The 113187-nt window shown below is 74.1% G+C and carries 99 protein-coding genes and 2 tRNA genes (2 of these 101 cut by a window edge); 38 read left to right on the top strand and 63 right to left on the bottom strand.

Annotation, left to right across the window (positions count from 1 at the left end; translation table 11 throughout):
- The 4 genes from ABRQ22_RS05835 to ABRQ22_RS05820 form a co-directional block, all read left to right on the top strand.
- A protein-coding gene (locus ABRQ22_RS05835) for a hemolysin family protein (RefSeq protein WP_353708876.1) crosses the window boundary here: on the top strand, positions 1-1014 show its 3' portion. 417 nt of this gene lie to the left of the window's left edge; 1014 of the gene's 1431 nt are visible here — the last part of the coding sequence; its start codon lies off the left edge, out of view; it ends in the stop codon at positions 1012-1014.
- Positions 1011-2042, top strand: coding sequence for a hemolysin family protein (locus ABRQ22_RS05830; RefSeq protein WP_353708875.1), 1032 nt, complete (start codon positions 1011-1013; stop codon positions 2040-2042). Before ABRQ22_RS05835 ends, ABRQ22_RS05830 begins: the two co-directional genes overlap by 4 nt.
- A gap of 80 nt (positions 2043-2122) precedes the next feature.
- On the top strand, positions 2123-3328 hold the full coding sequence (locus ABRQ22_RS05825; protein ID WP_353708874.1) for an acyl-CoA dehydrogenase family protein: 1206 nt from the start codon (positions 2123-2125) through the stop codon (positions 3326-3328).
- Positions 3329-3417: 89 nt separating this feature from the next.
- On the top strand, positions 3418-4569 hold the full coding sequence (locus ABRQ22_RS05820) for a PLP-dependent transferase (RefSeq protein WP_353708873.1): 1152 nt from the start codon (positions 3418-3420) through the stop codon (positions 4567-4569).
- Positions 4570-4585: 16 nt separating this feature from the next.
- Here ABRQ22_RS05820 and ABRQ22_RS05815 read toward each other — a convergent pair whose 3' ends face one another.
- A complete protein-coding gene (locus ABRQ22_RS05815; RefSeq protein ID WP_353708872.1) occupies positions 4586-4945 on the bottom strand; it encodes a DUF6191 domain-containing protein in 360 nt (119 codons plus the stop codon).
- A 169-nt stretch (positions 4946-5114) separates the two neighbouring features.
- Here ABRQ22_RS05815 and ABRQ22_RS05810 point away from each other — a divergent pair, with 169 nt between their 5' ends.
- Positions 5115-5837, top strand: a complete 723-nt coding sequence (locus ABRQ22_RS05810) for a hypothetical protein (protein WP_353708871.1) — start codon at positions 5115-5117, stop codon at positions 5835-5837.
- 28 nt (positions 5838-5865) lie between these two features.
- Here the strand turns inward: ABRQ22_RS05810 and ABRQ22_RS05805 are convergent, their stop codons facing one another.
- The 6 genes from ABRQ22_RS05805 to ABRQ22_RS05780 all read right to left on the bottom strand — a co-directional run bounded on the left by ABRQ22_RS05805 (position 5866) and on the right by ABRQ22_RS05780 (position 12416).
- Positions 5866-6924 carry an NAD(P)H-dependent glycerol-3-phosphate dehydrogenase gene (locus ABRQ22_RS05805; protein ID WP_353709507.1) on the bottom strand — a complete coding sequence of 353 codons (1059 nt, stop codon included), beginning with the start codon at positions 6922-6924 and terminating at the stop codon, positions 5866-5868.
- Positions 6925-6944: 20 nt separating this feature from the next.
- On the bottom strand, positions 6945-7670 hold the full coding sequence (locus ABRQ22_RS05800; protein ID WP_353708870.1) for a lysophospholipid acyltransferase family protein: 726 nt from the start codon (positions 7668-7670) through the stop codon (positions 6945-6947).
- Between the two features lie 32 nt (positions 7671-7702).
- Positions 7703-8308, bottom strand: a complete 606-nt coding sequence (locus tag ABRQ22_RS05795; RefSeq protein WP_047232570.1) for a response regulator transcription factor — start codon at positions 8306-8308, stop codon at positions 7703-7705.
- Entirely contained in the window at positions 8305-9609 is a 1305-nt protein-coding gene (locus tag ABRQ22_RS05790; protein ID WP_353708869.1) for a sensor histidine kinase, read from the bottom strand. The genes ABRQ22_RS05795 and ABRQ22_RS05790 overlap by 4 nt, the downstream gene beginning before the upstream one ends.
- 75 nt (positions 9610-9684) lie before the next feature.
- On the bottom strand, positions 9685-11001 hold the full coding sequence (murA, locus tag ABRQ22_RS05785) for a UDP-N-acetylglucosamine 1-carboxyvinyltransferase (RefSeq protein WP_064317243.1): 1317 nt from the start codon (positions 10999-11001) through the stop codon (positions 9685-9687).
- A gap of 374 nt (positions 11002-11375) precedes the next feature.
- Entirely contained in the window at positions 11376-12416 is a 1041-nt protein-coding gene (locus ABRQ22_RS05780; protein WP_353708868.1) for an adenosine deaminase, read from the bottom strand.
- A 202-nt stretch (positions 12417-12618) separates the two neighbouring features.
- Here ABRQ22_RS05780 and ABRQ22_RS05775 point away from each other — a divergent pair, with 202 nt between their 5' ends.
- Positions 12619-13980 (top strand): lytic polysaccharide monooxygenase, encoded by a 1362-nt coding sequence (locus ABRQ22_RS05775; RefSeq protein WP_353708867.1) that lies wholly within the window; start codon positions 12619-12621, stop codon positions 13978-13980.
- 50 nt (positions 13981-14030) lie between these two features.
- Here the strand turns inward: ABRQ22_RS05775 and ABRQ22_RS05770 are convergent, their stop codons facing one another.
- The 5 genes from ABRQ22_RS05770 to ABRQ22_RS05750 form a co-directional block, all read right to left on the bottom strand.
- A complete protein-coding gene (locus ABRQ22_RS05770) occupies positions 14031-14735 on the bottom strand; it encodes a response regulator transcription factor (protein WP_353708866.1) in 705 nt (234 codons plus the stop codon).
- On the bottom strand, positions 14732-15988 hold the full coding sequence (locus ABRQ22_RS05765; RefSeq protein ID WP_353708865.1) for a histidine kinase: 1257 nt from the start codon (positions 15986-15988) through the stop codon (positions 14732-14734). The genes ABRQ22_RS05770 and ABRQ22_RS05765 overlap by 4 nt, the downstream gene beginning before the upstream one ends.
- 9 nt (positions 15989-15997) lie before the next feature.
- On the bottom strand, positions 15998-16867 hold the full coding sequence (locus tag ABRQ22_RS05760; RefSeq protein WP_353708864.1) for a CPBP family intramembrane glutamic endopeptidase: 870 nt from the start codon (positions 16865-16867) through the stop codon (positions 15998-16000).
- Positions 16868-17022: 155 nt separating this feature from the next.
- Complete coding sequence (locus tag ABRQ22_RS05755) at positions 17023-17835, bottom strand: GIY-YIG nuclease family protein (protein WP_253050512.1); 813 nt, start codon at positions 17833-17835, stop codon at positions 17023-17025.
- A gap of 145 nt (positions 17836-17980) precedes the next feature.
- Positions 17981-18172, bottom strand: coding sequence for a hypothetical protein (locus ABRQ22_RS05750; protein ID WP_253050514.1), 192 nt, complete (start codon positions 18170-18172; stop codon positions 17981-17983).
- 75 nt (positions 18173-18247) lie between these two features.
- Here ABRQ22_RS05750 and ABRQ22_RS05745 point away from each other — a divergent pair, with 75 nt between their 5' ends.
- The 3 genes from ABRQ22_RS05745 to ABRQ22_RS05735 all read left to right on the top strand — a co-directional run bounded on the left by ABRQ22_RS05745 (position 18248) and on the right by ABRQ22_RS05735 (position 21137).
- Positions 18248-19192: an alpha/beta fold hydrolase gene (locus ABRQ22_RS05745; RefSeq protein WP_253050516.1), complete on the top strand. Its 945-nt coding sequence runs from the start codon at positions 18248-18250 to the stop codon at positions 19190-19192.
- Entirely contained in the window at positions 19189-19632 is a 444-nt protein-coding gene (locus ABRQ22_RS05740; protein WP_353708863.1) for a MarR family winged helix-turn-helix transcriptional regulator, read from the top strand. The genes ABRQ22_RS05745 and ABRQ22_RS05740 overlap by 4 nt, the downstream gene beginning before the upstream one ends.
- A 101-nt stretch (positions 19633-19733) precedes the next feature.
- Entirely contained in the window at positions 19734-21137 is a 1404-nt protein-coding gene (locus ABRQ22_RS05735) for a DUF234 domain-containing protein (RefSeq protein ID WP_253050520.1), read from the top strand.
- A gap of 271 nt (positions 21138-21408) precedes the next feature.
- On the opposite strand, the gene lpdA is transcribed toward ABRQ22_RS05735, so the two are convergent.
- Positions 21409-22815, bottom strand: a complete 1407-nt coding sequence (lpdA, locus tag ABRQ22_RS05730) for a dihydrolipoyl dehydrogenase (protein WP_253050522.1) — start codon at positions 22813-22815, stop codon at positions 21409-21411.
- Positions 22816-23130: 315 nt separating this feature from the next.
- On the opposite strand from lpdA, the gene ABRQ22_RS05725 reads away from it, so the two are divergent.
- The 4 genes from ABRQ22_RS05725 to ABRQ22_RS05710 all read left to right on the top strand — a co-directional run bounded on the left by ABRQ22_RS05725 (position 23131) and on the right by ABRQ22_RS05710 (position 29298).
- Positions 23131-25659, top strand: a complete 2529-nt coding sequence (locus ABRQ22_RS05725) for a leucine--tRNA ligase (protein ID WP_353709506.1) — start codon at positions 23131-23133, stop codon at positions 25657-25659.
- Positions 25660-25838: 179 nt separating this feature from the next.
- The gene (locus ABRQ22_RS05720) at positions 25839-26951 is read left to right on the top strand and encodes a DUF808 domain-containing protein (RefSeq protein ID WP_353708862.1); all 1113 of its coding nucleotides are present in this window, start codon (positions 25839-25841) and stop codon (positions 26949-26951) included.
- Positions 26952-26987: 36 nt separating this feature from the next.
- Positions 26988-28295, top strand: a complete 1308-nt coding sequence (locus ABRQ22_RS05715; RefSeq protein ID WP_353708861.1) for a hemolysin family protein — start codon at positions 26988-26990, stop codon at positions 28293-28295.
- A 94-nt stretch (positions 28296-28389) separates the two neighbouring features.
- Positions 28390-29298, top strand: a complete 909-nt coding sequence (locus ABRQ22_RS05710; RefSeq protein ID WP_353708860.1) for an LLM class flavin-dependent oxidoreductase — start codon at positions 28390-28392, stop codon at positions 29296-29298.
- 201 nt (positions 29299-29499) lie between these two features.
- On the opposite strand, the gene leuD is transcribed toward ABRQ22_RS05710, so the two are convergent.
- Together leuD and leuC are read right to left on the bottom strand one after the other, a co-directional pair.
- Positions 29500-30135 carry a 3-isopropylmalate dehydratase small subunit gene (gene leuD, locus ABRQ22_RS05705; protein ID WP_087469387.1) on the bottom strand — a complete coding sequence of 212 codons (636 nt, stop codon included), beginning with the start codon at positions 30133-30135 and terminating at the stop codon, positions 29500-29502.
- A 57-nt stretch (positions 30136-30192) separates the two neighbouring features.
- Positions 30193-31674 carry a 3-isopropylmalate dehydratase large subunit gene (gene leuC, locus ABRQ22_RS05700; RefSeq protein WP_353709505.1) on the bottom strand — a complete coding sequence of 494 codons (1482 nt, stop codon included), beginning with the start codon at positions 31672-31674 and terminating at the stop codon, positions 30193-30195.
- Positions 31675-31834: 160 nt separating this feature from the next.
- Here leuC and ABRQ22_RS05695 point away from each other — a divergent pair, with 160 nt between their 5' ends.
- The 3 genes from ABRQ22_RS05695 (at position 31835) to ABRQ22_RS05685 (ending at position 33913) form a co-directional block, all read left to right on the top strand.
- A complete protein-coding gene (locus ABRQ22_RS05695) occupies positions 31835-32554 on the top strand; it encodes an IclR family transcriptional regulator (RefSeq protein ID WP_024840729.1) in 720 nt (239 codons plus the stop codon).
- Between the two features lie 208 nt (positions 32555-32762).
- Positions 32763-32930: a hypothetical protein gene (locus ABRQ22_RS05690; protein WP_167550992.1), complete on the top strand. Its 168-nt coding sequence runs from the start codon at positions 32763-32765 to the stop codon at positions 32928-32930.
- A 2-nt stretch (positions 32931-32932) separates the two neighbouring features.
- The gene (locus ABRQ22_RS05685) at positions 32933-33913 is read left to right on the top strand and encodes a PH domain-containing protein (protein ID WP_353708859.1); all 981 of its coding nucleotides are present in this window, start codon (positions 32933-32935) and stop codon (positions 33911-33913) included.
- 198 nt (positions 33914-34111) lie between these two features.
- On the opposite strand, the gene ABRQ22_RS05680 is transcribed toward ABRQ22_RS05685, so the two are convergent.
- A tRNA-Glu gene (locus tag ABRQ22_RS05680) sits at positions 34112-34184 on the bottom strand.
- A 99-nt stretch (positions 34185-34283) separates the two neighbouring features.
- Positions 34284-34355: transfer RNA gene (locus ABRQ22_RS05675), tRNA-Gln, on the bottom strand.
- A gap of 200 nt (positions 34356-34555) precedes the next feature.
- On the opposite strand from ABRQ22_RS05675, the gene ABRQ22_RS05670 reads away from it, so the two are divergent.
- Together ABRQ22_RS05670 and ABRQ22_RS05665 are read left to right on the top strand one after the other, a co-directional pair.
- On the top strand, positions 34556-35332 hold the full coding sequence (locus ABRQ22_RS05670) for a class I SAM-dependent methyltransferase (RefSeq protein ID WP_253050532.1): 777 nt from the start codon (positions 34556-34558) through the stop codon (positions 35330-35332).
- A complete protein-coding gene (locus tag ABRQ22_RS05665) occupies positions 35329-35979 on the top strand; it encodes a hypothetical protein (protein WP_353708858.1) in 651 nt (216 codons plus the stop codon). The genes ABRQ22_RS05670 and ABRQ22_RS05665 overlap by 4 nt, the downstream gene beginning before the upstream one ends.
- A gap of 29 nt (positions 35980-36008) precedes the next feature.
- On the opposite strand, the gene ABRQ22_RS05660 is transcribed toward ABRQ22_RS05665, so the two are convergent.
- Positions 36009-36935 carry a LysR family transcriptional regulator gene (locus ABRQ22_RS05660; RefSeq protein ID WP_353708857.1) on the bottom strand — a complete coding sequence of 309 codons (927 nt, stop codon included), beginning with the start codon at positions 36933-36935 and terminating at the stop codon, positions 36009-36011.
- A gap of 70 nt (positions 36936-37005) precedes the next feature.
- Between ABRQ22_RS05660 and ABRQ22_RS05655 the strand changes: the two genes are divergently transcribed.
- Positions 37006-38184: a putative sulfate exporter family transporter gene (locus ABRQ22_RS05655; protein ID WP_353708856.1), complete on the top strand. Its 1179-nt coding sequence runs from the start codon at positions 37006-37008 to the stop codon at positions 38182-38184.
- Positions 38185-38311: 127 nt separating this feature from the next.
- On the opposite strand, the gene ABRQ22_RS05650 is transcribed toward ABRQ22_RS05655, so the two are convergent.
- The 4 genes from ABRQ22_RS05650 to ABRQ22_RS05635 all read right to left on the bottom strand — a co-directional run bounded on the left by ABRQ22_RS05650 (position 38312) and on the right by ABRQ22_RS05635 (position 42489).
- Positions 38312-39112, bottom strand: coding sequence for an HAD family hydrolase (locus ABRQ22_RS05650; RefSeq protein ID WP_353708855.1), 801 nt, complete (start codon positions 39110-39112; stop codon positions 38312-38314).
- The gene (gltX, locus tag ABRQ22_RS05645) at positions 39109-40611 is read right to left on the bottom strand and encodes a glutamate--tRNA ligase (RefSeq protein WP_353708854.1); all 1503 of its coding nucleotides are present in this window, start codon (positions 40609-40611) and stop codon (positions 39109-39111) included. Before gltX ends, ABRQ22_RS05650 begins: the two co-directional genes overlap by 4 nt.
- 145 nt (positions 40612-40756) lie before the next feature.
- The gene (locus tag ABRQ22_RS05640; protein ID WP_353708853.1) at positions 40757-41539 is read right to left on the bottom strand and encodes a fumarylacetoacetate hydrolase family protein; all 783 of its coding nucleotides are present in this window, start codon (positions 41537-41539) and stop codon (positions 40757-40759) included.
- A gap of 59 nt (positions 41540-41598) precedes the next feature.
- Positions 41599-42489, bottom strand: coding sequence for a methyltransferase domain-containing protein (locus tag ABRQ22_RS05635; RefSeq protein ID WP_253050546.1), 891 nt, complete (start codon positions 42487-42489; stop codon positions 41599-41601).
- Positions 42490-42628: 139 nt separating this feature from the next.
- On the opposite strand from ABRQ22_RS05635, the gene ABRQ22_RS05630 reads away from it, so the two are divergent.
- The 3 genes from ABRQ22_RS05630 (at position 42629) to ABRQ22_RS05620 (ending at position 45314) form a co-directional block, all read left to right on the top strand.
- Positions 42629-43849, top strand: a complete 1221-nt coding sequence (locus ABRQ22_RS05630) for a heparan-alpha-glucosaminide N-acetyltransferase domain-containing protein (protein WP_353708852.1) — start codon at positions 42629-42631, stop codon at positions 43847-43849.
- Positions 43850-43858: 9 nt separating this feature from the next.
- Positions 43859-44866: an aldo/keto reductase gene (locus tag ABRQ22_RS05625; RefSeq protein ID WP_253050550.1), complete on the top strand. Its 1008-nt coding sequence runs from the start codon at positions 43859-43861 to the stop codon at positions 44864-44866.
- A 67-nt stretch (positions 44867-44933) separates the two neighbouring features.
- The gene (locus ABRQ22_RS05620) at positions 44934-45314 is read left to right on the top strand and encodes an MmcQ/YjbR family DNA-binding protein (RefSeq protein WP_253050552.1); all 381 of its coding nucleotides are present in this window, start codon (positions 44934-44936) and stop codon (positions 45312-45314) included.
- A 27-nt stretch (positions 45315-45341) separates the two neighbouring features.
- On the opposite strand, the gene ABRQ22_RS05615 is transcribed toward ABRQ22_RS05620, so the two are convergent.
- From ABRQ22_RS05615 to ABRQ22_RS05605, 3 genes are all read right to left on the bottom strand, one after another.
- Positions 45342-46271: a hypothetical protein gene (locus tag ABRQ22_RS05615; RefSeq protein WP_253050554.1), complete on the bottom strand. Its 930-nt coding sequence runs from the start codon at positions 46269-46271 to the stop codon at positions 45342-45344.
- A gap of 52 nt (positions 46272-46323) precedes the next feature.
- Positions 46324-47316, bottom strand: coding sequence for a DUF4190 domain-containing protein (locus ABRQ22_RS05610; protein ID WP_253050556.1), 993 nt, complete (start codon positions 47314-47316; stop codon positions 46324-46326).
- A gap of 64 nt (positions 47317-47380) precedes the next feature.
- The gene (locus ABRQ22_RS05605) at positions 47381-48433 is read right to left on the bottom strand and encodes a DUF4190 domain-containing protein (protein ID WP_253050558.1); all 1053 of its coding nucleotides are present in this window, start codon (positions 48431-48433) and stop codon (positions 47381-47383) included.
- Positions 48434-48693: 260 nt separating this feature from the next.
- On the opposite strand from ABRQ22_RS05605, the gene ABRQ22_RS05600 reads away from it, so the two are divergent.
- Complete coding sequence (locus ABRQ22_RS05600; protein ID WP_353709504.1) at positions 48694-49665, top strand: 3-methyladenine DNA glycosylase; 972 nt, start codon at positions 48694-48696, stop codon at positions 49663-49665.
- Here the strand turns inward: ABRQ22_RS05600 and ABRQ22_RS05595 are convergent.
- Positions 49643-50113, bottom strand: a complete 471-nt coding sequence (locus ABRQ22_RS05595; RefSeq protein WP_353708851.1) for a peptidoglycan-binding protein — start codon at positions 50111-50113, stop codon at positions 49643-49645. The genes ABRQ22_RS05600 and ABRQ22_RS05595 overlap by 23 nt on opposite strands.
- Positions 50114-50241: 128 nt before the next feature.
- Between ABRQ22_RS05595 and ABRQ22_RS05590 the strand changes: the two genes are divergently transcribed.
- Entirely contained in the window at positions 50242-51051 is an 810-nt protein-coding gene (locus tag ABRQ22_RS05590; protein ID WP_353708850.1) for an aminoglycoside 3'-phosphotransferase, read from the top strand.
- Positions 51052-51093: 42 nt separating this feature from the next.
- Entirely contained in the window at positions 51094-51270 is a 177-nt protein-coding gene (locus ABRQ22_RS05585) for a hypothetical protein (RefSeq protein WP_353708849.1), read from the top strand.
- Positions 51271-51276: 6 nt separating this feature from the next.
- Here the strand turns inward: ABRQ22_RS05585 and ABRQ22_RS05580 are convergent, their stop codons facing one another.
- The 3 genes from ABRQ22_RS05580 to ABRQ22_RS05570 all read right to left on the bottom strand — a co-directional run bounded on the left by ABRQ22_RS05580 (position 51277) and on the right by ABRQ22_RS05570 (position 57932).
- The gene (locus ABRQ22_RS05580) at positions 51277-51870 is read right to left on the bottom strand and encodes a YdeI/OmpD-associated family protein (RefSeq protein WP_353708848.1); all 594 of its coding nucleotides are present in this window, start codon (positions 51868-51870) and stop codon (positions 51277-51279) included.
- A 154-nt stretch (positions 51871-52024) separates the two neighbouring features.
- Positions 52025-54160: a phosphatase PAP2 family protein gene (locus tag ABRQ22_RS05575; RefSeq protein ID WP_353708847.1), complete on the bottom strand. Its 2136-nt coding sequence runs from the start codon at positions 54158-54160 to the stop codon at positions 52025-52027.
- Between the two features lie 91 nt (positions 54161-54251).
- Positions 54252-57932: a GH92 family glycosyl hydrolase gene (locus ABRQ22_RS05570; protein ID WP_353708846.1), complete on the bottom strand. Its 3681-nt coding sequence runs from the start codon at positions 57930-57932 to the stop codon at positions 54252-54254.
- Positions 57933-58222: 290 nt separating this feature from the next.
- Here ABRQ22_RS05570 and ABRQ22_RS05565 point away from each other — a divergent pair, with 290 nt between their 5' ends.
- Positions 58223-60967 carry a DUF3516 domain-containing protein gene (locus ABRQ22_RS05565; protein WP_353708845.1) on the top strand — a complete coding sequence of 915 codons (2745 nt, stop codon included), beginning with the start codon at positions 58223-58225 and terminating at the stop codon, positions 60965-60967.
- Between the two features lie 123 nt (positions 60968-61090).
- On the opposite strand, the gene ABRQ22_RS05560 is transcribed toward ABRQ22_RS05565, so the two are convergent.
- From ABRQ22_RS05560 to ABRQ22_RS05550, 3 genes are all read right to left on the bottom strand, one after another.
- A complete protein-coding gene (locus tag ABRQ22_RS05560; RefSeq protein ID WP_253050572.1) occupies positions 61091-61516 on the bottom strand; it encodes a carboxymuconolactone decarboxylase family protein in 426 nt (141 codons plus the stop codon).
- Between the two features lie 65 nt (positions 61517-61581).
- Entirely contained in the window at positions 61582-62484 is a 903-nt protein-coding gene (locus tag ABRQ22_RS05555) for a GNAT family N-acetyltransferase (protein ID WP_353708844.1), read from the bottom strand.
- A 61-nt stretch (positions 62485-62545) separates the two neighbouring features.
- Positions 62546-63202, bottom strand: coding sequence for a GNAT family N-acetyltransferase (locus ABRQ22_RS05550; RefSeq protein ID WP_353708843.1), 657 nt, complete (start codon positions 63200-63202; stop codon positions 62546-62548).
- Positions 63203-63275: 73 nt separating this feature from the next.
- Here ABRQ22_RS05550 and ABRQ22_RS05545 point away from each other — a divergent pair, with 73 nt between their 5' ends.
- Entirely contained in the window at positions 63276-64001 is a 726-nt protein-coding gene (locus ABRQ22_RS05545; RefSeq protein WP_353708842.1) for a VIT family protein, read from the top strand.
- A 25-nt stretch (positions 64002-64026) separates the two neighbouring features.
- Positions 64027-64530: a Cys-tRNA(Pro) deacylase gene (ybaK, locus tag ABRQ22_RS05540; protein ID WP_353708841.1), complete on the top strand. Its 504-nt coding sequence runs from the start codon at positions 64027-64029 to the stop codon at positions 64528-64530.
- A gap of 122 nt (positions 64531-64652) precedes the next feature.
- On the opposite strand, the gene ABRQ22_RS05535 is transcribed toward ybaK, so the two are convergent.
- Positions 64653-65051, bottom strand: coding sequence for a YccF domain-containing protein (locus ABRQ22_RS05535; protein WP_047232538.1), 399 nt, complete (start codon positions 65049-65051; stop codon positions 64653-64655).
- Between the two features lie 110 nt (positions 65052-65161).
- Between ABRQ22_RS05535 and ABRQ22_RS05530 the strand changes: the two genes are divergently transcribed.
- Positions 65162-65908: a YggS family pyridoxal phosphate-dependent enzyme gene (locus ABRQ22_RS05530; RefSeq protein WP_353708840.1), complete on the top strand. Its 747-nt coding sequence runs from the start codon at positions 65162-65164 to the stop codon at positions 65906-65908.
- Positions 65909-65981: 73 nt separating this feature from the next.
- On the opposite strand, the gene ABRQ22_RS05525 is transcribed toward ABRQ22_RS05530, so the two are convergent.
- Both ABRQ22_RS05525 and cimA read right to left on the bottom strand, forming a co-directional pair.
- Positions 65982-67031 (bottom strand): biotin/lipoate A/B protein ligase family protein, encoded by a 1050-nt coding sequence (locus tag ABRQ22_RS05525; RefSeq protein WP_353708839.1) that lies wholly within the window; start codon positions 67029-67031, stop codon positions 65982-65984.
- Between the two features lie 68 nt (positions 67032-67099).
- Positions 67100-68758 (bottom strand): citramalate synthase, encoded by a 1659-nt coding sequence (gene cimA, locus ABRQ22_RS05520; RefSeq protein WP_353708838.1) that lies wholly within the window; start codon positions 68756-68758, stop codon positions 67100-67102.
- 337 nt (positions 68759-69095) lie between these two features.
- Between cimA and ABRQ22_RS05515 the strand changes: the two genes are divergently transcribed.
- Positions 69096-69689 carry a hypothetical protein gene (locus ABRQ22_RS05515; protein WP_253050588.1) on the top strand — a complete coding sequence of 198 codons (594 nt, stop codon included), beginning with the start codon at positions 69096-69098 and terminating at the stop codon, positions 69687-69689.
- A 111-nt stretch (positions 69690-69800) separates the two neighbouring features.
- Here ABRQ22_RS05515 and ABRQ22_RS05510 read toward each other — a convergent pair whose 3' ends face one another.
- Both ABRQ22_RS05510 and ABRQ22_RS05505 read right to left on the bottom strand, forming a co-directional pair.
- Complete coding sequence (locus ABRQ22_RS05510; RefSeq protein WP_253050590.1) at positions 69801-70934, bottom strand: branched-chain amino acid aminotransferase; 1134 nt, start codon at positions 70932-70934, stop codon at positions 69801-69803.
- 207 nt (positions 70935-71141) lie between these two features.
- Positions 71142-72185 carry a 3-isopropylmalate dehydrogenase gene (locus tag ABRQ22_RS05505; RefSeq protein ID WP_353708837.1) on the bottom strand — a complete coding sequence of 348 codons (1044 nt, stop codon included), beginning with the start codon at positions 72183-72185 and terminating at the stop codon, positions 71142-71144.
- 131 nt (positions 72186-72316) lie between these two features.
- Between ABRQ22_RS05505 and ABRQ22_RS05500 the strand changes: the two genes are divergently transcribed.
- Positions 72317-73534 (top strand): ROK family transcriptional regulator, encoded by a 1218-nt coding sequence (locus ABRQ22_RS05500; RefSeq protein ID WP_353708836.1) that lies wholly within the window; start codon positions 72317-72319, stop codon positions 73532-73534.
- A 68-nt stretch (positions 73535-73602) separates the two neighbouring features.
- Here the strand turns inward: ABRQ22_RS05500 and ABRQ22_RS05495 are convergent, their stop codons facing one another.
- The 12 genes from ABRQ22_RS05495 to ABRQ22_RS05440 form a co-directional block, all read right to left on the bottom strand.
- The gene (locus tag ABRQ22_RS05495; RefSeq protein WP_253050596.1) at positions 73603-74142 is read right to left on the bottom strand and encodes an ASCH domain-containing protein; all 540 of its coding nucleotides are present in this window, start codon (positions 74140-74142) and stop codon (positions 73603-73605) included.
- 4 nt (positions 74143-74146) lie between these two features.
- Positions 74147-74890: an isochorismatase family cysteine hydrolase gene (locus ABRQ22_RS05490; RefSeq protein ID WP_353708835.1), complete on the bottom strand. Its 744-nt coding sequence runs from the start codon at positions 74888-74890 to the stop codon at positions 74147-74149.
- A gap of 161 nt (positions 74891-75051) precedes the next feature.
- Positions 75052-76077 carry a ketol-acid reductoisomerase gene (gene ilvC / locus ABRQ22_RS05485; protein ID WP_253050600.1) on the bottom strand — a complete coding sequence of 342 codons (1026 nt, stop codon included), beginning with the start codon at positions 76075-76077 and terminating at the stop codon, positions 75052-75054.
- A 117-nt stretch (positions 76078-76194) separates the two neighbouring features.
- On the bottom strand, positions 76195-76719 hold the full coding sequence (ilvN, locus tag ABRQ22_RS05480) for an acetolactate synthase small subunit (protein WP_047232530.1): 525 nt from the start codon (positions 76717-76719) through the stop codon (positions 76195-76197).
- A gap of 6 nt (positions 76720-76725) precedes the next feature.
- Positions 76726-78639 (bottom strand): acetolactate synthase large subunit, encoded by a 1914-nt coding sequence (locus ABRQ22_RS05475; RefSeq protein WP_253050602.1) that lies wholly within the window; start codon positions 78637-78639, stop codon positions 76726-76728.
- Between the two features lie 377 nt (positions 78640-79016).
- The gene (locus ABRQ22_RS05470; protein WP_353708834.1) at positions 79017-80885 is read right to left on the bottom strand and encodes an alpha-glucosidase; all 1869 of its coding nucleotides are present in this window, start codon (positions 80883-80885) and stop codon (positions 79017-79019) included.
- 19 nt (positions 80886-80904) lie between these two features.
- Positions 80905-81951, bottom strand: coding sequence for a DUF4037 domain-containing protein (locus ABRQ22_RS05465; RefSeq protein ID WP_353708833.1), 1047 nt, complete (start codon positions 81949-81951; stop codon positions 80905-80907).
- Between the two features lie 47 nt (positions 81952-81998).
- On the bottom strand, positions 81999-82979 hold the full coding sequence (locus ABRQ22_RS05460; RefSeq protein WP_353708832.1) for an NAD(P)-dependent oxidoreductase: 981 nt from the start codon (positions 82977-82979) through the stop codon (positions 81999-82001).
- Positions 82976-84790, bottom strand: coding sequence for a class I adenylate-forming enzyme family protein (locus ABRQ22_RS05455; protein ID WP_353708831.1), 1815 nt, complete (start codon positions 84788-84790; stop codon positions 82976-82978). Before ABRQ22_RS05455 ends, ABRQ22_RS05460 begins: the two co-directional genes overlap by 4 nt.
- A complete protein-coding gene (locus tag ABRQ22_RS05450; RefSeq protein WP_253050610.1) occupies positions 84787-86088 on the bottom strand; it encodes a cytochrome P450 in 1302 nt (433 codons plus the stop codon). Before ABRQ22_RS05450 ends, ABRQ22_RS05455 begins: the two co-directional genes overlap by 4 nt.
- On the bottom strand, positions 86085-86876 hold the full coding sequence (locus ABRQ22_RS05445; RefSeq protein ID WP_253050612.1) for a glycosyltransferase family 2 protein: 792 nt from the start codon (positions 86874-86876) through the stop codon (positions 86085-86087). Before ABRQ22_RS05445 ends, ABRQ22_RS05450 begins: the two co-directional genes overlap by 4 nt.
- Positions 86873-87964, bottom strand: a complete 1092-nt coding sequence (locus ABRQ22_RS05440) for a 3-oxoacyl-[acyl-carrier-protein] synthase III C-terminal domain-containing protein (protein WP_353708830.1) — start codon at positions 87962-87964, stop codon at positions 86873-86875. The genes ABRQ22_RS05445 and ABRQ22_RS05440 overlap by 4 nt, the downstream gene beginning before the upstream one ends.
- Positions 87965-88092: 128 nt before the next feature.
- Here ABRQ22_RS05440 and ABRQ22_RS05435 point away from each other — a divergent pair, with 128 nt between their 5' ends.
- Positions 88093-89412 (top strand): cytochrome P450, encoded by a 1320-nt coding sequence (locus tag ABRQ22_RS05435; protein ID WP_353708829.1) that lies wholly within the window; start codon positions 88093-88095, stop codon positions 89410-89412.
- Positions 89413-89448: 36 nt separating this feature from the next.
- Here the strand turns inward: ABRQ22_RS05435 and ABRQ22_RS05430 are convergent, their stop codons facing one another.
- The 3 genes from ABRQ22_RS05430 to ilvD (ABRQ22_RS05420) form a co-directional block, all read right to left on the bottom strand.
- A complete protein-coding gene (locus tag ABRQ22_RS05430; protein ID WP_353708828.1) occupies positions 89449-90264 on the bottom strand; it encodes a hypothetical protein in 816 nt (271 codons plus the stop codon).
- 71 nt (positions 90265-90335) lie between these two features.
- Positions 90336-91010 (bottom strand): VOC family protein, encoded by a 675-nt coding sequence (locus ABRQ22_RS05425; protein WP_353708827.1) that lies wholly within the window; start codon positions 91008-91010, stop codon positions 90336-90338.
- An 81-nt stretch (positions 91011-91091) separates the two neighbouring features.
- Positions 91092-92810, bottom strand: coding sequence for a dihydroxy-acid dehydratase (gene ilvD / locus ABRQ22_RS05420; RefSeq protein WP_253050622.1), 1719 nt, complete (start codon positions 92808-92810; stop codon positions 91092-91094).
- Positions 92811-92901: 91 nt separating this feature from the next.
- Here ilvD (ABRQ22_RS05420) and ABRQ22_RS05415 point away from each other — a divergent pair, with 91 nt between their 5' ends.
- Positions 92902-93468: a hypothetical protein gene (locus tag ABRQ22_RS05415; protein WP_253050624.1), complete on the top strand. Its 567-nt coding sequence runs from the start codon at positions 92902-92904 to the stop codon at positions 93466-93468.
- 76 nt (positions 93469-93544) lie between these two features.
- Here ABRQ22_RS05415 and ilvD (ABRQ22_RS05410) read toward each other — a convergent pair whose 3' ends face one another.
- Positions 93545-95410 (bottom strand): dihydroxy-acid dehydratase, encoded by a 1866-nt coding sequence (gene ilvD, locus ABRQ22_RS05410; protein ID WP_353708826.1) that lies wholly within the window; start codon positions 95408-95410, stop codon positions 93545-93547.
- A gap of 307 nt (positions 95411-95717) precedes the next feature.
- On the opposite strand from ilvD (ABRQ22_RS05410), the gene ABRQ22_RS05405 reads away from it, so the two are divergent.
- A complete protein-coding gene (locus tag ABRQ22_RS05405; RefSeq protein WP_353708825.1) occupies positions 95718-96323 on the top strand; it encodes a DoxX family protein in 606 nt (201 codons plus the stop codon).
- 88 nt (positions 96324-96411) lie between these two features.
- On the opposite strand, the gene ABRQ22_RS05400 is transcribed toward ABRQ22_RS05405, so the two are convergent.
- Positions 96412-98022 (bottom strand): peptide MFS transporter, encoded by a 1611-nt coding sequence (locus ABRQ22_RS05400; protein WP_353708824.1) that lies wholly within the window; start codon positions 98020-98022, stop codon positions 96412-96414.
- Between the two features lie 52 nt (positions 98023-98074).
- On the opposite strand from ABRQ22_RS05400, the gene ABRQ22_RS05395 reads away from it, so the two are divergent.
- From ABRQ22_RS05395 to ABRQ22_RS05385, 3 genes are all read left to right on the top strand, one after another.
- Positions 98075-99454, top strand: coding sequence for a deoxyribodipyrimidine photo-lyase (locus ABRQ22_RS05395; protein WP_353708823.1), 1380 nt, complete (start codon positions 98075-98077; stop codon positions 99452-99454).
- A gap of 111 nt (positions 99455-99565) precedes the next feature.
- A complete protein-coding gene (locus ABRQ22_RS05390) occupies positions 99566-99934 on the top strand; it encodes a metalloregulator ArsR/SmtB family transcription factor (RefSeq protein WP_308202261.1) in 369 nt (122 codons plus the stop codon).
- Positions 99931-100419, top strand: a complete 489-nt coding sequence (locus ABRQ22_RS05385) for an SRPBCC family protein (protein ID WP_253050634.1) — start codon at positions 99931-99933, stop codon at positions 100417-100419. The genes ABRQ22_RS05390 and ABRQ22_RS05385 overlap by 4 nt, the downstream gene beginning before the upstream one ends.
- A gap of 115 nt (positions 100420-100534) precedes the next feature.
- On the opposite strand, the gene allB is transcribed toward ABRQ22_RS05385, so the two are convergent.
- The 8 genes from allB to ABRQ22_RS05345 all read right to left on the bottom strand — a co-directional run bounded on the left by allB (position 100535) and on the right by ABRQ22_RS05345 (position 111251).
- On the bottom strand, positions 100535-101893 hold the full coding sequence (gene allB / locus ABRQ22_RS05380; protein ID WP_253050636.1) for an allantoinase AllB: 1359 nt from the start codon (positions 101891-101893) through the stop codon (positions 100535-100537).
- Between the two features lie 97 nt (positions 101894-101990).
- On the bottom strand, positions 101991-103766 hold the full coding sequence (gcl, locus tag ABRQ22_RS05375) for a glyoxylate carboligase (RefSeq protein WP_353708822.1): 1776 nt from the start codon (positions 103764-103766) through the stop codon (positions 101991-101993).
- Between the two features lie 45 nt (positions 103767-103811).
- A complete protein-coding gene (locus ABRQ22_RS05370) occupies positions 103812-104696 on the bottom strand; it encodes a 2-hydroxy-3-oxopropionate reductase (protein ID WP_043654226.1) in 885 nt (294 codons plus the stop codon).
- A 64-nt stretch (positions 104697-104760) separates the two neighbouring features.
- Complete coding sequence (locus ABRQ22_RS05365) at positions 104761-105567, bottom strand: TIM barrel protein (protein ID WP_353708821.1); 807 nt, start codon at positions 105565-105567, stop codon at positions 104761-104763.
- 201 nt (positions 105568-105768) lie between these two features.
- Positions 105769-106599: a bifunctional allantoicase/(S)-ureidoglycine aminohydrolase gene (locus tag ABRQ22_RS05360; protein WP_053371404.1), complete on the bottom strand. Its 831-nt coding sequence runs from the start codon at positions 106597-106599 to the stop codon at positions 105769-105771.
- Between the two features lie 96 nt (positions 106600-106695).
- A complete protein-coding gene (locus tag ABRQ22_RS05355) occupies positions 106696-108066 on the bottom strand; it encodes an aldolase/citrate lyase family protein (protein ID WP_353708820.1) in 1371 nt (456 codons plus the stop codon).
- The gene (gene aceB, locus ABRQ22_RS05350) at positions 108066-109712 is read right to left on the bottom strand and encodes a malate synthase A (protein WP_353708819.1); all 1647 of its coding nucleotides are present in this window, start codon (positions 109710-109712) and stop codon (positions 108066-108068) included. Before aceB ends, ABRQ22_RS05355 begins: the two co-directional genes overlap by 1 nt.
- Before the next feature lie 42 nt (positions 109713-109754).
- Positions 109755-111251, bottom strand: coding sequence for an NAD-dependent malic enzyme (locus tag ABRQ22_RS05345; protein WP_353708818.1), 1497 nt, complete (start codon positions 111249-111251; stop codon positions 109755-109757).
- 129 nt (positions 111252-111380) lie between these two features.
- Between ABRQ22_RS05345 and ABRQ22_RS05340 the strand changes: the two genes are divergently transcribed.
- A complete protein-coding gene (locus ABRQ22_RS05340; protein ID WP_253050650.1) occupies positions 111381-112193 on the top strand; it encodes an IclR family transcriptional regulator in 813 nt (270 codons plus the stop codon).
- 91 nt (positions 112194-112284) lie between these two features.
- On the opposite strand, the gene pucL is transcribed toward ABRQ22_RS05340, so the two are convergent.
- Positions 112285-113187: the 3' portion of a factor-independent urate hydroxylase gene (pucL, locus tag ABRQ22_RS05335; protein WP_253050653.1), read on the bottom strand. Its footprint extends 39 nt past the window's final position; only the last 903 of its 942 coding nucleotides appear in the window; its start codon lies off the right edge, out of view; the stop codon is at positions 112285-112287.

The following is a 113187-nucleotide window of genomic DNA, read 5'->3' as shown; positions in this document are numbered from 1 at the left end:
GCGAAGGGCCTGGCCCGCTCCACGACCGCCTACCTCACGGTGTTCGGCTGGCTCATCGCGGTGTTCGACAAGGCGTCCAACGCCCTGCTGCGCCTCCTGAAGATCGAGCCCGTGCACGACGTCGACAACACCGCGACCGCGCGCGACCTCGAGCACATCGTGGCCGACTCGCGCGAGAGCGGGGACCTGCCCGACGAGCTCTCCGTGCTGCTCGACCGCATCCTCGACTTCCCCCAGCGGGACGTCGAGCACGCGATGATCCCGCGCTCGCGCGTCGGGACGGTCCGCCCCGACGCGACCGTCGCCGAGGTCCGCGAGCTCATGGCCCGCGCCCACACCCGCTACCCCGTGGTCGACGAGACGGACCAGCCGCTCGGCGTCGTCCAGCTCGCCGACGTCCTGGCGACCGACCTGCCCGACGGCGCGCCCGTCACCGCGCTCATGCGCCCGGCCGTCGTGCTGCCCACGCTCATGACGCTGCCCGACGCGCTCGCGCAGCTCAACGCCACGCGCAACCAGCTCGCGTGCGTCATCGACGAGTACGGCGGGTTCACCGGCGTGCTCACGGTCGAGGACCTCGCCGAGGAGCTCGTGGGCGAGATCACCGACGAGCACGACCCGGAGCAGCCCGTCACGGTCACGGCCGAGGACGACGGCGTGTGGGTCATGGGCGGCGACGTCCACGTCGACGAGGCGGAGCGCGCGATCGGGCAGGACCTGCCGCGCGGCGACCACGAGACGGTCTCCGGGCTCCTCATCGCCCAGCACGGCGCCCTGCCGCGCGCGGGCGACACGATCGAGGTCCCGCTGCCGGACGACCCGGCCGACCTCGTCCACGACGTGCCCGTGCACCGCTCGCTCGTCGTCGACGTCCTGTCGGTCGAGCGGCACGTGCCGCGCCTCGTGCGGGTCCGGCTCGTGGAGCAGCGGGGCGACGCACCCGCCGCCGACGAGACGGGCGAGAGCGCCCGACCGACCACACGCCCGGCGACCGCTGCGGAGGAGTCCCGATGAGCAACCCCTGGGTCGTCGTCGTGGCGACCGTCGCGATCATCGCGCTCAGCGCGTTCTTCGTCGCCGTGGAGTTCGCGCTCCTCGGCGCCAAGCGGCACCGCCTCGAGGACGCCGCTCCGACCAGCCGCGCCGCGCGCGCGGCGCTGCGCAGCTCGAACGAGCTGACCCTGCTCATGGCGGGCGCGCAGCTCGGCATCACGGCGTGCACCCTCGCGCTCGGCGCCATCACCAAGCCCGCGGTGCACCACTGGCTCACCCCGGTCTTCGAGACCTGGGGCGCGCCCCTGTGGGCCGCCGACGTCGCGGGCTTCGTGCTCGCGCTCGTCATCGTGACGTTCCTGCACCTCGTCATCGGGGAGATGGCGCCCAAGTCGTGGGCGATCGCCCACCCGGAGCGCTCGGCCACCCTGCTGGCGCTCCCGATGCGCGGGTTCATGTGGGCGTTCCGCCCGCTCCTGCGCTGGCTCAACGCGCTCGCGAACCGCTGCGTGCGGGCCGTCGGCGTCGAGCCGGTCGAGCACGTCGAGGGCGGCGGTCAGGACCCCGCGACCCTGCGCCACCTCGTCGAGCACTCGGCGAACGTCGGCGCGCTCGAGGCGTCGTACCGCGTCCAGATCTCCGGTGTCATCGAGCTGGAGACCCTCACTGTCGACGCTCTCGTGCCCGCGGAGGGCCGACCCACGTCGGTCCCGGCGACCGCCACGGCCGCGGACGTGCGCGCCGCGTCCGCCCGGTCGGGCCACCTGCGCATCCTCGTCGAGAACGGGAGCGTCGTACCGAAGGTCGTGCACGTGCGCGACACGCTGCTGGAGCCCGACGACCGGCCCGCCGGGGAGCTCGCGCGCCCGGGGTTCGTCCTCGCGTCCGGGACGACCGTGCACGCCGCGCTCGCGCGCATGCGCGAGTCGAGCGAGCAGCTCGCGGTCGTCATGGACGGCGAGCGGTTCGTCGGCGTCGTGACGCTCGCCGACGTGCTGCGCCGGATCCTGCCGACCCCGGAGGATCCGGTGCCCGCGCTCGTCGGCTGACCTGCCCGGCGTACGGTGGAGGGCCTCGGCGACGCGCGTCGCCGGGGCCCCTCGCCGTCCGCCCCGACCGAAGGCAGGCCATGCCCACGCCCGTCACCCCGTCGTCCTCCCCGTCCTTCTTCGCTCCCCCGTTCCCGGAGCCCCGCTCCCTCCTGTCCGACGACCTGCTCGACGCGGTCCGTGGCCGCGCCGCGGGCTACGACCGCGACAACGCGTTCTTCGACGAGGACCTCGCGGCGCTCGTCGACGCGGGATACCTGCGCGCGCTCGTCCCCACGTCGTTCGGCGGCGCCGGGCTCGGCCTGCGCGAGGTCGCGCACGAGCAGGCGCGGCTCGCGGGCGCGGCGCCCGCGACGGCGCTCGCGGTGAACATGCACCACGTGTGGACCGGCGTCGCGCGCTACCTGCACGAGCGCGGCGACTCGTCGCTCGACTGGCTGCTCGAGGAGGCCGGCCGCGGCGAGGTGTTCGGCTTCGGGTACTCCGAGGGCGGCAACGACCTGGTCCTGCTCGGGTCCCGCACCGAGGCACGACCGGACGGCGCGGGCGGCTACACGTTCCACGGCCGCAAGATCTTCACGTCCAACTCGCCCGCGTGGACGCGGCTGGGCGTCCTCGGCCTCGACACTGCGTCCGACGACGCCCCGCGCCTCGTGCACGCGTTCGTCCCCCGGGACTCCGGGGTCGAGGTGCTCGACGACTGGGACACGATGGGCATGCGGGCCTCGCAGTCCCGGTCCACGGTGCTCGACGGCGCTCACGCGCCCGCCGACCGCGTCGTCCGGCGCCTCGCGCCCGGCCCCACGCTCGACCCGCTCGTCGTGGGGATCTTCACGACGTTCGAGACCCTCCTCGCGTCCGTCTACACCGGGATCGCGGAGCGCGCGCTCGAGCTCGGCGTCGCCGCGGCGCGCCGCCGCACGTCGATGAAGAACGACGGCGCGTCGCTCGCGCAGGACCCGGACATCCGGTGGCGACTCGCCGACGCCGCGCTCGCGCTCGACGCGGTCTGGCCGCAGATCGACACCGTCGCGGGCGAGCTCGACGCGCTCGTCGACCGCGGCGCGGGCTGGTTCCGCGCGACCGCGGGGCTCAAGGTGCGCGCCACGGAGACTGCGAAGACGGTGGTCGACCAGATGGTGCGCGTCGCCGGCGGGTCGAGCTACTTCGCCGGCAACGAGCTGGGCCGCCTGTACCGCGACGTGCTCGCCGGGATCTTCCACCCGTCCGACGACGAGTCGGCCCACTCGACGGTCGCCCAGTCCCTCCTGGGCCCGCCCGCCTGACCTTCCCTCCCTCCACCCGCCGAGTCGGGTGGTGGTCAGGGGGTGGTTGGTCGGGGCAGCCGTCGCGCAGGCGGGCGTACGCTGCGGCCATGAGCGACCCGCACGTCCCCGCCGCCCTCTCCCCCGCGACCGTCGCCGTCGCTGCCGGGCGGCCCGAGCGCGGGCAGGGCGCGCCCGTGAACCCGCCGATCGTCTTGTCGTCCACGTACGTCTCGCAGGGTGTACAGCAGCCTGGTGAGCTCCTGTACACGCGGATGGACACCGAGACCTGGCACCCGTTCGAGGAGGCGCTCGCCGCGCTCGAGGGCGCGGCGGAACCGGGCGTGGTCTTCGGCTCGGGGATGGCGGCCGTCGCGGCCGTCTTCTCGTTCGTCCCCGCCGGTGGCAGGGTCGTCCTTCCCCGGCACGCCTACCAGGTGACGCTCGGCTTCGCGGACGACCTCGCCGCGCGCGCGGGCGTGGAGGTCGTCCGCGTCGACGTCGCGGACACCGACCAGGTGCTCGCCGCTCTCGACAGCGCCTCGCTCCTGCTCGTCGAGTCGCCGACCAACCCCATGCTCGAGGTCGCCGACCTGCCGGTGCTCCTCGCGGCGGCGCGCGACCGGGGCGTGCTCACCGCCGTCGACAACACGTTCGCGACACCGCTCGGGCAGCAGCCGCTCGCGCACGGGGCCGACGTCGTCGTGCACTCGGTGACGAAGTACCTCGCCGGGCACTCCGACGTGGTCCTCGGCGCCGCGGTGGCCCGGACGCCCGAGCTCGTCGCGGCCCTGCGCGCGTACCGGACCCTGCACGGCTCGATCCCCGGCCCGTTCGAGGTGTGGCTCGCGCTGCGCGGCCTGCGCACCCTCGCGCTGCGCGTCGAGCGCGCCCAGGCGAACGCCGCCGAGCTGGCCAGGCGGCTCGCCGACCACCCGGACGTCGTCGACGTGCGCCACCCGAGCCTGCCGACGGATCCCGGTCACGAGCGCGCGTCGCGCCTCATGACGGGCTACGGGTCGATCCTCGGGGTCCGCCCGCGCGGCGGAGCGTCGGGGGCTGACGCGGTCGTCGCGGCCGTGCGCCTGTGGGTGCCGGCGACGAGCCTCGGCGGCGTGGAGTCGAGCCTGGAGCGTCGCCGACGGTTCGCGACCGAGTCGCTCACGGTCCCCGAGGACCTGCTGCGGCTCTCCGTGGGCATCGAGGACGTCGAGGACCTCTGGCAGGACCTCGACCGCGCGCTGCGGGCACCCGCCGACTGACCTCCCCCGAGGTGCGCTACCGTGCCTCGACGTCCGGGCGCCCGGGCCGCGACGGGTCGGGCGTGCCCACCGGGCCCGCCGGGACGTAGAAGACGCCGTCGTCGAGGTCGACGTCGAACGGACGCCCCTCCGCGGGGCGCTGCACGATGTCGAGGCGCTGACGCTCCTTCTCCTCGGTGAGGTGCGTGCGGCTCGGCTGGAAGATCTCGACGATCTCGCCGAACATGCCCGACGACGCGCTCTCGCCCCCACCCGCGTCGCGGCGGGCGCGCGCCTCGGCGCCGGAGGTGAACCGCGTGATCCCGACGACGAGCAGCACCGTGAGCGCGACCGTGACGAGCACGCCCACCGCGTCTGCGCCGATCCCCTGCAGCATCTCCCGAGCCTAGCGTCGACCACCCCGACCGGACCACGACGGCAAGGCCCCGCGCACACGACCCCGGGACGACGTCGACATCCTGCCGAGACACCGCCGTGACCCGACCGGAACCGGACCGTGCCCTGTCCGCCGCGCGGGCGTGACCTGCGCTTTCTACGATCGAGCCATGAGGACACGACGAGCGGTGCAGACCGGAGGCCGGCGAGGACGGCCCGCCCTGGCGAGGCCGCGACGACGCCCCGCGGCAGCCGCCGCGGCAGCGGGGCTCGTGCTGGCCCTCGCCGCGTGCACGCCGGGCGGCACGGACGACTCCCCGTCGCCGTCGGGCACCGCGACGAGCGACTCGCCCAGCCCCACGGACGCGCCGTCCGACGGGTCGGGCGAGAACCCGACGGACGACTCGTCGGCACCGGCCGACGACGCGACCGAGGCCCCGCTGCCGTTCCCCGCGAACACCGATCCCGACACCCAGGACCCGTCCGCGGACGCAGCCCTGACCGTGACGGACATCCGGATCGGTCACCACGACGGCTTCGACCGCGTCGTCTTCGAGCTCGGCGGCACGGGGGCGCCCGGGTGGCTCGTCGAGTACGTCGACCAGCCGATCGACGACGGCAGCGGCAACGTCGCGACCGTCGACGGCGACGCCTACCTGCAGGTCATGATCTCCGGCTCGGGATACCCCATGGACACGGGCGTCGACGAGTACGCGGGCCACAACCCGGTGCGCGCCGGCGACGACGGCGAGGTCGAGGAGGTCCTGCTGCGCGGGGTCTTCGAGGGCTACACGCAGGCGTTCGTCGGGGTCGACGACGAGCAGCGACCCTTCCGGGTGTTCTCGCTCGAGGACCCGACGCGCGTGGTGGTCGACGTCCGCGACGACGACTGACGCTCCGCGCCCGGCCCCGCAGCCGTCCTCAGCGCTCCGCCGAGATCCCCTCGGCCTTCTGCGGCCGGGCGAGCAGGCCGCGCGCCATCTCGTCGACGGGCATGCCCTCGTGCAGCACCGCGACGACGCCGGCCGTGATGGGCATCTCGACGCCCACCTTCTGCGCGAGCTCGAGCACCGACCGGCAGGACTTGACGCCCTCGGCCGTGCCGCCGGTGGCGGCGATCGCGTCGTCGAGGCTCAGCCCCTGGCCGACGTGCTTGCCGAGCGTGTGGTTGCGCGAGAGCGGCGACGAGCACGTCGCCACGAGGTCGCCCATGCCCGCGAGGCCGGGGAACGTCTCGGCGTCCGCCCCGAGCGCGAGGCCCAGGCGCGTGATCTCGACGAGCCCGCGGGTGATGACCGTGGCCGTGGTGTTGTAGCCGAACCCCCGCCCCTGGGCGATCCCCACCGCGAGGGCGATGACGTTCTTGACCGCGCCGCACAGCTCGACCCCGACGACGTCGCGGTTCGTGTAGGGACGGAAGTACGACGACGAGCAGGCCCGCGCCACGTACCGCGCCACGTCCTCGTCGACGCACGACACGACGGTCGCCGTCGGCTGGCGGTGCGCGATCTCGCGCGCCAGGTTCGGGCCCGACACCACGGCGACGCGCTCGGGCGGCAGCCCGAGGGACTCGGCGACGACCTCGCTCATGCGGCGGTCGGTGCTCAGCTCGACGCCCTTCATGAGCGAGACCGCGACGGCGTCGGGCTCCAGGTGCGGGCGCAGCTCGGCGAGCGTCGTGCGCGCGACCTGCGAGGGGATCGCGACGACCACCAGGCCCGCCCCGGCGAGCGCGTCGCGCGCGTCGGTCGTCGCCCGGATGCCCGCGGGCAGCTCGATCCCCGGGAGCCGCTTCTCGTTGCGGCGCTCGACGTTCACCTGCGCGGCGACCTCGGGGTCGCGGCCCCACAGGCGGACCTCGCAGCCGGCGTCGGCGAGCACGGCGGCGAACGTCGTGCCCCAGCTCCCCGACCCGAGGACCGCGGCGACGACGCGCTCCGGGGGAGGGGCGTCGTCGGCGCCGAGCGGCGCGGGACTGATCTCGACGGTCTGGTCCCCGCTCACCGACGGCGCTCCGAGCCCGGGTGCTGACGCAGGTCGAAGCGCTCCGCGGGCGCCTTCGCGCCGCGGATCTCCTCGAGCTGGCGCGTGATCGCCGCCATGATGCGCTCGGTCGCCTCGCGCAGCGTCGCGGTGTCCTGCGGGCGGTCGTAGAGGTCGGACAGGTCGACGGGCGGGCCGGCGTGCACCGCCACCCGCTTGGGCGGGATCGGCTTGAACACCTTGCCGTACGGCGCGAGGAGCTGCTCGGCGCCCCACTGCGCGATGGGAACCACAGGGGCGCGGCTCGTCAGGGCCAGCCGCGCGACGCCCGTCTTGCCGACCATGGGCCAGCCGTCGGGGTCGCGCGTCAGCGTCCCCTCGGGGAAGAACACGACGCACTCCCCCTCGTCGAGGCGCGCGGTGGAGTCGACGAGCGACTGCGCGGCGCCCGCGGTACCGCGGTGGACCGGGATCATGCCCGTGCGACGCAGGATGCCCCCCAGGACCGGCACCGTGAACAGCGACGCCTTGGCCGTGATCTTGGGCGCGCGCCCCTGGTCGTAGAGGAAGTGCGCGAGCGTCACGGGGTCGACCTCCGTGACGTGGTTCGCCGCGGCGATGAAGCCGGTCGCGGGAAGGTTCTCCGCGCCGCGCCAGTCACGGCGGGTGATCGCGAAGAGGATCGGGCGCAGGAAGAACGCGAGGGTCTTGTACGCGCGCGGGGTCTCGGGCAGGCTCGGCACGGTCACCGAGCCTACCGGGCGCGGCCCGCCGCTCAGATCCAGCCGTGCCGCCGCGCCACGTGCGCCGCCTCGTGACGGTTCGCCGCCCCGAGCTTCGCGGCGGCCGACGACAGGTAGTTGCGCACCGTTCCTGGGGCGAGGTGGGCGCGCGTCGCGATCTCCTCGACGGGCGCCCCGTCGGCGGCGAGCTCGAGCACGTCCGCCTCGCGCGCGGTGAGCGGGCTCGCGCCCGCGGCGATCGCCTCCGCGGCCAGCTCGGGGTCGACGTAGCGGCCGCCGTCGCGCACCTGCCGCACGACGTCGGCGAGCACGCGCGACGAGACCGTCTTGGGCAGGAACCCGCGCGCGCCCGCCTCCAGCGCGCGCTTGAGATAGCCCGGCCGGCCGTGGCTCGTGACGATCACCACACCGCACGACGGCAGGTCGCGCGCGAGGCGCTGCGCGACCTCGACCCCGTCGAGCCCGGGCATCTGGAGGTCGAGCACCGCGACGTCGGGCTCGAGCTTGAGGGCGGCGGCGACGGCCTCGGGACCCGAGGCCGCCTGCGCCACGACCTCCAGGTCGTCCTCGAGGGCCAGGAGCGACGCGACGGCGTCGCGGATGAGGTTCTCGTCGTCGGCGAGCAGGATGCGGATCACGCGCGCGTGGTCCTCTCGGTGGTGGGGGCGGGAAGGTCGCGAGCGCTGCCCCGCGCCGGTGCCCCCCGGGCCGCGCCGTCGTCGGGCACGCGCGCGACGAGGCGGTACCGGCCGCCGTCGGACCACGTGCGCAGGCTCCCGCCGGCGCCCTCCAGCCGCTCCCGGAGACCGACCAGCCCGGAGCCGCGTCCGTCGCCCGTCCCCGTGGGGGCGCCGTCGTTGACGATCTCGACGACGCTCGACGTCCGGTCCCGGTGCACCGTGATCGTGCACGTGCGGGCGGTCGAGTGCCGCACCACGTTGGTGACGCCCTCGCGCACCGCCCAGGCGAGCGCCTCCTGCGCGTCGGCGCCGACCGGGGTCTCCTCGCCGTGGACGGTCGTCTCGATGCCCGCCGAGCGCAGGACCGAGCGGGCGCCGACGAGCTCGGCCCCGAGGTCGGCGGTGCGGTAGCCGGCGACGACGGCGCGCACCTCGCGCAGCGCGTCCTGCGCGATCCGGCGCACCTCGAGCATCTGCTCCTCCGCGCCGGGGCGGCCCCGGGCGGCCAGCTCCGCGGCGAGCTCGCTCTTCACGGCGACGACGGACAGCGTCCGCCCGAAGACGTCGTGCAGGTCGCGGGAGAACCGCAGCCGCTCCTCCGCGACGGCGAGCCGGGCGTGGAGCACGCGCGTGCGCTCCTGCTCCCACACGATGCCGAGCATCCACACGGACACGCGGTAGGACCCGAACACGGCGACGAGCATGATCGTGCCCGACAGCCCGAGGCCGAACGCCATGCCCGCGGTCGTCGAGGTGATCGGCCCGGTGCCCACCCACACGGAGCACCCCGTGACCGCGCCGAACAGGACGGCGAGGAGGGCGAGGCGCCGGAAGGTGAGGAGCGGCACGACGGCGAGCGTGCCGAACCCGAACCCCAGCAGGAGCGCGTAGTACCGGGCGCTCCCGGCGACGTCGTCCGCCGAACCGACCGGGAAGGTCCAGAACCCGACCACCGCGACCGCGAGGGACACGGCCCCGTGGAGCGCGAGCAGCCACGGGCGCACGACCGGGCCCCCGAGGAAGTGCACCACCCCCGCCCGGAGCATCGCGAGGCACGTGACGGTGTGCGCGAGGACGAGCAGCAGCCACGCGTTGACGGCCCCCGGCCGGAACGTCTGGTCGACGCCGACGAGCGCGAGCGCGAGGAACGGCTCGAACAGCGAGAGCAGGTACAGCGACCAGCGCGTGTAGGCGTCGAACCGCTCGGGCGCGGTCCGACGGCTCCACACGTCGAGGAACGTGCGTGGTCGGGTGATCACGTCGACCAGCGTCGCACGCACGCGCGCCGCAGCGCCGTGACAGGCGTCATGACCTGCGGTGACGACGCCGCGGGGTCAGTCGCGGCGGACGTCGGCACCGAGCGCGACGAGCTTCTCCTGGAAGTTCTCGTAGCCGCGGTCGATGAGGCTGATGCCGCGCACGGTCGACGTGCCCTTCGCCGCGAGCGCGGCGATGAGGTGGGAGAAGCCGCCGCGCAGGTCGGGGACCTCGATGTCGGCCGCGGCCAGCGGCGTCGGGCCGGAGATCACCGCGGAGTGGTGGAAGTTGCGCTGGCCGAACCGGCAGTCGCGCCCGCCCAGGCACTCCTTGTAGACCTGGATGGTGGCGCCCATGCCGCGCAGCGCGTCGGTGAAGCCGAACCGGTTCTCGTAGACCGTCTCGTGCACGATCGACAGGCCCTTGGCCTGGGTGAGCGCGACGACGAGCGGCTGCTGCCAGTCCGTCATGAAGCCGGGGTGCACGTCCGTCTCGAGGACGATCGGCGACAGGTCGCCGCCCGGGTGCCAGAACCGGATGCCGTCGTCCTGGACGTCGAAGCGGCCGCCGACCTTGCGGAACGTGTTGAGGAACGTCATCATCTCGGGCTGCGTCGCGCCCTTGACCGTGATGTCACCGCCTGTGGCGAGCGCGGCCGACGCCCACGACGCCGCCTCGATGCGGTCGCCGAGCGCCGTGTGCGTGTACCCGTCGAGGCGGTCCACGCCCTCGATGCGGATCACGCGGTCGGTGTCGACCGAGATGATCGCGCCCATCTTCTGGAGCACCGCGATGAGGTCCATGATCTCGGGCTCGATCGCGGCGTTCGCCAGCTCCGTGATCCCCTCGGCGCGCACGGCCGTGAGCAGGAGCTGCTCCGTGGCCCCCACCGACGGGTACGGCAGCGCGATCTTGGTGCCCTGCAGGCGGCGCGGGGCGCGGATGTGGATCCCGTTCTCGCGCTTGTCCACGACGGCGCCGAACTGGCGCAGGATGTCCAGGTGGTAGTTGATCGGCCGGTCGCCGATCCGGCACCCGCCCAGGTCGGGGATGAACGCCTCGCCCAGGCGGTGCAGCAGCGGGCCGCAGAACAGGATCGGGATCCGGCTCGAGCCCGCGTGCGCGTCGATGTCCGCGACGTGCGCCGACTCGACGTTGGAGGGGTCCAGGTCGAGGATCCCCGCGTCCGGGTCGGACTTCACCGCCACGCCGTGCAGCTCCAGCAACCCCGTCACGACGCCGACGTCGCGGATCTGCGGCACGTTGCGCAGCACGCTCGGCGACTCCCCCAGCAACGACGCCACCATCGCCTTGGACACGAAGTTCTTCGCGCCCCGTACGGTGATCGTCCCGTCCAGCGGGGTCCCGCCGTTGACGTACAGCACATCCTTCATGAGCTCTGGTCGCCCTCTCGCCAGCCGATGGTCCGTGGTGCCCCTGCGGGCCCGGTCCCGCGTGTCGTGGCCGCGGACGGCTCATCCGCGGGCGCGGGGCCCGAGTGCGCCAACATGCGGCACCCGGAGATTATTCACCCCCGCGGGCATGCTCGCCGCCATCCGGACGGCGGCGGCCGTCCCCGACACGTTACTCCCCGGTACGCCTGCGCGGGACGAGCGCCCAGAACCGCGAGGTAGAGCCCTGGTCCCGCGGGGTAGAGCCCTGGTCATGACCATGCCTCTACCTCGGCGGACCAGGGCTCTACCTGGGCGGACCAGGGCTCTCTCCCTCGGCGGACCGGGGCTCTCCCTCGGTGCAGCCGGAGGCCGGGTCAGACGGCGGTCGGGTCGAACCCCGCGACGTACCGGTCGATCTCGGCGAGGTAGGCGGCCCGCTGGGAGTCGCCCAGCCACGACGCCTCGAACGAGTTCCGCGCGAGCTGCACGACCTCCTGGGTCGTCAGGTCCGCGGCGTCCGCGAGCGCCACGTAGTTGTCGGCCACGTAACCGCCGAAGTACGCGGGGTCGTCCGAGTTCACCGTGACGCGCACGCCCGAGCGCAGCAGGCCCGCGATCTCGGTCGCCTTCATGTCGTCGGTGACGAACGAGTTCGAGACGGGGCAGCACGTGAGCCCCAGGCCGCGCTCGCGGACGACGTCGACGAGCGCCGGGTCCTCGACGACGTTCGTGCCGTGGTCCACGCGGTCGACGCCGATCTCGTCGAGCACGGTGCGGATGTTGTCGATGCTGCCGACCTGGTCGATGTCGCAGTGCATCGTGAGCCGGTAGCCGAGCTCGCGGGCGCGCGCGAAGACGTCGGCGAACTTCTGCGGCGGGTTGTCGCGCTCGTCCGAGTCGAGCCCGACGCCCAGGATCTTGTCCCGGAACGGCACCGACGCCTCGAGCGTCTCTGCCGCGCTCTGTGCGGAGTGGTCGCGCAGGAAGCACAGGATGAGGTGCGCGTCGATGCCGTGCTTGCTCGGCGCCTCGGCCGCGGCGCGGTGGTAGCCCGTCACGACCGCCTCGAACGGCACGCCCCGCGACGTGTGCGCCTGCGGGTCGAAGAACATCTCGGCGTGCTTCACGCCGTCCGCCGCCGCGCGGGCGAGGTAGGCGTCGGCGAGCTCGTAGAAGTCGTCCGCGGTCTGCAGCACCTCCATCGCCGGGTAGTACACGGCGAGGAAGCTCGTCAGGGAGTCGAACGCGTAGGTCGCGCGCACCTCCTCGACCGTCGTCTGGCCGATGTCGATCCCGTTCTTCTGCGCGAGCCGCAGCTTGAGGTCGGGCTCGAGCGTGCCCTCCAGGTGCAGGTGCAGCTCCGCCTTGGGCAGGCCGGTGACGAACTCACGGGTGGGCGTCGTGGGCGCGGGCATGGGTCTCCTTCTCGGGTCGGTGTCCCCCCGCCCCCATCCTCCCCCGTGCACGACGCCGGGGCGCACCCGCCCCCGGGACGGCCGCACCGGCGTCGGGCTCGCGGGGACGGTGGCGGCCCGAATCGATTAGGCGGCTGACGCCGCGGGCGGGTGCGAGGCATGGTCGTCGCGTTCGACATCCGAGAGCGAAGGAGCTGGAGAGATGCGACGCATCGCAGCGTGGGCCGCCGCCGTGGTCCTCGGCGCGGCCGGGCTCGTGGCGGCCTCGCCACCCGCCCCGGCCGCCGCGCACGGGGCGGAGGTGTTCCCGGGGAGCCGCCAGTACCTGTGCTGGGTGGACGGCCAGACGGGCAACGGGCAGGTCGACCCGCAGAACCCGGCGTGCGCGAACGCCTACGCGGTCAGCGGGACCTCGGCGTTCTACAACTGGTTCGGGAACCTGGACTCGAACGGCGCGGGCCGGACGGTCGGCTACGTCCCCGACGGGCAGATCTGCGACGGCGGGGGGCGCGGCCCGTACGACTTCAGCGGGTTCAACGCCGTGCGCGACGACTGGCCGCGGACGCACCTGACCGCCGGGGAGACCTACCAGTTCCAGCACAACAACTGGGCCGAGCACCCGGGACGCTTCGACGTCTACGTCACCCGGGAGGGCTGGGACCCGTCGAGCCCGCTCGCCTGGGACGACCTCGAGCTCGTCGACAGCGTGACGAACCCGCCGGACACGGGCGGACCCGGCGCCCTGAACTACTACTACTGGGACGTCACGCTTCCGGCGGACCGCAGCGGCGACCACATGATCTTCACCCACTGGGTCCGCTCGGACAGCAACGAGAACTTCTACTCGTGCTCCGACGTCGCGTTCGACGGCGGCGCCGGCGAGGTCACGGGGATCGGCGACGACGGCGGCGAGCCGACCGAGCCGGCGTGCCCCGACGAGGCGCCGGGCGCCCCGGGAACGGTGATGGCCATGTCCGTCACCGCGACCAGCGCGCACGTCATGTGGGGTGCCGCCGAGTCCGGGTGCGTCACCGGGTACGACGTGCTCGACCCCGTCACCGGCCAAGTCCTCGCGAGCACCGACGGGTCGCCCATGGTCGACCTCACCGGTCTCGAGCCCGACACGGCGTACACGGTGGAGGTCCGGTCGCGGAACGACCACACCGGGGCGGTCTCCGGGACCAGGAACGTCACGTTCACGACGCTGGACGACGGCGGCACCCCCGAGCCCACCGGCGCGTGCACCGTCGACTACTCCGCGGCCGCCTGGGGCGGCACGAGCACCGGGTTCACCGCGTCGGTCACGGTGACCAACACGTCCGCCGCGACCGTGGACGACTGGGTCGTCACGTTCGACTACCCCGGGGGTCAGCGGGTCGACGCGCCGGGATGGAGCGCGGCCGTCGCCCAGACGGGCACCACGGTCACGGCGACCCACCCGGCGTGGCAGCCGAGCATCGCGCCGGGGCAGTCGGTCACGTTCGGCTACAACGGCGCGACCACGACGGCCGGCACCCACCCCGATCCCACCGGGTTCACGCTCGACGGGGTCGCCTGCGACTGACGCGCGACGACGGTGGGCCGGCGGGGACCGCCCCGTCGGCCCACCCACCTCTAGTCCGTCGCCGAGACCAGACCCACGCGGTAGGCGAGCACGACCGCCTGCACCCGGTCCCGGAGCCCGAGCTTGGCCAGGATCCGGGACACGTACGTCTTGACGGTCTCGGGGGTGATGACGAGCACGCTCGCGATCTCCGCGTTGGACAGCCCCGCGGCGAGCTGCTCGAGCACCTCGAGCTCGCGCGGGGTCAGGGCACGCACGACGTCGTCCCGCGCGGGGCGGGAGGCGTCGGTCGGCCGCACCCGCTCGGCGTAGCGGCCGACGAGGGCGCGGGTGACGCTCGGGGCCAGCAGGGACTCGCCCCGGGCGATCGTCCGGATGCCCTCGACCAGCTCGGCGGGAGGGGCGTCCTTGAGCAGGAACCCGCTCGCCCCGGCGCGCAGCGCCTCGTAGACGTACTCGTCGACGTTGAACGTGGTCACCATGAGCACCTTCGCCGGCGTCTCGACGTCGGGCCCGGCGATCTGCCGTGTCGCCTCGATGCCGTCGAGCACGGGCATCCGGATGTCCATGACCACGACGTCGGGGCGCAGCCGTCGCGCGGCCTCGACGGCCGCCCGGCCGTCCTGCGCCTCGCCGACGACCTCCATGTCGGCCTGCGCGGAGAAGATCGTGACGTAGCCGACCCGCACCAGCTCCTGGTCCTCGCAGACCAGGACGCGGATCGGGGGCCGTGGCCCCGGCGGCGAGACGGTCATGGGCTGCTCCTGGTCGGGGCGGTGGTCGGGGCGGTGGGGATCCGGGCCCGCACGCGGAATCCCCCGTCAGGCGTGGGGCCGGTCTCCAGGTCCCCGTCGAGGACGCGGACGCGCTCGCGCAGACCGGCGAGCCCGCGACCGGCCGGTGGCGCCGGATCCACGGTGCCAGGCCCGTCCGGCGACGGAGTTCCCGGCCTGGCGACCGACGAGTCGGGTCCGCCGGTGCTCACCTCGGCCTCGACGTGGTCGGCGCCGTGCCGCACGCGGACCGTGGTCGGGCGCCCGGGCGCGTGCTTGAGCGCGTTGGTCAGGCCCTCCTGCACCACCCGGTAGGCGGCGAGCCCGACGGCGTCGGGCAGGTCGCGCCGTCGACCCTCCTCCGTCCACTCCACCGGTTGGCCGGACCGGCGGGCCTGGTCGACGAGGTCGCCCACGCGGCCGAGGACCGGCGCCCGCTCCGCCGGGGCCGCCTCGCCCGTGGCCTCGAGCACGCCCAGCAGGTGCCGGAGCTCCGTCAGGGCGCGTCGCCCGGTGCCGCTGATCGCGACGAGCCCTTCGGCGGCGCGGTCGGGTGCCGCGTGCAGGAGGTACTGCGCGGCGTCGGCCTGCACGACCATCGCGGTCACGTGGTGCGTCACGACGTCGTGCAGGTCCCTCGCGATCCGGGCGCGCTCCTGAGCGGTCGCGACGGCGGCCGCGAGACGCCGACGCTCGACCTCCTCGGCCCGCCGGCGACGCACTCCCGCGCCGGCCGACCAGATCACCACCAGGACGAGGTAGAACGCGAGGAACACGGGCAGCCGGTTGGGCGAACCGAGGCCGGACAGCGTGGCCGCGAGGACGACGTAGCCACCGGTCACCACGGCGGCGATGATCCGACGAGACCGCGCCAGGTGGGCCCCGGCGGTGTACAGCGCCACGTAGAGGCCGACGCTCGCGAACGTCGGCGGGCAGGCCAGCACCTGCGCCGCGGCGAAGGCGGCACCGACGACGGCGAGGCAGACCCCGGGTACGCGGCGGCGGAACGCGAGCGGCAGGCACTGCGCGAGGGCGAGCGTCACCGCCAGCGCGTCCGTCGGCCGCTCGGGCAGGTCACCGAGCTCGACGCCGATCGTCGAGAGCGTCGGGACGAACCCGAGCACTGCGAGGGCGACCGCGAGCGACGCGTCCAGCGCGTCCTGCCGTCCCGGTCGCCACCGTCGACGCGGCTCACCGGGGCGTGACGCCCGGTCGAGGACGGGGTTGTCGGGCACGGCCCGAGCCTACGGGCGACGACGGCGGGCCGGGACCCACGTCCCACGCCGGCGCGCGAGCACGAGCATCGGGACGGCGATCAGCACGCCGAGCACCACGGTCACCACCGATCCCTCGATGCCGAACGCTCCGCCCGTCAGCAGGCTCGGCCCCGAGATGTCGGCGACCAGCAGGCCCGCGGAGGCGTGCCCCGAGACGGGGATGCCGAGCAGCGCGATCGTGGCGTTCCAGGCGAGGTGCAGGCCGATGGCGAACCACAGGTTCCGACGCCAGAGGAACGCGGCGCCGAGCAGTCCGCCCGCCTCGATCGCGATCGCCAGCGCGCTCCACGCGGTCGCGGCGGGGTTGAACAGGTGCGTCAGACCGAAGAACAGGGCCGTGATCCCCAGCGCGACCCAGCTCCCGAGCAGACGCTCGAGCGCCTGGAGCGCGAAGCCACGGAACATGAGCTCCTCGGTGACGGCGGCGCCGACGGTCACCGCGACGATCGGTGCCACCACCGCGAGGAGGCCGCCGTCGGCGACGCGGAACGTGTAGCCGCCGAGGGCCGTGACGACGGCCGCGGACACCGCGACGAAGCCGAGCCCGACCGCGGCGCCCCGCAGCGCCTCCGGCACCGCGCGGCGGCCGGCGAGCTCGGGCGTGCGGCGGTGGGCGACGCACCGCATGACCACCCGGTAGACGACGACCGCGAGCGCCGCGCCCAGCACGGGGAGCAGCAGGAACTGTTCGGCCGACGCCGTCAGACCTCCGACGAGGGCGACGCCGACCACGCCGATCAGCATCCACGTCAGGGGGTGCCGCAGGAAGCGGGACATCGGGCCGCCGCCGTCGTCCTCCCGGGTCCGGGGGCGAGGTGTCGTGGTCGTCGTGCTCATGCGGGCCTCCGTCGCTGTGCGTGACCGCCCGGCTGGGCGACCACCGGCAACGCTAGGAATCCGGGCGCTCCGGCGAATCACCCCCGGGTGAGCAGTCCGGATAGCTCTCACGGGGGACCCACGCCGCGGCAGACCCGCCTCGTGACGCCCGGAGCTCAGTTGCGGTTCAGGCCGTGCCTCCGCGAGTCCAGGGCGACCTTGAAGTGGCTCTCTGCCTCGTCGATCACCCGCGTCGGTGTCGACGGGTCGAACACCCGCAGCAGCGAGAAGCGGAAGCCGGTGGGGTCGACGGTGCGCAGCTCGACGTTGCCACCGTGGCCGTTGGTCGCGTACGCGGTCCAGCGCTGCCGGATGCTCTCCGCACCGTCGGCCTTGCCCACGTAGTGCCGACCGTCGCGGGTGTCGGTGATCAGGTAGACACCGACGACGGAGGCCAGCGCCGTGCGCCACGCGGCATAGCGGTGCTCGCGCATCACCGCCTGCAGCTGCGCGTGGTCGAGCACGAGCCGGTCGAAGCCCGGGAACGGCACGGGCCGCGCGTCGGCGATCTCCATGACCGGGTATCCCGCCGCGGTCGGCCCGTTGAGCCGCCACGTGCGCGGCGACCGCCAACCGATCACCAACCGGTCCCTCAGGTCCGCGAGCCGCTCGGACCTGACCAGGTCGAACGTGCGGAGGGCCCCGTCGTTCGAGACCTCACCGCGGTTCTCCAGCACCGACCACAGCCGCGCCCGGTCTCCACCCTCGCGGACGAACACGACCCAGATGCCCGGCGGAGCAGCCGGGAAGATCCGTGGCGACGCCGACTGCCGGCGTGTGTACGCCAGGATCTCGTCATCGGTCGAGTCCGCGTGGATGCCCGGCAGGCCCGTGTCCTCGTGCTCCTTGACGAAGGCGTGCCGGATCACGAGGGCCTCCGCGGGGTCGATGAGCCCGCTGCGCAGGATCGGTTCGAGCGTCAGTGTCATGTGCCGGTCGGTCTCCCGTGTCGTCGTGGCGTCTCGTCCGCCGTCGTCGAGGCCGTCCGGCGCGTTCGTCGGCTGCCGTCGGTCGAGGTCGGCCGGGCAGCCCCCGCGTCGCCGCGAGTACGGCCCCGCGCCGCGTCCAGCGCCGTCACCAGTCGACGACGCGCGCCACGACGCTCCCCGCACCCCGCGCGAGCCAGACGACGCCGCGCCCGACGCTCACGACGACGCTGACGAGGTCGACGAGCTCCAGGACTCTGGCGATGCCGCGCCCGAGGGCTCGGAACGGTCGCCACACCTGGTACCAGAAGCCCCGTCGCGGCCGGCTCGGCGAACTCACGACGGAAGCGTGCCACACACGACCCGTTCTCGGCCGCTCGGCCACGTCCTCGCCACGCCCGCTAGGGTGCTTCGCATGCGAAACGACGACCCTGCGGCGGTGGCCTCCGAGGAGCTGCGGATCCAGATCCCGGCGGGCGGCTGGGTCGTCGGCACGGTGCGCCGGCCCGCCGAGGAGCCGCCCCGCGGCGTCGTGGTGATCCACCCGGCGACGGCGGTCCCCGAGCGCCTGTACACGGGGTTCGCGGAGTTCCTCGCTACCCACGGGTACGTGGCCGTCACCTACGACTACCGCGGCACCGGCCGGTCCGGCAGCCCGCGCTCCCACCGCGGCCTGCGCATGCGCGACTGGATGGCCGACGACGTCCCCGCGGTCGCCGCGTGGGCCCGCCCGCGGTTCGGCGACGTGCCGCAGCTCGCCGTCGGGCACAGCATCGGCGGGCACGCGCTCGCGCTCGGCAGGGGCTCACGGGGCCTGGCCGGGTTCGTCACGGTCGCGTCCCACGTCGCCGCGACGTCCACGGTCCCCGACCGCGCCGAGCGGGCGCGCGTCCGGCTGATCCTGCGGGTGCTCGGCCCTGCGACGGCCCGGGTGCTCGGCTACGTCCCCGGCCGTCGCCTGAGCCTCGGGGAGGACATGCCCGCCGCCGCGATGCTCGAGTGGGGCCGCTGGTCGACCCTGCCGGGCTACTTCTTCGACGACCCGACCATGCGCGCCGCCGCGGACGCGGCACGCGTCACCGGCGACGTCCTCGCCGTCGGGTTCACCGACGACCCGTGGGCCACCCCCGCGCAGATCGATGCGATCACCGACCGCCTCACGGCCGCTCGCGTCGAGCGACGGACGTGGAGCCCCGCCGACGGCGGCGTGCAGGCGATCGGTCACATGGGCTTCTTCCGCCGAGGCCTGCGCGACACGCTCTGGCCCGAGCTCCTCGCCTGGCTCGACGCCCGCGCGGGGGCCGCCCCGGCGCAGGAGGACGGCAACGTCCGCTTTCCTGCCAGGAAGCCGCGACGGTGACGCGTCGCCCGCCGCGGCTGGTGTTCCTCACCACCGCGGCGGAGCGCCAGATGCGGCGCTGGATCGCGCGACGCGGCAGCGCACACGGCACCGGCAACGGCGGCCAGGGATTCGGCGCCCCCGCCGCCGGCGTCCTGCTGCACCTCGCCGACCACCCCGGCGCGACGATCGGCGAGGTGACGGCCGCGCTGCAGGCCTCCCCCGCCGGCACCAGCGGCCTGCTCGCCCGCATGGAGCGCGCCGACCTCGTGCGCCGTCGCACCGACCCCGACGACCGACGCACCGTCCGGCTGGACCTCACGCCCACCGGCACCGCTGCGCTCGACGACGTCCGCGCCGCGCTCGCCGAGCTGAACGACCGCCTCACCGACGGCTTCACCCCCGACGAGCTGGCCACCGTCGCCCGCTGGCTCGAGCACGTGACGCGGACGCTCTCGTAACGGTCGCACCCTCTTCGGCTCCGGATGAGCGCCATCATGGGCCTGTACGTAACATCGAAAGTAGGTAACATTCGATGCGACCTACATCGGAGGAAACCATGGTGACCGGCTTCGTCGGTCGGAAGCGCGAGCTCGCCGACCTCGACTACGTCCTGGAGCAGGTGCGGAACCCGACCTCCGACAGGCCGGGGAAGGCGATCGCCCTGCGTGGACGTCGCAGGGTCGGCAAGTCCCGCCTCGTCACCGAGTTCGTCGAGCGTGCAGGGGTGCCGTCGCTGTACTTCCTGGCAGACGGATCGCGCCCCGAGCTCGAACAGCGCCGACTTCTCGAGACCGTCGCCGCCTCCGGTCTGCCCGGTGCGGACGCCGCCGGATACGCCGTCTCCTCTTCCTGGCAGGACGCCCTGACCGTCCTGGCCCTCGCGCTGCCAACGGACCGGGTGTCGATCATCGTGCTGGACGAGGTCTCCTACCTGACCGGCGACCCAGGGTTCGAGGGCGCGCTCCAAGGCGTGTGGGACACCCGGTTCTCGGCGCTGCCCGTGCTCCTCGTCCTCGTGGGGTCGAATCAGTCAGAGATGGAACGGCTCACCAGCCACGGACGCCCGTTCTACGGCCGCAGCGTCGACAAGGAGATCCTCCCGCTCACCCCGCAGGACGTGGCGACAATGACGGGCCTGGACGCGGCACCAGCGATCGATGCCTATCTGGTGACAGGCGGCCTGCCCCCGCTGGTCACGGCGTGGAGACGTGGGCAGTCGGTCGCGGACTACCTCGCCGACGGCCTGTCCACCTCGATCAGCACGCTGGTCGTGTCGGGCGAACGGGTCCTGTCCTCCGAGTTCCCCTCCGAGACCCAGGCGAAAGACGTGCTGCGCGCGATCGGCGCGGACGCCCGGACGTTCACGGCGATCGGCCAGGCTGCCCAGGTCGACCAACGCGCTTCGCTCTCGCGTTCGCTCGACCAGCTGGTCGAGCGGCGCGTCGTCGCCGTCGACGAGCCCCTCTCGACCAAGCCTGCTCACCACAAGCAGTACCGGATCGACGACCCGTACATGCGCTTCTGGCTCGCGTTCCTGCACGACGCCGCCGACCTCATCGATGCAGGCCGTGGCGACATCGTGACGCGGCGCATCGAGCGCGGGTGGTCGACGTGGCGCGGACGAGCCGTCGAGCCCGTCGTCCGGCGGCTCCTCTGGGAGCGAGCGCTCGACGACGACGTCGTGCCGGCGTCCGCCGTCGTCGGCGGCTGGTGGAACCGCAAGGGCGACGTCGAGGTCGACCTGGTCGGCGCCGATCGGCGTCCCGCGAAGACCGTCACCTTCATCGGCTCGATCAAGTGGCGCGAGACCGCGCCCTTCGATCTCCATGACGCCACCGAGCTGGTCAACCAGCGCAGCGTCGTCCCTGGGGCCGACCAGGACGCCCCGCTGATCGCCGCGTCCCGCTCCGGGGGCAGCATCGACGGCATCACGATCCTCACCCCGGCCGACCTGCTCGGCTGAGCTCACCGCTACGGCAGGTGGGCCCTGTCGAAGGCGTCGAGCATGCTGGGACGTCGGCGGTGTCTATCCCGCGGGCAGCCCCCCACCCCGGTCCGCGCCTCGGCCCAGGCGTTGTTCCGCCTCCTGCGTGCCTCTCCGAGTGGCCCGCAGGGGGCACGCCTGTCTCAGGTGCGCACCGGGCCTCCAGACAGAAAGAGGCCCGGAACCGTGGAACTCCGCGGATCCGGGCCTCTGACCACGCGATCGGACGGCGTCCGACCTGGCCTGCTGCCTAGAAGTTGATCATGTGCCCCGCGAGGCCGTGGATCGACTCCTGGACGGCCTCGGACAGCGTCGGGTGGGTGTGCACGTTGCGCGCGACCTCGTTGACCGTGAGGTCCCACTTCTGCGCGAGCGTGAGCTCGGGCAGCATCTCGGAGACGTCGGGGCCGATGAGGTGGCCGCCGAGCAGCTCGCCGTAGGTCTCGTCGGAGATGAGCTTGACGAAGCCGACCGGGTCGCCGAGGCCGTGCGCCTTGCCGTTCGCCATGAACGGGAAGGTCGCGACCTTGACCTGGTAACCCTCGTCGCGCGCCTGCTGCTCGGTGAGGCCGAAGCTCGCGACCTGCGGCTGGCAGAACGTCGCGCGCGGCATCATGCGGTAGTCGCCGAGCGTGAGGGTCTCGGCGCCGCCGATGGTCTCGGCCGCGACGACGCCCTGCGCCTCGGCGACGTGCGCGAGCATGAGCTTCGCGGTGACGTCGCCGATGGCGTAGATGTGCTCGACGTTGGTGCGCATGACGTCGTCGATCGCGATGGCGCCGCGCTCGGTGAGCTGGACGCCGGTGTTCTCCAGGCCGAAGCCCTCGACGTTGGGCGCGAAGCCGACGGCCATGAGGACCTTGTCGACGACGAGCTCGCCCGGCTTGTCGTCCTTGACGCCCTTGTAGGTGACCGTGACGCCGTTCGCGCCGTTGTCGGTGACCGTCTGGACGGCGGTCGACGTGAGCAGGTTGACGCCGAGCTTCTTGTACTGCTTGGCGATCTCCTTCGACACGTCGGCGTCCTCGTTGGGCAGCGCGCGGTCGAGGAACTCGATGATCGTCACGTCCACGCCGTAGTTCTTGAGGACGTAGGCGAACTCCATGCCGATCGCGCCGGCGCCGACGATGGCGATGGAGCGGGGCAGGTCGCGCGTGAGGATCTGCTTCTCGTACGTGACGACGTTCTCGGACAGCTCGACGCCCGGGAGCAGGCGCACCTTCGAGCCGGTCGCGATGATGACGTTGTCGAACGTCACCTGGTCGGTCGAGCCGTCGGCGAGCTTCACGTCGAGCGTGTGCGCGTCGCGGAACGTGCCGCGGCCGTCGTACTCGGTGATCTTGTTCTTCTTCATGAGGAAGTGCACGCCCTTGACGCGCCCCTCCGCGACGGTGCGCGAGCGGTCGAACGCCGCGCCGAAGTCGAAGCTGACCTCTCCGGAGATGCCGAAGGTCTTGGCGTCGTGCTGGAAGATGTGCGCGAGCTCGGCGTTGCGCAGGAGCGCCTTGGACGGGATGCAGCCCACGTTGAGGCACACCCCACCCCAGTACTTCTCCTCCACGACCGCGACCGACAGGCCCAGCTGGGCTGCACGGATCGCGGCCACGTAACCACCGGGACCTGCACCGAGGACGACGACGTCGTAGTGGGATGCCATGGCGTCCAGCCTAATGGCGCGGGATCGGCCGTGGCGCGCCCGCGCGGGCGACGTCCGCCACACCCGCGGGCCCGGGAGGGTTGACCCTGCGCCGTCGGGCAGGTCACGATGTCCGGGATGCGACACCTGCGGCTCCTCCTTCGCCGGCCGCGCTGAGCCCGCCGGGCGGGCACGCTCAGCGCGGCGATGCCCGCGCGTCCCCACGGACCGGGCGAGTGCCCGACGACGAAGCCCACCTTCTCGAGGAGCCTCCCCGTGGACGCCGCACACCCACCCCAACCCTCCGTACCCCCGTCTCCCCCGTCGACCCGCGAGATCGAGGACCGCTGGCAGCGGCACTGGGCCGAGCACGGGACGTTCCGCGCGCGCGACGACGGCGCGCGACCGCGCCGCTACCTGCTGACGATGTTCCCGTACCCCTCGGGCGACCTGCACATGGGTCACGCCGAGGTGTTCGCCCTGGAGGACGTCGTCGCGCGGTACTGGCGCCTGCGCGGGTACGACGTGCTCAACCCGATCGGCTGGGACTCGTTCGGGCTCCCCGCCGAGAACGCGGCGATCCGCCGAGGCGAGAACCCCGCGGTCTTCACCGAGACCAACATCGCGACGCAGGCCGCGACGGCGCACCGGTACGGCGTGTCGTTCGACTGGTCGCGACGCCTGGAGACCCACCGCCCGGAGTACTACCGCTGGACGCAGTGGCTGTTCCTGCGGCTGCTGGAGCGCGGCCTCACCTACCGCGCGACCGCCCCGGTGAACTGGTGCCCGGCCGACCAGACGGTGCTCGCGAACGAGCAGGTCGTGGGCGGGCGGTGCGAGCGGTGCGGGGCGGCCGTCGTGCAGCGCGAGCTCACGCAGTGGTTCGTGCGCGTCACCGCGTACGCCGACCGGCTGCTCGACGACATGGACGCGCTCGAGGGCGCGTGGCCCGCGCGCGTCCTGACGATGCAGCGGAACTGGATCGGGCGCAGCACGGGCGCGCGCGTGCGCTTCGCGGTCGTGCCCGACGGCGGCCCCCGCGCCGCCGCGAGCGCCTCGCCCGGGCCGGGCGCACGCCCCGAGCACGTCGAGGTGTTCACGACGCGCCCCGACACCCTGCCCGGCGCGACGTTCGTCGCCGTCGCGCCGGACGGACCGCTCGCGGCGGTGCTGTGCGCGCCGGAGCACGCGGAGGCGCTCGCGCGGCACCGGGAGGCCGCGCTGGCCTCCGGTGAGATCGAGCGGACGAACGCGCAGCGCACGAGCGCCGGGACGTTCCTGGGTGCGTGGGTGCGCCACCCGGTGACGGACGAGCGGCTGCCCGTCTGGGCGGCGGACCACGTGCTGCCCGGCTACGGGACGGGCGCGGTCATGGGCGTACCCGCACACGACGACCGCGACGCGCGCTTCGCCGCCGCCCACGGCCTGCCCGCGGGGTCGGGCGAGACGTGGCCCGACGTCGACGACGCGATCACGCGGCTGGAGGCCGACGGCGTGGGCGAGCGCGCGACGTCGTACCGGCTGCGGGACTGGCTGGTCTCGCGCCAGCGCTACTGGGGCGCCCCGGTGCCGGTCGTGCACTGCCCGGCGTGCGGCGTCGTGCCGGTCCCCGACGACGAGCTGCCCGTGCAGCTGCCGGACCTGGCCGGCGACGACCTGCTCCCCCGCGGGCGCTCGCCGCTCGCGTCGCCCGCCGCCGCCGTGTGGCGGCGCGTGCCGTGCCCGCGCTGCGGCGCGGACGCAGAGCGGGACCCGGACACGCTCGACACGTTCGTCGACTCGTCCTGGTACTTCCTGCGGTACTGCTCGCCGGGCGACGACGGCCCGCCCGGCGACGCCCCGTTCCGGCCCGGGGACGCGCGGCGGTGGATGCCCGCGGCGCAGTACGTGGGCGGCGTCGAGCACGCGATCCTGCACCTGCTGTACAGCAGGTTCGTCACGAAGTTCCTGCACGACGAGGGCTGGGTGGACGTCGTCGAGCCGTTCGCGACGCTGCTCAACCAGGGGCAGGTCCTCCACGGTGGTCGGGCGATGAGCAAGTCGCTCGGCAACGGCGTCGACCTGGGCGAGCAGCTCGACCGGCACGGCGCCGACGCGGTCCGCCTCGCGATGGTGTTCGCGGGGCCGCCCGAGGACGACGTGGACTGGGCGGACGTCGACCCCGGCGCCATGCGACGCTTCTGCGCGCGCGTGCTGCGGCTGGCCGACGCCGTCGGCCCGGCCGTGGGGTCGGCCGGAGGCTCGGTCGTCGGGCCGGCCGGAGGCTCGGTCGTCGGGCCGGGCGCACGGTCGGGCGCGGCGACCCACGACGCCTCGCTCGCCGAGGTGGCGCCCGGGTCGCGCGCGCACGACCTGCGCCGTGCGACCCACACGACCGTGCACGAGGCGGAGGACCTGCTCGACCGGAGCCGGTTCAACGTGGTCGTCGCGCGCGTCATGGAGCTCGTCACCGCCGCGCGGCGGGCGTCCGACGCGGGCCCGGCGCCGGGCGAGCCCGACGCGCCGCACCGGGCGGCCGTGCGCGAGGCTGCCGAGGTCGTCGCGGTGCTGCTGAGCCTGTTCGCCCCGCACACCGCCGAGGAGGCCTGGCACCGGCTGGGCCGCGATCCCTCGGTCGCCGACGCGACCTGGCCCGTCGCGGACCCGGCGCTCCTCGTCGCCGACGAGGTCGAGGCGGTCGTCCAGGTCGACGGGAAGGTCCGCGGCCGGGTGCGGGTGCCCGCGGACGTCGACGAGCGCACGCTGCACGACCTCGCGCTCGCGTCGACCGGCGTCGCGCGGGCGACCGCCGGGCGCGAGGTCGTGCGCGTCGTCGTGCGCGCGCCGCACCTCGTGAACGTCGTGACCCGCCCCACGGCACGCTGAGCACGGTCGGCGCCCGCGTCCCGACGGGACCGGGCGCCGACCCCGTGCCGGGCGCCGCCGGGCGACGGTGGGCGAGCGCGACGCCGCGGGGCCCGCACTCGCTACGATGCTGCCGCCGCGTCCACTCGACCAGCGGGCCCGTGCGCGGCGACGCGGGCCGGCGCACGGAGCACCTCCCCATGGCCTTCGGACTCGCTGCCCTCCTGGACGACATCGCGGCGTTCGCCAAGCTCGCCGCCGCGTCGATCGACGACGTCGGCGCCGCCGCCGGGCGCGCGAGCGCCAAGGCGACGGGCGTCGTCATCGACGACACCGCCGTCACGCCGCGCTACGTCGAAGGCCTCGCCGCGAAGCGCGAGCTGCCGGTCGTTAAGCGCATCGCCACGGGGTCGCTGCGCAACAAGCTGCTGTTCATCCTCCCGGCGATCCTGCTGCTGAGCCAGTTCCTGCCCCAGCTGCTCACGCCGCTGCTCATGCTCGGCGGGACGTACCTCGCGTTCGAGGGCGCCGAGAAGGTGTGGGAGCTCGTCTCGGGCAGGCACCACGCCGAGGTCGAGACGAAGGCCGAGAAGAAGGCCGTCGACGAGGACTCCGTGGTGTCGAGCGCGGTGCGCACCGACTTCATCCTCAGCGCGGAGATCATGGTCATCGCGCTCAACGAGGTCGCCTCGGAGGCCTTCTGGTCGCGCCTGATCATCCTCGTGATCGTCGCGGTGCTCATCACGGTCCTCGTGTACGGGGTCGTGGGGCTCATCGTGAAGATGGACGACATCGGCCTGCACCTCGCGCGGCGCGACACACCCTGGGTCCAGTCGTTCGGTCGCGGGCTCGTCGGCGCGATGCCCAAGGTCATGTCCGTCATCTCGTTCGTCGGCATCATCGCGATGCTCTGGGTCGGTGGCCACATCCTGCTCCAGGGCGCCTACGACCTCGGCTGGCACGGCCCGTACGACGTCGTGCACCACCTCGAGCACGCGGTCACCGGCGTCGCGGGCGTGGGCGGGTTCCTCGGCTGGCTCGTCAACACGGCGTGCTCGGCGGTCGTCGGCATCGTCGTGGGTGGCGTCGTCGTCCTCGTGGCGCACGTCGTCCCGCGCCGCAAGCACGCCGAGCCGGCCACCGCCGAGGGCACGACCGACGCGACCGACGACGCGACGGCCGGGACGGCGACCGGGGCCGCCGCACCGGCGGCCGAGCCGCAGGGCTCCGCCCCGGCCGATGCAGACCAGGCCGATCCCGAGCCGACCGACCCCGAGCCCACGGACCCCGGCCGGAGCCCCACCGACCGCTGATCCCATGTCGGGCCGGGCGGCCTGCTTGGATGGAGCATGGACTCCGGTACCTGGGCCAACATCGGCCTCGTGCTGCTCTTCATCCTCGTCGGCGGTGTGTTCGCCGGCACCGAGATCGCGCTCGTCTCGCTGCGCGAGAGCCAGGTCGCACGGCTCGAGAAGCAGTCCGCGCGCGGCGCGCGGGTCGCGGCCGTCGCGCGCGACCCCAACCGGTTCCTCGCCGCCGTGCAGATCGGCGTCACCGTCGCGGGGTTCTTCTCGGCCGCGTACGGCGCCTCGACGCTCGCCCCTGACCTCGCGCCGTCGCTCGAGAGCCTCGGGCTGTCGAGCGGGCTCGCGGACACGGTCGCGCTCGTCGGGCTGACGCTCGTCATCGCGTACCTCTCGCTCGTGCTCGGGGAGCTCGTGCCCAAGCGCATCGCGCTCCAGCGCTCGGCGGGGGTCGCGCTCGTCGTCGCGCCGCCGCTCGACCGGTTCGCGACCCTCATGCGGCCCGTCATCTGGCTGCTGTCGCGCTCGACCGACGGCGTCGTGCGCCTGCTCGGCGGCGACCCGTCGGCGCGCAGCGAGGAGATGAGCGAGGAGGAGCTGCGCGAGATCGTGCTCGCGCACGAGTCGCTGCCGGAGGACGAGCGCCGCATCCTCGACGACGTGTTCCAGGCGGGCGACCGGTCGCTCGCCGAGGCCATGACCCCGCGCGGCGAGGTCGCGTTCCTGCGCGCCGACACGACGCTCGCCGACGCCGCGGAGACCGTCGCGGCGGGCCCGTACTCGCGCTACCCCGTGACCGGGGACGACTTCGACGACGTCGTCGGGTTCCTCCACGTCCGCGACCTCCTCGGGCGCGACTGCCCCGACCACCCGGCCACCGACCCGGTGACGGGGCGCGCCCTCGCGGTGCGCGACGTCGTCCGCCCGATCCTCGCCCTGCCCGCGACGAACACCGTGCTCCCCGCGATGTCGCAGATGCGCCGCGAGGGCGTGCACATCGCCGTCGTCGTGGACGAGTACGGCGGGACCGACGGGATCGTCACGCTCGAGGACCTCGTCGAGGAGCTCGTGGGCGACATCCGCGACGAGTACGACCCCGACGAGCCCTCCCCGGCGCGCGAGCACGGCACCGCGACGAGCGTCGACGCCGGCCAGACGATCGAGGAGTTCGCGCGGCGCACCGGCGTCGAGCTGCCCGACGGTCCCTACGAGACGGTCGCCGGGTACGTCGTCGCGCAGCTCGGCCGGCTGGCGACGGTGGGCGACCACGTCGACGTCGACGACCGCCGTCTCACCGTGACCGACGTCGCCCGCCGCCGCATCGTCCGCCTCGACGTCACCCCGCTCCCCTGAGTGCTGGGGACTCGTCGTCGCTGGCGCCCGGAGACGACGCCTACCCAGCACTCGACGGGCTCGGGTGTGGGTGGCGGGGCGTAGCGTCCTCGGGATGAGCGCAGCGACGGAGACAGGGTCGGAGATCAAGGTCGGGGTGGTCGGGAGCTTCGGCTCCGCGGCCCAGGTGCTGGACATGGCGGTCGGCGCCGAGGAGTCCGGCTGGGACGGGTTCTTCTCGTGGGACGGGCTGAGCCTGCTGTCGATGCCCGTCGACACGTTCGACCCGTGGGCGGTGCTCGCCGCAGCGGCGGTCCGGACCGAGCGCATCGCGCTCGGGGCGATGGTCTTCGCCCTCCCGCGCCGCCGGCCGTGGGAGGTCGTGCGGCAGGCGCTCACCGTGGACCACCTGTCGGGCGGACGCCTGGTCCTGCCCGTCGGCGTGGGCGTACTCGACGACGGCGGCTTCTCCGCCGTCCCGGGCCAGCCCCAGTCCCTGCGTGAGCGCGCGGAGCTGCTCGACGACGCGATCGCGTACCTCGACCGCGCCTGGTCGGGCGAGAAGTTCACCTTCGACGGCACGCACGTGCACGCGGGCGAGATGCTGTTCCTCCCCCGACCCGTGGAGCGCCCGGTCGTCGGGCACCACGTGCCGGTGTGGCCCGTGGGCGTCTGGGACGCCGAGCGCCCGCCGCTGCGCTCGCTCGACCGCACGCTGCGCGCGGACGGGATCGTGCTGCAGCTCCGCGGCGAGCGCGGCTTCGACGTCCCCACGCACGACGACGTCTCCGCCCTGGTCGCCTGGCTCACCACGCGCCGTGCGGAGCTGGGCCTCGACGCGGGCCGCCCGTTCGACGTCGTCGTCCAGGGCGAGCTCCCGTCCGACCGTTCGGCAGCGGCGGACCAGCTCGCCGGCCTCGCCGACGCGGGCGCCACCTGGTGGGTCGAGTCCCGCTGGAACCCCGAGACCGCGACCCCGGAGTCCCTCCTCGACGCCATCCACCAGGGCCCACCCCGCCCCTGAGGAGGCGAGGCGCCGACGGTGCGAGTCGCCGTCGTCCCCGATCAGTCCGCGCGAGTGACGTGTCGGCGACACGACCACGGGCGGGGTCTGGGGAGGTGACGACGGGTCGTGGTGGGCCTGGCGGGAGCGGGGCGAGGAACGAGCCCCGCGGATGGTAGACCCGTCGTCACCACCCCAGAGCCCGCCCCCGAGCCAGGAAGGTCAGACCGGCCGAGCAGCCTCGATCTCGACCTTCGGCAGCGTCTTCGCGGGCAGCGTCTTGGGCCGCCACGACGCCCGCGTCGCCTCGAACGCGGAGATCTCGTCCTCGTGCTGGAGGGTCAGGCCGATGTCGTCCAGACCCTCCATGAGGCGCCAGCGCGTGTAGTCGTCGATCTGGAACGGCACGGTGACGTCCTGCGCGGACGCGGTGCGGTTGACGAGGTCCACGGTCACCTCCGTGCCGGGGTTGGTCTCGAGGATCTTCCAGAGGAGCTCGATGTCCTCCTGCGCGACGATGCCCGCGACGAGGCCCTGCTTGCCGGAGTTGCCGCGGAAGATGTCGGCGAAGCGCGACGCGAGCACGACGCGGAAGCCGTAGTCCTTGAGCGCCCACACGGCGTGCTCGCGCGAGGAGCCGGTACCGAAGTCGGGGCCGGCGACGAGCACGGAGCCCGCGCGGTAGGCGTCCTGGTTGAGGACGAACGTGGGGTCACCGCGCCAGGCGGCGAACAGCGCGTCCTCGAACCCCGTGCGCGTCACGCGCTTGAGGTAGACGGCGGGGATGATCTGGTCGGTGTCGACGTTGCTGCGGCGCAGCGGGACGCCGACGCCGGTGTGGGTCGTGAACTTCTCCATGGCAGGAACCTCTTCGAGTCTTCGGGGCGACGAGTGGGCAGCAGCGCGGCGCGGGGCTCAGACCTGCACGAGGACGCGCGGGTCGAGCGGCGCGAGCGGCGTGCCGTCGAACGACGTGATGTCGGTGCCCTCGGGCAGGTCGAGGTCGCTCAGCGAGGAGAGCGTCCCGCGCAGCGCGGTGGCGGCGGCGACGAGCGGCGACACGAGGTGCGTGCGGCCGCCCTTGCCCTGGCGCCCCTCGAAGTTGCGGTTCGACGTCGAGGCGGCGCGCTCGCCCGGCTGGAGCTGGTCGGGGTTCATGCCGAGGCACATCGAGCAGCCGGCGTTGCGCCACTCCGCGCCGAAGTCGAGGAAGATCTTGTCGAGGCCCTCGGCCTCGGCCTGGAGGCGCACGCGCGCGGAGGCCGGGACGACGAGGACGCGCACGCCGTCGGCCTTCTGCTTGCCCTGGACGACCTTCGCGACCGAGCGCAGGTCCTCGATGCGGCCGTTGGTGCACGACCCGATGAACACGGTGTCGACGGGGATCTCGCGCAGCGGCTGGCCGGGCGTGAGGCCCATGTACTCGATCGCGCGCTCGGCGGCGACGCGCTCGTTCTCGTCCGCGATCTCCTCGGGGACGGGCACGGTCGCGGAGATGGGCAGGCCCTGGCCGGGGTTGGTGCCCCAGGTGACGAAGGGCTCCAGGTCGGACGCGCGGAGCGTGACCTCGGTGTCGAAGATGGCGTCGTCGTCGGAGCGCAGCGTGCGCCAGTACTCGACGGCCGCGTCCCAGTCGGCACCCTCGGGCGCGTGCGGGCGGCCCTTGAGGTACTCGAACGTCGTGTCGTCCGGGGCGATCATGCCGGCACGTGCGCCCGCCTCGATCGACATGTTGCAGATCGTCATCCGCGCCTCCATGGAGAGCTTGCGGATGGCCTCGCCGCGGTACTCCAGGACGTAGCCCTGGCCGCCGCCGGTGCCGATCTTGGCGATGATCGCGAGGATGATGTCCTTGCTCGTCGCGCCGGGCGGCAGCTCGCCGTCGACGTTGATCGCCATCGTCTTGAAGGGCGCGAGCGGGAGCGTCTGCGTGGCGAGCACGTGCTCGACCTCGGACGTGCCGATGCCGAAGGCGAGCGCGCCGAACGCGCCGTGCGTCGAGGTGTGCGAGTCGCCGCACACGACCGTCAGACCCGGCATGGTGAGGCCGAGCTGCGGCCCGACCTGGTGCACGATGCCCTGGTCGGCGTCGCCGAGCGAGTGGATGCGGACGCCGAACTCGCGCGCGTTGTTGCGCAGCGTGTCGATCTGCGTGCGGCTCGTGAGGTCCGCGATCGGCAGGTCGATGTCGAGCGTCGGGGTGTTGTGGTCCTCGGTCGCGATCGTGAGGTCGGGACGGCGGACCGGGCGGCCCGCGAGGCGCAGCCCCTCGAACGCCTGGGGGCTGGTGACCTCGTGCACGAGGTGGAGGTCGATGTAGAGGAGGTCAGGCGACCCGTCGGTGCCTCGTCGCACCAGGTGCGCGTCCCAGACCTTCTCCGCCAGCGTGCCGGCCATGTAGCTCATCTCCTCGTCGTCTGTCACGGTGCTCCTGGGGGTCTGGAGAACCGTCTGGGTCGATCGTCCGTCGTCCGGCAGCCTGCCGGGGAGAACGTCCAGCGGGTGGAACATCTCCGCCGGACTTGCATCTCAGTGCGTGAGACGTCAATATCGACCTATGGACAATACTAGCGGAGTCGGAGTGCTGGACAAGGCGGCCTCCGTCCTGGGCGCCCTGGAGTCCGGACCAGCCACCCTCGCCCAGCTCGTCACGGCCACCGGCCTGGCTCGCCCGACCGCGCACCGCCTCGCGGTCGCGCTCGAGCACCACCGCATGGTGGCGCGCGACATGCAGGGCCGGTTCGTCCTCGGCCCGCGGCTCAACGAGCTCGCGACGGCCGCCGGCGAGGACCGCCTGCTCGCCGCCGCGAACCCCGTGCTCACCGCCCTGCGCGACCACACGGGCGAGAGCGCCCAGCTCTACCGCCGCCAGGGCGACCACCGCATCTGCGTCGCGGCCGCCGAGCGTCCGGTCGGCCTGCGCGACTCGATCCCGGTCGGCGCCACGCTCACGATGAACGCGGGCTCCGCGGCGCAGATCCTGCTCGCGTGGGAGGAGCCGGACCGCCTCCACCGCGGCCTGCGCGAGGCCGTCTTCACGGCCACGATCCTCTCGGGCGTCCGACGCCGCGGCTGGGCCCAGTCCGTCTCCGAGCGCGAGCTCGGCGTCGCCTCGGTCTCCGCTCCCGTGCGCGGGCCGTCCGGCCGCGTCGTCGCGGCGGTCTCCATCTCCGGTCCGGTCGAGCGCCTGAGCCGTCAGCCCGGCCGCCTGCACTCCGGCTCGGTCGTGGCCGCGGCGAACCGCCTCACCGAGGTGCTGCGTCGCGCGGGCGAGTAGCAGGGACGCGCCGAACCCGGGGACGCGGCCGGGTTCGGCGACGGATCCAGCGATAGCCCCAGGTTCGGCGCGCCGCGGGCGGCAAACGGGACGTGCCCTGTCAAAATGTCACCGGCTGCTGCCATGCTGTGCGTGCCCCGGCGCCGGACGGTGCGGTGGCGGCAGGGGGCGCACCTGACCGTCCGAACCCGAGACACGAGGAGTCCCGATGCATCCCAAGGTGAAGATGACCCTGATCTGGGTGCTCGTGATCTTCGCCGTCTACGCGGTCATCAGGAGCCCCGACCGTGCCGCCGACATCGTCGAGGGCATCTGGGACGTCATCCTCGGTGCCTTCAGCTCCATCGGCCAGTTCTTCAACTCGCTCCTGGACTGACCGTGGCCCGCGGCCGTCCCCGGAGCCGGATCCTCGACCGCTACGTGCTCAGCGGCGAGCGGGTCGTGGTGGCCACGCGCCACCACTGGGGGATGCTGCTCGAGCCGGTCGTGACCACCGTCGCGGGCGCGTTCCTCGTCGCGTGGCTGGTCGTGCGCGCGGGGCCTGCCGTCGGCGACGGCGTGCTGTTCCTGTGGTGGCTGTGGCTGATCCTCGCCGGGCGCCTGGTGTGGAAGGTCTTCGAGTGGCGCAACGAGTGGTTCGTCGCCACCGACAAGCGCCTGCTCCTGCTGTACGGCCTCATCACGCACAAGGTCGCGATGATGCCGCTCACCAAGGTCACCGACATGAACTACGGACGCTCGCCCGTCGGGCGCGTCTTCGGCTACGGGCAGTTCCTCCTGGAATCCGCCGGGCAGGACCAGGCGCTGCGCCAGATCGACTGGGTCTCTCACCCTGACGCGACGTACCGCCTCCTGTGCGACACGCTCTTCACGCCCGGGAGCCGCCCCGGCGCGGGACCGAGCGGCCCCGGAACGGCACAGGGCGGCACCCAGGGAGCCGCCCCGGCGTCGATCCCGCCGCCAGGCCCGCGCCCTCCCCAGCCGGCCGAGCCGGCGCCCGTCGAGCCCGCCCCCGCGTGGGACGGCCGCAGCCCGGCCCAGACCCTGCCGCCCGTCCCCGCGCCCCCGCCCGCCGACCAGCACGTGGTCGTCGTCCCCGGGCGCGCGACCGGCGAGTCGAGCGGGCCGACGCAGCCCATCCCGGTCGCGGGGCCGTCGGAGGCGGCTCAGGGCGCCGCGGGACGCAGGGACGGGTGGCTCGGCGGCGAGCACCCCGCGGAGCCTCATGACGACGAGCCCGGCTGGGCGGTCTCCGGGGAGCACCGGGCGACCTACGTGCCGGTCATCCACCCGCGCCCCACGCCGACGCCGATCCCGAAGCCCTACGAGCCCGGCCCGGGTCGCGACGGCGCGCCCTGACGACACCTCGACGAGCTCACGAGCGCGAGCTGACGGTTCCGTCGTGCCCAGCACGGCGATCACGCGTCCCCACCGAGGGCCGCGACCTTCGTCACACGGCGCGTGCGAGCACCACGACACGTCGCGTCGAGCGCTGCTCACGCTTCTCCGAGCATGACAAAGGCCCGGTCACCGTGATGGTGACCGGGCCTTTCTCTGTACCCCCAACGGGATTTGAACCCGTGTTACCGCCGTGAGAGGGCGACGTCCTAGGCCGCTAGACGATGGGGGCCTGTGGATCCTCGTACCGTTTCCGGTCCGTTTCTCCGTCGAGAACTCTACCTCATGTTTCGCGCGGTCTTGACCACGCGATCCGAGCCGGAGCTCTTCGCTGGGGTACCAGGACTCGAACCTAGACTAAGTGAACCAGAATCACTCGTGCTGCCAATTACACCATACCCCAAGGGGGTAACCAGCCACCGTCGAGGAGCCGTTTCGACGAGTCGAGACTCGTCCCCTGGCTCCCTCCCGTGGAGGTCCCACCGGCCGAGAACATTACCGGACATGAGGACGCGGACCAAATGCGACCCGCACCGTGGAGGTCCGGTACGCACGGGCACCTCCGGGTCGACGCGCGGCGCCGCCGTCTGGCACCGTCGGGGCATGAGCACAGGAGACTCCCCCGATCCCGGCTCGCGTGCCGACCGCGCCGCGTCGTTCGAGCAGGGGGCCGCCCAGTACGCGTCCACGCGGCCCTCCTACCCGGACGAGGCGGTCGACTGGCTCCTGCCCGACGGCGCGCGGCGCGTCCTCGACCTCGCCGCGGGCACCGGGAAGCTCACCGAGCGGCTCGTCGCCCGCGGGCTGGACGTCGTCGCCGTCGAGCCCTCGGACGCGATGCGCGCGCGCCTCACGGAGTCCGTGCCGGACGCACGGGCGCTGCCCGGCTCGGCCGAGGCGATCCCGCTCCCCGACGCGAGCGTCGACGCCGTGCTCGTCGCGCAGGCCTGGCACTGGTTCTCCCCCGCCGCCCAGCCCGAGATCGCGCGCGTGCTGCGCCCCGGCGGGCGCCTCGGCATCGTGTGGAACGTGCGGGACAGCGCGGTCGACTGGGTCGGCCGGTTCACGGAGATCATCCACCGTGGCGACACCCTCGAGCGCAGCTACCGCGAGCCCGTCCTCGCCGAGCAGCTCTTCACCCCGCCCGACCACCGCACGGTGCCGTGGGCCGACCGCGTCCCGACGTCGTCGCTCCGCCCGCTCGCCGCGTCGCGCAGCTACCTGCTGACGCTCCCCGACGCGCGCCGCGAGGAGCTGCTCGGCGAGATCGACGAGCTCGTCGCGACCCACCCGGACCTCGCGGGGCGCGACCGGGTGGACCTCCCGTACCTCGCCGAGTGCTGGCGGGCCGACGTGCTCGCCGCCCCGGGCAGCGCGTGAGCACGCGCCCGGGCCGCGCCGGCCACCGCGCCCCGGAGGCCGTCACCGGCGACGACGTCCGGACGGCGGCGCGCTGGCTCGCGGACCACCTCGTCCGGCACCCCGCCTCGGCGTTCGACGCGCAGGCCGGCCCGGTGCGGTGGTCGTGCTGGACGACGGCGGAGCACGTCGTGGACGACCTGCTCGCCTACGCCCTCCAGCTCGCCGCGCTCCCGCGCCTCGCGTACGTCCCGCTCGTCGGCCCGCGCGGGGAGGACGAGATCGCGCACGTCGACCGTGCGGCCGGGACGGCGGGCCTGGCCGAGGCGCTGCTCGGCGGCGGCGAGCTCCTCGCGACGCTCGCCGAGACCCGTCCGGCGGCAGCGCGCGCCTTTCACCCCTACGGGACCTCCGACGCCGCGGGGTTCGCGGCGATGGGGGTCGCCGAGGTCCTCGTGCACGGCCACGACGTCGTGCTCGGGCTCGCGGGCGAACACGTGCCGTTCCCCGCGGGCCTCGCGCCGAGGGTCCTCACACGCCTCTTCCCGGACGTCGACCCGGGAGCGGAGGAGGACCCCGACCTCCTGCTCCTGTGGGCGACCGGGCGCGGCGAGCTCCCCGGCAGGCCGCACCGCACGCGCTGGCGCTGGGACGCGTCGGTGCGCTGACGGACCTCGTCGCGCCCGCGGGACCAGGGTCAGCCCGACGAGACGGCCGCCGCGGCGGCGATGCGGCGCGCGGCGGACGAGAGCGCGGTGCCGTCCTTCCACACCATGCGCAGGCGACGGTCGAGCTCGAGCCCCGGGACGGCGACCCGCACCAGTGCGCCGCGCGCGACGTCGTCGGCGACGGCGAGGCTCGACAGGACCGCGACGGCACCGCCGTGCTGCACGGCGGTCTTCAGCGCCGCCGTCGAGCCGAGGTAGGGCAGGTGGTCGGGCAGGCGCTCGCCGACCGCCGCGAGGCCGCGCTCGAGCGTCTCGCGCGTGCCCGACCCGCGCTCGCGCACGACCAGGCCGCCCGTGAGCAGCTCGTCGACCCGCAGCGCGCTCCGCCGTGCCCACCGGTGCGCCGGCCCGACGACCACGACGAGCCGGTCGTGCGCGACGGTGCGGCTGCGCAACCCGCGGCGCAGCGTCGCGCTCTCGACGAAGCCCAGCTCGACGGCGCCGTCGAGGACGAGGTCGGTCACCTCGCGCGAGTTGCGCACCACGAGCTCGACGTCCGGCGCTCCCCCGCCGGGGCCGGACCCCTCGAGCGCCAGGCGCGCGAGCCAGCGGGGAGCCAGGTACTCGGCGACCGTGAGGCTCGCCGCGACGCGGACCCGGGCGGCCGGGGCGTCGCGCAGCGCCGCGACCGACGTCTCGAAGCGGTCCGACGCCTCGATCACCTCGCGCGCCCACGCGGCGGTCGCGCGGCCCGTCTCCGTGAGCCGCGAGCCGCGCGTCGTGCGCTCGAGGAGCTCGAGCCCGAGGCGGCGCTCCAGCGCGCGCAGGCCTGCCGACGCCGTCGGCTGGGCGACCCCGAGCGCCCGCGCCGCAGCGCTGATCGAGCCGTGCGAGTCGGTCGCGACGAGCAGCTCGAGCGCGGAGAGCGAGGTCCGGTCGCGAGAGGTCTGGGCCATAGGACCACTCTATGGGTTGCGAGGCAGATCGCCCTTCCGCGGCCTCGCCGCACGCAGCAGGCTCGTGAGCATGGCACCTCCCGCACCCCGCACGGCCCGCACCGCACCACCTCCCGTCGCGACGGCGAGCGCGTCCCGCCGCGCCGCGGGCTCCCGTGCGCTGCTGCCCGGGCTCGTGCTGGTGGCCGGGGCGACGGTCCTCGTGCTGCTCGGGGCGCGGCTCGTCCCGACGATCTCCCCGCTCGTCGTCGCGCTCGTGCTCGGCGCGCTCGTCGCACCGGTCCTGGGCCGGGTGGGCAGGACCCGGCGTGGCGGAGCCACCGTCGCGGCGACCCGGCCCGGGGTCGCGTGGACGTCCCGCGTCGTCCTGCGCACCGGCGTCGTGCTGCTCGGCTTCCAGCTCTCGGTCCCCGAGGTCCTCGCGCTGGGCTGGCGCGGCCTCGTGGTCGTCACGACGACCCTCCTCGTCACCTTCACGGGGACGCTCGCCCTCGGTCGCGCGCTGCGGGTTCCGCGCGTCACCTCGCTGCTCGTCGCGACCGGGTTCTCGGTGTGCGGGGCCGCGGCGATCTCGGCGATGCAGGGCGTCGTCGCCGGTCCGGGACGCACCCCCGGGCAGGTCCGCGAGGACGACGACGGCGTCGCCGCGTCCCTCGCGCTCGTCACCGTCTACGGCACGCTCGCGATCGTCGCGCTGCCCTGGCTGGCGTCGGTGGTGGGGCTGAGCGACGACCAGGCCGGGCTCTGGATCGGCGCGAGCGTGCAGGAGGTCGCGCAGGTCGTCACGGCCGCCGGGACCATCTCGGACCCCGCCCTCGCGACCGCCACGGTCGCCAAGCTCGCGCGCGTCGCCCTCCTCGCCCCGCTCGTCACCGTCGCGGGCGTCGTCGTGGCCCGCGGGGCCCGACGCGCGGCCCTCGCCCGGGTCGGCTCCACCGGCGCCCTCCACGGCGACGCCTCGGGGACGACGGCGCACGCGACCCCACCGCGGGTCGCGCCGGTGCCGTGGTTCGTCGTCGGGTTCGTGGCCGCGGTGGCGCTGCGCAGCCTGGGCGTCGTGCCGGCACCCCTGCTCGCCGTGCTCGCGACCGCGACGACGCTCGCGTTCGTCGCCGCGATGTTCGCGCTCGGCCTGGGCGTGGACGTCCCGTACCTGCTGCGCACGGGGCGGCGCGCGCTCGTCCTGGGCGGGCTGTCGGCGCTCCTCGTCACGACGACGGCCCTCGTCGGCGTCCTGCTCCTCACCTGATAGGTCCCCGTCGGCGGAGGACCCTGGTCACGCGAGCGAGAACCGTGGTGGCGCGAGGTAGAGCCCTGGTCACGCGAGGTAGAGCCCTGGTCATTGACCAGGGCTCTACCTCGCGCGGACCAGGGCTCTACCTCGGCGTGGAGGCCTCGGCGCGGGAGTGGACGGCGATGCCGAGGGTCGCGGGCAGGTCGACCAGGGCGTGGACCACGTGCACGCCCGACGCGCGGGCCGACGTCGGGTCCTCCGGGTGCGGGCCGCCGCGGCGCGTGCCGGGTCGGTCGAGCCAGACCCCGACGAGGCCGGCCGCCCGCGCGGCGCGCGCGTCGACGTCGAGCTCGTCGCCCACGTACGCCGTGCGGGCCGGGTCGGTCCCGAGCCGGCGGCACGCCTCGGCGAACACGCGCGGGTCGGGCTTGCCGAACCCGAGCGTGTCCACCCCGACGAGCAGCGGGACGTCGGGCAGGCCCGCGGCGGCGAGCTTGCGGGTCTGCAGCTCGACGCGCGCGTTCGTCAGGGACCCCACGCGGACCCCCGCCGCGACGAGCGCGTCCACGACCGGGCGCGCGTCCTCGAACCCTGCCCACGAGGCCTCGAACGTGCCCCAGAAGAGGTCCTTCCAGTCCACGTACGCGGCGTCGTCGAGCAGCTCGCCGCCGAACGTCGCCTGGAGCTCGTTGGCCCGCGCCATGCGCTGCGCGTCGAAGTCGACCTCGCCGCGCGTGTACGCGCGGTAGTGCCCGTTCGGGTCGGCGCGCCACAGCGCGAGGACCTCGTCGTACCGGCTCTCGGGCAGGTGCGGGAGCCACACGCGCGACGCCGCGGCGATCGCCTCCGCGAACGCGGCGCGCGTGTCGACGAGCGTGTCGTCGACGTCGAACAGGACGCCCTCGAGCGTCGCGGGCGTCGCCGGGGCACCGGGGTCGGTCACAGCGCGTCCCGCAGGCGCACGAGGCGCTCCAAGGTCGAGCCCTTGCCGAGCAGCTCCATGGACTCGAACAGCGGCGGCGAGACGCGGCGGCCCGTGAGCGCGACGCGCAGCGGCGTGAACGCGAAACGCGGCTTGACGCCCATGCCCTCGACGATCGCGTCGCGCAGACGCTCCTCGATGGCCGCCGTGACGAACTCGCCGTCCTGCAGCACGTCGAGCGCGGCGATCGCGGCGGCGAGGATGTCCTTCGCGTCCTCGCGCAGGGCGCCGCGCGCGTCCTCCTCGACCGTGAGCGCGTCGTCGGCCGTGAAGAGGAAGCCGAGCATCCCGACCGACTCCCCGAGCAGCACCATGCGCTCCTGGACCAACGGCGCCGCCGCGGTGAGGATCTCCTGGTTGCGCGGCGACAGGTCGGCGAACGAGTCCGCCGGGACGAGCCCGCCCGCGTGCAGGTACGGGACGAGGCGGTCGCGGAAGTCCTCCGGCGCGAGCAGGCGCACGTGCGTCGCGTTGATCGCCTCGGCCTTCTTGAGGTCGAAGCGCGCCGGGTTGGGCAGCACGTCGTGGACGTCGAACGCCTCGACCAGCTCGGTGACGGTGAAGATGTCGTGGTCCGGCGAGATGGACCAGCCGAGCAGCGCGAGGTAGTTGAGCAGGCCCTCGGGCGTGAAGCCGCGCTCGCGGTGCAGGAACAGGTTGGACTCGGGGTCGCGCTTGGAGAGCTTCTTGTTGCCCTCGCCCATGACGTACGGCAGGTGGCCGAACTCCGGCATCACCTGCGCGACGCCGATCTCCAGCAGCGCCCGGTACAGCGCGATCTGGCGCGGCGTGGAGGACAGCAGGTCCTCGCCGCGCAGCACGTGCGTGATGCCCATGAGCGCGTCGTCGACCGGGTTGACGAGCGTGTAGAGCGGCTGGCCGTTGCCGCGCACGAGCGCGTAGTCCGGGACCGAGCCCGCCTTGAACGTGATCTCGCCGCGGACGAGGTCGGTGAACGTGATGTCCTCGTCCGGCATGCGCAGGCGCAGCACGGGCTCGCGGCCCTCGGCGCGGAACGCGGCCTTCTGCTCGTCCGTGAGGGTGCGGTCGAAGTTGTCGTACCCCTTGGTCTTCACGCCTGCGGCGGCGTTGCGCGCGTCGGACTCCTCGGGGGTCGAGAACGACTCGTACACGTACCCGCCCTCGACGAGCCGCGCGATGACGTCCTGGTAGATGTCCGCGCGCTGCGACTGCCGGTACGGCTCGTGCGGGCCACCCACCTCGACGCCCTCGTCCCAGTCGAGCCCGAGCCAGCGCAGCGCCTCGAGGAGCTGCTGGTAGCTCTCCTCGCTGTCGCGCGCGGCGTCGGTGTCCTCGATGCGGAACACGAACGTGCCGCCCGTGTGCCGCGCGTAGGCCCAGTTGAACAGCGCGGTGCGGATGAGCCCGACGTGCGGCGTCCCGGTCGGGGACGGGCAGAAGCGGACGCGGACGGGCGAGGAACCAGGTGCGGGGATCACGGTGCCCAGCGTAGTTGCCCGACGCCGTGCGTCGCCCGGGCGTCCGGCGTCACCCGCGTCGTCGTCTCAGTCCGGCGCGGCACACGGCACGACGGCGCCCCGGCCCCTCCGCGCACGACCGTACGACCCGGGGCGCGTCCCAGGGTCAGTGGCGTCGGACGACCGGGTTGCTCAGGACGCCGATGCCCTCGACCTCGCACTCGACGCGGTCGCCCACGTCGACCAGGCCGACGCCGGCGGGCGTGCCGGTGAGGATGACGTCGCCGGGCAGGAGGGTCATCGCCTCGGAGATGTACGACACCAGGAAGGGGACGTCGAAGATCATGTCGCTCGTGCGGCCGTCCTGCTTCACCTCGCCGTTGACGCGGCTGCGCACGCCGACGTCCTCGGGGTTCATGTCGGTGTCGATCCACGGGCCGAGCGGGCACGCGGAGTCGAAGCCCTTGGCGCGCGCCCACTGCCCGTCGGTGCGCTGGGCGTCGCGCGCCGTGACGTCGTTCGCGACCGTGTACCCGAGCACGTACCCGGGCGCGGCCTCGGGCGAGACGTCCTTGGCGAGCCGGCCGATGACGACCGCGAGCTCGGCCTCGTAGGACACCTCCTGCGAGAAGTCGGGCAGGACGATCGGGTCGTCCGGACCGACGACCGAGGTGTTCGGCTTGAGGAACAGCAGCGGGCTCGTGGGGACGTCGTTGCCCATCTCCCTCGCGTGGTCGGCGTAGTTGCGGCCCACGGCGACGACCTTGGAGCGCGGGATCACCGGCGCCAGCAGCCGGACGCCGTCGCCCAGCTCGATGCGCTCGCCCGTCGGCGTGACGGGCATGTAGAGCGGGTCGCCCGTGAGGACCGCGAGGTACGTGCGATCCCCCTCCTGCTGGACGAGGGCGTAGCGGGGGTCGTCTCCGGTGGTGAATCTCGCGATGCGCACGGGCCCAGGCTATCCGGCCTGCGCCCGCGCGACCGCGCGGGACCGTGTCGCGACCGCGCTCACGCGCGGGCGAGGACCTCGCCGTTGAGGACCGCGAACCAGCCCGCGGGCTCCTCGGCCCAGCGCAGCCAGTCCTGCGCGAGCTGTTCGAGCGCGACGTCGTCCGCGAGCGCCGACTCCTTCGCCTGCACCGCGAAGTTCGACGCGACGCAGCGCTCGGCCCAGAGCCCGCCCCACCAGGTGCGGTCGGCCGGGGTCGCGTAGCACCACGTGCTCGCGCTGGGCACGATGCCGTCGAGGTCGAACCCGGCGTCCTGGACCCAGGAGAACAGGCGACGGCCGGCGTCGGCCTCGAACCCGTACGCGTGCGTGACCTCGTGGTAGAGCGTGTTCCACTCGGTCAGGCCAGGGGACTCGGGGTACCAGGTCATGGCGGCGTAGTCGGCGTCGCGCACGGCGACGAGCCCGCCGGGCTTGGCGACGCGCTTCATCTCGCGCAGCGCGGCGATCGGGTCGGACAGGTGCTGGAGGAGCTGGTGCGCGTAGACGACGTCGAACGTGCCGTCGGCGAACGGCAGCTCGTACGCGTTCGCGTGCTGGAAGGTGATGTTCGCGGTGCCGCGCTGGGCGGCGAGCTCGCGCGCGCTCTCAAGGACGGCCTCGGACGCGTCGACCCCGACGACGCGTCCCCCGGCCACGCGGTCGGCGAGGTCGACGGTGACCGTCGCCGGGCCGCAGCCGACGTCGAGGACGCTCATGCCCGCGCGCAGGTGCGGCAGGAGGAACCCGGCCGAGTTCTCGGCGGTGCGCCACCGGTGCGAGCGCAGCACGGACTCGTGGTGCCCGTGCGTGTACGACTCGGACTCCTGCGCGGGGTCGCTCCCGGCCCCGGTGGGGGCGTCGGCGTGGTGCTCGGCGGCCGCGTCGGCGCCGTGTGGGGTGTGCGTCATACCCGCACCGTAGGCCGGACGTGCATCGTTCTCGACCCCGTTCTCACACTCTGGGCGCGCGGTCCGCGCGGGGTCGCACCGCCGTCCGCTCCGGCGTGGCGGCCGGGTGGGAGCGCGCCCGCGCGCGGACAATCCCCCCATGACGGCCGCGACCGGCACGACTCCCGCCCCTGGCGAACCCGCTCGCCCCTCCCTCGGGTTCGCGCGGCGGCACGCCGCCCTCCTGCTCGGCGGGCCGGGTCGAGTGGCGGGGGTCGACGTCGCGCGCGGGATCGCGGTCCTCGGGATGTTCACCGCGCACGTCGGGTACACCTCCGACGACTTCGGCGAGGTGGCCGGCTGGCTCTCGCTGTCGCACGGGCGGTCGTCGATCCTCTTCGCGCTCGTCGCCGGGGTGTCGCTCGCGATCGTCTCGGGCGGGCGCACGCCGCTCGACGGGCTGCCCGCGCTGCAGACCCGGACGCGCATCCTCGTGCGCGCCGTGATGCTCCTCGGGCTCGTGGGCCTGCTGGACCTGCTCGGCACGCGCGTGCTGCTCATCCTCGGCTTCTACGCCGCGTACTTCGTGCTCGCGCTGCCGTTCCTGCGCTGGCGCCGCCGCGACCTGCTCGTGCTGGCCGGAGCGGTCGCGGTGGTCGGGCCGGTGCTCGCGTACTGGCTCCCCGAGGTGCTCGCGCGCGCCGGGCTGCACCTGCCCGACGACGGGTCGGGAGCGCTGACCGACTTCTTCGCGTCCGGGCACTACCCCGCGGTCGTGTGGATGGCATACGTGCTGGTCGGGATCGCGATCGGACGCTCCGACCTGTCCTCGACCGCGACGCGCGTCGGGCTCGTGGGCGGCGGGCTGCTCGCCCTGGGCATCGGGTACGGGCTCTCGGCGACGATGACCGGACCCCTCGGCGGGGCACAGGCCGTCGAGGACGCCGCCGCGGCGTGGTCGAGCACGTTCCGGCCCGAACCCCTGGGCTGGTCCGACCCGTGGCCGACGAGCGCGTACCTGTGGCTCGCCGGCCCGCACACCGACACCCTGCCGGAGGTCGTGGGCTCGGGCGGGTTCGCCGTCGCGGTGCTGGGTCTGTGCCTGTTCGCGGGCCGGGTCGGGCGCTGGGTCCTGGCGCCCGTCGCGGCGGTCGGCGCGATGGCGCTCACGGTCTACTCGGCCCAGATCGTCGTGCTGTGGGCGTGGGGCGACGCGGCCTACGAGCAGACGACGAACGGTCCCCTCCTCGCCCTCGTGCTCGCCACGCTCGCGGTCGCGACCCTGTGGCGCTGGGCGCTCGGGCGGGGGCCGCTCGAACGGCTCTTCGCGGCCGTCGCGGCGCGCGCGTCCGCGGTCACGACCGCCCGCGGCGCGTCGTAGGGTCGCCGCATGACGACTGCGAACGACGGAACCGCTCCCCGCCCCGCCCTGCGCCGCCTCGGCCGGTCCGGCCTGGCCGTCTCCGCCGTCGGGCTGGGCTGCAACAACTTCGGCCGCCCGCAGACGGCGACCGAGACGCTCGACGGGACGCGCGCCGTCGTCGACGCCGCGCTCGACGCCGGGGTGACGTTCTTCGACACGGCCGACACGTACGGGGGCCGCCCCGGGCTGAGCGAGGAGCTGCTCGGCCAGGCGCTCGGGTCGCGCCGCGACGACGTCGTGGTCGCGACGAAGTTCGGCATGTCCATGCGCGGCACGGCGGGCGACGACTTCGACGCCCGCGGGTCGCGGCGCTACGTCGTGCGCGCCGTGGAGGACTCGCTGCGCCGCCTGGGCACCGACCGGATCGACCTCTACCAGTTCCACACGCCCGACCCGCGCACCCCGATCGAGGAGACGCTCGCGGCGCTCGACGACCTCGTGCGCGCGGGCAAGGTGCTCTACGTCGGGCACTCCAACCGGGCCGGATGGCAGATCGCGGAGGCGGAGTTCACCGCGCGCAGCGCCGGGACCGTGCGCTTCGTGTCCGCGCAGAACCAGTACAACCTCGTCGACCGCGCGGCCGAGCTCGAGGTGCTGCCCGCCGCGGCCGCGTACGGGCTCGGGGTGCTCCCCTACTTCCCGCTCGCGAACGGCCTGCTCACGGGCAAGTACGCGCACGGCGCGCGGCCCGACGACGGCCGCCTCGTCCGGACCAAGCCGCACCTCCTCGAGTCGGCGCCCTGGGAGGCGCTCGCGCGCCTCGGCGCGTTCTGCCAGGTGCGCGGCATCACCGAGGTCCAGGTCGCGTTCGGGTGGCTCCTGTCGCGCCCGCAGGTGTCGAGCGTCATCGCCGGCGCGACGAAGCCCGAGCAGGTGCGGCAGAACGCCGCGGCCGGGGCCTGGGCGCCCACGGCCGAGGACCTGGCCGAGCTCGACGAGATCTTCCCGCCGCTCGGGAAGGTCGCGCCCTACTGACGCACCCCGGCCCGGCCTGGCCGCCGACCCTCTGGTCCGTCGTCGACCAGCGGCCTACCGTGGAGGCATGGCCTCGTGGGAGGACGTCGCGCGGATCGTGGCGGTGCTGCCGGACACGGACCTCAAGGGTCCGCGGCAGTGGACCGTGCACGGCAAGCTGTTCGTCTGGGAGCGGCCGCTGCGCACGAGGGACCTCGACGAGCTCGGCGACGCCGCACCCGCCGAGCCGCCCGTCGCGTTCCGCGTCGCCGACGAGGGCGAGAAGGCGGCCCTGCTCGGCGACGACCCCGCCGTCTTCCTCACGACGAGCCACTTCGACGGGTACCCGATCGTCCTCGCGCGGCTCGACCAGGTCGCCGTGCCGGAGCTCGAGGAGCTGCTGCAGGACGCCTGGCTCGCGCGCGCCCCGAAGCGCCTCGCGCAGGAGTACCTCGACCGCACGGAGTGACGCACGGCGCACCGCCCCGCGCGCGGGTCACCAGGAGAACACGGCCACCGCGTAGTTCGCCCAGGTCGGTTCGACCCCGACGACGACGTCCTCCGGGTCGTACACGTTGTAGACGAGGTCCCACTCGGCGCTCGTCCCCCGGGCGATCGTGTCCGGCTCGTCGAGCAGGACCTCGGGCGCGTAGTCGTAGACCGTGCGAGCGACGAGGCCGCCCGACACGGGCTGCAGCTCGAGCCCGTCCGGGTCGATCTCCTGCCCGGTGCCGTTGGTGACCCGCACGCGGAGGCGGACCGCGTGCGGGTAGTCGTCCTCCCGCTTGGTGGCGTCCTCGGTCGGGGTGTACGGCTGCGGGGCGGACACCGCGACCACCAGTCCGTCCGCGTAGCGCACCGACTCCCCGTACCAGACCCGGTCCGAGGCAGCGCCGATCTCGGGCCCCTCGTCGTAGCCGCCGCCGAACGGGTACCCGCGCAGCGAGCTGCCAGGACCGTAACCCGGACCGCCGGCCGTCATGACGTCGACCGTCACCCACGCGGTGAGCACCACGGTGCCCGCCAGGAGCGCGACGAGCGCGCGCGTCGCGCCCACCACGCCGCGCGTGCCGCGCCACCACACGACCGCGCCCACCGCGACCACCGCGGCACCCGCGACCGCGTAGAGGCCCCCGACGTGCGCCCAGCCGCGCCGCGCCGTCACCGCCTCGGTGGCGAGCACGGCGACGACGAGGAGGACGCCGAGCGTCGCCGCCACGAGCGCGGCCGTCGTCCACGACCAGCGCCTGCGGTGGCCGGAGCCCGTAGCGGGCTCCCCCGACCCGCCGTCCGTCCCGGCGTGCGGATCGCCACCCGGGGCCGGGCCTGGTGCCGCAGCAGGTGTCGACGCACTCGTCGGGGCGGGTCCGGCCTCGGGCGCGGTCCCCCAGGCCGGCGCGCGGCGCTCGCCAGGGTCGCTGCTCACGGTGAGCCCTTCGGGTGGTTCGGGTCGTCGTGTCGCGGAGCGGGCAGGGTCGTCATCCGAGCGCTGCGAGCACCCCGCCGGAGAAGGCGGAGTCGTGGAGCTCGATGCTGACCGGCGCACCGTCGAGGGGCACGTCGAAGACGACGCGCGGCGAGATCGAGTTGCCCGGGTTCACGGGCTCGATCCACGACTGGACGTCGTCGCCGAGGTAGAGCCCCGCGACGTCGTCCGCCGAGTACTCCTGGCCCGCCGCGTTCACCGTGTACTGGTTGCTCCCGAAGAACGTCTGCGCGGAGTCGCCCACGTTCGTGACGGTCAGGGACACGATGCAGTACTGACCCTGCGGTGTCTCGGAGAAGTAGTCGTCACCCACGCGCATGACCCCGCACTCCATCCCGCCGACGACGAACTCGAAGTCCCCGTCACGGACCGGCGTGCCGACGGCCGGCAGCGCCGGAGTCACCGGCTCCTCGACCGGGAGCGGCTGCGACGCCGCCGGATCGTCGCCCGGCGTCTCCGCGCCGTCAGACGTCACGACGTCGGGCTCCGGAGTCGTCGTCGCGCTCTCGGCGGTGTCGACCCAGGTGACCTCGGCGGGCTGCATCGCGGCGTAGGCGACCGTCGACACGATCGACCCCAGTCCCGCGACGAGACCGAGGCACAGTCCTGCGATCGCCGTGCCGGTCCCTCGGGGCACCCGACCCGCGCGGACGAGCCCGGCGATGCCCAGTCCGATGGCGACGAGGGCGAGGATCCCGGCCACGACGTTGACCACGGGCACGAGGCACAGGAGCAGCGCGACGATCCCGACGACGAGCGCCGCGACCGCGGACCCGTTACCGGCCGGCGGCCGCGGCGGCGGCCCGCTGCTCGGCGCGAACCCCGCCCCGTAGGGAGCAGACGGGTGCGCGGCCTGGGCCGGCCACGTCGGGGCCGGCCCACCGTGCCCCGGCACTCCTGGGCCCGCGCCGGGTGCGGTCGGGGGCGGCGGAGCGAAGGAGCTCGGGTGCTGGGCTCCCTGGTCTCCCCACGTCGGGTAGGTCACGTCGTTTCTCCGCTCTCGTGCCAAGCCGGTCCGGCACCGTGCCGGACCGGGACCGCAGGGTGGATCAGTACGCGCTCGCCTGCGTGACCTCGAACGTGGCCGTCTTCATGGCCTCGAGGTTCTCGGCGTCGATGACGTCGAAGATCTCGACGGTCTCCGAGGCGCCCGGCTCCAGGGTCTCGGAGTAGGCCCAGTCGCTCTCGATCACCGTGCCGTCGGCGGCGACCGCGTCGACGTCGATGTCGAACGTGAGGGGCTCGTCGGACGTGTTGGTGAACGTCACCGGCAGCGCGGACTCGACCCAGCCGTACTCGTCGGCCGTGCCCTCGAAGGTTCCGAACTCGACGCCGAGGTCGTTGGCGAGGACGTCCTCCGTCGCCTCGCCGAACGCCCGGTCAGAGTCCTCCTGGATCTCGGACAGCGTCTGCTCGTACTGCGTCGAGGCCTCGTTCGCCGCGACGACGAAGACCACCCACATGAGGATCGTCGCGAGGACGGACAGCACGCCGAGGACGATCGCCGTGATCGAGAAGCCCTTGCCCGACCTGCCCTGCTTCACCTGGGACAGCCCGACGAACCCGAGCACGACGCCCGTGATGCCGAGCAGCGCGGCGAAGATGTTGACGAACGGGATCCAGCTCCCGAGGAAGCCCAGGATCGCGAGGACGAACCCGACGATCGCGATCGTGCTCGTCGACGGGGCGGGCGCGGTGTACGCCGAGTAGCCGTTCCCGTAGGGGCTGCCGTACGGCTGCTGCGCCGGGTCGCCGTAGGGCTGGCCGTACGCCTGCTGCGCGGGGTCCGGGTACGGCTGCGGGTACGGCTGCTGCGCGGCGTCGCCGTACGGCTGGCCGTACCCGGTCGGCTGGCCGTACGCCTGCTGCTGGTCCGCGCCGTACGCGGGCGCCTGGCCCGCACCGTAGGGAGCCTGCTCGGGCGCCGCGCCGTAGCCCGGGGCGGCGTACGCGTCGTCCGCCGAGCCGTACGGCTGCGTCGGCGCCTCGCCCTGCGGCGCCCAGGCGTCGTGCGACGGCGCCTGCTGCGCGGGGTCCGCGCCGTGCGGGCGGTAGGGGTCGAACTGGTACGGGTCCTGCGGTGCCGTGGGCGGCTGCGACATGGTGCTCCTCCGCGGCCTCGCCGCGCGTATCGGTCGTTCGGGTGGCGGGTCGACGGTGGTCGGCCGCGCGGACGCGCCGGGTCTTCACAGCACGTTCACGAGCATTCTTCCCGGTCCTGCCCACATCGGGAAAATGCCCGCCCGGGTGAAACGCGTCTCGTCGGCGGGCTCGTCGGCGACCCCCGGCGCTCTCGTACCCTGGAACCGTGCCCCCGACCGCCACCGCGACCGCCTCGACGACCCCCGTCGCCGCACCCGTCGTGCTCGCGGCGGAGGACTGGACGGCGCGCGAGCGCGCCCACGCGGAGCGCGCCGACGCGTTCACCGCCGGGTGGCGGGAGCGCAAGCCGCTCGGCGAGAAGCACGCGATCGAGGACTTCCTCTTCACCTACTACCCCACGCGCCCGGCGCAGCTCCGCCGTTGGCACCCGGGCCCCGGCGTCGTGCTCGCCCGGCCGACGGGCCACGTGCGCGCCCCCGGCACCGCACCCCGGCCCGACGACGAGCCCGCCGACCCGTACGCGGCGCGCGCCGCGTGGCGGTGGTACCGCGAGACGCCGGAGGGCCTGACGCTCGACGCCGACGCGTTCGTCGCCGACCGCGGCGACACCGTGCGCTACCTGCGCGCCCTGCTCGCCGCCACCGCGTCGCGGCCCGGCCGGTTCGGGTGCTTCGGGCTGCACGAGTGGGCGATGGTCTACCGCGACCGGGCCACCGGCCGCGACCACCGCCACCCGCTCCCGCTCCGCCTCGGGCACGCCGGCACCGACCGCGTCGTCGAGTCCCACCCGGTGCAGTGCTCGCACTTCGACGCGTTCCGCTTCTTCACGCCCGAGGCCGGCCCGCTCAACCGCCTGCAGCCGACGCGCGAGACCCAGCCCGCCCTGGAGCAGCCCGGGTGCCTCCACGCGACCATGGACCTCTACAAGTGGGCCCTCAAGCTCACCCCCGCCGTCCCCGGCGACCTCGTGCTCGACTGCTTCGAGCTCGCGCGCGACGTCCGCGTCGTCGACATGCAGGCGTCGCCCTACGACGTGTCGTCGTACGGGCTCGACCCCGTCGCGATCGAGACGCCCGAGGGCAAGGCCGAGTACGTGCGCCACCAGCGCGAGTTCGCCGAGCGCGGTGCGGTGCTGCGCGAGCGCCTGCTCGCCGTGTGCGAGGCGCTCCTCGACCGTGCCCAGCCCGAGCCCGCACCGGCGCCCGAGGTCAGTGCGACAACATCCCGCTGACGAGGCAGCGCCAGGTCACGGGCCCGACGACGCCGTCGACGGCGACCTCCGGGAAGCCCGCGTGCAGCGCGTCCTGGAAGCCGCGCACCCACGCCTCGGTGCGGGGGCCGAGCTGCCCGTCGATGGTGAGCACCGGGTCGGGTCCGCCGGACAGGTCGCGCGCGACGGCCTCGCGCTGTACCGCGCGCACGGCCTCGCCGACGCTCCCCCGGCGCACCACCACGACGAGCGCCGCCCACGTCGCCGAGCCCGCGACGCCGTCGACGTCGAGGCCGGCCACGTCCTGGAAGGCGCGGACGGCGCCCTCGGTGCGCGGCCCGAGCAGCCCGTCGACCGCGAGCTCGTGCCCGCGGTGGCGCAGCAGGTGCTGGAGCGTCTGGACCGGGTGCCCGTTCGCGCCGCGGCGCACGCGGGGCCAGGTCGGCAGTGTCGTGAGGACGGTCGTCATCGTCGTTCCCTCCGTCGTCGCAGGACCGGCAGGGTGCTCCCGCCGTCGGGGTCCCGCGCCCCCGTCCGGAGGGAGGGCGGCGGCCCGGCTCCTGATGCGTCGGCCGGCGTCGTGCGAGGATCGCGCGCATGACCCGCCCCCCGCTCGCCGCCGTCCCGACCGGCCACGTCGTCGTGCCCGACGCCGTCCGCGCGCTCGCGGGCGACGACGTCCTCACTCCCGTGTGGCGCAACGAGCTCGGCGGCCTGACCTTCCGGCTCGACGGTGCCGACGGCACCCGGTTCGCCAAGTGGGTCGCCGCCGGGACGCCCGAGATCGACCTCCCGGGCGAGGCGGAGCGTCTCGCCTGGGTCGGCGACCGCGCCCCGGTCCCGCGCGTCCTCGCCCAGGGCTCCGACGACGACGGCGCCTGGCTCGTCACGCGCGCCGTCCCGGGACGGTCGGCGGTCGAGCCGCGCTGGGTCGCGGACCCGGCGACCGCCGCGGTCGCGATCGGGCGGGGGCTGCGCGCGCTGCACGACGCGCTGCCCGTCGCCTCGTGCCCGTTCACGTGGGCCGTCGAGGACCGCGTGGCGAACGCCGACGCGCGCCTGGCCCGCGGAGACGGCCCGGACGGGTGGTTCCCGGAGCACCGCGGCCTGGGCGTCGCGGCAGCACGTGCCCGGCTCGGAGCGGCCCCGGCCGTCGACCGTCTCGTCGTGTGCCACGGCGACGCGTGCGTGCCGAACACGCTCCTGCACGACGACGGCTCGTTCGCCGCGCACGTCGACCTCGGCTCGCTCGGGGTCGCGGACCGCTGGGCCGACCTCGCCGTCGCGGCCTGGAGCACGGAGTGGAACTACGGACCCGGGTACGACGGCCACGTCTACGCGGGCTACGGCGTCGACCCGGACCCCGAGCGCATCGCCTACTACCGGCTGCTCTGGGACCTCTCCTGACGACCCCGACCCCACCGCGAGGGTCTGGCGCAGGAGCTCACCATGGTCCGAGAGCCGGGCCCCCTCCTCCAGGACACGTCGGTGGTCGAGGTCCCCGAGGGATCGCGGTTCGCCGACCGGAGCTTCACGCCGGAGGACGGCTACGGCACCCTCGTGCTCCTCGTCGAGGGCCCCGACCTCACCACGGCGCACGTGGGGGTGTCGAGCGTCCCGAGCTGACGGGCGTCAGCGGCGCGGCTGGTGCGCCGCGACGCCCTGCTCGGCCTGCTCGGCGGTCTCCGCGATCCGGCGCGCACGGGTCTCCGGTCGCTTCGCCTCGACGATCCAGCCGAGGATCGAGCGCCGGACGCCCGGCGTGAACGCGTCGAAGCGCTCGCGGGCACCGGGTCGCTCGGCGAGCGCCGCGGCGAGGTCGTCGGGCACCACGAGGGCCTCGGCGTCGTCGTGCCGCGTCCACGACCCGTCGGCCTTCGCCGCCTCCACGACGGCGCGGCCGGCGTCGGTCATGCGCCCGTCCGCCTCGACGCGCGCGACGCGCTCCTTGCTGAGCCGGGTCCAGCGGCTGCCGCGCCGGCGGCGCGTGAACCAGAGCGCGTGCCGGTCCGCGTCGACCGTCGCGGCCTGGCCGTCGATCCAGCCGTAGGACAGCGCCTCCTCGATCCACGGCTCGTACCCGTAGGTCGCGCGACCGCTCTCGCGGCGCCAGGTGAGCAGCCACACCCCCGGCTCCGGGTCGTCGTGGTGCGCGGCGAGCCACGCGCGCCACTCCTGCGGCGTCTCCGCGTGCGTCGCCGGCTTGCCCTGGTACTCCTCGGTCACTGCGCCTCCGTCGTCGGTGGGGGCACCAGCGTGCCCGAGACGTCGACGGGACGCCAGGCAGCTTGTCGACCGGGAGACCTGGTCCGGAGGCGCCCGGGACGTGACCCGGGAGGCTCGTCCCGCTGTGTCGCAGGCTGCCTCCCGGGTCGGTGCGTCAGCCGCAGGCCGGGACGACGACGTCCCGCGTGACCGCCTGGGTCGTGCCGCCCGGACCGGTCGCCGTGACGGTCACGGGCACGTCCGCCCCCGTCTCCATGTCCCGCACCGCGAACGACTGGTACGCGTTCGCGCCGGCGGCCACCGCGGCGAAGGTCCTCTCCCCCGCGCCGGTCACGAGCGCGACGGCGAGCACGCCGTCGGACAGGTTGCGGGCGCGGACCGCGACGTAGGGCGCGCCGGCGAGGCAGCGCGCGGACGTCTCGACGTCGACGAGCGGCGCCGTCGGCTCGCCGACGACCTCGCCGTCCACGGTGAGCGTGCCGTCGGCGTTCACGACGACGTCCGCCGCCATGGCGGACGCGAGGTCGAGGCGCTGCCACTCGGCCTCGCCCGCGACGTCGAGCGCGTAGCCCGAGTCGAGCGCGGTCGCGGCGAGCACGAGGCGGCGCTGGTCGCCCGTGAGGTCGGGGAACGCCGTGCGCAGCAGGTCCTCGGCGCCGGCGGGCACCTGGACCTCCCGGCCCGCCTCCCCGACGCGCGGGAACCCGTACGTGAGGCGCTGGTCGTAGACCGCGAGGGCCTGGTCCGTGGGGAGGTAGGGCACCTGGTCCTGCGCGCACACCGCGATCTCGTCGCCGCACGCTCGCTCCAGCACGGTGACGAGCTCGGTCCGGGCCTGCTCGAGGAGCACGCGGAACGCGGGGTCGGACCACCGGAGCTGCGCGATGTTCTGCCCGGTCATGCGGCCGCCCATGACGTCGAGCGGGTAGTGGAAGCCGGTGACCAGGCGGTTGTCGCCGTACTCGGACGCCCGCGCGAGGATCTGCGGCGCGAGCTCCGGCAGGAGCGTGGCGAGCACGGTGCCCTGCGCGTAGCCGTGGTTGGTGTGCCCGCTGGGGAACGAGCCGTTGTTGCGCAGCCCCTCGTAGCTGCCGGAGGACTCGAACGCGTTGACGTGACCGCCGGCGGACGTGAAGCCGAGGCGGACGAACGGGCGCTTGTAGTCGTACGCGGCCTTGGCGGGCTCGTGGTTGCCGACCGACTTCTCGACGCGCCCGGACAGCAGGGCCTTCGTCTTGGGGAGCCGGCCGTCGGCGAGCGCGTCGCGGTAGATCGGCCCGAGCTCGCTGCCGAGCGCGTCCGCCATGGTCTCGTAGGCGGAGCCCCGCCCGTCGGTCAGGGCACGCTGCACCTGCAGGTCCCCGGCGACGTAGGCGTTGTTGCGCGCGAGCGAGCCGAGGTCGTTGGCGCTCGTGGGCTGGCCGGGCTCGTTGGGCGAGAGGATCTCCGGGTGGTTCGCGCGCAGGTCGGCGAACCCGCGCAGCATCCAGGTGAACCAGTCCTGCCCGGTCGGGGCCGACGGCGTCGCGTCGGACGCGTAGGTCCGGTCGAGGACGTCCTGCGGGAACGGCATCGACGGGTCGTCGGTCGTGGAGAGCGCGAGGGAGAAGAAGACGTCCGAGCTCGTCGCGTTGCACTGGTGGATCTCCACCGCGATCGTGTTCTCGCCCGGAACGAGCACGTCGGCGGGGACGACGAGCGTCTCGCGCAGCGGCGCGGTCGCGCCGGCCTTGTCCTGGTACTGCAGGTTTCGGGTGATCATCGAGTCGCCCCACCCGGCGACGCGCTCGCCGTTGACGTACACGGTGGCGGAGTCGTCGTAGACGAGCGTCCCGCGCAGGCCGGTGATCTCGTCGAGCGTCGCCTCGTCGAGGGTCACGGTCGTGCGGAAGAAGTAGGCGGGCACGACGACCTTGGGCGTCTGCGTGATCCAGTAGTCGAGCAGGGTCGTGATGGTGTGGCCGCCGCCGATGCCGCTCGCGGTCCCGTTGACCGCGCCGAAGCCCGGCCGGCCGGTCTTCCACGCCGCGTCGTCGAACGCCGGGTCGGCCCACACGGTCCGGTCCGCGTTCCCCGCAGCGGGGTCGGTGTTGTCGTCCAGGTAGCGCCAGGTCGTGCCGGCGCCGACCACCTCGGTCGGCGTGAATCCCTCGGCGGCGCGCGCTGCGGGCGCCTGGAGCGCCGCGGCGAGCACGAGCGCGAGCGTCGTCAGCGCTGCCAGCAGGGCGAGCGGCGCGGTGGTCCGGCGGTCGCGGGCTCGCGAGGCCGGGTACGTCGTCGTACCGGTCATGGGTCGTCCCTCTCGTCGATGTCGGTGTCGGTCTGCGTGCGTGCACGACGGCGGTGCGGGCCCGGTCCTGCCGGCCCCGCACCGCCGTCGGTCAGGAGCAGGACACGGCGTCGTACGCGGCCGTGACCTGCTGGGGCTCGCCGTCGGGCGTCGTCACGGTGACCGTGACGTCGCCCGCCTCGACGGCGGCGGCCCGGGTGGCGAACGACTGGTACGCGTTCGACCCGGGCGCGACGACGCCGAAGAGCTTCGAGCCGTACGGGGTCGCGAGCTCGACCGCGACGGGCTGCTCGCCGGTGTTGAGCGCGCGCACCGCGACGAACGCCTTGCCGCCGAGGCAGCGCGCCTGCGCCGTGACCTCGACCTGCGGCGCGGGGACGGCCCCCGTCGCGTCGGTCGCGACCGCGAACACGTGGAACCGCGTGTTGCGCGGCAGGGTGAGGCTCGTGAGCACCTTGCCGTCGGGCACGGCGACGGGCGCCGTCGCGTAGAGCCCGCAGCCGAACGCGTCCGTCCCGGTCCCGTTGCCCCGTGCGCCCGGCTTGGCGACGAGGATGTTGCCCGGCTCGGGCGAGCCCGTGCACCAGTCGCTCAGGGCGACCTGGACGGTCTGGCTCGTCCCGTCCGCGAACCCGAGGACAAGGTCGCCGCGCTGGGTGCCGTGCGTCGCCGTCCCGACGACCGAGAGCGTGCGCGTGGCGCGCTGCGCCTCGGGCACCTCGAGCACCTGGCCGTCCGCCGCGACGTTGTCGGGCTCGCCCGCGGGCGGGGCGCCGAGCAGGTACGTCAGGTCGGTGCCCGGGACGGTCAGCTCGAGGCCCTGGACCACGCCGAGGTCCGCGAGCAGGTCGCGCAGGAGGTACGCGCCCGAGCCGTCGAGGTTCGCGTTGGCCGCGCCGGGGTCGCCGATGCCGACGTTGTCGAAGGCGTCGGCGATCCACGACTCCCCGGACACGACGACCGAGACCTCGCGGACCGCCTCGATCCCCGCAGCGTCGCGCACGACGAGCCGCACCGTGTGGGTCCCCGGCTCGGCGTCGGCGGGCGCGTCGATCGTCACCGTGCCCTCGACCGTGGCCGGCAGGCCGTCGGACTCGGCGGTCCAGTCCGCCAGGTCGGTCGTCGCGGTCACCGCGCCGTCGGACGTCACCTCGAGCGTGCCGCTCGTCGTCCCCGCGCCCTGCGCGACGACCTGGACCGCGACCTCGGTCCGCCCGCCCGGGGCGACGACGGGCTGCCGCGGCGTCGCGCCGACGAACAGTCGCTCGACCGTGCCGTCCGCGGGCACGACGGCGCCCGGCGAGACCGCGGGGTCGGTCGCCCACGCGGACGGCGCGGTGCCGACGGTCACGTCGAGCGTGCCCGCCGCGGTGAGCTCGTCGCCCGTGACCCAGGCGCGGTCCAGCGGCTCGCCGCCGAGCGACACGGACTGCGTGTAGTGCGCGTCGGGCGCGACGCCGTCGGCCGTGAGGTGCAGCGCATCGCGACCGAAGACCTCCGGGTCGAGCGTGATCGTCACGTCGTCGAACAGCGGGGTCGTGAGGCCCCAGAGGTCGGTGCCCGGCACGATCGGGTACACGCCGATCGACGACAGCACGTGCCACGCGGACATCGTGCCGAGGTCGTCGTTGCCCGTGACGCCGTCCGGGCCGTCGGTGAAGAGCGTCGCCGCGGCGCGCACGACGTCCGTCGTCTTCCACGGCTGGCCCGTCCACAGGTAGACGTACGGCGCGTGGAGGTTCGGCTCGTTGTTCGGGTTGTAGGTCTCCCAGCCGTAGTAGTCGTACGTGCCGTTGACCCACACCTCGCTCGCGACGCGCGCGGGGTCGGCGACCAGCTCGTCGTACGCGAAGAACGCGTCCAGGCGGTCGACTGCGGCGTCGGTGCCGCCCATGAGGTCGAACAGGCCGGGGACGTCCTGGGGCACGAGCCACTGGTACTGCACCGCCGTCCCCTCGTGGAACCCGTCGGAGTGCGCGGGGTCCGCATCACCCACGAAGAAGCCGTCGGCGTTGCGCGCCCGGAAGTTGCCCGTGCGCGGGTCGAACACGTTGCGGTATCCCTGGCCGCGGGCGGCGTAGCGGTCGGCGTCCTCGTCGTGGCCGAGGCCGCGGGCCATCGTCGAGAGCATGGCGTCGGCGAGGGCGTACTCCATGGTCGCCGAGGCGCCGTGCTGGAGGTCGTAGTCGCCGGGCTTGCCCGAGCGCGCGGGCTCGTGCGGGACGAACCCGTCGCGCAGGTACTCGACGTTCGCCGCGCGCCCGTTGAAGGGCGAGTCGGCGGGAGGGACGCCGTCGGCGTTCTGCTGCAGGACGGCGTACGCCTCCTCCTCGTGGCCCGCGAGCAGGCCCTGGTGCCAGGCGCTGACGAGGAACGGCGTCGCCGGGTCGCCGGTCATGATGTTCGTCTCGACCGTGCCGTACCCCCAGCGCGGGAGCCACCCGCCCTGCTGGCCCTGGCGCACGAGCGAGAGCGCCATGTCGGCCGACTCGTCGGGCGCGAGCAGGTACAGGAGCTGCTGCTGGGTGCGGTACGTGTCCCAGAGCGAGTAGTTCTGGTAGTAGGTGAAGTCCGGTTCCGCGGCGTGGACCTCCTGGTCCCAGCCGCGGTAGCGCCCGTCGACGTCGGAGCCGACGTTCGGCGCGAGGAAGCTGCGGTAGAGCGAGGAGTAGAAGGTGCGCAGGTCGTCCGGGTCGCCCTGCGCGACCCGCACCAGGCCGAGCCGCTCCTCCCAGGCCGAGCGCGCGGCGTCGTGCACGGCGTCGAAGGTGCCGGCCTCCGCCGCGAGGTTCGCCGCGGCGCCGTCGGCGCCCACGTAGCTCATCGCGGTGACGGCCTCGACGTCGAGGTCGCCGCCGGTCGTGTCGAACGTGACGTACGCGCCGCGACGGCCCTCGCCGCCGGACGCGGCGTCCGAGCCCGCGGTGACGGTCGAGCCGTCCCACGTGCCGTGCGCGACGAAGGGGCGGTCGAAGGTCGTGCGGGTCCAGATCGTCTGCGGCTCGGTGTCCTGGCAGAAGCCGCGGACGGTGATGCGTGTCTCGACCGTGCGGTCGTCGACGACGCGCACGTCGGACTCCGTGACCCGGTTGAGCGCCTGGCCCGCGTTGAGCAGGACGTTGGCCTGCGTCGTCGCGGGGAAGGTGTACCGCTGGACGCCCGTGCGCGCGGTCGCGGTGAGCTCGGCCTCGATCGTGCCGGCTGCCGCCTGGAGACCCACGCGGTAGTACCCGGGCGAGGCCTCCTCGTCGTCGTGCGAGAAGCCGAGCGCGTACTGGCCGTAGTCGGTCGAGGTGATCGCGCCCGTCGTCGGCAGTGTCGGGAGGGGACCGCCGAGGCCGCAGCCGACGCCGGAGAGGTGCACGAGCGAGAACCCGCGGACCGACGTGCGGTCGTAGTCGTACCCGACGTTGTGCCCGTTGTCCGGAGAGAGCTGCACCATGCCGAAGGGGACGGCGGCGCCCGGGTAGGTGTTGCCGTCGTCCTTGGTCCCGATGAACGGGTTGACGTAGTCGACCAGCGGGCCGTCGACGGCGGCAGCGGCGGCGTCGGACCTCGTCGCTGCCTCCGTCCCGGTGATGGTCGTGGGCGATGCGAGCCCCGGCGACGCGGACGCGGACAGCGGGAGCGCGAGGCTCGTCGCGGTGGTCAGGGCGACGACCGCGCCCGCGCGACGCCGACGCGCGCCGCGACGCCGCGGGCGAGAACGTGACGGTCCGGTACGTCCCGGGAATGGTTCGCGATCGGTGTCGACAGCGCTGTCTGCCCGCATGCGGTGCTCCCCTTGGTCCCACGGCGGCGTGGGGTCGGTGGTCGTCGATGACTCGGAGGCCGGGACCGGCCTCGACGCCGGTCCCGCGCCATACCCTCGCACACGCTGACAGCGCTATCAACCCCCGTGGGTCGATCCACCCGTCCTGCCGAACCCGGGGTCGTTCCCCAGTTCGACGGCGAACCGGGGAACGACCCCGGGTTCGGCACCGCCCGGTCCGCGTCGGCCCCGGGACCGGCGCGACCGGGCTGCCGACGACCCCGGCGCTCCGCACCTGACAGACTCGTCCCGTGACCACCACGACCGGCCGCACCCCGGCTCTCCTCGCGCACGTGCCCGCACCGACGGGCAAGGCCCCCGACCCGGACGCGCTCTACGAGGGGTTCACCACGTGGGCGACCGAGCAGGGCCTCGAGCTGTACCCGCACCAGAGCGAGGCGCTCATCGAGCTGGTCACCGGCTCGCACGTCATCCTCTCGACGCCCACCGGCTCGGGGAAGTCGCTCGTCGCGATGGGCGCGCAGTTCGCGGCGCTCGCCGCGCACCGCTCGGGCCGCGGCGGCCGCACGTACTACACCGCGCCGCTCAAGGCGCTCGTCAGCGAGAAGTTCTTCGCGCTCGTCGCGGCGTTCGGGTCCAAGAACGTCGGCATGACGACGGGCGACTCCGCCGTGAACCCCGACGCGCCGATCATCTGCTGCACGGCGGAGATCCTCGCGAACATCGCGCTGCGCCGCGGCGGCGGTGACGGTGTCGCCGCCGGACCTGTCGACGAGGACGCGATCTCCCAGGTCGTCATGGACGAGTTCCACTTCTACGCCGACCCGCAGCGCGGCTGGGCGTGGCAGGTGCCGCTGCTCGAGCTGCCGAACACCCAGTTCCTGCTCATGTCCGCGACGCTCGGCGACACGACCCGGTTCGTCGAGGAGCTCGAGGAGCGCACCGGCCGGCCCGTCGCCGAGGTGACCACGGCCCAGCGGCCGGTCCCGCTGCACTTCAGCTACGTCGTCGAGCCGCTGACCGAGGTCATCGAGGAGCTCGTCAGCACGCGCCGCGCGCCCGTGTACGTCGTGCACTTCACGCAGAAGGACGCGGTCGAGCGCGCGCAGTCGCTGCTGTCCATGAACGTCGCGACGAAGTCCGAGAAGGAGGCGATCGCGGCCGAGCTCGGCGACTTCCGCTTCGGCACCGGGTTCGGCAAGACGCTGAGCAAGTTCCTGCGGCACGGCGTCGGCGTGCACCACGCGGGCATGCTGCCCAAGTACCGGCGCGTCGTCGAGCGCCTCACGCAGGCCGGGCTGCTCAAGGTCGTGTGCGGCACGGACACGCTCGGGGTCGGCATCAACGTGCCCATCCGCACGGTCCTGCTCACGAGCCTCGTGAAGTTCGACGGCGAGCGCATGCGCCACCTCACGGCGCGCGAGTTCCACCAGATCGCGGGGCGCGCCGGCCGCGCCGGGTACGACACCGTGGGCGAGGTGCTCGTCATGGCGCCCGACCACGTCATCGAGAACCGCAAGATGCTCGCCAAGGCCGGCGACGACCCCAAGAAGCTCAAGAAGATCGTCCGCAAGAAGGCGCCGCAGGGCTCGGTCAACTGGACCGACGCGACGTTCGAGCGCCTGCGCGACGCCGAGCCCGAGCCCCTGACCAGCCACTTCACGGTCACGCACGCGATGGTCCTCAACGTCCTCGCGCGCACCGCCCAGCACGGCCGCGGCGGGCACGTCGACGCGTCCGACCCGCGCCGCGACCCGGTCGAGGCCATGCGGCACCTGCTCCTCGCGAACCACGACACCGACACCCAGCGCCGCGAGCACGTGCGCCAGACGTTCCGCATCTACCGCTCGCTGCGGGTCGCGGGGATCGTCGAGCGCGTGCGCGTGCCCGACCCGTCGCGCCCCGCGGGCTACCGCCCGAGCGTGCGCCTCGTCGGCGACCTGCCGCGCGAGTTCGCGCTCAACCAGCCGCTGTCGCCGTTCGCGCTCGCGGCCCTGGACCTGCTCGACGTCGAGGGCGCGACCCACGCGCTCGACGTCGTCTCCGTCATCGAGGCGACGCTCGACGACCCGCGCCAGGTCCTCTACGCCCAGCAGAACGCCGCCAAGGGCGAGGCCGTCGCCGCGATGAAGGCCGAGGGGTACGAGTACGAGGAGCGCATGGCGCTGCTCGAGGAGATCACCTGGCCCCAGCCGCTCGAGGAGCTGCTGGCGCCCGCGTTCGCCATGTACAAGCGGTCCAACCCGTGGGTCGCGGACGCCGAGCTCTCCCCCAAGTCCGTGGTCCGCGACATGGTCGAGCGCGCCATGACGTTCGCGGAGTTCGTGTCCGTCTACGGGCTCGAGCGCACCGAGGGCGTCGTGCTGCGCTACCTCGCGGACGCCTACCGCGCCCTGCGCCAGGTGGTCCCCGAGGAGCACCGCACCGAGGAGGTCCAGGAGATCGTCGAGTGGCTCGGCGAGCTGGTGCGCGGCGTCGACTCGTCGCTGCTCGACGAGTGGGAGCGCCTCGCCCACCCGGTCGACGACGACGCGGACACCGAGGTGGGCGACGGCCCGCTCTCCGGGGCGGGCGCCGAGGCGCCGACCCGGCCGGTCACGGGCAACCCGCGCTCGTTCCGGCGCCTCGTGCGCAACGCGCTTTTCCGCCGCGTCGAGCTCGCGTCCCGCGAGGACTACCGCGCGCTCGGCGCGCTCGACGGCGGCGCGGGCTGGGACGCGGACGCGTGGGGCGACGCGCTCGACCCGCTCTTCGAGGACCAGGGCGACGACGCGATCGGCATCGGGCCCGGGGCCCGCTCCGCGGCGCTGTTCCGCGTCGTCGAGGCGGGCGCAGAGCTGCCGGCCGGCCACGAGGGCCCGACGGCGGAGCACGCCCCGGGCGGCGTCGTCCCCGCGGGCACGTGGCTCGTGCGGCAAGTGCTCGACGACCCGGCGGGCGACCACGACTGGGCGATCACGGCGAGCGTCGACCTCGCGGCGAGCGACGAGGCGGGCGAGCCGGTCGTGACCGTGCTGGCCGTCGGGCCGCTGTAGACCGGTGCCGCGACGAGCGCCGCGGCCGGGCGGCACGGGGTCGGGTACCACCACCAGCCGGGCGTCGCGGGCCGGGTGCACCGGCCGCGCGCCGCGGGTCGGGGCGCCGCCGGGCCCGGCCGCTCAGTCGACGGGGAGCAGCCCGCGCTCGGCGAAGACCTGCTTGGCCACGGCCGTCGCGTTGAGCGCCCGCGGGAACCCGCAGTAGACGGCGGCCTGCAGGAGCGCCTCGACGATCTCCTGCGGCGTCAGCCCGACGTCGAGCGCGGTGCGGACGTGGATCTCGAGCTGCGGCTCGCAGCCACCGAGGGCGCTGAGCATCCCGAGGGTGACGAGCTGCCGGTCGCGCGGCTCCAGGTGCGGCCGCGCGTAGATCTCGCCGTACGCCCAGGCCGAGATCTGGTGCTCGAGCTCGGGCGAGACGCCCGCGAGCGCCTCGGCGATCGCGGCGGGCGCCGTCTCGTTGACGGCTCCGAACACCGCCTGCCCGTGCTCGTAGCGCTCCGCGCGCGTGGTCGGTCGGTCGGTCGTGGAGTTCCCCTGCGTCACGCCGAGCAGCGTAGGGGACGGGACGTGACCTGCGCCGACGGTCTCACCCCCGGCGAGCGGTGCGGTCAGACGGCCTCGCGCCGCCGGTCGAACCGCTCCGGCAGGTGGACGAACCCCGCGGCGACGTACGTGGCGACGCCCCCGACGTTGGACGCCGGCGTCGCGACGAGCGCGCTCGACGCGCCCAGCGCGCGGAGCGCCGCCAGGCCGGCGAGGGTGACTGCCCGGCCCAGGCCCCGACGACGATGATCGGCGTGCACGCCCATCGGCTCGATCAGCCCGGGACGCCCCGGGCCGGCGGACCACACCGCGATCACCGCTGCCGCGGGCTCGTGACCGGCGCGGGCCGGGTCGTCGGGGACCGCCGCGCCGTCGTGCACGAGGAGACACCGCGCGTCGGCGTACGGGAGCCCGGTCGCCAGGGCGTGCCAGCGCTCCGGCGCGGCCCGCGTCCCGCCGAACGACGAGCGCAGCGCCTCGGCCCACGCGGCGGCCTCCGACGGCCCGACCTCGCGCGCCCGGACCCCCGAGTCCTCCACCGGCGTGGCCAGGTCGCGGCGCAGGAGCGCCCACCGCTCGTCGACGCGCCAGCCCGCCGCGGCCAGGTGCTCGTCCACGAGGGCACCTACCGGTGCCTCGACCGACGCTCCGCCCGGCCCCAGCACGCCCCGCTCGGGTCGGGCGGCGTCGTCGGCGAGGCGGCGCGCGAGCTCGTCGTCGCGCTGCAGGTCCGGCGCGATCCCCAGGCGGAGCAGGTCGAGGCCGTCGAGCAGCCCGACGGCGACCACCCGTCCCTCGCGGCGCCACGTCCGCAGCGCGGCGGCGGTCGCCGGAGCGCCGAACCGCCAGTACCAGCCCACGTCGCCGGGATGGAGCTGCAGCGGCGCGGCGTCGTCCTGCCACGAGCGGAGCACGTCGACGACCTCGCCCAGCTCGTCGACCCCGGGGGTGCGCGTCTCGATCGTCACAGGTCGATCAGACACCACGACGCGGGCGCCGGTCGCACCCTTTTCGCCGGGCCGCGCCGCCTCACCCGTCCGCGGGACGCAGGTCGAGGCGCATGACCCGGCGTCGCGTCGTCGGGCGCGCCACCTCCACCAGACCCGCCGCACGGAACGCCTGGACGCTGCCGACCGAGTTCTCCCCCCAGGTGATCGGTGCGCCGGCCGGGTCGAGGATCGGGTACCCCTCGACCGCCGTCGCGCCGTGCTCGCGCGCGTACCCGACGGCGGCCCGCGCGAGGTCGTACGTCAGCCCCAGCCCGCGGAAGCCCGCGCGCACCACGAAGCACGCGACGGCCCACACGCCCGCGTCGTCCTTGTCCTGCGCGTCGCCCGCCGCACGCCCCGACCACGGGACCGGGCTCCCCCGCAGGCGCCGGTAGGTCGGGCGCGGTCCGACCGCGACCCAGCCCGCGGGCTCGCCGTCGAGGAACGCGACGAGGCCGCTCGTGGTCGGCGCTCCCGGGTCGTCGCAGCTCGTCTGCTCGTGCAGGAGCCGGGCCCGCTCCTCGGGCGGCGTCCGGTACCAGACGCGGTCGCCGAGCACCTGGCGCTGGCACCAGCACGTCGCGGGATAGCCGCGCTCGCCGAACACGGTCGCGAGCTCGTCCCACGTCACCGTGCTGGCCGGGCGCACGACGACGGCCCCGGTCGCCCCGGGGCGCGTCGTGCCGCGCGTCGCCACGTCCCGACGCTACGCCGACGCCGCGCTCCCCGCTCCCGGTCGCGGCGCGCGCGCAGGCCCCTACGGTGAACCCATGAGCGACGCACCGCGCACGGGCGTGCACCCCGGCGAGCCCCACCACCCGGAGAGCACCGGGTCACGCCTCAACCGGCTGCGCGCCGGGGTCCTGGGCGCGAACGACGGCATCGTGTCGACGGCGGGCGTCGTCGTCGGCGTCGCGGCGACGAGCACGTCGATCCCCGTCATCGCGACGGCGGGCGGGGCGGCGCTCCTCGCGGGAGCGCTGTCCATGGCGGCGGGCGAGTACGTCTCCGTGAGCACGCAGCGCGACACCGAGAAGGCCCTGCTCGCGACCGAGCGCCGCGAGCTCGCCGAGATGCCGGACGCCGAGCTCGCGGAGCTCGCGGGGATCTACGAGGCGAAAGGGCTCACACCCGACCTCGCGCGCCAGGTCGCGGTCCAGCTCACCGAGCGCGACCCGCTCGCCGCGCACGCCGACGCCGAGCTGCACATCGACCCCGACGAGCTCACCAGCCCGTGGGAGGCCGCGGTCGCGTCCATCGTGTCGTTCACGGTGGGCGGCCTGCTGCCGCTCGCGGCGATCCTCCTCGCCCCGGCGACCATCCGCATCCCGCTCACGTTCGTCGCCGTCGTGCTCGCGCTCGTGCTCACGGGCTGGGGCTCCGCGCGCCTCGGGAACGCGCCGACCCGGCGCGCGACGGTCCGGACCGTCGTCGGCGGCGCGGTCGCGATGGGCGTGACCTACGCGATCGGGTCGCTGCTCGACGTCAACGTGTAGCGCGGCGCTGCGGCAGAATCGGCCCGTGGCCAAGAAGTCGAAGTCGTCCGCGCACGCCGGCACGCCCGCGGTCGCGCTCCTCGAGCGCGAGGGCGTCGCCCACACGCTGCACCCGTACGAGCACGACCCGTCGAGCGACCTGTCCTACGGGCTCGAGGCGGCCTCGGCGATCGGGGTGCCCGCGGAGCAGGTGTTCAAGACCCTGCTCGCGGTCGTCGACGGCGCCGCGCTCGTCGTGGGGATCGTGCCCGTCGACCGTCAGCTCGACCTCAAGGCCCTCGCCAAGGCGGCGGGCGGCAAGAAGGCGAGCATGGCCGAGCCCGCCGCGGCCGAGCGCGCGACGGGCTACGTCGTCGGCGGCATCTCGCCCCTGGGCCAGAAGCAGCGCCACCGCACGTTCCTCGACGACACCGCGCTCGCGTTCGACGCCGTCTACGTCTCGGGTGGCCGCCGCGGTCTCGACGTCGGCCTCGCGCCGTCGGACCTCCTGCGCCTCACGGCGGGCACCACGGCCCCGATCGCGAGGTAGAGCCCCCGTCGGCCGAGGTAGAGGCCTGGTCTGCCGAGGTAGAGGCCTGGTCTGCCGAGGTAGAGGCCTGGTCATGACCAGGCCTCTACCTCGCGGTACCGGGGGCTCTACCTCGCGGTCCGTCAGCGCTGGTAGGCGGTGTACGGGGCGTCGGTCGGGACGATGTCCTTGCCGAGCGGCAGGAGCGAGACGGGGATCATCTTGAGGTTCGCGATCCCGAGCGGGATGCCGATGATCGACACGAACAGCGGGATCGCGGTGACGACGTGACCGATCGCGAGCCAGATCCCGGCCACGACCACCCAGATGACGTTGCCGATCGTCGACCACGCGCCCGCGGTCGGCTTGTCCACGACCGTGCGGCCGAACGGCCACAGCGCGTACCCGGCGATGCGGAACGACGCGATGCCGAACGGGATCGTCACGATGAGGATGCAGCAGATGATGCCGGCCAGGACGTAGCCCAGGGCGAGCCACAGCCCGGCGAACACGAGCCAGATGATGTTGAGCAGTGTCTTCACGGCACCGTCCTTTCGCGCACCATTCTCGCCGATCAGGGCGCCGGTGCGGATCCGGGACCACCCTGAGACGACCCGGGTCTCGGGCGACCCGCCCGGCCTAGACTGACCGCATGCCCCTCCCCGACCCGTCGTCCGTGCTGCCCGCGCAGATCGCGCAGAACCTCGCCCGGGTGCGGAGCAGGGTCGACGACGCCGCCCGCGCGGCCGGGCGTGCGCCGTCGGACGTGCGGCTGCTCGTGGCGACCAAGACGCAGCCGGCGGACGCCGTGCGCGCGGTCGTCGAGGCCGGCGCGGACCTGATCGGCGAGAACCGCGTCCAGGAGCTCGTCGCGAAGGCCCCCGACCTCGCCGACCTCGTGGCCGCGGGGCGTGTCGAGGTCCACATGATCGGCCACCTGCAGCGCAACAAGGTCAACCAGCTGCTCGCGACCGCCACGGGCGTCGAGAGCGTGGACTCCCTCGCGCTCGCCGAGGCGCTCGCGGCGCGCTGTGCGCGCGACGGCCGCGTGCTCGACGTCCTGGTCCAGGTCAACGTCTCCGGCGAGGAGTCCAAGTCGGGCGTCCGGCCCGACGACGCCCCCGCCCTCGCGACCGCCGTCGCGGCGCTCGACGGGCTGCGCCTGCGAGGCTTCATGACGATCGGCGCGAAGGCCCCGGACGAGACGCTGGTGCGCGCGGGTTTCGCGCGCCTGCGCGAGGTGCGCGACGCCGTCGCGCGCTCGGGCGCCCCGGGCACCGCGGAGGCGCGCGAACTCTCGATGGGCATGAGCGGCGACCTCGAGCTCGCCGTCGCGGAAGGCGCGACGATCGTCCGCGTCGGCACCGCCGTCTTCGGCCCGCGACCCACGCCGAGATAGAGCTCGCGGTCGCGACGTAGAAGCCCGGGAGCTCTACCTCGCGACCGGCAGCTCTACCTCGCGGGTGACGGCGTCACGGGACGCGCGCGGTCCACTCCGGCGTCGAGAACTTCGTCCGCACGAGCTCCTGGGCGCGCTCGCGCTCCTCGGGCGTGACCTTGCCCTCGACCGTCCGGTAGCGCGACCGGAAGTGCCGCTTGAACGCCTCGATGACGTCCTCGCGCGCCATGCCCGTCTGCGAGCGCACCGGGTCGACGCGCTTGTTCGCGCTCGTCGTGCCCTTGTCGGAGAGCTTCTCGCGGCCGATGCGCAGCACCTCGGTCATCTTGTCGGCGTCGATGTCGTACGCCATCGTCACGTGGTGGAGCACCGCTCCCCCGCGCAGGCGCTTCTGCGCCGCGCCCGCGATCTTGCCTGCGGGCGAGGCGATGTCGTTGAGCGGCTTGTACGTCGCCTCGACACCGACGTCCGCGAGCGCGCCGAGCACCCAGTCGTCGAGGAACGCGTAGGAGCGCTCGAAGCTCAGGCCCTCGACGAGCGACCCGGGCACGTAGAGCGAGTAGGTGATGGTGTTCCCCGGCTCGACGAACATCGCGCCCCCGCCGGAGATGCGGCGCACGACCGTCACGCCGTGGCGCTCGGCGCCCTCCGGGTCCACCTCGTTGCGCAGCGACTGGAACGACCCGATGATCACCGCGGGCGACGCCCACTCCCAGATCCGCAGCGTCGGGCCGCGGCGGCCGGCGTCGAGCTCCTCGGTGAGCACCTGGTCGAGCGCGAGGTGCATCGCCGGCTCCTCCGGGCCCTCGTGCACGATCTCGAAGGTGTGGTCGCCCCAGCCCGTCGCGTGCCCGAGGGCTCGCCGGACGGCGATGGCGACCGCCTCCGGCGAGAAGCCGATCATCGTGACGTCCTCGCCGAGAGCGCCCTGGACGGCGCTCGCGAGCTGCGCGACCGTCGCCGTCTCCGGCATGCCCGTGAGCGCGCCGTCGATGTCCTCGAGCGCGTCGTCCGGCTCGAGGAAGAAGTCGCCGCTCACCGCGACGCGGGCGAGCCGCCCGGCCTCCACCTCGACGTCGACCGCCACGAGCTTGCCACCGGGAACCTTGTACTCACCACGCACCCGTCCACCCTAAGCCCGCGGGGCCCCGGCTCGACGGGAGACGTCGGTCACGGGGGTCCGGTGACGGCTCAGCGCGGGTCGACGCCCGCGTGGACCAGCCCGTAGATCGCGGAGTCGGTCAGCGCCTCCCAGGCGGCCTCGATGAGGTTCGGCCCGACGCCGACCGTCGACCACGAGGTCGAGCCGTCGGTCGTCTCGATGAGGACGCGCGTGATCGCGTCGGTCCCCTGCTCGGTGTCGAGGATGCGGACCTTGAAGTCGATGAGCTCGAACACGTCGATCTCGGGGTAGACGCGGCCGAGCGCGAGCCGGAGCGCGTGGTCGAGCGCGTTGACGGGCCCGTTCCCCTCGCCGGTCGTGACGATGCGCTCGCCCCCGGCGTGGAGCTTGACGGTCGCCTCCGCCGTGGCCTCGGTGCCGCGCGACCCGGCCCGCTCGACGATCGTGCGCCAGCTCTCGACGCGGAAGTACGGGGGGCGCTCGCCCGTGATCTCCTCGCGGAGCAGCAGCTCGAACGACGCGTCCGCGGCCTCGTAGGTGTAGCCGTTCGCCTCGTCGTCCTTCACGCGGTTGGTCACGCGCGTGAGGAGCTCGCCCTGGCCCGACAGGTCGAAGCCGAGCTCGCGGCCCTTGAGCTCGATCGACGCGCGACCGGCCATGTCGGAGACGAGCATGCGGATGTCGTTGCCGACCGCCGTCGGGTCGATGTGCTGGTAGAGGTCCGGGTCGACCTTGATCGCGCTCGCGTGCAGCCCCGCCTTGTGCGCGAACGCGCTCGCGCCGACGTACGGCTGGCGCGCGTACGGGGAGATGTTGGTGATCTCGCTGATCGCGTGCGAGATGCGCGTGGACTCCTCGAGCCCCTCTCCGGTCAGGGTCCGCAGCCCGTGCTTGAGCTCGAGGTTCGCGACGACCGTCAGCAGGTCGACGTTGCCCGTGCGCTCCCCGTACCCGTTGACCGTCCCCTGGACGTGGGCCGCGCCAGCCTCGACGGCCGCGAGCGTGTTCGCGACGGCGCACCCCGAGTCGTTGTGCGCGTGCATGCCGAGCAGCGCGTCGCCCGGGAGCGCGTCGCGCCCGTGCGGGAGCCCGACGGCGTCGCGCAGCTCCTCGACGATCTCGACGACCCAGGTCGGCAGCATCCCGCCGTTGGTGTCGCACAGGGCGACGACCTCGGCCCCGGCCTCGAACGCGGCCTGCACGGCGGAGCGCGTGAACGCCGGGTCGTGCCGGTAGCCGTCGAAGAAGTGCTCCGCGTCGACGACGACCCGCCGGCCCTCGCCCACGAGGAACGACACCGTGTCGGTGATCATGGCGAGCCCCTCCTCGGGCGTCGTGCGCAGCGCACGCTCGACGTGCCGCACGTCCGACTTGGCGACGAGCGTCACGACGGGCGCCTCGGAGTCGACGAGCGCCCGGACCTGCGGGTCGTCCCACGCGCGCAGCCCGGCCTTGCGGGTCGAGCCGAACGCCGCGAGCACGGCGTGGCGCAGGTCGAGCTCCTTGGCCGCGCGGCGGAAGAACTCCGTGTCCTTGGGCACCGCGCCCGGCCAGCCGCCCTCGATGAACCCGACGCCGAGCTCGTCGAGCAGCGGGGCGATGGCGAGCTTGTCGGCGACGGAGAGGTTCATGCCCTCCTGCTGCGCGCCGTCGCGCAGGGTCGTGTCGTAGACGTGGAAGACCCGGGCCTCGCGGGGGCCGGTCACGGGGGTCGTCGCCGAGGTCATGGTGCCTCTTCCTGCCGTTCGTCGTGTCGCGGACGCCGCAGCGCCCGCCCCTCTGGTCCGTCTCCCAGGACGCCGGGCGGGGCCCTCGTGAGGCGGGAGGCCCGGCATCCGTGCCGCCGGGCGGGGGTGGTGCCCAGCAACAAAAAAACCCCCCGAGGGTGCGGGAGGTCTGCGCGTCCGGTGAGTGCTACCGGGCGCGCTACTCGATAATGAGCTGGGAGACGAGGTGTGTCACAGGGCACATGGTGCCACAGGTTCGGCGAGGATGGACACGAGCGTCCATCCACCGAGCCGCCCACCGCCCTCTGGCGCGGCGGCGACCGACCGAGGAGTGACGATGAGCGACCCGACGCCGGGCGGCTACGACCCGCAGAACCCCCCGACGCGCCGGTACGGGCAGCCACCCGTGCCGCAGCACGCCCAGCCCCCCGCGATCCCCCCGACGGACCCGCAGGCCGGCTTCCCCGAGCAGAGGCCGCCCGTCAATCCCGCGGACCCGCGCCTCGCGGTCGAGGCGGGCCGGTTCTGGGCGGGCGCCGCGGCGACGGCGCTCGTCGCCGCGCTCATCGGGCTGCTCGGCGTGATCATCTTCGAGCGCATCTTCGCGATCACGCTCGTGCCGCCGCCCGACCTGTTCGGCACGGGGTCGCGCCAGGCCGCGTGGGCGATCGACGGGGCGATCCTCGCCGTCCTCGCGGCGGGCGTCCTGCACCTGCTCATCCTCAGCACGCCGCGCCCGCGCGCGTTCTTCGGCTGGATCATGGCGCTCGTCATCGTCGTGATCGCGGTGCTCCCGTTCGCCTGGTCGAGCGACGTCACGGCGGCGGCCCTGTCCGGGCTCATCAACCTGCTGATCGGCATCGCGGTCTGGTCGCTGCTCGCGGGAGTCGCCGGGCGCACCATCGTCGTGCGGCCGGCGACCGCCGTCTGATTCACCGGTCGTCGCGCGTCCCACGCGCCGACCGACACGCACGACGACGGGGTGCCCCTCTCGCGGGAGGGGCACCCCGTCGTCGTGCCGGGTGCGGACGGGCCGCCGGCCTCAGGCGAGGCGGCGCAGCCAGCCGTGGCGGTCGGCCGCGCGCCCGGTCTGGATGTCGGTGAGCTCGGCGCGGATCGCCATGGTGAGCGACCCCGCCTCGCCGCCGCCGATGGTGTGGTCGAAGTCGGACCCCGCGAGGCGCCCGATGGGGGTGATGACGGCGGCCGTGCCGCACGCGAACACCTCGGTCACGGAGCCGTCCTGAATCCCGGCGAGGACGTCGGTGAGCGGGATGCGGCGCTCGACCACGTCGTGCCCGCGGTCGGTGAGGAGGCGGATGATCGACGAGCGCGTCACGCCCTCGAGGATCGAGCCGCTGAGCTCGGGGGTCTCGACCGAGCCGTCCGCCTTGACGACGAACACGTTCATGCCGCCGAGCTCCTCGAGGAACGTCCGCGTGCCGGAGTCGAGGAAGCACACCTGCTCGCACCCGTGCTGCTGCGCGACCACCTGCGGGAGCAGGCTGGAGGCGTAGTTGCCGCCGCACTTCGCGTCACCGGTGCCCCCGGCGCCCGCGCGGCTGTACTCGCGGTCGACCCAGATGGACACGGGCTTCACGCCGCCCGAGAAGTAGGGCCCCACCGGGGAGGCGATCACCAGGTACTCGGCCTCGAGCGACGGACGCACGCCGAGGAACGCCTCCGACGCGTACATGAACGGGCGCAGGTAGAGGCTCGCCTCGTCGCCGCTGGGCACCCAGTCGACGTCCGTGCGCACGAGCGCCGTGATCGACCCGACGAAGTCGTCGACGGACAGGGCCGGGAGCGCGAGGCGGTGGGCCGAGCGGGCGAAGCGCGCCGCGTTCGCCTCGGGGCGGAACGTCCACACGGACCCGTCGGCGTGGCGGTACGCCTTCATGCCCTCGAAGATCTCCTGCGCGTAGTGCAGGACGGCGGTCGCCGGGTCCAGCAGGAGGGGGCCGTACTTCTCGATGCGGCGGTCGACCCACCCGTCCGTCGAGTTCCAGCTGATCCGCGCCATGTGGTCCGTGAAGACCGTGCCGAACTTCGGGGCCGCGATCGCGGCCTCGCGCTCGGCGGGCGGCGTCGGGGCGTCCGTCGGGCGGACGTCGAACAGGGCGATGAGGTCTTCCTCCGAGGAGGACGGCTGGTGCTGCGCTGCGAGGGTGCTCATCATGAGGCCTTTCACCTGGCGACCCGGGTGGTCTCCGCCTAGTTTTCCACGACCGCACGGCTCGTGCGGCGATCCGCGCGAGGGTACGACGACGGCAGGCGTCACCGGGTCAGAACGGGAGGGATCCGGTCCTGGGGCGATGACGACCGAGGTGCGGGGACTGCGGGCGAACCGGTGCCCGGGTCCGTGCGGGACCCGGGCGGCGTGTCAGCCGGCGACGCGAGCGGCGAGCTCGCGGCCCACCTCGGCCGTCGAGCGTACTCGGCTCCCCCGCTCGGCGAGGTCGGCCGCGACGGCCGCCTCGACGCGCTTCGCCTCGTCGCCGAGGCCCAGGTGGTCGAGGAGCAGCGCGACCGACAGCACCGTGGCGGTCGGGTCGGCCTTGCCCTGCCCGGCGATGTCCGGCGCCGAGCCGTGCACGGGCTCGAACATCGACGGCGCCGTGCGGTCGGGGTTGATGTTCGCGGACGCGGCGAGGCCGATCCCGCCCGTGATCGCGGCGGCCTGGTCCGTGAGGATGTCCCCGAACAGGTTGTCCGTGACGATGACGTCGAACCGCGACGGCTTCGTCGTGAGGAAGATGGTCGCCGCGTCGACGTGCAGGTAGTCCGTCGTGACGTCGGGGAACTCGGCGTTGACGGCCTCGACCGTCCGGCGCCACAGGTGGCCCGCGTGCACGAGGACGTTGTGCTTGTGCACGAGCGTGAGGTGCTTGCGCGGGCGCGCCTGGGCACGGGCGAACGCGTCGCGCACGACGCGCTCGACGCCGAACGCCGTGTTGAGGGAGACCTCGGTCGCGATCTCGTGGGGCGTGCCGGTGCGCAGCGAGCCGCCGTTGCCGACGTACGGGCCCTCGGTGCCCTCGCGCACCACGACGAAGTCGATCTCGCCCGGGTCGGCGAGGGGCGAGGTGACGCCCGGGTACAGCTTGCCCGGGCGCAGGTTCACGTAGTGGTCGAGCGCGAAGCGGAGCTTGAGCAGCAGGCCGCGCTCGAGCACGCCCGACGGGACGCTGGGGTCGCCGATCGCGCCCAGGAGGATCGCGTCGTGGCCGCGGATCGCGTCGAGGTCCGCGTCGGTGAGCGTCTCCCCCGTCGCGTGCCAGCGGCGCGCACCCAGGTCGAACGGCGTCGTGGAGACCTTCACGTCCGAGCCGGACACGGCGGCCTCGAGCACGGCGAGGCCCTGCTCGACGACCTCGGTACCGATGCCGTCCCCGGCCACGACTGCCAGATCAATGGTGCGCGTCATGCCGTGAGCCTACGCCGCCGCGCCACCCCTCGGGACGACGGTCTCACGTCTCGGACTGCGCTCGAGTTGCGCGACGGGGCGAGACAGGGCACTATTAGGAAACTTTCCTAAAGCCCGCCCGAAGGAACGCCATGACCGCGCCCACCTCGTCGAGGATCCCCGGCACGCCGGGGCTGCTCCGCACGATCAACGATCGCGCGGCGCTCGAGCTCCTGCTCGACGCCGGGCCGCTCACCCGGTCCCAGATCGGCGACAGCACGGGAGTGTCCCGACCGACGGCCTCGCAGATCGTCGCACGGCTCGAACAGTCCGGACTCATCGAGCCCGCCGGCTCCGTGCAGGGGGCGCGCGGGCCCCAGGCGACACAGTACGCCGCACGCACCGACGTCCTCGTCGGGCTCGCGCTCGACGTCGTGCCCGACGGCGTGCGGGCGAGCGTCGTCGACGCGCTCGGCCGGACGCTCGGCGAGACGACCGTCGCCGCGGGCCCGGACCGCGCCGCCGCGACCGACGTCCGCACGGCGCGCGACGAGGCCTGCGCGGACGCGGGCATCCCGGTCGCGCGCGTGGCGACCGCGGTCGTCGGCGTCCAGGCCGCGGTCGCCCCGCGCACGGGCGACATCGCCCTCGTCGGCGAGCTGCCCGGCTGGCCGCGCGAAGGGCTCCGGGGGCATCTCGAGGGCGCCCTCGGCATCGACGTGCGCGTCGAGAACGACGTGAACCTCGCCGCGATCGCCGAGCGCGACGCGGGTCGCGACGAGCAGAGCTTCGCCCTGCTGTGGCTCGGCGAGGGCATCGGCATGGGGGCGTGGCTCGAGGGCCGCGTCCACCACGGCACCACGGGCGGCGCCGGCGAGATCGGCTACCTCCCCGTCCCCGCCGCCGGGATCGACGACTCCGTCAACGTGCAGGACCTCGTCGGGGGCCTGCGGCTCGTCGAGCTCTGCGCCCGGGCGGGCGTCCCCGGGGTCACGGAGTCCACCCCCTACGCCGCGGCCGTCGCCGCGATCCGCGAGCACGGCGACACGGCCGCCGTCCGCGCGCTCGTGCAGGATCTCGCCCGTCGTGTCGCGATCGTGCTCCAGCCCGTCGTGGCGATCCTCGAGCCCGACGCCGTCGTGCTCGGCGGCCCGACGGGGGTCGCGTGCGGCGCGGGGCTCGCCGAGGCCACCGCCACCGCTCTCCGCGGCACCGACCAGCGGACGGGAGCGGTCGTCGCGACCGCCGTGCCCGAGCTCGCGGTCCTGCGCGGGGCGCGCTCCGTCGTCGCGCAGGACGTGCGCACGCTCCTGCTCGCCGCAGCGGGCCGACCGGACCACCCGGTCGGCCCGTCATCGATCCCGGGGTAGTCCTCTTCACCTGCCCCGCGAGCGGTGGCCGGCCGACCGTGGCACGGCCGGCCACCGCTCATCCCGCCTCAGCGCGGGTAGCGCAGCTCGAACCGCTCGCACACGAGCGGCATGTCGGGAGCGAACTCTCGCTCCAGCACGCGCCGGAAGTACGTCTCGTGACCGTCGCGCCACGACTCGAGCGAGCCGTCGTCCTCCCCCTCCGCCAGGGCGAAGTCCGCGTCGACGTCCTCGAACGCGACGATCTCGACCGACGTCGTCCGGACGAGCGCCCGCGGGTGCCCGGCACCGTCGAGCAGGATCGACAGCTCGCCGACGCGCGGGACGGGCTCCCCCGAGTCCTCGTACTCCCACAGCGCGGACGACGTCGCGGTCTTCTCCCCGCTCAGCACCGCCGCGAGCAGGTCGTCGGCCAGCGCGGGGTTGTCGCCGAACGACCACGCGGGCGGCGGCACCGTCTCGGAGACCGTGGTGCCGGTGACCACGCCCACCCGCGCCATCCCGGCGCTCGGCCGCGCCAGCTCCCAGAACGCGAGGATCTCCGCCGCCCTCTCGTCCACCACCACGTCGTCCGTCACCGGTTCCCCCTCGTCCGCCTGTCGGGTCATGCCCCTATCGTGGCGTACCGAGGGTCGATGTGCCCGATCTCTCGCGGTTCGTCCCGCTCGTGTCGCGCTGACCGACGGCCCCGGCCACCGCCGCGACGACGGCCGACGAGGGACGCAGCACGACACCCAGTCCCGCGACCTGGGCGAGGCCCTCCTCGGTCGTGCCGGAGACGGCGTCGGGCACGACGACGGCCCGCAGATCCCGCTCGCTCGCGTCGGTGAGCGTCGCGCGCGGACAGTTCGGGAAGTTGCAGCCCGCCACGACGACGGTGTCGACGCCGCGCTCACGCAGGAGATCCTCGAGCGGGGTGCGGTGGAACGCGCTCCACCGAGGCTTCCACACGACGATCTCGCCAGGTCCGAGGTCCTGTGGGCGCCCGGCGAGCAGCACGTCGGGATCGAGCGGGGGCGCGCCCGCCGGCACGAGCTCGGGAAGGATCGCGGAACCCGGCGTGCCCGGACGCACCACGGCGGCGCCGTCGCCGATCGCCCGGCGCCGTACCAGGTCCACGTCGTCCCCGTCGTACAGGCGCACGACGTGGACAACAGGCAGGCCCGCCCGCCGGTACGCCTCGACGAGCGAGGTGAGCGCGGGCACGACCGCCCGCGTTCCCGCGACGGGCGTGCTCCCGCCCTCGGCGAAGTCGACTTGCGTGTCGATCACCAGCAGCGCCGACGTCTCCCAGTGCGGAGCCAGGAACGGATCCAGCAGCTCGTCGTGCGCGGCCGGCGGTGTCGTCGTCGTCACAGTGCCTCCTTGGTCGGCACGGTCGCGTGCCTGGTTGCCGCGGCGATGGGGCGGGACGATCCGGGTCGCGCCGCGCGAGCGCGGGGTGACCCGAGAGCCCGAGGCGGAGCCGACGTCGCGCACGACGCCGGCTCCGCCTCGGGCAGGCAGGACGGCCTGCGTCAGCGTGCGGCGCTGCCCTCGGTGTAGTCGGCGTCCTGCTGCTTCCACGCGAACAGCGAGCGCAGCTCCTTGCCGACCTTCTCGATCGGGTGCTGCGCGGCCTTCTCGCGCAGCGCCGTGAACTCCGGCGCGCCGGCGTCCTGGTCGTCGATGAAGCGCTTGGCGAACGCGCCGGACTGGATGTCCGCGAGGACGCCCTGCATGTTCTCCTTGACGTGCGGGTCGATGACGCGCGGGCCGGAGACGTAGTCGCCGTACTCGGCGGTGTCGGAGACGGACCAGCGCTGCTTGGCGATGCCGCCCTCCCACATGAGGTCCACGATGAGCTTGAGCTCGTGCAGCACCTCGAAGTAGGCGATCTCCGGCTGGTAGCCGGCCTCGGTGAGCGTCTCGAACCCGTACTGGACGAGCTGCGACACGCCACCGCAGAGGACGGCCTGCTCGCCGAACAGGTCGGTCTCGGTCTCCTCGGTGAACGTCGTCTTGATGACGCCGGCGCGCGTGCCGCCGATCGCCTTCGCGTACGACAGCGCGACGTCCCACGCCTGGCCCGACGCGTCCTTCTCGACGGCGATGATGTCCGGGATGCCGCGGCCCGCGACGAACTCGCGGCGCACGGTGTGGCCCGGGGCCTTGGGCGCGACGAGGATGACGTCGACGCCGTCGGGGGCCTCGATGTAGCCGAACCGGATGTTGAAGCCGTGCGCGAAGGCGAGCGTCTTGCCGGCGGCGAGGTTCGGCTTGATCTCGTCGTTGTAGATCGAGCGCTGGTGCTGGTCCGGCGCGAGGATCATGATCAGGTCGGCCCACGCCGCGGCGTCGGCGACGGACTTCACCTCGAAGCCCTCGTCCTGGGCCTTGGCGGTCGACTTCGAGCCCTCGCGGAGGGCGACGACGACCTCGACGCCGGAGTCGCGCAGGTTCTGGGCGTGCGCGTGGCCCTGGCTCCCGTAGCCGACGATCGCGACCTTCTTGGCCTGGATGATGGACAGGTCGGCGTCGTCGTCGTAGAACAGCTCAGCCACGATGGATCTCCTCGGTTCTTCGTTGCGGTGCAGGGGTCTGTTGCGATGTCTCGCGGTGGAACGACGATCGGTGCGCACCGACGCCCGTGCGGGTCTCGGTGCGAGGGTAGGCGATCGTCAGGCGGAGCGGACCACGCGTTCCAGCGCGCGGTCGGTGATCGAGCGGGAGCCGCGGCCGACGGCGACGGTCCCCGACTTCACGATCTCGCGCACGCCGTAGGGCTCGAGCGCGCCGAGCAGGGCGTTCAGCTTCTCGCCGGTGCCCGTCGCCTCGATGGTCACGGCGTCGGGCACGACGTCGACGACCTTCGCTCGGAACAGGTTGACGACCTCGAGCACGCCGGTGCGGTTCGCGCCGTCGGCGCGGACCTTGACGAGCAGGAGCTCGCGCTGCACCGACGCGGCCGCGTCGAGCTCGACGATCTTGATGACGTTGACCAGCTTGTTGAGCTGCTTCGTCACCTGCTCGAGCGGGCGCTCCTCGACGTCGACGACGACGGTGATGCGCGAGATCTCCTCGTGCTCGGTCGGGCCGACCGCGAGCGAGTGGATGTTGAAGGCGCGACGGGCGAACAGGCCCGCGACGCGCGTGAGCACGCCGGGCTTGTTCTCGACGAGCACGGAGAGGGTGTGGCGGGACATGGCGGATCAGTCCTCTCGGTCCCACGCGGGCGAGATGCCCCGCGCGTACTGGATGTCGTCGTTGCTCACGCCGGCGGCGACCATCGGCCACACCATCGCGTCGCGGGAGACGTTGAAGTCGACGACCACGGGGCGGTCGTCGATCTCCATCGCGCGCTTGATCGCGGCGTCGACCTCGCCCATGGACTCGACGCGGATGCCCTCGCACCCGTACGCGTCGGCGAGCTTGACGAAGTCGGGGACGCGCGCCGTGCCGTGCCCGGTGTGCAGGTCGGTGTTGGAGTAGCGCTTGTCGTAGAACAGGGTCTGCCACTGGCGCACCATGCCGAGCGAGGAGTTGTTGATCAGCGCGACCTTGATCGGGATCTCGTTGATCGTGCAGGTGGCGAGCTCCTGGTTGGTCATCTGGAAGCAGCCGTCGCCGTCGATCGCCCACACCGTGGCGTCCGGACGGCCGACCTTCGCGCCCATCGCCGCGGGGATCGAGAAGCCCATGGTGCCGAGTCCGCCGGAGTTGATCCAGGTGCGCGGGTGCTCGTACCGGATGAACTGCGCGGCCCACATCTGGTGCTGGCCGACGCCCGCGACGTAGACCGACTCGGGACCGGAGATCTCGCCGAGACGCGAGATGACGTGCTGCGGGGCGAGGTGACCGTCGTCGGGCTCGGTGTACCCGAGCGGGTAGGTCTCGCGCCAGTCGTCGATCTGGCGCCACCAGGCCTCGACGTCCGGCTTCCCCTTGGCCTCGTGCTCGCGCTCGAGCTCGGGGAGCAGGTCGGCGATGACCTCCTTGAGGTCGCCGACGATCGGGACGTCCACGTCGCGGTTCTTGCCGATCTCCGCGGGGTCGATGTCCGCGTGCACGACCTGCGCGTGCGGCGCGAAGCTCGAGAGCTTGCCCGTGACGCGGTCGTCGAAGCGCGCGCCGAGGGACACGACGAGGTCGGCCTTCTGCAGCGCCGCCACGGCGGGGACGGTGCCGTGCATGCCGGGCATCCCGAGGTTCTGGGGGTGCGTGTCGGGCACGGCGCCGCGCGCCATGAGCGTCGTGACGACCGGCGCGCCCGACAGGTCGACGAGGCGGCGCAGCTCGGCCGACGCGTTCGCGCGGACCACGCCGCCGCCCACGTAGAGCACCGGGCGCCGGGCCGACGCGAGCAGGCGCGCGGCCTCCTTGATCTGCTTGCTGTGCGGCTTCGTCACCGGGTGGTAGCCCGGGAGCTGCACGTCCTGGGGCCACGAGAACGTCGTGCGCGACTGCATCGCCGACTTCGCGATGTCCACGAGCACCGGGCCGGGACGGCCCGTCGAGGCGATGTGGAACGCCTCGGCGATGGTGCGCGGGATGTCGTCGGGGTCGGTGACGAGGAAGTTGTGCTTGGTGATCGGCAGCGTGATGCCGACGATGTCCGCCTCCTGGAAGGCGTCCGTGCCGATCGCCCCCGCGGCGACCTGGCCGGTGATCGCGACGAGCGGGATCGAGTCCATGTTCGCGTCGGCGATGGGGGTGACGAGGTTGGTCGCGCCCGGGCCCGAGGTCGCCATCGTGACGCCGACCTTCCCGGTCGCGTGGGCGTAGCCCTGCGCGGCGTGGCCGCCGCCCTGCTCGTGGCGGACGAGGATGTGGCGCAGCCGCTGGGAGTCCATGAGCGGGTCGTACGTCGGGAGGATCGCGCCACCCGGGATGCCGAAGACGACCTCGGCGCCGACCTCCTCGAGGGAGCGGACGATCGACTGCGCGCCGGTCATCTCCTCACCGGTCGAGGTGCCCTGCGTGCTGCCGGCCGGGCGAGCCGTGGCAGCGCGCCGGACGTCGCCGCGCGGGGCGACCGACGCGGGTGTCGGGGCGGGCTTCGGCGCCGGCGCCGCGGGCGTCGGGGCCCCCGGTCGCGGAGGTGCCGGGGTGGGACCCTGGGCCATGGTGTCTCCTGCGTGTCGTGGCCTCGGCCCGGCGGGCGCCCCGTGGGGCGCTCCGCCGGGAACCGGAGCCGACCGTGGTGGTGCGGTCGTGCTGGTCGCGGTGTGCGGGTGCCGGTCCTCGCGGGTCTCGCGGGTGCGGCGCTCGCGGTGGCCTGGTGAGCCTGCCGCGGTCTGTCTGCCGTGCTGATGGCGTTGTGGTGGCAACAAAAAACCCCTCGGACCCGGGATGCCGGGCTGGACGAGGGGTGAGCGCGCTGACGAAGCCTGGTTGCGTGGCCTCAGCCGGCGCGCTCAGGAAGTACTACAAGGAGGATCGTCTGCACGTCATGGGACTGTACGCCCATGTCTCGGCGATGTCACGTGTCGAGGCGCCCGTCTCACGCACTGGGACGTGCGGCATCCTCGCCCGCCCGGCGGAGCACCCGTCCCTCCCACGGCCGCAGGTGCCCGACGGCGCCCGGCCGGCCCTCGGCGTCGGGCCCGCCCGGGTGCGTGGCCACCAGGGTCGACGCGTCCTCCCAGCCGGCGAGGACGTCGTCCGGCACGTCCTGGGGCTGCCCGCCCACGTTCACGAGGACGAGCAGCTCGTCGCGCACGGCCGTCCCGTCCGCCCGTGTCGTGTCGAGGCCGCGCGTGAACGCGTAGACCGCCTCGTGGTCCGGCAGGAGCATGTGGAAGTCCCCGAGCGCGACGACCGGCTCGTCGCGGCGCAGGGCGACGAGCCGCCGGTAGAAGTGCAGGACCGAGTCCTCGTCGGCCCACGCCGCCTCCGCGTTGATCGCGGTGTGGTTGGGGTTGACCTCGAGCCACGGCGTCCCGGTCGTGAACCCGGCGTTCGCGCTCGCGTCCCACTGCACGGGCGTGCGGGCATGGTCGCGGCTCGCGTGCGCGAGCACGGCGAGCATCTCGCCGTCGGTGCGCAGCCGCGGTCCGCCTGTCCGGCCGGTGAGCTCGCGGAAGTACCCGAGCGACTCGACGTCCTGGTACTGCTCGACGCGCGTGAACGGCGCGTTCGTCATGCCGAGCTCCTCGCCCTGGTAGACGTACGGCGTGCCGCGGTGCAGGTGCAGCAGGAGCGCGAGCGCCTTGGCCGACGCGACGCGGTGCGCGGGTGAGTCGTCGCCGAAGCGCGAGACGACGCGCGGCTGGTCGTGGTTGTCCCAGTAGAGGGCGTTCCAGCCGCGGTCGGCGAGGCCGGCCTGCCACCGGCCGAGCGTCGCCTTGAGGTCGGCGAGCTCCCACCGGACCGGGTCGTAGCGCGTCGCCCCGTGATCGATGCCCATGTGCTCGAACTGGAACACCATGTCGACCTCGCGACGGTCGGGGTCGGTGTACCGGACGCCGTGCTCGACGGTCACCCCCGGCGTCTCCCCCACCGTGAGGATCTCGCGGCCCTGCGCGAGGTACGGGGCGAACACCTCGCGGTGCATCTCGGCGAGGAACTCGTGCACGCGCGGCCCGTCCGTGTAGTGCGGGCTCCCGTCGCCGTACGTCCCCCAGTGCACCTCGCCGTCGGGCAGCGAGCCGTCCGGGGCGACGTCCTTGGAGATCAGGTTGATGACGTCCATGCGGAACCCGTCGACGCCCCGGTCGAGCCACCTCCGCATCATCGCGTAGACCGCGTGGCGGACCTCCGGGTTCTCCCAGTTGAGGTCCGGCTGCTTGGTATCGAACAGGTGCAGGTAGTACTCCCCCGAGGCCTCGTCGAACCGCCACGCGCTGCCCCCGAAGAAGGAGCGCCAGTTGGTCGGCTCCGCGCCCGGCGCCCCGGGCTCCATGCCGGCGCGCGCGGGACGCCACCAGTACCAGTCGCGCCGCGGGCTCTCGGCGGACGACCGCGACTGGACGAACCACGGGTGCTCGTCGCTCGTGTGGTTGACGACGAGGTCCATGACGAGCTTCATCCCGCGCGCGTGCAGACCCTCGATGAGGGCGTCGAGGTCCGCGAGCGACCCGAACAGCGGGTCGACGTCCTCGTAGTCGCTGATGTCGTACCCGTTGTCCGCCTGCGGCGACCGGTACACCGGGGACAGCCACACGACGTCCACGCCCAGCCGCTCCAGGTGATCGAGGCGCCGGGTGATCCCGGGGAGGTCCCCGACGCCGTCGCCGTCGGTGTCCTGGAACGAGCGCGGGTACACCTGGTACACGACCGAGCGCGTCCACCACGGCGCGTCGGCGTGCGTCTCGGCGCCGGGCCACCCGCCGCGGGGCCGGGCGTCCGGGGTGGGTGCGGACGAGGTCATCGCACGGCTTCCTCTCGGGTCACGGGGTCGTGGTCCCAGCCTGCCCGACGCCGCGCGCCGCGGCGACGCGACGGCCGGGGTCCGTGAGGACGTCGACGTCGTCGACCCACTGCTCGACCGTCCCGACGCCCGGTGGCAGCGCCCGCACGGCCGGGTCCTGGATCGCGGCCGTCACCGCGTCGGCCACCGGCCCGAGCCCCCGGTACGGCCGGTCGAAGAACGGGACGACGACGTCGGCCACCGTCGGGAGACCCGCCTCGCCCTGGAGGTCGTGCAGGGACGCCACCCCCCGGCACAGCGCCGCCTCGCGCGGGCGCCAGTCGTCGGCCACGAGCGCCGCCGCGAGGTCGGGCCCGGCGGCGGCGGCGCGCGGGAGGGCGGCGAACGCCGTCCCGAACCACTTCGCGTACGGGGGCCAGCACCGCTCGAGCAGGAAGCCGAGGTGCATCGCGACGCGTACGAGCCGGGCCGCGACGACGCGCGACCCGAGGTCGTCGCCGCGCTCCGCCGTCCGGCCGACGAACGGCAGCTCCTGCCCGATCCGCGCCCAGTCGACGGCGACCGCGTACCGCCACAGGTCGTCCGGGTACCAGGCGAGGCGGTCGTGCGCCGCGGTGACCCGACCGTCGGTGTCCGCGAAGACGGGACCCGCGGTGACCTCGAGCACCGCCTGACCGGTGAGCGCGAGCCAGTCGTCCAGGGTGAGCGGGCGCGTCGCGTCGAGTCCCAGGCGGGACGTGGTGAAGCCCGACGGCGACGCGACCTCGACCTGGTGCGGGCCCTCCGGGCTCCACGTGGTCGGGAACCGGGTCGGGTGCCCGGCGAACGTGCCAGGCAGCGCCGCGTCGAGCAGCGCGTCGACCTCGTCGACCATCGGCTCGTCGACCAGCAGCGTCAGGCGCAGGCCCCAGTCGTGGTCGCGCGACGTCGCGTCGTCGAGCCCGAGGACGTCGGACCCGCTCCCGAGGCGTCCGGCCGCGTGCGGCAGCCCCGGCCAGCGGCCGAGCACGATCGGCCCGACGACCTCGTCGTAGTAGCGCCGCGCGAGGTCGGCCCCGGTCTCCACGCGGGCAACCTAGCGGGTCGGCGTCACGACACCCAGGGCTTTCGCCGCTACCAGCGCTCGGCCCCGACGAAGTTCGTGGGAGCGGGCTCGACCCCGAGCACGTCGCGCAGGACCGTGAGGTCGTAGGTGCGTTCCATCGCGAGGTGGCTCAGCGCGTACCGCGTGAGACGCGGCGGCTCAGGGCGTCGCAGCCGCCGCGCGACCGTCTCGACCGCGCCCGCGAGCGCCCATGCCGGACGGACCGGGACGGCGACGACCCGGACGTCGGTGCCGCGGCCGCGCAGCGCCGCGGTGAGCGCGTCGCGCAGCGCGACCGGCGCGGCGTCGGCGACGTTCGCGACGAGCAGCCCGCGGGTCGGCCCTCCCCCGCGGCCGGCCGCGCGGGCCGCGCCGTCGGGCAGCGCGACGGCGGCCCGCACCGCGGCGAGGAGCGTGTCCACGTGCGTGAGCGACTGGAGCACGCGCCCGCCGCCGGGCAGGACGAGGCGCCCGCACCGCACGGCGGCCTCGACCCGCGGGAGCAGCGTCGTGTCCCCCGGGCCGTAGACGGCGTGCGGGCGCAGCACGACGACCGCGCCCCGGTCGGGGTGGTGCACGACGTCGCGGGCCAGCGCGCGCTCCGCCTCCGCCTTGGTGGTCCCGTAGGCGTCGAGGTACCGGGCGACGGGCGCCTCCTGCTCGCGGGCGCGCACGCTCGGGCGGTAGGGGTCGTACACGCTGCCGGACGACACGTGCACGAACCTCGCGCCCGGGAACGTGTCGCGCACCGCGAGCGTCCCGCCGACGTTGGTCGCGCGCGCGACGTCGGGCGCGCACCAGTCGGACACGGCGGCGCCCGCGTGCACGACGGCGTCCACCGCGGGCGGGTCGGGGAGCGGACCGGCGGTGAGGTCCCACGCGAGGTGCCGGGTGCCCGGGAGGCCCGGGTCGCGGCGGGAGGACGTCCAGACGTCGTGGCCGTCGGCGACGAGGCCGCGGGCGACCGCTCCCCCGACGAACCCCGATGCCCCGGTGACGACGACCCTCACGCGACGGCACCGCGCGCGTCGCGGCCGGCGCCGGCCGGCTCGGCGGGCACGAACGGCGCGGCGGCGCGCGAGAGCGCCGCGCGGTCGGGCTTGCGCGAGCGCCCCGCGAGCGGGACGCGGTCGGCGTGCAGCACGACGTCGGGCAGCGCGTCGTGGTCGAGCACGCCCGGCAGCGCCGTGCGCACCCGCGCGACGAGCGGGTGGTCCGGGTCGAGGCCGACGTCGCCGTCGGGCCGCGCACGACGGGTCGGCGCGCCGTCGGTCACCGAGCCCGTCGAGGTGCCGGTCGAGGTGCCCGTCGAGGTGCCCGTCGAGCCGACCGACGAGGTGACCACGAGCGCGACCCGCTCGTCCCCGTCCACCTGCGGCACGCCGACGAGGACCGCCTCGCCGACGCCGTCGAGCGCCGCGACGCGCGGCTCGAACAGGCCCGGGTAGATGTTGGTCGTCCCGCGGATGATCATGTCCCGCGTGCGGCCGACGAGCACGATCCTCCCCGCGTCGTCGAGCCGCGCGAGGTCGCCGGTGCGGTGCTCCGCGACACGCGCTCCCCTGCCGCGCGCCGGGGCGTCGAGGTCGTGCAGATAGCCCGCCATGAGCGACGGCCCGGACAGCACGAGCTCGCCGACGACGTCCGCGCCGCCGTCGGCCGGGCGGTCCTCCGGGTCGCCCGGCCCGTCGTCCTCCACCGGGTCGAGGTGCGCGACCGTCCCGGGAAGCGGCAGGCCGACGAGGTCGCCGTCCCCCGCGTGCGCGAGCTTCTCCCGGGCCTCGACCACCGCGACGGGCAGGATCTCCGTCATCCCGTACACCGCGACCCAGCGCGTGCCGGGCAGGACCCGTGTCGCGCGCGCCAGCAGGGCGCGCGTCACGGGGGCTCCGCCGACGAGCGCGACGCGCGGGCCGCGCGGTGGCACCGTCCCGGCCTCGACGGCGTCGAGCAGCGCCGTGACGTCCGCGGGCACGAGGTACGTGCCCGCGGCGCCGTCGAGCTGACGAGCGAACGTCACGACGTCGCGGCTCGGCGGGTCGGCCGGCACGGACCACGTGGCACCCGCGAGCAGTGCCGGGACGCCGAGCAGCATCTGGTCGGTGTGCACGACGTCGCCCGGCGCGAGCGCGAACACGTCGCGCAGCAGGTCGCACCCGGCGAGCAACGACCCGGCCGTGTGCACCACGGCCTTGGGCTGCGCCGTCGTGCCGGACGTGAAGACGGTCAGGGCCTCACGGTCCGGGTCGAGTTCTGGCAGCGCCGCGCGGTCGACCGGGCCGGAGCCGAGGCGGCGCGCGGCGCGCGAGCCGCGCGGCACCCCGGGGAGCCACGGCCCCGCGTGCACGTGCCGCAACGGCAGGCTCGCGTAGTCCGGCAGCAGCAGGCCGCGCGAGCGGGCCAGACGGCGCAGCGGACCCCGCGACACCGCGTACAGCAGCGACTCGGTCGTCGCGAGCGACGGCCCGGCAGCGCGCACGCGCGCCGTGAACAGCTCGGGCGTCGACCCGGGGTCGACGAACACGATCGTGCCGCCCGCGCGGACGACCCCGAACGCCAGCACGACGCCCTCCGGCCGGGGACGCACCGAGAACAGCGCCCGGTCGCCGGGCGCGAGCCCGTCCGCCGCGAGCGCCGTCGCCGTCGCCTCGACGCGGCGCGCGAGGTCGGCGTACGTGACCTCCTCGCGCACGCGCGCGCCCCGACGACCGGGCCGCGTCCAGCGCCGGAGCGCGACGGCGTCCGCGGACGCGTGCCCGGGTGCGCCCCGCTCGAGGATCGGGCCCAGCAGGTGGCGAGCCGCGTCGTCGGCCGCGGTCACGCCGCCTCCCCTGCCGACGCCACGGCCGACCCGGCGCCCGGGCGCGCGGACCCTTCCGGCGCGCCCACCCGGCCGCCGGCCGCACGCACCCCGAGCGATCGGTACGCGGGGATGAGCACCCCGCGCGCGACGGCACGGTCGGTGACCTCGACGCTCCGCCCCGCCGCGGCGACGGGGCGCAGGGCGTCCAGCACCGCGTCGACCTGGGCCATGGCGAGCGGCATGCCGAGGCAGAAGTGCGGGCCGGCACCGAACCACAGGTGCCGCACGGCCGGGTCGACGGGTGCGTCGGGGTCGAAGGGGCCTGCGTCCTTGCAGCAGGAGATCGTCGCGATCACGACCCGGTCCCCCGCGCGGACGCGGACGTCGCCCACGGTCGCGTCGGCGCGCACCGACCGCAGCATCGCGGGCGTGGGCGCCGTGACGCGCAGCGCCTCCTCCACGACGCGCCCGCGCAGCGCCGCGCCCTCGGGACCGGGCGGCGCGGCCAGGAGCCGGTCGAGCCAGCCCGTGTCCGCCGTGAGCGCGACGAGGCGCGGCACGAACGACTGGATCGTCTCCGTCCCGGTGAGGACGAACGCGCCGACCGCGCCCATCGCCTCGTCCTCCGAGAGTCCGAGCTCGCGCATGCGCCCCGGCACGGTCGCGGGGTCGCCGTCCCGGTACGCGTCCCGCGCGGGAGCCGAGAGCCGGGCGAGGACGGCGCGCGCGTGCCGCACCTGCGCGGGCGTGAGGCTGCGTCGGTGCAGCCGCACCAGGCCGACCACGGACTGCGCGGCCGTCATCGCCTCGCGCACGGCGACATCGGTGGGCGGCAGCCCGGTCATGGCGCAGATGACGGTGCCCGCCATGGCCGCGGTCTCCGCGACGAGGTCGACGCGCGCGCCCGCCAGCAGGCGCGGCGCGAGCCCCGCGAGGACGTCCGGGACGCTGACCGCCACGAGGTCCCGCACCGCCCGCGGGGTGAAGAGCCCGGAGAGCGCGCGGCGCAGGCGCGCGTGGTCGGCGCCCTCCATGTTGAGCAGCACGGACGGCCCGAGCACGGGCGTCCACAGGTCCGACGGCGACCCCGGGCCCACCTTGGTGAATCGCTCGGTGTCGAGCAGCACGGCCCGCGCGGTCGCGGCGTCGGACACGACCACCCCGATGCCGGGGACGCGCACGACCGGGCCGCGGTGGCGCAGCGCCCGGATCGCCGGGTAGACGAGCGGGTGCGCACCGCGCTGGACGCGCTCCTCCCAGCGCATCGCCGCGGCGAGCCCGACCGGGGCCGGCGCGACCGCCGTCGTCCCCGTCACCGGATGTCCACCACCTCGGGCCGGTACCGGTGGTCGGCGTACCAGCCGAGCGTCCGCACGAGGCCCCACGCGTGCGCGCGGCGCGCCGACGCGAGCACGACGACCTCGCGGTGCGCGCCGTACCTCCGGGTCAGGCGCCGCACCGCGTTGACGAGCGCCCGGTCCTCGTGGACGTCCTCGATCGCGGTGCGCGGGAACCCGCCCGCGGCCTCGTAGAGCTCTGCGGTGATCGCCATGTTGCAGCCCGGCGCCATGACGTACGGGCCGAGGTAGGACGGGTCCTGGTTGCCGGGCCGGAAGCGCCCGAACGTGCTCGCGACGCTCACCGCCGCCGACAGCACCCCCTGCTGGACGCGCGAGACCGGCCGGTCGTCCGTCCGCGCCACGAGCCGGCCCGCGACGAGGTCGTGCCCGCTCGCGAACGCCGCCCGCACGCGCCGGGTCCAGTCCGGCAGCGGGAGGCAGTCGGCGTCCGTGCGGGCGAGGTGCGTCGCCCCCTGCCCGATCGCCGCGCGCATCCCCGTGTCGGCCGCGGCGCCCGTGCCCTTCTGCGGCTCGTCGACCACGCGCCAGCGCGTCATGCCCCACGCCGCGGCGGTCGCGCGGACGAGGTCGCCCGTCCCGTCCGACGACCCGTTGTCGACGACGACGAGGTCGAAGTCGGTGTCCTGCTGGTCGCGCAGCGCCTCGAGCGTCGCGACGATCCCGTGCGCCTCGTCGCGCGCGGGCACGACGACCGCGAGCCGCTGCGGGCTCGCGACGTGCCGCGTGAACCGGCGCGCGGTCACAGCCGCACCACCGTCGCGCCGATGCTGATGCCGCCGGCGAGCCCGACCAGCACGACGACGTCCCCCGGCCCGACCCGGCCGGTCTCCAGCGCCGTGGCCAGCTGCAGCGGGAGCGTCGCGGAGGCGACGTTGCCGTGGTCGGCGACGGTGACGAGCGTGCGGCCCGTCGGGAGGCCGAGCGCGGCGTGCACGTCGTCGAGGTACGCGACGGCGACCTGGTGGACCGCGACGAGCGCGACGTCGTCCCACCCGAGGCCCGCGCGACCCAACGCGTCGAGGACGACGCCCGGGCCCAGCGCGAGGAACGCGTCACGCAGGCGCGACCCGTCAATCTCGAAGTAGGTCCGCTCGAGGTCGCGCGGGTGCGCGGTGCCGCCGCCCGGGAGCATGCCGACGTCCCAGTGCGTCGACTCCGCGCCGAACGCGCTCGCGAGGATGCCGCGCGGTGCGGGCGCCCCGGCGGCGTCACGCGCGTCGGCCTCCGCCGGGGTCGCGCGGCGCACGAGGACGGCCGCGCCGGCGTCGGACATCGTGTAGCCCGGCGCGGAGAGCAGGTACGTCGCGCGGTCCGGGACGTCCCAGCGCACCGCGCGCGACGGCGCCTCGCCCGACGCGATCAGGACCGTCGCGTAGCGCCCGGTGCCGATGAGCGCCTCCGCGACCTCGATCGCGTTGAGCACCGAGTTGCACGCGTTCTTGACGTCCATCACCGGCGCGCGGACGCCGAGCTTCGCCGCGACGATGTGGCTCGTCGCGGGCTCGACCATGTCCTGGCTCGCCGAGGCGAAGAGCAGCAGGTCGACGTCGTCGGTCGCCAGCCCCTCGGTCGCGAGCAGCTTCTCCGCGGCCGCGACCGCGAGGTCGGACGCGTCCCAGTCGTCCGGGAGCACGTGCACACGCCGCACGCCCGTGAGGCGCGCAACCATCGGCACGCGCGGCGCCGCGCCCGGGTTGCGCGCCGCGAGGGCGCGCTCCGCCTCGCGCACGTCGACCGTGCGCTCGGGCAGGTGCACCCCGACCGCGGCGAGCACCGCCGTCGGGGGTGCGAGGGGCGGGCGGGACGCCGTCCCGGCGGGGTTCACTGGCACGCGCGACACAGTAGCCAAGCAGACCCGCTCCGACGGTGGTCGTCCACAGGATCCGATGGGGTGAACTGCCCATCCCCAGATCGCGGCGTGCCCGCCCGGAGCCGCCGCGCGTGCGCCACACTGACCCGGTGACTGCGACCACGACCGCGCCGGTGACCACCCGCGAGCGACGCCGCGCCCTGCCCACGACCCGGCGCGAGCTGCAGGTGCTGGCCGCCGCGCGGCCCGCGATGGCCGGCGTCCTGCTCGCGGGCGGGGCGCTCGCCGGAGCGCGCGCGGGCGGCGGCCTGCGCAAGGTCCCGGGGCTCGGCTGGGTGACCGCCGACCCGACGGTCGGGCGCCGCATCCTCACCGACCACCGGCACTTCACGATCGTCGGCGAGGGCGGGGTCGGGCACCTGTGGGCGCAGATCCTCGGCGACTGGGTGCTCGACCTGTTCGACGGCCCGGGCCACCACGACCTGCGCACGCGCTCGCGCGAGCTGTTCACCGAGGCGAGCGCCGCGGCGCTCGTCGACGGCGCGTGGGGTGTCGCGCTCGACGACGCGCGCCGCGCCCTCGCGGCGGGCGGGACGGTCGACGTCGGCCGGCTGGCCCGCGTGCTCGTGGGGCGGATGATGATCTCCCTGCTCGGCATGCCGACGCTCGGCGGCGCGGACGCCCCCGACGACGGGTCCGCCGTCGTCCCCGGAGACGACGACGCGCTCGCGGCCTTCGCGACGGGCGAGCGCCTCGCGTCGATCGCGCTCGGCAGCGCCGGCTCGACCTACCTGTCGCCGGAGCAGGTCAGCGCGGCGCAGGCGATCGTCGCCGAGCTGACCCGGGGCGTGCCCGACGGCTGGCGCCACGCCCCCGCCGACCGCCTGCTCGGCCGGTGCCGCGAGCTCGGTCTGGGGCTGGAGGAGACCACGGGGCTCGCGAGCCTGCTCATGGTCGCGGGCACGGAGACGTCGGCGTCCGCGATGGCCCGTACCACGGCGCTCCTGATCGACACGGGCGAGCAGCACCGCCTGCTGCGGCTCATGGCCGACGAGCGCGCGCACCCCGTCGAGCGCGCAGCGGGCGAGCCCGACGCCGTGGAGAACGCCGTGCGCGAGGGTCTGCGCGTGACCAGCCCGGCGTCGGTCATCGGTCGCGGCGTCTCCGCGGACGTCGAGGTCGCGGGGCGCACGCTGCGCGCCGGCGAGCGCGTCATGATCCTCACGTGGGCCGCGAACGTCGCCGCAGGCCCCTTCCGCGCCGACCGGCCGTACGTGCGCGAGACGCGCCAGCTCTGGTTCGGTGCCGGGCGCCACCTGTGCCTCGGCGCCGCGCTGGCGCGCGCCGAGATCGCCGCACTGCTGCACGCCCTGTTCGACGACGGCGCGCCCCTGCGCGTGGTGTCCCGCCGCGCCAAGCGGCGGGTGCTCGTGCCGGGGTACGACGAGCTCGTCGTCGCGCGCGCGTGACGCGGCGAGGCGAGCGGCGCCACGCGGCGTCGGGCGTCAGCCCGGGGGCGTCACGCTCCACGTGCCCGCGGTCTTCACGGCCAGGACGCCGGGCAGCGCCAGGTCGAACGTCTCGGTGAACGCCTCGGTGTCGCCGAACACGCGCGACGCCTCGCGCGTGACGCCGAAGTACCGGCCCTGGAACGAGTCCTCCGGGCCGGCGGGCGTCCACGCGACCTCGGCGCTCGTCGCGGTGCCGTCCAGCCGCAGGACGGTCGAGCCGGTGCCCGACTGCGCTCCCGTCACGGGCGGCAGGTCGTTCCAGCTCTCGAGCCGCACGGACCAGTCCCCCGGCGTCTCGAGCCAGATCGACTGCTGCGGCGCGGAGTCCTCGAACACGTCCATGAGGTAGGAGCCGGTCGCCTCGCCCAGGGCGCCGGGGTACGGGGTGACGTCCGTGGGCGCCATGAACACGCGCGTCCCGGCGCAGTCGCCGCAGTCGAGGTGCACGACGACGGCGAACTCGCCGTCGCGCAGGAACGTCACCTCGGCGCTCCCCGTACCGCTCACGACGGCGGGCGCACCGGCAGCGACCGTGCCGGCGTCGACCGCCTGCGCGGGCGGCTCCGACGGCCGGTCCGCGAGCGGGTCGTCCGCGTCGTCGGTCGCATCCGTCGGCTCGTCGGTCGCGGCCGTCGCGTCGTCGGGCTCCGCCGACGGGGTCGGGGTCGCGGCCGACGTCGTCGGTCGCGGACCCGGCTCGGCGCCGGTCGAGCACGCGCCGAGCACGACGACGCAGGCCGCGGCGACGAGGAGCGGCACGACGGGGGCGGGCCTCGGACGACGCGGGGAGCTCACGGGACCGGTTCTCATGGGACCAGGGTCTCAGGCGCGCCCGGCGCCGATCGTGGGCGTCTCACAGGTGCGGCGGCACAGGCGGACGGTCAGTCGCGCGCCTGCCACGTGCAGACGCACGCCTCGTTGCCCTCGGCGTCGGCGAGGACCCAGAACGCGGGCGCGCGACGGTCGGACACGAGGTGACCGCCCGCCGCGATGGCAGCCGTCACGCGCGCCTCGGCGACGTCGTGCGGCACGGTCACGTCCACGTGGATGCGGTTGCGCTGCTCGCGCGGCGCGTCCATCTGCTGGAACCAGAACGCGGGAGCGTGGGCCGTCGGGTCGTGGAGGTCGGGCGCGGGCAGCTCCGGGGAGCCCTCGTCGAACCCCAGGACCGCGCGCCAGAACGGCTGGACCGCCGAGCCGACCAGGGTGTCGATCGCGATCTCGAGGTCCTGCACCGCCGTCGGGTCCGCGACGAGGTCGAGCTCGCGCGCCGCGGCCGAGACCTGCCGCGCGAGCGCCACGTCGCGCGTGCTGACGCCGCCGACGTCGTGCGAGGACAGCCGGACCGTCACGGTCCCGTAGCGCAGGTCGACGTCGGGGTGGTGGTTCGCCGCCTCGGCGAGCTCGCCGATCGCGTCGACCAGCTCCACCCCCGCGGTGAACGACCCGGTGCGGAACAGCGTCTGCACCGTCCCGAGGATGTACCGCCAGTCCTCGACGCCGTCGCTGTCGTGGAACTGGCGCGCGGTGATGCGGTCGTCCGCCGTCTGGGTCATGGCCGTCCTCCGGGTGGGCGTCGCTGCGTCGAGGTGCGACACCACGCTAGTGCCCGCGCCCGACGCACGCGCGGCCCGCGCCTACTCGAGGATCGCGCCGCGAGACGCGGACTGGACGAGCTTGGCGTACTTGGCGAGCACGCCGCGCGTGAACGTCGGCGGCAGCGGCGCCCACCCGTCACGGCGCGCGGCGAGCGTGTCCGCGTCGACGAGCAGGTCGAGCGTCTTGTTCGCCACGTCGAGCCGGATCGGGTCGCCGTCGCGCACGAACGCGATGGGCCCGCCGTCGACCGCCTCGGGCGCGACGTGCCCGACGCACAGCCCGGTCGTCCCGCCGGAGAAGCGGCCGTCGGTGAGCAGCAGGACCGTCTTGCCGAGCCCAGCGCCCTTGATCGCGCCCGTGATCGCCAGCATCTCGCGCATGCCTGGGCCGCCCTTGGGCCCCTCGTACCGGATGACGACGACGTCGCCGTCGGTGATCGTCCCGTCCTCCAGGGCGTCGAGCGCCGCCCGCTCGCGCTCGAAGACGCGCGCCGTCCCCTCGAACACGTCCTCGTCGAACCCGGCGGACTTCACGACGGCGCCCTCGGGCGCGAGCGACCCGTGCAGGATCGTGATGCCCCCGGTGTGGTGGATCGGGTTGTCGAGCGCCCGCAGGATCTTGCCGTCCGGGTCCGGCGGGTCGATGTCGGCGAGGTTCTCCGCGACCGTGCGGCCCGTGACGGTGAGCGCGTCGCCGTGCAGCAGCCCGGCGTCGAGCAGGGCCTTCATCACAACGGGCACGCCGCCGATGCGGTCGACGTCGTTCATCACGTAGCGCCCGAACGGCTTGAGGTCCCCGAGGTGCGGCACGCGGCTCGCGACGCGGTCGAAGTCGGCGAGCGTGAGGTCGACCTCCGCCTCGTGCGCGATGGCCAGCAGGTGCAGCACCGCGTTGGTCGAGCCGCCGAACGCCATGACGACGGCGATCGCGTTCTCGAACGCCTCCTTCGTCATGATGTCGCGCGCCGTGATGCCGAGCCGCAGCAGGTTGACGACGGCCTCGCCCGAGCGGTGCGCGAACGCGTCCCGGCGCCGGTCCGCCGACGGCGGCGCCGCCGACCCGGGCAGCGACATGCCCATCGCCTCCGCGACCGACGCCATCGTGTTCGCCGTGTACATGCCGCCGCACGCGCCCTCGCCGGGGCAGATCGCCCGCTCGATGCGGTCCACGTCCTCGCGACTCATGAGCCCGCGCGCGCACGCGCCGACCGCCTCGAACGCGTCGATGAGTGTGACGTCCTTCTCCGTGCCGTCGGAGAGCTTGACCCAGCCCGGCATGATCGAGCCCGCGTAGAGGAACACGCTCGCCAGGTTCAGCCGCGCCGCCGCCATGAGCATCCCCGGCAGCGACTTGTCGCACCCCGCGAGCAGCACCGTCCCGTCGAGGCGCTCCGCCTGGACCACCGTCTCGACCGAGTCCGCGATGATGTCGCGGCTCACGAGCGAGAAGTGCATCCCCTCGTGGCCCATGGAGATGCCGTCGGAGACGGAGATCGTCCCGAACTGCAGCGGGTACCCGCCGCCCGCGTGCACGCCCTCCTTCGCGCCCTGCGCCAGCCGGTCGAGCGACAGGTTGCACGGCGTGATCTCGTTCCACGAGCTCGCGATGCCGATCTGCGGCTTGGCGAAGTCCTCGTCGCCCATCCCGACGGCGCGCAGCATCCCGCGCGACGCCGTCGCCTCCAGACCGTCCGTGACCTGGCGGGAACGAGGCTTGAGGTCGGGTCCGGCGTCCGTGCGCGGGGTCTGCCCAGTCATGCCCCCACTCTAGGAACGCGGTCGCCGGACGGCGCGCCGGACGTCCCGAGACACGCCGACCCGGCCAGGGACCGCACGGCATCATGGGCCCGTGCGCACACGATCCCTCGCCACCGCTGCCCTCGTCTCCGCTCTCGCCCTGGTCGTGACGACCGCGTGCACCGCCCCGGGGCCGTCGAGCGCGGACCCCGGCGACACGACGTCGGCGGCGCCCCCCTCGTCGTCAGGCTCCCCGACCGCTGCCCCCGACGACGTCGCGACCGAGGACGAGACCGAGCCGGCACCCGAGGAGGAGCTCGCGGAAGAGCGCAGCGAGACGCCCGAGGAGTCGTTCCGCGCGTGGCTCGCCGCGAGCCGCGCGCCGGACGTGGAGGTCGCGTGCGGCTACCTCACCCCGGAGCTCGCCGAGCGGATGGTCGCCGAGATGACGTCGCAGGGGTGGCCGGGCATCACGGACTGCGCATCGATGATCACGACGACCGCCGGCCTGTACGCGGCCGTCGGCGACGTCCCGGACGTCGAGATCGCGGTCCGCGAGGAGCGCGCCGAGACGACGGTGCTGTCCGTCGTCTACGGCGGCGGCGACTGCGGCAGCGCCGTCATGGCACCCGCGGGGACGCGGTGGGTCGTCACGGAGCAGTCCGAGGAGGAGTGCTGACGCCCGCCGCGGACGCCCCCCCCCGGCACGACGACGGGCCCGCACCTCGCGAGGTGCGGGCCCGTCGTCGTCGGGATCAGCGGCTGCGCTTGATGAGCGACACGTCGCGGACGGCGCCGCGGTCGGCGGAGGTCGCCATCGCGGCGTACGCCTGGAGCGCGGGCGAGACGTAGCGGTCGCGGTCGACCGGCTGCCACGGGTTCTCGCGCGCCTCCATCTTGGCGCGGCGCTCGTCGATCACCTCGTCCGGGACGTTGAGGCGGATGAGGCGCGTGTCGACGTCGATCTCGATCTCGTCGCCGTCCTCGACGAGGCCGATGACGCCGCCCGCGGCGGCCTCGGGCGAGACGTGGCCGACGGAGATGCCCGACGACCCGCCGGAGAAGCGGCCGTCGGTGATGAGCGCGGTCACCTTGCCGAGGCCGCGGCCCTTGATGAACGACGTCGGGTACAGCATCTCCTGCATGCCCGGGCCGCCCGCGGGGCCCTCGTAGCGCACGACGACGACGTGCCCCGGCTCGACCTGCTTGGTGAGGATCTTCTCGACCGCCTCGTCCTGCGACTCGCAGACGAGCGCCTTGCCGACGAAGTGGAAGACGTCCGGGTCGACCCCGGCGGTCTTGAACACGGCGCCGTCCTCGGCGAGGTTGCCGCGCAGCACGGCGAGGCCGCCCTCGACGGTGTACGCGTGCTCGAGGTCGCGGATGCAGCCCTCGGCCGCGTCGGTGTCGAGCGACTCCCAGCGGTTCGACGTCGAGAACGCCTGCGTGGTGCGCACTCCCCCGGGTGCCGCGTGGAACAGCTCGATCGCGCGGTCGGTCGCCTTGCCGCCCCGGACGTCCCAGTCGTCGAGCCACTCGCGCAGCGTCGGGGTGTGGACGCTCGTGACGTCGTGGTCGAGCAGGCCCGCGCGGTCGAGCTCGCCCAGGAGGGCGGGGATGCCGCCGGCGCGGTGAACGTCCTCCATGTGGAAGTTCGGGTGGTTCGGCGCGACCTTGGACAGGCACGGCACCTGGCGGCTGATCCGCTCGATGTCGGTGAGGTCGAAGTCGACCTCGCCCTCCTGAGCCGCGGCGAGGATGTGCAGCACGGTGTTCGTCGAGCCGCCCATCGCGACGTCGAGCGCCATGGCGTTGGAGAACGCGGCCTTGGTCGCGATCGAGCGCGGCGCGACCGAGTCGTCCTCGTCCTCGTAGTAGCGCTTGGCGAGGTCGACGATCGTGCGGCCGGCCTCGAGGAACAGCTCCTTGCGCGCGGCGTGCGTCGCGAGGGTCGAGCCGTTGCCCGGGAGCGACAGGCCGAGCGCCTCGGTGAGGCAGTTCATCGAGTTCGCGGTGAACATGCCCGAGCACGACCCGCACGTGGGGCACGCGTTCTCCTCGACCTGCGCGAGCGCGGCGTCGGACACGTTGTCGTCCGCCGAGTAGTTGATCGCGTTGACGAGGTTGAGGTGGGTCTTGGCGACGCCGTCGGCGACGACCGCCTTGCCCGCCTCCATGGGGCCGCCGGACACGAAGATCACCGGGATGTTGAGCCGCAGCGCGGCGTTGAGCATGCCGGGCGTGATCTTGTCGCAGTTCGAGATGCACACGAGCGCGTCGGCGCAGTGCGCGTTGACCATGTACTCGACCGAGTCGGCGATGAGGTCGCGGCTCGGCAGCGAGTAGAGCATGCCGCCGTGGCCCATCGCGATGCCGTCGTCGACGGCGATCGTGTTGAACTCCTTGGAGACGCCACCGGCCTCGCGGATCGCCGACGCGACGAGGTCGCCCATGTCCTTGAGGTGGACGTGGCCGGGGACGAACTGCGTGTACGAGTTCGCGATCGCGATGATCGGCTTGCCGAAGTCCTCCGAGCCCATGCCGGTCGCGCGCCAGAGGGCGCGGGCGCCGGCCATGTTGCGGCCGTGGGTGGACGTCCGGGAGCGCAGGGGGCGGCTCATGTCGGTTCAGCTCCTTCGACGGGTGGCCGCGGCCGATCCTCCGGCCGCCGGGTCACATTACGCCTGTCGGGGACCGGACGAACCGGGCGTCCGTCTCGTGGTCGTCGGGCTACGTACGCGGAGTCCCTACCCCCTGAGGGATCTCCACCTAAACGTTACGTAAGGGTTGAACCGCCGCAGGGCACCCTGCCACCGTGGACGGGCACGGCACGGCCGGGGACCTCGGCGACGCCTCGACGGAGAGCGGCGGCAGGTCAGGTCCCGGCACCGACCCGATCCTCAGATCCCGTTCCCGAGGGGGCACCTCATGTCCACGTCCACCGCACGCACGACCTCACCGCCCGGCGGCGCCTCCCAGACCGCCGCGCGCGCCGCCGCCACCGCGACGACCGGTCCCGTCACCCAGGACGACGTCGTCACGCGCTCCCCCGCCCGGCACGCCCTCGCGCTCGCCCGGCTCGGCGCCGCGGTCGTGTTCCTCTGGCCGTTCGCCGACAAGCTCCTCGGCCTCGGGTACGCGACGCCGCGCGACCGCGCGTGGCTCGCGGGTGCCGCCCCGGCCCAGGGGTACCTCGAGCACGGGGTCCAGGGCCCGCTCGCGGGCACCTTCACCGCGATGGCCGGCCCCGTCACGGACTGGCTCTTCATGCTCGGTCTGCTCGGCGTCGGCCTCGCGCTCCTGCTCGGGATCGGCCTGCGGGTGGCCGCGGTGAGCGGCGCCCTGCTCTTCGGCATGCTCTGGCTGTCGCAGTGGCCGCTCGCGGCCGGGTCGAACAACCCGGTCGTCGACCAGCACGTCCTCGTGGTGCTGGTCCTCGTCGTCCTCGCGACGACGCTCGCGGGCGACACCTGGGGGCTCGGCCGCCGCTGGGCCGCGCTGCCCCTCGTCCGCCGGGCGCCCTGGCTGCGCTGACGGCGGCCCGCCCCGCCGGGACCGCGCGAGGTCGCAACGGCGCGACCTCGCGCGGTCACGGTCCCGGCGCGTGGCCGACCGAGCGCCGTCAGGCGCCGGCCGTGTGCGCGCCCTCGAGCTCGTCGGCGTGGCGGACGTGCCGCGTGACCCACGGGGCCAGCGCGAACAGCGCGAGCGCGAACACGAGCGTCACGGCGCCGATCCCCCCGAAGTACGCGGTGTCGGACGCCCCCTCGGTGACCTGCACGACCTGCGCCGTGATGGCCTGACCCGCCGCGGGTGCGAGGAACCAGAGCGCCATCGCCTGGGACCGGAACGCCTTCGGCGCCAGCAGCGTCGTCGCCGCGAGGCCGACGGGAGACAGGCACAGCTCGCCGAGCGTCTGGATCACGTAGACGAGCACCAGCACCCACGACGGCGCCTTGCCGTCGCCGACGACCGCGGACGCGACGGCGAGGAAGAGGAACGACACCGACGCGAGCGTGAGGCCGATCGCGAACTTGTTGGCCGTCATCGGCCGGTCCCCGGTCTTGATCCAGATCCACGCGAACACGGGCGCCAGGACGATGATCGACAGCGGGTTGACCGACTGGAAGAACTCGGGGCTGATGCCGACCCCGAAGAACGTCAGGTCGGTCCGGTCCTTCGCGAACGCGGAGAGCGTCGTGGCGGCCTGCTCGAAGATCATCCAGAAGAGCATCGCCGCGACGAACAGCGGGATGTAGGCGATGACGCGCGGGCGCTCGGCGTCGGTCACGCGCGGCGAGCGGTACATGACGACGAAGTACGCGATCGGCGCGAGGAACGCCAGGTAGGACATCGTGTCGATGAACGTCGAGATGTCGAAGCCGCCGGCCACCAGGACCGCGATCAGCCCCACGAGCACGACGCCCGCGGCGATGAGCAGGAAGACGCGCGCGATCGTCGCCCGCTCCTCGGGGCGCACGGGGTTGGGCACGTGCGCGCCCGCCTCGCCGAGGTAGCGGCGGCCCGCGACGAAGAACACGAGCGCGACGGCCATGCCGACCGCCGCCACCGCGAACCCGGCGTGGTACCCGCCCCAGGCGCGCGCGGCCCCGACGAGGAACGGCGCGACGAACGACCCGAGGTTGATGCCCATGTAGAAGATGGAGAAGCCCGAGTCGCGCCGCGGGTCGTCGCGCGCGTAGAGCTCGCCGACCATGGACGACACGTTGGGCTTGAGCAGACCCGTCCCGAGCGCGACCATCGCGATGCCCGCCATCGAGAAGCCCGTGCCGGGGATCGTCAGGCTGACGTGGCCTGCGGCGATGACGATGCCGCCGTACAGGACCGAGCGACGCGAGCCGATCACGCGGTCCGCGAGCCACCCGCCCACGACGGAGAGCAGGTAGACGCTCGTGCCGTAGATCGAGACGAGCGCCAGACCGGTCGTCTCGCCGATCCCGAGCCCGCCGTTCGCCACGGAGTCCGTGAGGTAGAACAGCAGGATCGCGCGCATCCCGTAGTAGCTGAACCGCTCCCACAGCTCCGTGGTGAAGAGCGTCAGCAGGCCGCGCGGGTGCCCGAAGAACGCGTGGTCCCCCTCGATCGCGCCGGCCGCGGGTCCCGGACCGGCCGCTGAGCCGGGCGGGCGCGCGACGGCGCCCGGGCCGGGTGGTGCACCCGGGTCCGGCTCGACCTCGAACTCGCGTTCGCCGCCGCCACCCCGCGTCGCCATGCGTTCGATGCTCCCACCGGCGTGCGCGGCAAGCGACCGTTAGCGTGACCGGGTGCCGACGATCTGGTGGTGCCGCCGCGACCTGCGCCTCGCCGACAACCCGGCCCTCGTCGCCGCGGTGGAGGCCGCTCGGGACGCGGGCGACGACGTCGTCGCGCTCTACGTCCTCGACCCGCACCTGTGGGGCTCCGCGGGCGCACCGCGCCGCGCGTACCTCGCCCGGAGCCTCGCGGCGCTCGACGCCGCGACGGACGGGCGGCTGGTCGTGCGGCGCGGAGACCCGCGGGCCGTCGTCCCCGCGCTCGCACGCGAGGTGGGCGCCGGCGAGGTGCACGTCGCGGCCTCGTTCGAGCCCTACGGCGTCGCGCGGGACGAAGCGGTCGCGCAGGCGCTGGCCGACGCCGGGGCGCGCCTCATGCGCACGGGCTCGCCGTACGCCGTCGCGCCCGGGCGTGTGCTCACGCGCACCGGGACGCCCTTCCAGGTCTTCACGCCGTTCCGCGAGGCGTGGGTCGCGCACGGCTGGCGCGACCCGGTGCCGCGGCCCCGCGACGCGCCGTGGGCCTCGCTGCGGTCCGACGGCGTCCCGGACGACCCCGGGACGGACGCGCGCCTGCCCGCCGCGGGCGAGGCGGCCGCGCGCCGCCGGTGGCGCGACTTCCTCGTGGACCACCTCGCGGGCTACGCGACCGAGCGCGACCGCCCGGACCGGGCGGCGACGTCGGGCATGTCCGTCCCGCTCAAGTGGGGCGAGCTCCACCCGCGCACCCTGCTCGCCGACGTGCGGAGCGCGCTGCACGACGGGCTCGCGCCGTCCGACGACGCGCTCGCCTACCGCTCCGAGCTCGCGTGGCGCGAGTTCCACGCGGACGTCCTGTTCCACCACCCCGGGGCGGCGCGGCGGTCGCTGCGCACGGTCGTGCCCGACGACGCGTGGGCGACCGGCGCGGAGGAGGACCGGCTCCTCGCGGCCTGGGCGGCCGGGCGCACCGGGTACCCGCTCGTCGACGCCGGCATGCGCCAGCTCCTTGGCGAGGCATGGGTGCACAACCGCGTGCGGATGGTCGTCGCGTCGTTCCTCGTCAAGGACCTGCACGTGCGGTGGCAGCGCGGCGCGGCGCACTTCATGGCGCACCTGGCCGACGGCGACGTGTCGCAGAACCAGCTCAACTGGCAGTGGGTCGCCGGCACGGGGCGCGACGCCGCACCGTACTTCCGCATCTTCAACCCGGTGACCCAGGGCAGGACGTTCGACCCCGACGGGGACTACGTGCGGCGCTGGGTGCCGGAGCTCCGCGGCGTGGAGGGCCGGGCCGTCCACGAGCCCTGGAGGCTGCGGGAGCGACCCGCGGAGTACCCCGAGCGGATCGTCGACCACGCCGTGGAGCGGCGGGTCGCGCTCGACGACTTCGAGCGCGCCCGACGGCGCTGAGATCATTTATCAACCAAGGGGTTGACGACCGCGGGCGCGAGGCGTAGCGTCGTCGTCAACCGAACAGTTGATGAACGGGACGCCGCACCCGGCGCCCCACGAGGAGGTCCCGTGACGGCCGACCCGCTCTCGCGCGTGTTCTCGGCGCTCGCCGACCCCACGCGCCGCGACATGGTGGCCCGGCTCGCGTCGGGAGACGCCAGCGTCGGCGAGCTCGCCCGGCCGTACGACATGTCCGTCCAGGCGGTGTCCAAGCACCTGCGCGTGCTCGAGGACTCCGGCCTGGTGACCCGCACGACGGACGCCCGACGCGCCCCCGTGCACCTCGAGGCGGAGGTCTTCGACCTCATGACCAAGTGGATCGAGCGATACCGGCGTGAGGCGGAGGACCGCTACCGCCGCCTCGACGACGTCCTGCGCGACCTGCCCGACCGGCCGGCCGCGCCCCCGAACGACCCGACGACAGGAGCAGGATCATGACCACCACCGGCACCCACGAGACCGAGATCGTCGTCCCGGAGGACCTCCCGATCGTCCGCATCGTGCGCGAGTTCGACGCGCCCGCGGCGAAGGTCTTCCGTGCCCACCTCGACCCCGAGCTGTTCGCGCGCTGGAACGGCCCGCGCTACCTCACCCAGCGCAACGAGCACTGGGACGTGCGCACGGGCGGCGCCTACCGCTACGTCCAGGTGGACCCCGACGGCAACGAGTACGCGTTCTTCGGCAGCGTCCACGAGGTGCGACCGGACGAGCTCATCGTCCAGACGTTCACGTTCGAGGGCTTCCCCGACGGCGTCTCGCTCGACCGTCTCGTGTTCGAGGACCTGCCCGACGGCCGCAGCCGCCTCACCGCGACGTCGCTCGTCGACTCGATCGAGGGCCGCGACAGCTTCGTCGCGAGCGGCATGGAGGTCGGCGTGCGCGAGGGCTACGAGCAGCTCGACGAGCTCCTCGCCGAGTCCTGACCCGACCCGCGCGACGACGGGGCGGCACTCACCAGCGGTGCCGCCCCTCGTCGTGTGCGGGTCAGGTGGTTCCCCGTGCCCGGCCCCCGCGGCCGGGCACGGGAGTCTCAGCGCGTCACGCCTCGCCGCGCGCGAGGAGGCGACCCGTGGGGCGGTCGAAGGTGATCTCCTCGCCCCGCAGGTACGTCGCGACGACGGCGCCCGAGAGCGCGCGGTCGGCGTACGGCGTGATGGGGTTCTTGTGGTGCAGGGCCGTCGGGTCGACGACGAACGCCGTGTCCGGCTCGACGATCGCGAGGTCGGCGTCGAAGCCGAGCGCGATCGAGCCCTTGCGCCGGAGCCCCGCGATGCCGGCCGGGCGCGACGACATCCACTCGACGACGCGCGCGAACGGCACGCCGCGCGTCCGGGCCTCGGTCCACACGATCGCGAGCCCGAGCTGGAGCGACGAGACGCCGCCCCACGCCGTCCCGAAGTCGCCCGTGTCGAGGTCCTTGAGGTCGAGGGTGCTCGGCGAGTGGTCGGACACGACGCAGTCGATCGTGCCGTCGACCAGCCCCTCCCACAGCAGCTCGCGGTTGTCGATCTCCCGGATGGGCGGGCAGCACTTGAACTGCGTCGCGCCGTCGGGGATCTCCTCGGCCGCGAGCGCCAGGTAGTGCGGGCAGGTCTCGACCGTGATCCGTACGCCCTCGCGCTTCGCGCTGCGGATCATCGGCAGCGCGTCGGAGCTCGACAGGTGCAGCACGTGGGCGCGCGCGCCCGTCCAGCGGGCCGCCTCGATCACCGCCGCGATCGCAACGTTCTCCGCGCCGCGCGGGCGCGACGCGAGGAACGTGTCGTAGTGGTCGCCGTGCGGCGTGGGCGCGTGCTCGATGGCGCGCGAGTCCTCGGCGTGCACGAGCATCAGCCCGTCGAAGTCGGCGAGGACGCGCAGGTCCGCCTCGAGCTCGTCGGGCTCGAGGTACCCGAACTCCTCGACCCCCGAGTGCAGCAGGAAGCACTTGAACCCGAACACGCCCGCGTCCCACAGGGGCCGCAGCTCGTCCGCGTTGCCGGGCACGGCGCCGCCCCAGAACCCGACGTCGACGAACGCCTGGTCGCGCGCGACCTTCTGCTTGGTCTCGAGCGCCGCGACGTCGACCGTCGGCGGGATCGAGTTGAGCGGCATGTCGACGATCGTCGTCACCCCGCCTGCGGCGGCGGCCCGCGTCGCGGACGCGAACCCCTCCCACTCGGTGCGCCCGGGCTCGTTGACGTGCACGTGCGTGTCGACGAGGCCGGGGACCAGCACCTGGTGCGGCCCCAGCTCGACGACGCGCGCGCCGTCGAGCCCGGCGCCGAGCGGCTCGATCGCGCGGACCACTCCCCCGACGACGCCCACCTCGCGCGGGTGCTCGCCGCCGGCGACGAGCACGCGCTCGCCGCGCACAACGAGGTCGTACTCGTGCTCCTGCGGGACCGTCGTGCTCATCCCGTCCTCCTTCGCTCCGGGTCGTGACCAGGGTTCTGCCTCGCGGTACCAGCGCTCCCTCTCGCCGTACCGGCGTTCCACCTCGGCGGTGGGCGTCTCAGTCGAGGAGCGCGACGGCGGTCGGCGCGTCCTCGGCCGAGATCGCGAGGTCCTCGAACTCGTTCACGCCCGTGAGCTCGACGCCCATGGCGATGTTCGTGACGCGCTCGAGGATGACCTCGACCACGACCGGCACGCGGAACTCGGCCGCCATGGCCTGCGCCTTCGCGAACGCCTCGCCGAGCCCCTCGGGGTCGGTCACGCGGATCGCCTTGCAGCCCAGGCCCTCGGCCACCTTGACGTGGTCGACGCCGTAGCCGCCGAGCTCGGGCGAGTTGACGTTCTCGAACGAGAGCTGCACGTGGTAGTCCATGTCGAACGCCCGCTGCGACTGCCGGATGAGGCCGAGGTAGGAGTTGTTCACGACCACGTGCACGTACGGCAGGTTGAACTGCGCGCCCACCGCGAGCTCCTCGATCATGAACTGGAAGTCGTAGTCGCCCGAGAGCGCGACGACCGGCTCGTCCGGCGCGGCCTTCGCGACGCCGAGCGCCGCCGGCCCGGTCCAGCCGAGCGGACCCGCCTGGCCCGCGTTGATCCAGTGGCGCGGCTTGTACACGTGGAGGAACTGCGCGCCGGCGATCTGCGAGAGCCCGATCGTCGTGACGTAGCGGGTCTCGGGCCCGAACGCCTTGTTCATCTCCTCGTACACGCGCTGCGGCTTGATGGGGATCTCGGTGAAGTGCGTCTTGCGCTGCAGCGTGCGCTTGCGCTCGGCGCACTCGGCGGCCCAGCCGGAGTAGTCGCGCGCCTGCCCCGCGTCGCGGCGCTCGCGCGCGACCTCGACGAACAGCTCGAGGGCCGCCTTCGCGTCGGACACGATGCCGTAGTCCGGTGCGAACACGCGACCGATCTGCGTCGGCTCGATGTCCACGTGGACGAACGTCCGACCCTCGCGGTACGTGTCGAGGCCCCCGGTGTGGCGGTTGGCCCAGCGGTTGCCGATGCCGAGCACGAAGTCCGAGGCGAGCAGGTTCGCGTTGCCGTAGCGGTGCGACGTCTGGAGGCCGGCCATGCCGGCCATGAGCGCGTGGTCGTCCGGGATGGCGCCCCAGCCCATGAGGGTCGGGATCACCGGGACGCCCAGGGTCTCGGCGAGCTCGACGAGCAGGTCCTCGCCGCCCGCGTTGACGATGCCACCGCCCGCGATCAGCAGGGGTCGCTCGGCCGCCAGGAGCAGGTCGATCGCCTTCTCGGCCTGTGCGCGCGTCGCCGTCGGGCGGTGCACGGGCAGCGGCTGGTACGTCGCCGGGTCGAACTCGATCTCCGTGAGCTGCACGTCGATCGGCAGGTCGATGAGCACCGGCCCCGGGCGGCCCGAGCGCATGAGGTGGAACGCCTGCTGGAACACCTGCGGCACCTGGCCCGCCTCGAGGACGGTCTTGGCCATCTTCGTCACCGGCGCGGCGATGCTCGCGATGTCGACGGCCTGGAAGTCCTCCTTGTCGAGCTTGGCGACCGGCGCCTGGCCCGTGATGCAGAGCATCGGGATCGAGTCGGCCCACGCGGCGTAGAGGCCGGTGATCATGTCGGTGCCCGCGGGGCCTGACGTGCCAATGCAGATGCCGATGTTCCCCGGCTTCGCGCGGGAGTAGCCGTCGGCCATGTGCGACGCGCCCTCGACGTGGCGGGCGAGCACGTGGTCGATGCCGCCGTGCGCGCGCATCGCGGAGTAGAAGGGGTTGATGGCGGCGCCGGGCAGGCCGAACGCCTGGGTCGCGCCCTCGATCTCGAGGATCGCCACTGCGGCGTCCACCGCACGCATACGAGGCATGGTTTTCTCTCCTTGCTGGAGGTGACGTCGTCGTCAGGGGGAAGGTCAGGAGCCGTCGCGGCCGGACAGGCGCTCGACGCCGCGGAACAGGCCGGAGTGGTCGAGGCCGCCGTCGCCGTTGGCGCGCGCGGAGGCCATGAGCTGGGCGACGAGGCCGCCGAGCGGCGCGACGACGCCCGCCTCGCGGGCCGCGGCGGTGACGATGCCGAGGTCCTTGTGGTGGAGCTCGATCCGGAAGCCGGGGCCGAAGTCGCGGTCGAGCATCTTGCGCGCCTTCTGGTTCAGGACGGCCGAGCCGGCGAGCCCGCCGCCGAGCACCTCGATCGCGGCCTCGGTGTCGACGCCGTAGGCCTCGAGGAAGACGACCGCCTCGGCGAGCGCCTGGATGTTCGCGGCGACGATGAGCTGGTTCGCGGCCTTGACGGTCTGGCCGGAGCCGTTCGGGCCCACGTGCACGACCGTCTTGCCGACGACGTCGAGGAACGGCTTGGCCGCCTCGAAGTCCTCCGGCGTGCCGCCCACCATGATCGACAGCGCGGCGTTGATCGCACCCGGCTCGCCGCCCGAGACGGGGGCGTCGACGATGCGCAGCCCCGCGTCCTTCGCCTGCTGGGCGAGCGCGACCGTGACGTCCGGGCGGATCGAGGAGAAGTCGACGACGAGCGCGCCGGGCTTCGCGTTCGCGAGGACGCCGTCGTCGCCGGTGAGCACCGCCTCCACGTCGGGCGAGTCCGGGACCATGATCGCGACGACGTCCGCGCCCGAGACCGCGTCGGCGACCGACCCGGCCGCGCGACCGCCCGCCTCGACGAGCGGCGCGGTCTTCTCGGGGCTGCGGTTGTAGCCCGCGACGTCGTGGCCGGCGTTCTGCAGGTGGACGGCCATGGGGCTGCCCATGATGCCGAGTCCGATGAAGGCGATGGAGGCCATGGTGTGCTCCTCTGGGTGGTTCAGGTCGGGGGTCGGGACGGCCGACGGACGGCCGGGGGTCGCGTCAGCGCTCGGCGGCGGGGAGCCACGCGAACGGGTCGGCGGCCGCGGTCTTGTACTCGAGGCCGATCCAGCCGTCGTAGCCGCCGGCGCGCAGGTCCTTGGTCCAGCGCTCGATCGGCAGGTCGCCCGTGCCGGGCTCGCCGCGACCGGGCGCGTCCGCGACCTGCACGTGCGCGATGCGGCCGCGGTACGTCGACAGGGCCGCGTCGACATCGTCGCCGTTCACGGCCAGGTGGTAGACGTCGAACAGGAGACCGAGGTTCGTCTCGCCGTGGTCGGCGGCGACCCGGTCGATGACGCGCACGGCGTCGGCCGCCGTCGTCAGCGGGTACGCCGGCGCGCCGCTCACGGGCTCGACGAGCACCGTGCCGCCGATGCGCCCGACGGCCCGCGCCGCGAGCGCGAGGTTCTCGGCGCCGAGCGCGTCCTGCGCCTCGGGCGTCTCGCCCTCCTGGCGGTTGCCGTAGAGCGCGTTGAACGCGCGGCAGCCGGTGCGCTCGCCGATCGCGGTGACGACGTCGAGGTTCGCGCGCAGGTCGGACGACCGCGCGGGCCACGACACGAGGCCCCGGTCGCCGCCGGGCATGTTGCCGGCGTCGAAGTTCAGGCCCGTGAGCTGCACGCCCGCCGCCTCGATCGCGCCGACGAACGCGTCCACCTCGTCGTGGGCGGGCGTGGGCGACGCGAACGGCCACCAGAACTCGACGCCCCGGAACCCCGCCGCCGCGGCGGCGGCCGGCCGCTCGAGCAGCGGCAGGTCCGTGAGCAGGATCGAGCAGTTGACGGTGTACGTCGGTGCGGGGCTCATCGTCGTCTCCCTGGGTCCGTCCGCGTCTCGCTACGTTGCGATTCCATTCTGCGGAACTTTTCTTCTGCTGTATGGAAGTGTAGGCACGCTCGCCGCGGAGCGTCAACAGCCGCTGCGTCACCCCGTCCCGTGGCGGGCATGGAAAGGGCCCGGTTCCGCGTGCGGAACCGGGCCCTCGTCGTGCCCTCGTCAGGTGTCGCGTCAGCGGCGACGGTCGAGCTTGACCTGCCGGTTCACGTCCTTGTAGAGCAGGTAGCGGAACGGCTTGGGGCCGCCCGCGTAGCAGGCCTGCGGGCAGAACGCCCGGAGCCACATGAAGTCGCCCTCCTGCACCTCGACCCAGTCGCCGTTGAGACGGTAGACGGCCTTGCCCTCGAGCACGTACAGGCCGTGCTCCATGATGTGCGTCTCCGCGAACGGGATGGACCCGCCGGGCTGGAACGTCACGATGTTCACGTGCATGTCGTGCGCGAGGTCGTCGGGGTCGACGAACCGCGTCGTCACCCACACGCCGTCCGTGTCCGGCATCGCGCGCGGCTCGACGTCCTGCTCGCGCGTGACGAACGACGTCGCGGTGTGGCCCGGGATCGGCTCGTACACCTTGCGGATCCACTGGAACGCGGCCTTGGCGTCCGAGCGGTTGTGCAGCGCCCATCGCTCCCCCGCCGCGAGGTACGCGTACCCGCCGGGCTCCAGCACGTGCTCGACCCCGGCGAGCGTGAGCACGAGCGTGCCCTCCGTGACGAAGACGACGGACTGCACGGTCTCCTCGTCCTCGCCCTGGTCCGACCCGCCGCCGGGCGAGACCTCCATGACGTACTGCGCGAACGTCGTCGCGAACCCCTCGATCGGCCGGGCGAGCACCCACAGCCGGGTCTTCTCCCAGCCCGGCAGGTTGCTCGTGACGATGTCGCGCAGCACGCCGCGCGGGATCACCGTGTACGCCTCGGTGACGATCGCGCGGTCGGTGAGCAGCTCGGTCTGGCCGGGCAGGCCACCCTGGGGGGTGTAGTAGGGGGTGGTCTGGGTCATCGGTTCACTCCTCGGGATGGTGGCCCGGCCGACGTCGGTCGGTCGCGGCGGGCTGGACGGGGGCGGGGTGGGTGAGGGCGCGGAGGGCGTGGGTCGTCAGCCCGCGACGGGCTGCGGGGCGTGGCCCGAGACGCGGACGGCGTCGAGCCCGGAGCGGTCGAGGCCGGTCGCGGCGCGGACCTCGGCCTCGGTGAGCGCGCCGCAGTCGACGCCGCGCCCAAGGAACCAGGCCATCGCCTTGGCCGTGGCGGGCTCGTCGAGCACGCCGCCGGCGTCGGGCACGAACCCGACGTACGCGGCGAGGCGCGCGAGCGCCGACGCCGCGCCCTCGCGATAGAACGCGTAGGTGGCCGCGAACCGGCTCGGGAGCTGCGCCGGGTGCAGGTCCCAGCCCTGGTAGTAGCCGCGTTCGAGCGACCGGCGCACGAGCCGCCCGTGGAGGCGCCACGCGGCGTCGACGGCCTGAGGGTCACCGACCGGCAGCACGTTCGTCGAGCCGTCGGAGAGCCGCACGCCCGTGCCCGCGACGGCGAGCTGCATGACGGACTTCGCGTGGTCGGCCGCCGGGTGCTCCATCGACTGGTAGGCCGCGGCGATGCCGAGCGACGCCGAGTAGTCGTACGTGCCGTAGTGCAGCGCGGTGACACGTCCGGGCGCGGCGTGCACGAGCCGCGCCACGGTGGCCGTGCCGTCCGCCGCGAGCAGCGCCTGCGGCGTCTCGACCTGCACCTCGAACCGCAGGCTGCCCGGTCCGAGGCCGTTCGCCTGCTCGACGCGCTCGCACGCGACCGCCATCGCCTCGACCTGCTGCGGCGCGGTGACCTTGGCGAGCGTGACGACGAACCCGTCGGGCAGCCCTGCGTGCCCGTGCGCGGCGCGGGCCGCGACGAGCTCGGCCACGAACAGCGCGAGCGTGCGCACCCCGCGCCGGCGCGTGGCGGCCTCGAGGCACTTGATCCGGATGCCGGAGAACGGCGTCGCCGTGCCCTGCGCCTCGGCCCGCGCGAGCTCGCGCGCCGCCGCCGTGACGGCGGCGTCCTCGGCCGCGTCGCCGCGGTCGCCGAACCCGTCCTCGAAGTCGATCCGCAGGTCCTCGATCGCCTCGACGGCGAGCTTGGTGCGCACGCGCTCGGCCACGGCGTCGGCGAGACGGTCCCCGGACCCCGCGCCGATCCCCAGCAGGTCGACGAGCCGACGTACGCCGTCGGTGCCGCCGCCCGCCGCGTCGACCGCCTCGTGCGCCCGGGCCGCCCACTCGGGCACGAGGCCCGCGGTGTACCGGTCACCCGGCACGTAGACGGTGTGCACGGGCTGGCGCGAGCTGTCGTCGCCCGGGTACCGCGCGTCGAGCTCCGCGTCCCACGGGGCGAGCAGGCCGTCGAGCGTCGCGTGCAGCGCGTCGATCCCCTGCTCGCTGAAGGCGCTCCTGGACTCCTCGCCCGCTCCCTCCGGGAACCCCGCCGGCATCAGGAGGCGTCCTGCTCGTGCGCGACGACGTCCTCGTACGCGGGCAGCGTGAGGAAGTCGACGTAGTGCTCGTTGAGCGCGATGTCCTCGACGAGCGCCGCCGCCCGGTCGTACGGCCCGGCGTCGTAGGCCTCGTGCCCGACGTCGTCGCGCAGCCGGGCGGTCTCCTCGCGCAGGAGCGTGCGGACCAGGTCCGCGGTGACGGTCGTGCCCGCGCTCTCGCCCGCGGTGAACGACGCGCCCGAGCGCACCCACTGCCACACCTGCGAGCGCGAGATCTCCGCGGTCGCGGCGTCCTCCATGAGGTTGTGGATCGCGACCGCGCCGTTGCCCGCGAGCCACGCCGCGACGTACGCGACGGACACGTAGAGGTTGTTGCGCAGCCCGGCCTCGGTGACGTCGCCCTGCGCCGACGACACGTCGAGGAGCTGGTCGGCCGTGACGTGGACCTCGGGGCGCTGCTTGTCGAGCTGGTTGGGCCGCTCGCCGAGCACGCCGTCGAACACCTCGCGGCACACGGGCACGAGGTCCGGGTGCGCGACCCACGAGCCGTCGAACCCGTCCCCCGCCTCGCGCTGCTTGTCCGCGCGCACCTTGTCGAACGCCTGGGCCGTGACCTCGGGCTCGCGGCGGTTCGGGATGACGGCGGCCATGCCGCCCATCGCGAAGGCGCCGCGCTTGTGGCACGTCTGGACGAGCAGCTCGGTGTACGCGCGCATGAACGGTGCGGTCATCGTGATCGCGCCGCGGTCCGGGAGCGTGAACGACGGGCCCGAGTCGCGGAAGTACTTGATGACGGAGAACAGGTAGTCCCAGCGGCCCGCGTTGAGGCCCGACGCGTGGTCGCGCAGCTCGTAGAGGATCTCGTCCATCTCGAACGCGGCCGGGATCGTCTCGATGAGGACCGTCGCGCGGATCGTCCCGTGCGGGATCCCGAGGGACTCCTCGGCGTGCGAGAAGACGTCGTCCCAGAGGCGCGCCTCGAGGTGCGACTCCATCTTCGGCAGGTAGTAGTACGGCCCGGACCCGCGCGCGACGAGCTCCGCGGCGTTGTGGAAGAAGTGCAGCCCGAAGTCGACGAGCGCACCCACCGCGGGCGTCCCGTCCACGGTGAGGTGCACCTCGTCGAAGTGCCACCCACGCGGTCGCACGACCATGACGGCGAGCGGGTCGCCGTCGGTCTCCGGGCGCAGCGCGTACTGCTTGCCCTCGGGCGACGTGAACGCGAGCGTGCGGCGCGTCGCGTCGTGCAGGGCGACCTGACCCCCGACGACGTTGCTCCAGTGCGGCGTCGACGCGTCCTCGAGGTCCGCGAGCCAGACCTTCGCGCCCGAGTTGAGAGCGTTGATCGCCATCTTGGGCGTCGGCGGCCCCGTGATCTCGACGCGGCGGTCCTGGAGGTCGACGGGCGCGCCGGCGACCGTCCAGTCCCCCGCGCGCACGTCGGCGGTCTCGGGCAGGAAGTCGAGGCGCCCCGTGCGGGCCACCTCCTCGCGTCGCGCGGCGCGCGCGGCGAGCAGCTCGTCGCGGCGGGCGCCGAAGCGCCGCTGCAGGTCGGCGACGAAGTCGAGCGCGTCGGGCGTGAGGATCTCGTCGGACCGCTCGACGGCGGGTCCGTGGACGGCGACGGCCGTGGTGGTGGTCATGGTGTGTCCTTTCTGCGGGGCGGCCGGGCTGACGACGGTGCGTCAGGACCGGGGCGCCGACCCGACGTGGTGACCCGACGTGGTGCTCTCCTGAGCCTGCTCCGCACGGGCGCGCTCCGCGACCTCGGCGACGGCGCGCGCGACCGCCTTGGAGACCGCGGGCTCGAACACGCTCGGCACGATGTAGCTCGCGCTGAGCTCCTCGGGCGCGACGGCGTCCGCGATCGCGACGGCCGCGGCGCGCAGCATCTCGTCCGAGATCTCGCTCGCGCCGACGTCGAGCAGCCCGCGGAACAGGCCCGGGAAGGCGAGGACGTTGTTGATCTGGTTCGGGTAGTCGCTGCGTCCCGTCGCGACGACGGTCGCGTGCTGCGCGGCGGCGATGGGGTCGACCTCGGGCGTCGGGTTCGCGAGCGCGAAGACGATCGCGTCGTCGGCCATCGTCGCGACGTCGTCGCCCGTGAGGATGTTGGGGCCGGAGACGCCGATGAACACGTCGGCTCCCGCGAGGCCCTCGCGCAGCGTGCCCGTGAAGCCCTCGGCGTTGGTCGTCTCGGCGAGGCGACGGCGGTGCTCGTCGGTGAGGTTCGCACCCGGGTGGATCGCGCCGTGCCGGTCGAACGCGACGATGCGGCGCGCGCCCTGACCCTGGAGCAGCGAGATGATCGCGTTGCCCGCGGCGCCGACGCCCGAGACGACGATGCGCACGTCCTCGATCCGCTTGCCCACGACGCGCAGCGCGTTCGTCAGCGCGGCGAGCACGACGATCGCGGTGCCGTGCTGGTCGTCGTGGAACACGGGGATGTCGAGCTCCTCGCGCAGGCGGCGCTCGATCTCGAAGCAGCGCGGCGCGGAGATGTCCTCGAGGTTGATCCCGCCGTACACGGGCGCGATCGCCTTGACGGTGCGGATGATCTCCTCGGTGTCGGTCGTGTCCAGGCAGACCGGCCAGGCGTCGACGCCCGCGAACTGCTTGAAGAGCGCCGCCTTGCCCTCCATGACCGGGAGCGCGGCGGCCGGGCCGATGTCGCCCAGGCCGAGGACGGCGGTGCCGTCCGTCACGACCGCGACGGTGTTGCGCTTGACCGTCAGACGGCGCGCGTCCTCGGGGCGCTCGGCGATGGCGAGGCACACGCGCGCCACGCCGGGCGTGTAGGCGCGGGCGAGGTCGGCGCGGTGGCGCAGGGGGACCTTGGGGTTGACCTCGAGCTTGCCGCCGAGGTGCATGAGGAACGTCGCGTCGCTCACGTGGCGGACGGTGATGCCGTCGAGCGCCCCGAGCGCGTCGCGGATCTGCTCGACGTGCGCGGCGTCCACGGTGTCCGCCGTGACGTCGACGACGAGGCGGTCCGCGCCCGACTCCGAGACGTCGACGCCCGTGATCGCGGCGCCCGTCGCGCTCACGGCGGCGACGAGGTCGCTCGCGGTGCGGTGCCCGCTCGGGGCCTCGACGCGCAGCGTGATGGAGTAGCTCGGGCTGGTCGCCGCGGCCTTCGCCGTCGTGGCCTGCGTCTCCGGGGCCTTCGTCTCGGACGTCATGTTCGTTCCTTCTTCTCGTATGCTGATGCGTGTCTTCCGTGATGCGGAAGGGAGCGCGGGACGGTCCCGCACTGCTCAGGCGAGGTGCGCCCGCCGTCGGGCGGCACCTGGTGGACAGGAGATGGTGAGATGGCCGAGACCTCGGCGGCGACGGAGCCGACGGAGACCGCCCCGGGCGTGCGCCCGGCGAAGGCGTCCGGGGGCGTGCAGTCGGTCGACCGGGCGATCGAGCTGCTCGAGCTGCTCGCCGACTTCGGCGGCGAGTCCGGGCTCAGCGAGCTCGCGCAGCACGCCGGCCTCCCCCTGCCGACGATCCACCGGCTGCTGCGCACGCTGCTCGCGCAGGGCTACGTGCGCCAGACGCCGTCGCGCCGGTACACGCTCGGCCCGCGCCTCATCCGGCTCGGCGAGTCGGCCGGGCGCCAGCTCGGCGCCGGCGCCCGTCCCTACCTCGAGCGGCTCGCCCACGACCTCGGCGAGTCGGCGAACCTCGCGATGATCGACCGCGACATGGCGGTCTACGTCGCCCAGGCGTCGTCGAGCCACTCGATGCGGATGTTCACCGAGGTCGGCCGGCGCGTCTACACGCACTGCACGGGCGTCGGCAAGGCGGTGCTCGCCCAGCTCCCCGACCAGACGGTGCGGGAGATCATGGGCCGCGTCGGCATGCCGCCCGCGACGGACCAGTCGATCACCGACGTCGACGCGCTCCTCGCCGAGCTCGCCGCGACGCGCGACCGCGGCTACGCGATCGACGACGGCGAGCAGGAGCTCGGTGTGCGCTGCTTCGCCGTCGCGGTGCCCGACGCCCCGACCCCCACCGCCCTGTCCGTCTCGGGCCCCGCGGCCCGCGTGACGTACGAGTTCGGGGAGCGAGCCGTGCCGGTGCTGCACCGCGTCGCGAACGAGCTCACGCGCGAGCTCATCACCGCGGCGCCCTGAGGCGGCGCGGGGGTGCGACGGGGCGGGCGCGCCCTGCCGGACCGCGGGTGCTCCGCGGTCGGGCAGGGCGCGTCCGTCCGTCACGGTCGGCTCAGCAGAACCCGGTGACGGTCGCCCAGGCGCGCGGCTCGGCCGGCTCGCCCTCGCGCTGCACCGTCGCCTCGATGAGCCCGTACGGGCGGTCGGCCGCGTAGAAGACCTCGTTGGGGTTGTCGAGGCCGAACGGCGCCAGGTCCACGAGGAAGTGGTGCTTGTTCGGCATCGAGAACTTGATCTCGGCGATCTCCGGGACGGCCTCCAGGACCGCCTTGCCCATCGCGAACAGCGTCTGCTGCAGCGCGAGCGAGTGGGTCGTCGCGAACGCCTCGAGCTGGATCGCGCGGACCTTCGCGTACACGGCGTCGAAGTCGACGTCCGTCGTCGTGTAGCGCCAGCGCGACGTGACCGACGTCGCGAGGATGCGGTCGTTCGTCTCCACGAGGGTCGTGTAGCGGTCGCGCGGGAACCCGTGGAACTCCGAGCCCGTCGACTTGAGCACGACGAGGTCCGTGAGGCCCGAGACGACGAAGACCTCGTCGCCGTCGCGCTGGACGACGGTCGTGCGCGTCTCCTGGTTGTTCCGCACGAACGCGTGGTCGTGCTCGCCGTCCGCGGTCTCGATGCGGTTCCAGGAGTACTGCTCGATCTCCCAGCGGCCGCCCTCGATCCACTCGAAGTCCTCGACGAAGTGCCGGCCGAGGCGGATCGCGAAGTCCTCGATCGCGCCGACGCCGTCGCGGGCGAACGCGTAGATCGTGTTCTTCTGCGTGTCGGTGGCGACGCACTTGGAGTTGTCGCCCTCCAGGTGCGTGGCCTCCTGCCCGCCCCGCAGCTGCGAGGAGACGTTGAGGTCCGTGATCTCGTGGCGAGGCGTGGCGCGGTCGACGCGCACGAGGCGCACCTCCGCCTTGCCCCACTGGTTGTCGCCCAGGACGATGGCCCCGCTGCTCTGCGT

It is taken from the genome of Cellulosimicrobium sp. ES-005, assembly GCF_040448685.1.
Classification (GTDB): Bacteria; Actinomycetota; Actinomycetes; order Actinomycetales; family Cellulomonadaceae; genus Cellulosimicrobium; species Cellulosimicrobium cellulans_G.
Note: the sequence above shows the minus strand (reverse complement) of the source record. Positions and strands in the feature narration are given on the sequence as shown.

What these genes read in the sequence shown, in the direction of transcription:
- ABRQ22_RS05830 (WP_353708875.1), top strand. Translation starts at nt 1,011, where the DNA reads ATGAGCAACCCCTGGGTCGTCGTCGTGGCGACCGTCGCGATCATCGCG.
- ABRQ22_RS05825 (WP_353708874.1), top strand. Translation starts at nt 2,123, where the DNA reads ATGCCCACGCCCGTCACCCCGTCGTCCTCCCCGTCCTTCTTCGCTCCC.
- ABRQ22_RS05820 (WP_353708873.1), top strand. Translation starts at nt 3,418, where the DNA reads ATGAGCGACCCGCACGTCCCCGCCGCCCTCTCCCCCGCGACCGTCGCC.
- ABRQ22_RS05815 (WP_353708872.1), bottom strand. Translation starts at nt 4,945, where the DNA reads ATGCTGCAGGGGATCGGCGCAGACGCGGTGGGCGTGCTCGTCACGGTC.
- ABRQ22_RS05810 (WP_353708871.1), top strand. Translation starts at nt 5,115, where the DNA reads ATGAGGACACGACGAGCGGTGCAGACCGGAGGCCGGCGAGGACGGCCC.
- murA (WP_064317243.1), bottom strand. Translation starts at nt 11,001, where the DNA reads ATGAAGGATGTGCTGTACGTCAACGGCGGGACCCCGCTGGACGGGACG.
- ABRQ22_RS05780 (WP_353708868.1), bottom strand. Translation starts at nt 12,416, where the DNA reads ATGCCCGCGCCCACGACGCCCACCCGTGAGTTCGTCACCGGCCTGCCC.
- ABRQ22_RS05775 (WP_353708867.1), top strand. Translation starts at nt 12,619, where the DNA reads ATGCGACGCATCGCAGCGTGGGCCGCCGCCGTGGTCCTCGGCGCGGCC.
- ABRQ22_RS05770 (WP_353708866.1), bottom strand. Translation starts at nt 14,735, where the DNA reads ATGACCGTCTCGCCGCCGGGGCCACGGCCCCCGATCCGCGTCCTGGTC.
- ABRQ22_RS05760 (WP_353708864.1), bottom strand. Translation starts at nt 16,867, where the DNA reads ATGAGCACGACGACCACGACACCTCGCCCCCGGACCCGGGAGGACGAC.
- ABRQ22_RS05755 (WP_253050512.1), bottom strand. Translation starts at nt 17,835, where the DNA reads ATGACACTGACGCTCGAACCGATCCTGCGCAGCGGGCTCATCGACCCC.
- ABRQ22_RS05745 (WP_253050516.1), top strand. Translation starts at nt 18,248, where the DNA reads ATGCGAAACGACGACCCTGCGGCGGTGGCCTCCGAGGAGCTGCGGATC.
- lpdA (WP_253050522.1), bottom strand. Translation starts at nt 22,815, where the DNA reads ATGGCATCCCACTACGACGTCGTCGTCCTCGGTGCAGGTCCCGGTGGT.
- ABRQ22_RS05720 (WP_353708862.1), top strand. Translation starts at nt 25,839, where the DNA reads ATGGCCTTCGGACTCGCTGCCCTCCTGGACGACATCGCGGCGTTCGCC.
- ABRQ22_RS05715 (WP_353708861.1), top strand. Translation starts at nt 26,988, where the DNA reads ATGGACTCCGGTACCTGGGCCAACATCGGCCTCGTGCTGCTCTTCATC.
- ABRQ22_RS05710 (WP_353708860.1), top strand. Translation starts at nt 28,390, where the DNA reads ATGAGCGCAGCGACGGAGACAGGGTCGGAGATCAAGGTCGGGGTGGTC.
- leuD (WP_087469387.1), bottom strand. Translation starts at nt 30,135, where the DNA reads ATGGAGAAGTTCACGACCCACACCGGCGTCGGCGTCCCGCTGCGCCGC.
- leuC (WP_353709505.1), bottom strand. Translation starts at nt 31,674, where the DNA reads ATGGCCGGCACGCTGGCGGAGAAGGTCTGGGACGCGCACCTGGTGCGA.
- ABRQ22_RS05695 (WP_024840729.1), top strand. Translation starts at nt 31,835, where the DNA reads ATGGACAATACTAGCGGAGTCGGAGTGCTGGACAAGGCGGCCTCCGTC.
- ABRQ22_RS05690 (WP_167550992.1), top strand. Translation starts at nt 32,763, where the DNA reads ATGCATCCCAAGGTGAAGATGACCCTGATCTGGGTGCTCGTGATCTTC.
- ABRQ22_RS05670 (WP_253050532.1), top strand. Translation starts at nt 34,556, where the DNA reads ATGAGCACAGGAGACTCCCCCGATCCCGGCTCGCGTGCCGACCGCGCC.
- ABRQ22_RS05660 (WP_353708857.1), bottom strand. Translation starts at nt 36,935, where the DNA reads ATGGCCCAGACCTCTCGCGACCGGACCTCGCTCTCCGCGCTCGAGCTG.
- ABRQ22_RS05655 (WP_353708856.1), top strand. Translation starts at nt 37,006, where the DNA reads ATGGCACCTCCCGCACCCCGCACGGCCCGCACCGCACCACCTCCCGTC.
- ABRQ22_RS05635 (WP_253050546.1), bottom strand. Translation starts at nt 42,489, where the DNA reads ATGACGCACACCCCACACGGCGCCGACGCGGCCGCCGAGCACCACGCC.
- ABRQ22_RS05630 (WP_353708852.1), top strand. Translation starts at nt 42,629, where the DNA reads ATGACGGCCGCGACCGGCACGACTCCCGCCCCTGGCGAACCCGCTCGC.
- ABRQ22_RS05625 (WP_253050550.1), top strand. Translation starts at nt 43,859, where the DNA reads ATGACGACTGCGAACGACGGAACCGCTCCCCGCCCCGCCCTGCGCCGC.
- ABRQ22_RS05620 (WP_253050552.1), top strand. Translation starts at nt 44,934, where the DNA reads ATGGCCTCGTGGGAGGACGTCGCGCGGATCGTGGCGGTGCTGCCGGAC.
- ABRQ22_RS05605 (WP_253050558.1), bottom strand. Translation starts at nt 48,433, where the DNA reads ATGTCGCAGCCGCCCACGGCACCGCAGGACCCGTACCAGTTCGACCCC.
- ABRQ22_RS05595 (WP_353708851.1), bottom strand. Translation starts at nt 50,113, where the DNA reads ATGACGACCGTCCTCACGACACTGCCGACCTGGCCCCGCGTGCGCCGC.
- ABRQ22_RS05590 (WP_353708850.1), top strand. Translation starts at nt 50,242, where the DNA reads ATGACCCGCCCCCCGCTCGCCGCCGTCCCGACCGGCCACGTCGTCGTG.
- ABRQ22_RS05585 (WP_353708849.1), top strand. Translation starts at nt 51,094, where the DNA reads ATGGTCCGAGAGCCGGGCCCCCTCCTCCAGGACACGTCGGTGGTCGAG.
- ABRQ22_RS05575 (WP_353708847.1), bottom strand. Translation starts at nt 54,160, where the DNA reads ATGACCGGTACGACGACGTACCCGGCCTCGCGAGCCCGCGACCGCCGG.
- ABRQ22_RS05570 (WP_353708846.1), bottom strand. Translation starts at nt 57,932, where the DNA reads ATGCGGGCAGACAGCGCTGTCGACACCGATCGCGAACCATTCCCGGGA.
- ABRQ22_RS05545 (WP_353708842.1), top strand. Translation starts at nt 63,276, where the DNA reads ATGAGCGACGCACCGCGCACGGGCGTGCACCCCGGCGAGCCCCACCAC.
- ABRQ22_RS05530 (WP_353708840.1), top strand. Translation starts at nt 65,162, where the DNA reads ATGCCCCTCCCCGACCCGTCGTCCGTGCTGCCCGCGCAGATCGCGCAG.
- cimA (WP_353708838.1), bottom strand. Translation starts at nt 68,758, where the DNA reads ATGACCTCGGCGACGACCCCCGTGACCGGCCCCCGCGAGGCCCGGGTC.
- ABRQ22_RS05515 (WP_253050588.1), top strand. Translation starts at nt 69,096, where the DNA reads ATGAGCGACCCGACGCCGGGCGGCTACGACCCGCAGAACCCCCCGACG.
- ABRQ22_RS05510 (WP_253050590.1), bottom strand. Translation starts at nt 70,934, where the DNA reads ATGAGCACCCTCGCAGCGCAGCACCAGCCGTCCTCCTCGGAGGAAGAC.
- ABRQ22_RS05505 (WP_353708837.1), bottom strand. Translation starts at nt 72,185, where the DNA reads ATGACGCGCACCATTGATCTGGCAGTCGTGGCCGGGGACGGCATCGGT.
- ABRQ22_RS05500 (WP_353708836.1), top strand. Translation starts at nt 72,317, where the DNA reads ATGACCGCGCCCACCTCGTCGAGGATCCCCGGCACGCCGGGGCTGCTC.
- ABRQ22_RS05495 (WP_253050596.1), bottom strand. Translation starts at nt 74,142, where the DNA reads ATGACCCGACAGGCGGACGAGGGGGAACCGGTGACGGACGACGTGGTG.
- ilvN (WP_047232530.1), bottom strand. Translation starts at nt 76,719, where the DNA reads ATGTCCCGCCACACCCTCTCCGTGCTCGTCGAGAACAAGCCCGGCGTG.
- ABRQ22_RS05475 (WP_253050602.1), bottom strand. Translation starts at nt 78,639, where the DNA reads ATGGCCCAGGGTCCCACCCCGGCACCTCCGCGACCGGGGGCCCCGACG.
- ABRQ22_RS05470 (WP_353708834.1), bottom strand. Translation starts at nt 80,885, where the DNA reads ATGACCTCGTCCGCACCCACCCCGGACGCCCGGCCCCGCGGCGGGTGG.
- ABRQ22_RS05430 (WP_353708828.1), bottom strand. Translation starts at nt 90,264, where the DNA reads ATGAGAACCGGTCCCGTGAGCTCCCCGCGTCGTCCGAGGCCCGCCCCC.
- ABRQ22_RS05425 (WP_353708827.1), bottom strand. Translation starts at nt 91,010, where the DNA reads ATGACCCAGACGGCGGACGACCGCATCACCGCGCGCCAGTTCCACGAC.
- ilvD (WP_253050622.1), bottom strand. Translation starts at nt 92,810, where the DNA reads ATGACTGGGCAGACCCCGCGCACGGACGCCGGACCCGACCTCAAGCCT.
- ilvD (WP_353708826.1), bottom strand. Translation starts at nt 95,410, where the DNA reads ATGAGCCGCCCCCTGCGCTCCCGGACGTCCACCCACGGCCGCAACATG.
- ABRQ22_RS05405 (WP_353708825.1), top strand. Translation starts at nt 95,718, where the DNA reads ATGTCCACGTCCACCGCACGCACGACCTCACCGCCCGGCGGCGCCTCC.
- ABRQ22_RS05400 (WP_353708824.1), bottom strand. Translation starts at nt 98,022, where the DNA reads ATGGCGACGCGGGGTGGCGGCGGCGAACGCGAGTTCGAGGTCGAGCCG.
- ABRQ22_RS05385 (WP_253050634.1), top strand. Translation starts at nt 99,931, where the DNA reads ATGACCACCACCGGCACCCACGAGACCGAGATCGTCGTCCCGGAGGAC.
- allB (WP_253050636.1), bottom strand. Translation starts at nt 101,893, where the DNA reads ATGAGCACGACGGTCCCGCAGGAGCACGAGTACGACCTCGTTGTGCGC.
- gcl (WP_353708822.1), bottom strand. Translation starts at nt 103,766, where the DNA reads ATGCCTCGTATGCGTGCGGTGGACGCCGCAGTGGCGATCCTCGAGATC.
- ABRQ22_RS05370 (WP_043654226.1), bottom strand. Translation starts at nt 104,696, where the DNA reads ATGGCCTCCATCGCCTTCATCGGACTCGGCATCATGGGCAGCCCCATG.
- ABRQ22_RS05365 (WP_353708821.1), bottom strand. Translation starts at nt 105,567, where the DNA reads ATGAGCCCCGCACCGACGTACACCGTCAACTGCTCGATCCTGCTCACG.
- ABRQ22_RS05360 (WP_053371404.1), bottom strand. Translation starts at nt 106,599, where the DNA reads ATGACCCAGACCACCCCCTACTACACCCCCCAGGGTGGCCTGCCCGGC.
- ABRQ22_RS05355 (WP_353708820.1), bottom strand. Translation starts at nt 108,066, where the DNA reads ATGCCGGCGGGGTTCCCGGAGGGAGCGGGCGAGGAGTCCAGGAGCGCC.
- aceB (WP_353708819.1), bottom strand. Translation starts at nt 109,712, where the DNA reads ATGACCACCACCACGGCCGTCGCCGTCCACGGACCCGCCGTCGAGCGG.
- ABRQ22_RS05345 (WP_353708818.1), bottom strand. Translation starts at nt 111,251, where the DNA reads ATGACGTCCGAGACGAAGGCCCCGGAGACGCAGGCCACGACGGCGAAG.
- ABRQ22_RS05340 (WP_253050650.1), top strand. Translation starts at nt 111,381, where the DNA reads ATGGCCGAGACCTCGGCGGCGACGGAGCCGACGGAGACCGCCCCGGGC.